This is a genomic window from Pseudarthrobacter sp. 01T43, assembly GCF_056398665.1.
In genome coordinates, this window is record NZ_JBFTPV010000004.1 from 115344 (window position 1) to 230686 (window position 115343).

104 protein-coding genes, 2 tRNA genes and 1 riboswitch (1 of these 107 only partly in view) are annotated in these 115343 nt (G+C 65.4%); of the genes, 63 read left to right on the forward strand and 43 right to left on the reverse strand.

Annotation, left to right across the window (positions count from 1 at the left end):
* The first annotated feature begins 13 nt into the window (after window positions 1-13).
* Entirely contained in the window at window positions 14-1255 is a 1242-nt protein-coding gene (locus tag AC1DIM_RS06255) for an MFS transporter (RefSeq protein ID WP_477709627.1), read from the forward strand.
* 12 nt (window positions 1256-1267) lie between these two features.
* Here AC1DIM_RS06255 and AC1DIM_RS06260 read toward each other — a convergent pair whose 3' ends face one another.
* Window positions 1268-1771 carry an Lrp/AsnC family transcriptional regulator gene (locus AC1DIM_RS06260; RefSeq protein ID WP_190989275.1) on the reverse strand — a complete coding sequence of 168 codons (504 nt, stop codon included), beginning with the start codon at window positions 1769-1771 and terminating at the stop codon, window positions 1268-1270.
* Window positions 1772-1918: 147 nt separating this feature from the next.
* Window positions 1919-3175 (reverse strand): MFS transporter, encoded by a 1257-nt coding sequence (locus AC1DIM_RS06265; protein WP_477709628.1) that lies wholly within the window; start codon window positions 3173-3175, stop codon window positions 1919-1921.
* Between the two features lie 104 nt (window positions 3176-3279).
* Here AC1DIM_RS06265 and AC1DIM_RS06270 point away from each other — a divergent pair, with 104 nt between their 5' ends.
* Both AC1DIM_RS06270 and AC1DIM_RS06275 read left to right on the forward strand, forming a co-directional pair.
* The gene (locus AC1DIM_RS06270) at window positions 3280-4266 is read left to right on the forward strand and encodes a LysR substrate-binding domain-containing protein (RefSeq protein WP_477709629.1); all 987 of its coding nucleotides are present in this window, start codon (window positions 3280-3282) and stop codon (window positions 4264-4266) included.
* Between the two features lie 143 nt (window positions 4267-4409).
* Window positions 4410-5276: an N-acetylglucosamine kinase gene (locus AC1DIM_RS06275; RefSeq protein ID WP_477709790.1), complete on the forward strand. Its 867-nt coding sequence runs from the start codon at window positions 4410-4412 to the stop codon at window positions 5274-5276.
* Here AC1DIM_RS06275 and AC1DIM_RS06280 read toward each other — a convergent pair whose 3' ends face one another.
* Window positions 5277-6305, reverse strand: coding sequence for a pirin family protein (locus AC1DIM_RS06280; RefSeq protein ID WP_477709630.1), 1029 nt, complete (start codon window positions 6303-6305; stop codon window positions 5277-5279). It abuts the gene before it with no gap.
* Between the two features lie 220 nt (window positions 6306-6525).
* On the opposite strand from AC1DIM_RS06280, the gene AC1DIM_RS06285 reads away from it, so the two are divergent.
* The 6 genes from AC1DIM_RS06285 to AC1DIM_RS06310 all read left to right on the forward strand — a co-directional run bounded on the left by AC1DIM_RS06285 (window position 6526) and on the right by AC1DIM_RS06310 (window position 12294).
* On the forward strand, window positions 6526-7626 hold the full coding sequence (locus AC1DIM_RS06285; protein WP_477709631.1) for an ABC transporter ATP-binding protein: 1101 nt from the start codon (window positions 6526-6528) through the stop codon (window positions 7624-7626).
* The gene (locus AC1DIM_RS06290) at window positions 7626-8336 is read left to right on the forward strand and encodes an ABC transporter permease (RefSeq protein ID WP_477709632.1); all 711 of its coding nucleotides are present in this window, start codon (window positions 7626-7628) and stop codon (window positions 8334-8336) included. The genes AC1DIM_RS06285 and AC1DIM_RS06290 overlap by 1 nt, the downstream gene beginning before the upstream one ends.
* Window positions 8333-9085 carry an ABC transporter permease gene (locus AC1DIM_RS06295; RefSeq protein WP_477709633.1) on the forward strand — a complete coding sequence of 251 codons (753 nt, stop codon included), beginning with the start codon at window positions 8333-8335 and terminating at the stop codon, window positions 9083-9085. The genes AC1DIM_RS06290 and AC1DIM_RS06295 overlap by 4 nt, the downstream gene beginning before the upstream one ends.
* Window positions 9075-10034, forward strand: coding sequence for an ABC transporter substrate-binding protein (locus AC1DIM_RS06300; protein WP_477709634.1), 960 nt, complete (start codon window positions 9075-9077; stop codon window positions 10032-10034). Before AC1DIM_RS06295 ends, AC1DIM_RS06300 begins: the two co-directional genes overlap by 11 nt.
* 134 nt (window positions 10035-10168) lie before the next feature.
* Entirely contained in the window at window positions 10169-11389 is a 1221-nt protein-coding gene (locus tag AC1DIM_RS06305; RefSeq protein ID WP_477709635.1) for a pyridoxal phosphate-dependent aminotransferase, read from the forward strand.
* Between the two features lie 50 nt (window positions 11390-11439).
* A complete protein-coding gene (locus tag AC1DIM_RS06310) occupies window positions 11440-12294 on the forward strand; it encodes a polyphosphate kinase 2 family protein (protein WP_477709636.1) in 855 nt (284 codons plus the stop codon).
* On the opposite strand, the gene AC1DIM_RS06315 is transcribed toward AC1DIM_RS06310, so the two are convergent.
* Complete coding sequence (locus AC1DIM_RS06315) at window positions 12291-12509, reverse strand: exodeoxyribonuclease VII small subunit (RefSeq protein WP_477709637.1); 219 nt, start codon at window positions 12507-12509, stop codon at window positions 12291-12293. The two genes, AC1DIM_RS06310 and AC1DIM_RS06315, sit on opposite strands and share 4 nt — an antisense overlap.
* A 13-nt stretch (window positions 12510-12522) precedes the next feature.
* Window positions 12523-13815, reverse strand: coding sequence for an exodeoxyribonuclease VII large subunit (gene xseA, locus AC1DIM_RS06320; protein WP_477709638.1), 1293 nt, complete (start codon window positions 13813-13815; stop codon window positions 12523-12525).
* 198 nt (window positions 13816-14013) lie between these two features.
* On the opposite strand from xseA, the gene AC1DIM_RS06325 reads away from it, so the two are divergent.
* Both AC1DIM_RS06325 and AC1DIM_RS06330 read left to right on the forward strand, forming a co-directional pair.
* Window positions 14014-14865, forward strand: coding sequence for a hypothetical protein (locus tag AC1DIM_RS06325; protein WP_477709639.1), 852 nt, complete (start codon window positions 14014-14016; stop codon window positions 14863-14865).
* A gap of 9 nt (window positions 14866-14874) precedes the next feature.
* Window positions 14875-15951, forward strand: coding sequence for a 4-hydroxy-3-methylbut-2-enyl diphosphate reductase (locus AC1DIM_RS06330; RefSeq protein WP_477709640.1), 1077 nt, complete (start codon window positions 14875-14877; stop codon window positions 15949-15951).
* A 48-nt stretch (window positions 15952-15999) separates the two neighbouring features.
* On the opposite strand, the gene AC1DIM_RS06335 is transcribed toward AC1DIM_RS06330, so the two are convergent.
* Entirely contained in the window at window positions 16000-17229 is a 1230-nt protein-coding gene (locus AC1DIM_RS06335) for a DNA recombination protein RmuC (RefSeq protein WP_477709641.1), read from the reverse strand.
* Between the two features lie 141 nt (window positions 17230-17370).
* On the opposite strand from AC1DIM_RS06335, the gene ychF reads away from it, so the two are divergent.
* Entirely contained in the window at window positions 17371-18456 is a 1086-nt protein-coding gene (gene ychF / locus AC1DIM_RS06340; protein ID WP_477709642.1) for a redox-regulated ATPase YchF, read from the forward strand.
* A gap of 56 nt (window positions 18457-18512) precedes the next feature.
* Here ychF and AC1DIM_RS06345 read toward each other — a convergent pair whose 3' ends face one another.
* Window positions 18513-19559, reverse strand: a complete 1047-nt coding sequence (locus tag AC1DIM_RS06345) for an LLM class flavin-dependent oxidoreductase (RefSeq protein ID WP_477709643.1) — start codon at window positions 19557-19559, stop codon at window positions 18513-18515.
* A gap of 179 nt (window positions 19560-19738) precedes the next feature.
* On the opposite strand from AC1DIM_RS06345, the gene AC1DIM_RS06350 reads away from it, so the two are divergent.
* From AC1DIM_RS06350 to AC1DIM_RS06370, 5 genes are all read left to right on the forward strand, one after another.
* A complete protein-coding gene (locus AC1DIM_RS06350; RefSeq protein WP_477709644.1) occupies window positions 19739-21502 on the forward strand; it encodes an ABC transporter family substrate-binding protein in 1764 nt (587 codons plus the stop codon).
* 278 nt (window positions 21503-21780) lie between these two features.
* Window positions 21781-23466, forward strand: a complete 1686-nt coding sequence (locus tag AC1DIM_RS06355) for a peptide ABC transporter substrate-binding protein (RefSeq protein ID WP_477709645.1) — start codon at window positions 21781-21783, stop codon at window positions 23464-23466.
* 125 nt (window positions 23467-23591) lie between these two features.
* The gene (locus AC1DIM_RS06360) at window positions 23592-24521 is read left to right on the forward strand and encodes an ABC transporter permease (RefSeq protein ID WP_477709646.1); all 930 of its coding nucleotides are present in this window, start codon (window positions 23592-23594) and stop codon (window positions 24519-24521) included.
* Window positions 24511-25455 carry an ABC transporter permease gene (locus AC1DIM_RS06365; protein WP_477709647.1) on the forward strand — a complete coding sequence of 315 codons (945 nt, stop codon included), beginning with the start codon at window positions 24511-24513 and terminating at the stop codon, window positions 25453-25455. The genes AC1DIM_RS06360 and AC1DIM_RS06365 overlap by 11 nt, the downstream gene beginning before the upstream one ends.
* Before the next feature lie 11 nt (window positions 25456-25466).
* Entirely contained in the window at window positions 25467-27173 is a 1707-nt protein-coding gene (locus AC1DIM_RS06370) for an ABC transporter ATP-binding protein (RefSeq protein WP_477709648.1), read from the forward strand.
* A 67-nt stretch (window positions 27174-27240) separates the two neighbouring features.
* On the opposite strand, the gene AC1DIM_RS06375 is transcribed toward AC1DIM_RS06370, so the two are convergent.
* Entirely contained in the window at window positions 27241-28080 is an 840-nt protein-coding gene (locus AC1DIM_RS06375; protein ID WP_477709649.1) for an SGNH/GDSL hydrolase family protein, read from the reverse strand.
* Between the two features lie 265 nt (window positions 28081-28345).
* On the opposite strand from AC1DIM_RS06375, the gene typA reads away from it, so the two are divergent.
* Window positions 28346-30274 carry a translational GTPase TypA gene (typA, locus tag AC1DIM_RS06380; protein WP_477709650.1) on the forward strand — a complete coding sequence of 643 codons (1929 nt, stop codon included), beginning with the start codon at window positions 28346-28348 and terminating at the stop codon, window positions 30272-30274.
* Window positions 30275-30375: 101 nt separating this feature from the next.
* Here typA and AC1DIM_RS06385 read toward each other — a convergent pair whose 3' ends face one another.
* Window positions 30376-30621, reverse strand: a complete 246-nt coding sequence (locus tag AC1DIM_RS06385; protein WP_477709651.1) for a putative acetyltransferase — start codon at window positions 30619-30621, stop codon at window positions 30376-30378.
* Window positions 30622-30756: 135 nt separating this feature from the next.
* Here AC1DIM_RS06385 and fdxA point away from each other — a divergent pair, with 135 nt between their 5' ends.
* The 3 genes from fdxA to AC1DIM_RS06400 all read left to right on the forward strand — a co-directional run bounded on the left by fdxA (window position 30757) and on the right by AC1DIM_RS06400 (window position 33758).
* A complete protein-coding gene (gene fdxA / locus AC1DIM_RS06390; RefSeq protein ID WP_441868881.1) occupies window positions 30757-31083 on the forward strand; it encodes a ferredoxin in 327 nt (108 codons plus the stop codon).
* A gap of 14 nt (window positions 31084-31097) precedes the next feature.
* Window positions 31098-32246: a succinyldiaminopimelate transaminase gene (dapC, locus tag AC1DIM_RS06395; RefSeq protein WP_477709652.1), complete on the forward strand. Its 1149-nt coding sequence runs from the start codon at window positions 31098-31100 to the stop codon at window positions 32244-32246.
* Between the two features lie 228 nt (window positions 32247-32474).
* Window positions 32475-33758: a citrate synthase gene (locus AC1DIM_RS06400; protein ID WP_477709653.1), complete on the forward strand. Its 1284-nt coding sequence runs from the start codon at window positions 32475-32477 to the stop codon at window positions 33756-33758.
* Window positions 33759-33903: 145 nt separating this feature from the next.
* On the opposite strand, the gene galE is transcribed toward AC1DIM_RS06400, so the two are convergent.
* On the reverse strand, window positions 33904-34917 hold the full coding sequence (gene galE, locus AC1DIM_RS06405) for a UDP-glucose 4-epimerase GalE (protein ID WP_477709654.1): 1014 nt from the start codon (window positions 34915-34917) through the stop codon (window positions 33904-33906).
* Window positions 34918-34981: 64 nt separating this feature from the next.
* Here galE and AC1DIM_RS06410 point away from each other — a divergent pair, with 64 nt between their 5' ends.
* Window positions 34982-35593 (forward strand): TetR/AcrR family transcriptional regulator, encoded by a 612-nt coding sequence (locus AC1DIM_RS06410; RefSeq protein WP_477709655.1) that lies wholly within the window; start codon window positions 34982-34984, stop codon window positions 35591-35593.
* An 88-nt stretch (window positions 35594-35681) separates the two neighbouring features.
* Entirely contained in the window at window positions 35682-36293 is a 612-nt protein-coding gene (locus AC1DIM_RS06415; protein WP_477709656.1) for a hypothetical protein, read from the forward strand.
* A gap of 42 nt (window positions 36294-36335) precedes the next feature.
* On the opposite strand, the gene AC1DIM_RS06420 is transcribed toward AC1DIM_RS06415, so the two are convergent.
* Both AC1DIM_RS06420 and AC1DIM_RS06425 read right to left on the reverse strand, forming a co-directional pair.
* Entirely contained in the window at window positions 36336-36686 is a 351-nt protein-coding gene (locus AC1DIM_RS06420) for an ArsR/SmtB family transcription factor (protein WP_477709657.1), read from the reverse strand.
* Between the two features lie 108 nt (window positions 36687-36794).
* The gene (locus AC1DIM_RS06425) at window positions 36795-37535 is read right to left on the reverse strand and encodes an aquaporin (protein WP_477709658.1); all 741 of its coding nucleotides are present in this window, start codon (window positions 37533-37535) and stop codon (window positions 36795-36797) included.
* A gap of 45 nt (window positions 37536-37580) precedes the next feature.
* Here AC1DIM_RS06425 and AC1DIM_RS06430 point away from each other — a divergent pair, with 45 nt between their 5' ends.
* From AC1DIM_RS06430 to AC1DIM_RS06445, 4 genes are all read left to right on the forward strand, one after another.
* Window positions 37581-38255 carry an arsenate reductase/protein-tyrosine-phosphatase family protein gene (locus AC1DIM_RS06430; RefSeq protein WP_477709659.1) on the forward strand — a complete coding sequence of 225 codons (675 nt, stop codon included), beginning with the start codon at window positions 37581-37583 and terminating at the stop codon, window positions 38253-38255.
* A 93-nt stretch (window positions 38256-38348) separates the two neighbouring features.
* Window positions 38349-38771, forward strand: a complete 423-nt coding sequence (locus AC1DIM_RS06435; RefSeq protein WP_477709660.1) for an arsenate reductase ArsC — start codon at window positions 38349-38351, stop codon at window positions 38769-38771.
* A gap of 23 nt (window positions 38772-38794) precedes the next feature.
* Window positions 38795-40084, forward strand: a complete 1290-nt coding sequence (locus tag AC1DIM_RS06440) for an NAD(P)-binding protein (RefSeq protein WP_477709661.1) — start codon at window positions 38795-38797, stop codon at window positions 40082-40084.
* A complete protein-coding gene (locus AC1DIM_RS06445; protein ID WP_477709662.1) occupies window positions 40081-40740 on the forward strand; it encodes an arsenate reductase ArsC in 660 nt (219 codons plus the stop codon). Before AC1DIM_RS06440 ends, AC1DIM_RS06445 begins: the two co-directional genes overlap by 4 nt.
* 50 nt (window positions 40741-40790) lie before the next feature.
* On the opposite strand, the gene AC1DIM_RS06450 is transcribed toward AC1DIM_RS06445, so the two are convergent.
* Together AC1DIM_RS06450 and dapD are read right to left on the reverse strand one after the other, a co-directional pair.
* Window positions 40791-41639 (reverse strand): transglycosylase SLT domain-containing protein, encoded by an 849-nt coding sequence (locus tag AC1DIM_RS06450; protein ID WP_477709663.1) that lies wholly within the window; start codon window positions 41637-41639, stop codon window positions 40791-40793.
* Between the two features lie 7 nt (window positions 41640-41646).
* Window positions 41647-42681 (reverse strand): 2,3,4,5-tetrahydropyridine-2,6-dicarboxylate N-succinyltransferase, encoded by a 1035-nt coding sequence (dapD, locus tag AC1DIM_RS06455; protein ID WP_477709664.1) that lies wholly within the window; start codon window positions 42679-42681, stop codon window positions 41647-41649.
* Between the two features lie 50 nt (window positions 42682-42731).
* Here dapD and dapE point away from each other — a divergent pair, with 50 nt between their 5' ends.
* The gene (gene dapE / locus AC1DIM_RS06460) at window positions 42732-43868 is read left to right on the forward strand and encodes a succinyl-diaminopimelate desuccinylase (RefSeq protein ID WP_477709665.1); all 1137 of its coding nucleotides are present in this window, start codon (window positions 42732-42734) and stop codon (window positions 43866-43868) included.
* Window positions 43869-43935: 67 nt separating this feature from the next.
* Here dapE and AC1DIM_RS06465 read toward each other — a convergent pair whose 3' ends face one another.
* The 4 genes from AC1DIM_RS06465 to AC1DIM_RS06480 are packed head-to-tail and all read right to left on the reverse strand — an operon-like array spanning window position 43936 to window position 47201.
* Window positions 43936-44787 carry an amino acid ABC transporter permease gene (locus AC1DIM_RS06465; RefSeq protein WP_477709666.1) on the reverse strand — a complete coding sequence of 284 codons (852 nt, stop codon included), beginning with the start codon at window positions 44785-44787 and terminating at the stop codon, window positions 43936-43938.
* On the reverse strand, window positions 44784-45431 hold the full coding sequence (locus AC1DIM_RS06470; protein ID WP_477709667.1) for an amino acid ABC transporter permease: 648 nt from the start codon (window positions 45429-45431) through the stop codon (window positions 44784-44786). The genes AC1DIM_RS06465 and AC1DIM_RS06470 overlap by 4 nt, the downstream gene beginning before the upstream one ends.
* 59 nt (window positions 45432-45490) lie before the next feature.
* A complete protein-coding gene (locus AC1DIM_RS06475; RefSeq protein WP_477709668.1) occupies window positions 45491-46390 on the reverse strand; it encodes a glutamate ABC transporter substrate-binding protein in 900 nt (299 codons plus the stop codon).
* Window positions 46391-46445: 55 nt separating this feature from the next.
* On the reverse strand, window positions 46446-47201 hold the full coding sequence (locus AC1DIM_RS06480) for an amino acid ABC transporter ATP-binding protein (RefSeq protein ID WP_477709669.1): 756 nt from the start codon (window positions 47199-47201) through the stop codon (window positions 46446-46448).
* A 116-nt stretch (window positions 47202-47317) separates the two neighbouring features.
* On the opposite strand from AC1DIM_RS06480, the gene AC1DIM_RS06485 reads away from it, so the two are divergent.
* From AC1DIM_RS06485 to AC1DIM_RS06500, 4 genes are all read left to right on the forward strand, one after another.
* On the forward strand, window positions 47318-48103 hold the full coding sequence (locus AC1DIM_RS06485; RefSeq protein WP_477709670.1) for an LOG family protein: 786 nt from the start codon (window positions 47318-47320) through the stop codon (window positions 48101-48103).
* Window positions 48104-48126: 23 nt separating this feature from the next.
* Window positions 48127-48546 (forward strand): DivIVA domain-containing protein, encoded by a 420-nt coding sequence (locus AC1DIM_RS06490; RefSeq protein WP_477709671.1) that lies wholly within the window; start codon window positions 48127-48129, stop codon window positions 48544-48546.
* Between the two features lie 8 nt (window positions 48547-48554).
* A complete protein-coding gene (locus tag AC1DIM_RS06495; protein ID WP_477709672.1) occupies window positions 48555-49790 on the forward strand; it encodes a hypothetical protein in 1236 nt (411 codons plus the stop codon).
* 233 nt (window positions 49791-50023) lie between these two features.
* The gene (locus tag AC1DIM_RS06500; protein ID WP_009357720.1) at window positions 50024-50191 is read left to right on the forward strand and encodes a DUF3117 domain-containing protein; all 168 of its coding nucleotides are present in this window, start codon (window positions 50024-50026) and stop codon (window positions 50189-50191) included.
* Window positions 50192-50250: 59 nt separating this feature from the next.
* Here the strand turns inward: AC1DIM_RS06500 and AC1DIM_RS06505 are convergent, their stop codons facing one another.
* Window positions 50251-50883, reverse strand: coding sequence for an O-methyltransferase (locus AC1DIM_RS06505; RefSeq protein ID WP_477709673.1), 633 nt, complete (start codon window positions 50881-50883; stop codon window positions 50251-50253).
* A gap of 229 nt (window positions 50884-51112) precedes the next feature.
* Here AC1DIM_RS06505 and sigE point away from each other — a divergent pair, with 229 nt between their 5' ends.
* The 3 genes from sigE (at window position 51113) to AC1DIM_RS06520 (ending at window position 53064) form a co-directional block, all read left to right on the forward strand.
* The gene (gene sigE, locus AC1DIM_RS06510) at window positions 51113-51730 is read left to right on the forward strand and encodes an RNA polymerase sigma factor SigE (RefSeq protein ID WP_477709674.1); all 618 of its coding nucleotides are present in this window, start codon (window positions 51113-51115) and stop codon (window positions 51728-51730) included.
* 8 nt (window positions 51731-51738) lie between these two features.
* Window positions 51739-52584 (forward strand): anti-sigma factor, encoded by an 846-nt coding sequence (locus AC1DIM_RS06515; RefSeq protein ID WP_477709675.1) that lies wholly within the window; start codon window positions 51739-51741, stop codon window positions 52582-52584.
* 69 nt (window positions 52585-52653) lie between these two features.
* On the forward strand, window positions 52654-53064 hold the full coding sequence (locus tag AC1DIM_RS06520; RefSeq protein ID WP_477709676.1) for a twin-arginine translocase TatA/TatE family subunit: 411 nt from the start codon (window positions 52654-52656) through the stop codon (window positions 53062-53064).
* A 24-nt stretch (window positions 53065-53088) separates the two neighbouring features.
* Here the strand turns inward: AC1DIM_RS06520 and AC1DIM_RS06525 are convergent, their stop codons facing one another.
* From AC1DIM_RS06525 to AC1DIM_RS06535, 3 genes are read right to left on the reverse strand one after another with little or no spacing between them, the layout of a single operon-like run.
* Window positions 53089-54216 (reverse strand): Mrp/NBP35 family ATP-binding protein, encoded by a 1128-nt coding sequence (locus AC1DIM_RS06525; protein ID WP_477709677.1) that lies wholly within the window; start codon window positions 54214-54216, stop codon window positions 53089-53091.
* Between the two features lie 11 nt (window positions 54217-54227).
* Window positions 54228-54938: a DUF1003 domain-containing protein gene (locus AC1DIM_RS06530; protein WP_477709791.1), complete on the reverse strand. Its 711-nt coding sequence runs from the start codon at window positions 54936-54938 to the stop codon at window positions 54228-54230.
* 34 nt (window positions 54939-54972) lie between these two features.
* Entirely contained in the window at window positions 54973-56256 is a 1284-nt protein-coding gene (locus tag AC1DIM_RS06535; RefSeq protein ID WP_477709678.1) for a magnesium transporter MgtE N-terminal domain-containing protein, read from the reverse strand.
* A gap of 77 nt (window positions 56257-56333) precedes the next feature.
* Between AC1DIM_RS06535 and AC1DIM_RS06540 the strand changes: the two genes are divergently transcribed.
* Window positions 56334-57239, forward strand: a complete 906-nt coding sequence (locus tag AC1DIM_RS06540) for a YflT domain-containing protein (RefSeq protein WP_477709679.1) — start codon at window positions 56334-56336, stop codon at window positions 57237-57239.
* Between the two features lie 135 nt (window positions 57240-57374).
* Here the strand turns inward: AC1DIM_RS06540 and AC1DIM_RS06545 are convergent, their stop codons facing one another.
* From AC1DIM_RS06545 to AC1DIM_RS06560, 4 genes are all read right to left on the reverse strand, one after another.
* Window positions 57375-58208 (reverse strand): carbohydrate ABC transporter permease, encoded by an 834-nt coding sequence (locus AC1DIM_RS06545; RefSeq protein WP_477709792.1) that lies wholly within the window; start codon window positions 58206-58208, stop codon window positions 57375-57377.
* An 80-nt stretch (window positions 58209-58288) separates the two neighbouring features.
* A complete protein-coding gene (locus AC1DIM_RS06550) occupies window positions 58289-59275 on the reverse strand; it encodes a carbohydrate ABC transporter permease (protein ID WP_477709680.1) in 987 nt (328 codons plus the stop codon).
* A gap of 33 nt (window positions 59276-59308) precedes the next feature.
* Complete coding sequence (locus tag AC1DIM_RS06555) at window positions 59309-60679, reverse strand: sugar ABC transporter substrate-binding protein (RefSeq protein ID WP_477709681.1); 1371 nt, start codon at window positions 60677-60679, stop codon at window positions 59309-59311.
* Window positions 60680-60871: 192 nt separating this feature from the next.
* On the reverse strand, window positions 60872-62470 hold the full coding sequence (locus tag AC1DIM_RS06560; protein ID WP_477709682.1) for an aminopeptidase P family protein: 1599 nt from the start codon (window positions 62468-62470) through the stop codon (window positions 60872-60874).
* Between the two features lie 81 nt (window positions 62471-62551).
* Here AC1DIM_RS06560 and AC1DIM_RS06565 point away from each other — a divergent pair, with 81 nt between their 5' ends.
* Window positions 62552-63400 (forward strand): PHP domain-containing protein, encoded by an 849-nt coding sequence (locus tag AC1DIM_RS06565; protein WP_477709683.1) that lies wholly within the window; start codon window positions 62552-62554, stop codon window positions 63398-63400.
* Window positions 63401-63471: 71 nt separating this feature from the next.
* Here the strand turns inward: AC1DIM_RS06565 and AC1DIM_RS06570 are convergent, their stop codons facing one another.
* The 4 genes from AC1DIM_RS06570 to thiE form a co-directional block, all read right to left on the reverse strand.
* Window positions 63472-64344 (reverse strand): DNA-methyltransferase, encoded by an 873-nt coding sequence (locus AC1DIM_RS06570; protein WP_477709684.1) that lies wholly within the window; start codon window positions 64342-64344, stop codon window positions 63472-63474.
* A gap of 8 nt (window positions 64345-64352) precedes the next feature.
* A complete protein-coding gene (locus tag AC1DIM_RS06575) occupies window positions 64353-66059 on the reverse strand; it encodes a DEAD/DEAH box helicase (RefSeq protein WP_477709685.1) in 1707 nt (568 codons plus the stop codon).
* A 290-nt stretch (window positions 66060-66349) separates the two neighbouring features.
* Window positions 66350-67849, reverse strand: coding sequence for an RNB domain-containing ribonuclease (locus AC1DIM_RS06580; protein WP_477709686.1), 1500 nt, complete (start codon window positions 67847-67849; stop codon window positions 66350-66352).
* A 63-nt stretch (window positions 67850-67912) separates the two neighbouring features.
* The gene (gene thiE / locus AC1DIM_RS06585) at window positions 67913-68647 is read right to left on the reverse strand and encodes a thiamine phosphate synthase (RefSeq protein ID WP_477709687.1); all 735 of its coding nucleotides are present in this window, start codon (window positions 68645-68647) and stop codon (window positions 67913-67915) included.
* Between the two features lie 27 nt (window positions 68648-68674).
* A riboswitch (TPP riboswitch) is annotated at window positions 68675-68794 on the forward strand.
* Here thiE and thiO point away from each other — a divergent pair.
* The 4 genes from thiO to AC1DIM_RS06605 all read left to right on the forward strand — a co-directional run bounded on the left by thiO (window position 68787) and on the right by AC1DIM_RS06605 (window position 71901).
* Complete coding sequence (gene thiO, locus AC1DIM_RS06590; protein WP_477709688.1) at window positions 68787-70112, forward strand: glycine oxidase ThiO; 1326 nt, start codon at window positions 68787-68789, stop codon at window positions 70110-70112. Its footprint overlaps the riboswitch before it by 8 nt.
* On the forward strand, window positions 70109-70345 hold the full coding sequence (gene thiS, locus AC1DIM_RS06595; RefSeq protein WP_477709689.1) for a sulfur carrier protein ThiS: 237 nt from the start codon (window positions 70109-70111) through the stop codon (window positions 70343-70345). Before thiO ends, thiS begins: the two co-directional genes overlap by 4 nt.
* A gap of 4 nt (window positions 70346-70349) precedes the next feature.
* Entirely contained in the window at window positions 70350-71165 is an 816-nt protein-coding gene (locus tag AC1DIM_RS06600; RefSeq protein ID WP_477709690.1) for a thiazole synthase, read from the forward strand.
* Window positions 71166-71223: 58 nt separating this feature from the next.
* A complete protein-coding gene (locus AC1DIM_RS06605) occupies window positions 71224-71901 on the forward strand; it encodes a 4a-hydroxytetrahydrobiopterin dehydratase (RefSeq protein ID WP_477709691.1) in 678 nt (225 codons plus the stop codon).
* Between the two features lie 22 nt (window positions 71902-71923).
* On the opposite strand, the gene AC1DIM_RS06610 is transcribed toward AC1DIM_RS06605, so the two are convergent.
* The 3 genes from AC1DIM_RS06610 to AC1DIM_RS06620 form a co-directional block, all read right to left on the reverse strand.
* Complete coding sequence (locus AC1DIM_RS06610) at window positions 71924-72226, reverse strand: hypothetical protein (RefSeq protein ID WP_477709692.1); 303 nt, start codon at window positions 72224-72226, stop codon at window positions 71924-71926.
* 74 nt (window positions 72227-72300) lie between these two features.
* A complete protein-coding gene (locus tag AC1DIM_RS06615) occupies window positions 72301-72525 on the reverse strand; it encodes a DUF3107 domain-containing protein (protein WP_190989339.1) in 225 nt (74 codons plus the stop codon).
* Between the two features lie 50 nt (window positions 72526-72575).
* Entirely contained in the window at window positions 72576-73241 is a 666-nt protein-coding gene (locus tag AC1DIM_RS06620) for a TetR/AcrR family transcriptional regulator (RefSeq protein ID WP_477709693.1), read from the reverse strand.
* An 84-nt stretch (window positions 73242-73325) separates the two neighbouring features.
* Between AC1DIM_RS06620 and moeB the strand changes: the two genes are divergently transcribed.
* Window positions 73326-74525, forward strand: a complete 1200-nt coding sequence (gene moeB / locus AC1DIM_RS06625) for a molybdopterin-synthase adenylyltransferase MoeB (protein ID WP_477709694.1) — start codon at window positions 73326-73328, stop codon at window positions 74523-74525.
* Window positions 74526-74613: 88 nt separating this feature from the next.
* On the opposite strand, the gene AC1DIM_RS06630 is transcribed toward moeB, so the two are convergent.
* Window positions 74614-75933, reverse strand: a complete 1320-nt coding sequence (locus tag AC1DIM_RS06630) for a glutamyl-tRNA reductase (RefSeq protein WP_477709695.1) — start codon at window positions 75931-75933, stop codon at window positions 74614-74616.
* 159 nt (window positions 75934-76092) lie between these two features.
* On the opposite strand from AC1DIM_RS06630, the gene hemE reads away from it, so the two are divergent.
* From hemE to hemL, 10 genes are all read left to right on the forward strand, one after another.
* Window positions 76093-77211, forward strand: coding sequence for a uroporphyrinogen decarboxylase (gene hemE, locus AC1DIM_RS06635; RefSeq protein WP_477709696.1), 1119 nt, complete (start codon window positions 76093-76095; stop codon window positions 77209-77211).
* Window positions 77212-77215: 4 nt separating this feature from the next.
* Window positions 77216-78673: a protoporphyrinogen oxidase gene (gene hemG, locus AC1DIM_RS06640; protein WP_477709697.1), complete on the forward strand. Its 1458-nt coding sequence runs from the start codon at window positions 77216-77218 to the stop codon at window positions 78671-78673.
* Between the two features lie 120 nt (window positions 78674-78793).
* Window positions 78794-79753, forward strand: a complete 960-nt coding sequence (locus tag AC1DIM_RS06645; RefSeq protein ID WP_477709698.1) for a hypothetical protein — start codon at window positions 78794-78796, stop codon at window positions 79751-79753.
* Between the two features lie 149 nt (window positions 79754-79902).
* Complete coding sequence (hemQ, locus tag AC1DIM_RS06650; protein WP_477709699.1) at window positions 79903-80604, forward strand: hydrogen peroxide-dependent heme synthase; 702 nt, start codon at window positions 79903-79905, stop codon at window positions 80602-80604.
* Window positions 80601-81866, forward strand: coding sequence for a ferrochelatase (locus tag AC1DIM_RS06655; RefSeq protein ID WP_477709700.1), 1266 nt, complete (start codon window positions 80601-80603; stop codon window positions 81864-81866). The genes hemQ and AC1DIM_RS06655 overlap by 4 nt, the downstream gene beginning before the upstream one ends.
* Entirely contained in the window at window positions 81863-82846 is a 984-nt protein-coding gene (gene hemC / locus AC1DIM_RS06660) for a hydroxymethylbilane synthase (protein ID WP_477709701.1), read from the forward strand. Before AC1DIM_RS06655 ends, hemC begins: the two co-directional genes overlap by 4 nt.
* Entirely contained in the window at window positions 82833-83732 is a 900-nt protein-coding gene (locus AC1DIM_RS06665) for a uroporphyrinogen-III synthase (RefSeq protein ID WP_477709702.1), read from the forward strand. Before hemC ends, AC1DIM_RS06665 begins: the two co-directional genes overlap by 14 nt.
* Window positions 83729-84709 (forward strand): porphobilinogen synthase, encoded by a 981-nt coding sequence (gene hemB / locus AC1DIM_RS06670; RefSeq protein WP_477709703.1) that lies wholly within the window; start codon window positions 83729-83731, stop codon window positions 84707-84709. Before AC1DIM_RS06665 ends, hemB begins: the two co-directional genes overlap by 4 nt.
* Window positions 84710-84767: 58 nt before the next feature.
* Window positions 84768-85874 carry an LLM class flavin-dependent oxidoreductase gene (locus tag AC1DIM_RS06675; RefSeq protein ID WP_477709704.1) on the forward strand — a complete coding sequence of 369 codons (1107 nt, stop codon included), beginning with the start codon at window positions 84768-84770 and terminating at the stop codon, window positions 85872-85874.
* Window positions 85875-85975: 101 nt separating this feature from the next.
* Entirely contained in the window at window positions 85976-87295 is a 1320-nt protein-coding gene (gene hemL, locus AC1DIM_RS06680) for a glutamate-1-semialdehyde 2,1-aminomutase (RefSeq protein WP_477709705.1), read from the forward strand.
* 115 nt (window positions 87296-87410) lie between these two features.
* On the opposite strand, the gene AC1DIM_RS06685 is transcribed toward hemL, so the two are convergent.
* The 4 genes from AC1DIM_RS06685 to AC1DIM_RS06700 all read right to left on the reverse strand — a co-directional run bounded on the left by AC1DIM_RS06685 (window position 87411) and on the right by AC1DIM_RS06700 (window position 90893).
* On the reverse strand, window positions 87411-88148 hold the full coding sequence (locus AC1DIM_RS06685) for an amino acid ABC transporter ATP-binding protein (RefSeq protein ID WP_477709706.1): 738 nt from the start codon (window positions 88146-88148) through the stop codon (window positions 87411-87413).
* Entirely contained in the window at window positions 88145-88909 is a 765-nt protein-coding gene (locus tag AC1DIM_RS06690) for an amino acid ABC transporter permease (protein ID WP_477709707.1), read from the reverse strand. Before AC1DIM_RS06690 ends, AC1DIM_RS06685 begins: the two co-directional genes overlap by 4 nt.
* A gap of 13 nt (window positions 88910-88922) precedes the next feature.
* On the reverse strand, window positions 88923-89873 hold the full coding sequence (locus AC1DIM_RS06695) for an ABC transporter substrate-binding protein (RefSeq protein WP_477709708.1): 951 nt from the start codon (window positions 89871-89873) through the stop codon (window positions 88923-88925).
* A gap of 309 nt (window positions 89874-90182) precedes the next feature.
* Window positions 90183-90893 (reverse strand): exonuclease domain-containing protein, encoded by a 711-nt coding sequence (locus AC1DIM_RS06700; protein ID WP_477709709.1) that lies wholly within the window; start codon window positions 90891-90893, stop codon window positions 90183-90185.
* 63 nt (window positions 90894-90956) lie between these two features.
* Between AC1DIM_RS06700 and AC1DIM_RS06705 the strand changes: the two genes are divergently transcribed.
* The 3 genes from AC1DIM_RS06705 (at window position 90957) to AC1DIM_RS06715 (ending at window position 98403) form a co-directional block, all read left to right on the forward strand.
* Window positions 90957-91373 carry an MGMT family protein gene (locus AC1DIM_RS06705; protein ID WP_477709710.1) on the forward strand — a complete coding sequence of 139 codons (417 nt, stop codon included), beginning with the start codon at window positions 90957-90959 and terminating at the stop codon, window positions 91371-91373.
* 95 nt (window positions 91374-91468) lie between these two features.
* Complete coding sequence (locus AC1DIM_RS06710; protein WP_477709793.1) at window positions 91469-94825, forward strand: ATP-dependent helicase; 3357 nt, start codon at window positions 91469-91471, stop codon at window positions 94823-94825.
* The gene (locus tag AC1DIM_RS06715) at window positions 94822-98403 is read left to right on the forward strand and encodes an ATP-dependent helicase (RefSeq protein WP_477709711.1); all 3582 of its coding nucleotides are present in this window, start codon (window positions 94822-94824) and stop codon (window positions 98401-98403) included. Before AC1DIM_RS06710 ends, AC1DIM_RS06715 begins: the two co-directional genes overlap by 4 nt.
* On the opposite strand, the gene AC1DIM_RS06720 is transcribed toward AC1DIM_RS06715, so the two are convergent.
* Window positions 98390-99688, reverse strand: a complete 1299-nt coding sequence (locus tag AC1DIM_RS06720) for a macrolide 2'-phosphotransferase (RefSeq protein WP_477709712.1) — start codon at window positions 99686-99688, stop codon at window positions 98390-98392. The genes AC1DIM_RS06715 and AC1DIM_RS06720 overlap by 14 nt on opposite strands.
* Before the next feature lie 167 nt (window positions 99689-99855).
* Here AC1DIM_RS06720 and nudC point away from each other — a divergent pair, with 167 nt between their 5' ends.
* The 3 genes from nudC to AC1DIM_RS06735 all read left to right on the forward strand — a co-directional run bounded on the left by nudC (window position 99856) and on the right by AC1DIM_RS06735 (window position 103777).
* Window positions 99856-100878, forward strand: a complete 1023-nt coding sequence (gene nudC / locus AC1DIM_RS06725; protein WP_477709713.1) for an NAD(+) diphosphatase — start codon at window positions 99856-99858, stop codon at window positions 100876-100878.
* A gap of 104 nt (window positions 100879-100982) precedes the next feature.
* Entirely contained in the window at window positions 100983-103118 is a 2136-nt protein-coding gene (locus tag AC1DIM_RS06730) for an ATP-dependent DNA helicase UvrD2 (RefSeq protein WP_477709714.1), read from the forward strand.
* Window positions 103115-103777: a SprT-like domain-containing protein gene (locus AC1DIM_RS06735; RefSeq protein ID WP_477709715.1), complete on the forward strand. Its 663-nt coding sequence runs from the start codon at window positions 103115-103117 to the stop codon at window positions 103775-103777. The genes AC1DIM_RS06730 and AC1DIM_RS06735 overlap by 4 nt, the downstream gene beginning before the upstream one ends.
* Before the next feature lie 9 nt (window positions 103778-103786).
* Here AC1DIM_RS06735 and AC1DIM_RS06740 read toward each other — a convergent pair whose 3' ends face one another.
* Window positions 103787-105217 (reverse strand): zinc-dependent metalloprotease, encoded by a 1431-nt coding sequence (locus AC1DIM_RS06740; protein WP_477709716.1) that lies wholly within the window; start codon window positions 105215-105217, stop codon window positions 103787-103789.
* 296 nt (window positions 105218-105513) lie between these two features.
* Here AC1DIM_RS06740 and AC1DIM_RS06745 point away from each other — a divergent pair, with 296 nt between their 5' ends.
* From AC1DIM_RS06745 to AC1DIM_RS06765, 5 genes are all read left to right on the forward strand, one after another.
* Window positions 105514-106542: a YlbL family protein gene (locus tag AC1DIM_RS06745; protein WP_477709794.1), complete on the forward strand. Its 1029-nt coding sequence runs from the start codon at window positions 105514-105516 to the stop codon at window positions 106540-106542.
* A gap of 88 nt (window positions 106543-106630) precedes the next feature.
* Entirely contained in the window at window positions 106631-109669 is a 3039-nt protein-coding gene (locus AC1DIM_RS06750) for a UPF0182 family membrane protein (RefSeq protein WP_477709795.1), read from the forward strand.
* Between the two features lie 77 nt (window positions 109670-109746).
* Window positions 109747-109820, forward strand: a tRNA-Met gene (locus AC1DIM_RS06755).
* Window positions 109821-109987: 167 nt separating this feature from the next.
* Window positions 109988-110064: transfer RNA gene (locus tag AC1DIM_RS06760), tRNA-Met, on the forward strand.
* Between the two features lie 130 nt (window positions 110065-110194).
* Window positions 110195-111127 (forward strand): cytochrome b/b6 domain-containing protein, encoded by a 933-nt coding sequence (locus AC1DIM_RS06765; RefSeq protein ID WP_477709717.1) that lies wholly within the window; start codon window positions 110195-110197, stop codon window positions 111125-111127.
* Window positions 111128-111166: 39 nt separating this feature from the next.
* Here the strand turns inward: AC1DIM_RS06765 and AC1DIM_RS06770 are convergent, their stop codons facing one another.
* From AC1DIM_RS06770 to AC1DIM_RS06780, 3 genes are all read right to left on the reverse strand, one after another.
* Window positions 111167-112612 carry a cryptochrome/photolyase family protein gene (locus tag AC1DIM_RS06770; RefSeq protein ID WP_477709718.1) on the reverse strand — a complete coding sequence of 482 codons (1446 nt, stop codon included), beginning with the start codon at window positions 112610-112612 and terminating at the stop codon, window positions 111167-111169.
* Between the two features lie 128 nt (window positions 112613-112740).
* Complete coding sequence (locus AC1DIM_RS06775) at window positions 112741-113532, reverse strand: PspA/IM30 family protein (RefSeq protein WP_477709719.1); 792 nt, start codon at window positions 113530-113532, stop codon at window positions 112741-112743.
* Between the two features lie 111 nt (window positions 113533-113643).
* On the reverse strand, window positions 113644-115343 hold the 3' portion of the coding sequence (locus tag AC1DIM_RS06780) for a TPM domain-containing protein (protein ID WP_477709720.1). The gene runs 367 nt beyond the window's last position; 1700 of the gene's 2067 nt are visible here — the last part of the coding sequence; its start codon lies beyond the right edge, outside the window; its stop codon occupies window positions 113644-113646.

Genomic DNA, 115343 nt, shown 5'->3' on the forward strand with positions numbered 1-115343 from the left:
GCAACACCAATCAATGACTGTCTTTAGTGAACTCCGCATGCGCCCCGCCACAGCCGCGAGCCGGGGCTGGAATGCCTCCACCACAGCCCGGCTGGTGCTGGCCGGTGCGGTCATCTCCCTGCTGCTGGTCGGCGCTAACCTGGCCACCCCTCTCTACCCGCTGCTCCAGGCAAACCTGGGCCTCTCGCCGATCGGCACCACCGCGGCTTTCGCCAGTTACGTCCTGGCGCTTGTGGCCACACTGATGCTGGCCGGCCACTGGTCCGACCACATTGGCCGGCGGGCTGCGCTCATTCTTGCCGTCCTGGCAGGGCTGGCTGGCGGGTGGGTGTTCTCGCAGGCCGGGAACCTGCTGGCGCTTTCGGCCGGCCGGGCACTGCAGGGTGTGGCTGTTGCCCTGGCCACCGGTGCCAGCGCCGCCGCACTGCGGGAACTGCTCCCGTCACGCCCCGAGTGGGCCTCCCGCTTTACCCTGCTGGCCACCGCCGGCGGCGTGGCCGCGGGCCCCGTCATCGGCGGGCTGCTGTCCATGCTGCCCGGACCCACCACGGCGCCGTACTACGTCCATTCCGTGGTGCTGGCCGGAATGCTTGTGCCCTTGTTCTTGCTGAACGCCCGGCCGGCCATCAAGCCTCCGGCCGGACCGCGGCCCATCCTGGTCCTGGCACCGCGCCGTCCCTCGGTGTCCACCGAGGCGAGGGGCGCTTTCTGGCTTGCGTCCGCCGTCGGATTCCTCAGCTTTTCCGTGTTTGGCTTTTGCCTCTCATTGGCCCCCGGCTACTTCGCCCAGATCGTAGGCACCGACTCCCGCCCGCTGATCGGGGCGTTGGCAGGGATTACGCTGGGCGCGTCAGCGCTGAGCCAGCTGCTGGCCGTGCGGGGCCGCTTTGTGGTTCCGGCCGGGCTGGCAGTCCTGGGGTTCTCGGTGCTGCTGCTGGCGTCAGCCGCGGCCTGGCACAGCGTGCTGCTGCTGGTGGCGGCCAGCGCATGCGCCGGACTCGGTCAGGGCGTTGCCTTCCGGACCGTTTTCAACGATGTTGCCGCCAAAGTGGAGGTTTCGCACCATGCCCAGGTGGTCAGTACGGTCTACGTCATCACGTACCTGGGCAGCGCCGTGCCGGTCATCGGGCTGGGATGGGCCACTGCTGCGTTCGGGCTGCAGACCGCAGTGGCGGCCTTTGTGTCCGTGTGCAGCGCTGCCGCGCTGGCACTCGCCGCCGTGACTTTCCGGACGGCAGTTCAGCGGCGACCGTAGCCGCTAGTGCGGCTATGCCGGCAGCGGACCGTGGTTGCCCTGGATGTGCTCGAAGACCAGGGTGGTTTCGGTGTGGCCCACTACGGGGTCGGTGGCCAGGTTATCGAGGACCCAGTCCCTCAGGTCCTCGGTGCTTCCGACGGCGATGTGCAGCAGATAGTCAACGGAACCTGAAGTGTGGAACGTTGAAAGTACTGCGGGCAGGTGCGGCACCCGGGCCGTAAAGCGGTCGATCTGGTCCCGGTCGTGGGCCCTGAGCCGGACTGCCACCAGCGCCTGGACGGACCGGCCGATCGCAGAAAGGCTGAGCTTGGCCTCGAAGCCTTGGACGATGCCCCGCTCGGACAGCGCGCGGGTCCGCATGAGCGCCGTGGACGGGGCGATGCCCACCAGCTCTGCCAGTTGTTTGTTGGAGATCCTCGCATCGTCCACCAGGGCGGCGAGGAGACGCTCGTCAATGGCGTCCAGCGGTTCGAAGTGACTGCCCGGCCTGATGTTCTTTGGATTGCTGCTCATGGGATCTCCTCAACTGTCCTTGAGTTCATCCTAGACGCCTGATTCCGCCCGATCACCCCCGGTCAGCGCGTATTTCCGAATAATCGCCAGAGATACGTGCCGTTTGATGGCAGATAGTTCAGCAGTGGGCTGCCCAGCGCGGCTCCGTCACGTCAGGCCACATGCCGCGGCCCTCCGCGGGGGATGCACGACGACGACAGTCACCGCCGTGATGAACGTCATCACTACGATGGCGAGGGCAAGCGCCGTCCAGCCGAGGGTCTGGAAGAGCAGGCCGCCCGACCAGCCGATGAGGCTCGAGCCCAGATAGTAGGCCAGGTTGTAGAGCGACGCTGCCTGGGCGCGGCCGGTGGTGGCAATGCTTCCGGTCCAGCCGGAGCCAATGCTGTGGGCCGCGAAGAAGCCGCCGGTAAAGATCACCAATCCGGCCAGGATGAGGGCGAGCACTTGCGTGAGCGTCAGCGCCAGGCCCGCGGCCATGAGGACAAGGCCTGCCAGCAGGACGGTCCTGCGGCCGAAGTGGGCAGTCAGCCCGCCGGCCCACCGGGAGGTCACGGTCCCTGACAGGTAGGCGAGGAAGATGAAGCTGATCAGGGTGGCCGGCAACGCAAAAGGCTCTGCGGACAGGCGGAAGCCCAGATAGTTGTAGACCGCCACAAAGCCTCCCATCATCAGGAACGCCTGGACGTAGAGCGCCACCAACCGGGGGTTCCGCAGGTGGCCGCCGAGGATTGCAAAGGCGCCGCGGAGCCCGGCAGCCTTGGTGGCGGCGAACCCCTTCGCCCGCGGTATGAGGATCAGGAAGAGCACGGCAGCCACGGTTGCCAGCAGGGACACCGCCAAGGCTGCTGTCCGCCAGCCCCACAACTCACCCACCGGTCCGGCCACGAGCCGGCCGGCGAGGCCGCCCAAGGTGGTTCCGGCAACATAGCTTCCGGCCGCCATCGCGGCATGGGCCCGGTTCACTTCCTCGTTCAGGTAGGCGATGGCGATGGCGGGAATTCCCCCCAAGGCCATGCCCTCGAGCAGCCGGAGGGCAAGGAGCATGCCGAAGCTGGGGGCGAGCGGCACGAGGAGTCCAAAGACGGTGGCTGCCGAAATGCCCCAGGTCATGGCCTTGACCCGGCCTATCCTGTCCGCCAGGAAGGACCAGGGAATGACGGTGACGGCCAGGCCCACCGTGGCCAGCGAGATGGTCAGTGCTGCCTCGGCTGCGGTGACCTGCAGATCCGTGGCCATGATGGGCAGCACCGCCTGGGTGGAGTAAAGCTGGGCAAACGTCGCCACACCGGCGAAGGCCAGCCCCAGCAGGATCTTGCCGTACGTCGCTGAGCCCTTGGGGTGGCCCGCCCAGCCGCTCCCCTGGGGAGCGGAGGTTCCTGATGCGGTGGCGGTCTCTGGCATAGGTGAAGGGTAGGCTTTTGCAATTCATGCTTCCAATGCATGCTTCAGCTAAAATCAATAGCGGATGTGGAACATTAGGAAGCCGGTAGGGAAGGGAAAACCGAATGCTCACTAATCATCAGCAATTGGCAAAGCTCCTGCCATTGCTCCCCATCCTTTCGGAGCTCGGCCGCACGCAGCACGTCACGGAGACGGCCGAGCTGCTCGGAGTACCCCAGTCAACGGTGAGCAGGGCCCTGTCCCGGGCCAGCGCCGTCGTCGGAACTGAACTGCTCATCCGGGACGGACGGGGCGTGCGCCTCACAGCCGCCGCCAGGACCCTGCTTCCCTATATCGACTCAGCACTGACAGAATTCCAGGCCGGGCTCGACCTGGTCCGGCACGAATCGGACGTGGTCCGGGGAAAGGTCTCCGTGTCCTTTCAGCACACCTTTGGTGAGGCCACGCTGCCCCTGCTGATCAGCGCCTTCCGCAGCCGCCACCCGGAAGCCGGATTCATCCTGCGGCAGGGCGCACGGGACGCCTGCCTCACGGAACTCGCGTCAGGACAGGCGGATCTTGCCTTGACTGCCCCCGTGCCTTCGGCAAGTCGCACCATCGCGTCATCGGCACTGTACCGCGAGCCCCTGCGCCTGGTGGTGCATCACGGCCATCCCCTGGCAGCCCGCGGGAGCGCCAGGCTGCAGGACATCCGCCGGGACCCGTTCGTGGCCCTGGAACCGGGGTATGGCATGCGGTCGCTGACCGATGCACTGTTCCGCGAAGCAGGCTACCGCCCACGGATCGCCTTCGAAAGCCAGGACACGCACACCGCCCGCGGCCTTGTCTCCGCGGGCCTTGGCGTCAGCATCCTGCCACCCGGCGGCAACGGGCCGGGGCGTCACGTCAGCCCGGAGACGGGCAACCTGGGCTGGGTTGAGCTCGCGCTGGAGTCCGGGCTCGCCTACCGCGAGATCGGGCTCGGCTGGCGCCGCCGGAAGCCCGGACCGGACGCGGAACCGGATTCCGTCAGGTATTTCCGCGAGCTGGTCCTGCAGGAGGGACCGGAGTTGCTGGCGGGCCTGGTGGCCGCGCGCTCGCAGGGCAGCTGAGGACCGCCGCTTGAGACACGACGGCGGCCTTTCAGTAGGCTGATGAGGTGACTGATACCGAGCACCCCCAGGCCGCACCGTCCGGAAACCAACCCAAAACCGGCGGTGGGTCGAAAGATGCTCCCCGCACCTTGGCAGGTGTCATGATCGGCCTGGACATCGGCGGCACAAAGACCCGCGGGGTCCGCTTCGAGGACGGCGTGGCCGTGGCGGACCAGTCGGCCGGCAGCGCCAACGTCCAGAACGTCAGCCGTGAACAGGCCGCGCTGAACCTCGCGGACCTTTTTGCCCGGATCGGTGGCGGGCCGGTGGCCCAGGTGTATGCGGGGGCCGGCGGAATCGATACCGACGACGACGCTGCCGCCCTTGCCGCGCTCATCGCACCGCATGCCCCGGGAGCCAAGGTCACGGTGGTCCATGATTCGAGGCTGCTGCTCGCAGCCGGCGGCGCAAGCACCGGCGTGGCCGTGATCGCCGGGACAGGTTCCGCGGCGTGGGGCCGGAATGCGGCAGGGGAGGAGGCCCGGGCCGGCGGCTGGGGCTATCTGCTGGGGGACGAAGGCAGCGGCTACTGGCTGGGCCGTGAGGCCGTCCGGCACAGCCTGCGCCGCATGAACCAGGGGCTCCCCACCGACCAACTCACTGCGGCACTGCTTACTGCCTGCCGAGTGGACCACCCCAACCGGCTGATTGCACTCTTCCACTCCCCGGACACCGGCCGCCGGTTCTGGGCCCAACAGGCACGCCTGGTGGTGGACGCGGCCGCTGCAGGCCATGAGGCCAGCCGGGAGTTGCTGGACCAGGCGGGGAAGGATCTTGCGGCGCTGGCTGCGCAGGCGCTCCGGAAGCTGGAAATCGAGGGACCTGTGATTTTGGGGAGCGGGCTGGGCATGAACGTGGTCCCGCTCCAGGAAGCCTTCCGGAAGTATCTCGCAGCCGCAGGCATCACCGAGGTCCGCGTTCTGGACCAGGATCCTGTGTTCGGGGTCCTCCAGTTGGTGAAGGAGTAGTCAGGAACCGGTTGACCGCCGGCGCGGGGAGAGCCTGACGGCCGGCATCGGCGGAGCCGGGATGCGGCCGGCTTCCGGGCCTGCATCGGGGCCGTGCCCCTCGACCAGCCCGTAGCGTGCCACGCGTGCGGCATCGTCGGGCAGCGTCGCCTGCGCCTCCCACTCTTGGCGCGCCTGCTCCACTTCGTCGTGGGTGCGGCCTACGAAGTTCCACCACATCAGCAGTTCCTCCTGGAAGGGCTCGCCGCCGATGAGCAGGAACCGTGTGCCAGGCAGGGCCTCGACCTCCAACGCCGAGCGGCCCGTGCCCAGGTAGCCCAGCGGACCCGGCAGGACTTCCTGCCCATCGAGCGTCAGCCCGCCGTCGAGCACCAGGACAGCATGCTCGAAGCCGGCGTTCAGCGGCAGGACTGCCCTGCCTTCGCAGGAGATATCGGCCCCGATAATGGGGGAGTACATGGTGGCCGGTGATACCGCCCCCGCGAATTCGCCGGCCATGACCGTGGCGGTGAAACCCGGGCCGGTCGCCGAGGGCAGATCGCGGTGCTGCTCGAACGCCGGCTCCCGGTGGCGGTCGCCGTCAGGAAGGGCAACCCAGAGCTGAAGCCCGCGCTGCAGCGGCAGCAGCGCACCGGCGTCGGGAGCGGGCAGGACCGCAAACTCGGAGTGGGATACGCCACGCCCCGCCGTCATGATGTTCAGTTCCCCGGGCCGGACCACCACATCACTGCCCACACTGTCCCGGTGCCGGATGTTCCCGGCGAGCGGCCACGTGACCGTCTGCAGTCCGGTGTGCGGGTGCGGGAGCACAGACATGGCGGTGCGGTCCGGACCGAAACTGTCCAGGAAGCACCAGGCGCCGATGGTGGGCAGGCCGCGCTGGGGGAGGGTGCGCTGCACATTCATGGCCCGCACTCCACCCAGAGGGACCTCACGCTGGGGCCAGAGCTGGAGGCAGGGACCGGACGTCCCGGCTGCGTCGGCGGGCGGACAGAGTTCCTGCTGGGGTGCCACTTCCAAGTTCGTCACAGTCCCACTGTAGATCCGGACCGGGTCCGTGCCCATCCGCGTGGACCCATCCAACCGGGGCAGGCCTACGAACGAATGGTTACAGTAGGGATTCGCTTGCCCGGAATTGCCCGCGGATCTGGTTACGCTGGGAACTGATTGCGCTACGGTAATTATCAGTGCCTTTGCGACCACCGCTCCACCGTCCGATGCCGTCCAACAGAACGGGTAATGTCCGGGAATGGACCCAGCCATGATCGAGTTCCAGAGCGTCACCAAGCAGTATCAGGGCGGGAATCCGGCCGTGGATAGCCTCACCATGTCCATCGACAAGGGATCCATCACCGTTTTTGTGGGGCCCTCGGGCTGCGGCAAAACCACGTCCCTGCGGATGATCAACCGCATGGTGGAGCCGACGTCGGGCGTCATAACCGTGGACGGGCGTGACGTCACCACGGTGGCGGCCGCTGAATTGCGCCGGTCCATGGGCTATGTGATGCAGTCTTCCGGGCTTATGCCGCACCGTTCCGTGCTGGACAACATCGCCACCGTGCCCCGGCTTAACGGCGTCTCGAAGGCGGAGGCCCGCAAGCGTGCCACGGAACTGCTCGATGTCGTCGGGCTGGCTTCATCGCTCGGCAAGCGGTACCCGTCCCAGCTGTCCGGCGGCCAGCAGCAGCGCGTCGGTGTGGCCCGGGCGCTCGCAGCCGATCCGCCCATCCTGCTGATGGATGAGCCGTTCAGCGCCGTGGACCCGGTAGTGCGTGACGAACTGCAGCAGGAGCTCCTGAGGCTGCAGCAGGACCTCGCCAAGACCATAGTCTTTGTGACCCACGATATTGACGAGGCCACGATCCTCGGTGACAAGGTGGCCGTGTTCGCCGTCGGCGGGAAGCTTGCCCAGTACTCCACTCCCGAGGAGATCCTGCGGGCCCCGGCGAACGACTTTGTGGCCTCCTTCGTGGGCCGGGACCGCGGCTTCCGCCACCTCGGGTTCACCACGTCCGACGCCGTGGCCATCCACCGGGTGCCTACCCTGGTAGTTCACGGCGGGCAGTTCGACGGCGATCCCGCGGCCGTGACCGACTGGCAGCTTGTGGTGGATAAGGACATGCGGCCCTTGGGCTGGGCACGGCCGGGGACCGATACGGACCTGATCCCGGGAGGTTCCCTGTTCCATCCGGGTGAATCCCTGCGGCGGGCACTGGACTCGGCGCTTTCCTCCCCTTCCGGGCAAGGCGTTGCCGTGGACGGCGACGGCCGGGTCCTGGGGGCTATCAGGGCACAGGAAGTCCTGGCCGCCATCGAAGCCGCCCGGCAGGTCAGGCAGGCCGCGCTCTGATGGAGTGGTTCCTGGCGAACAGCGGAATGGTCCTGGAGCGGGCGGGGCAGCACCTTGTCCTGGCGCTGATCCCGATGGTCCTGGGGCTGGTCATTTCCATTCCCCTGGCCCAGCTGGCCCGGATCCATCCGGTGGTGCGGTCCGTGGTGGTGACGGCAAGTTCTTTGCTTTACACCATCCCGTCACTGGCACTGTTCATCATCCTGCCTTCCATCCTTGGAACGCGGATCCTCGACCCGATCAACGTTATTGTCGCGCTGACAATTTACGCCGTGGCGCTGCTGGTCCGGGCGGCCCTTGACGCGTTTGACTCCGTGGAAGAGGACCTCCGTCAGGCGGCCACGGCCATGGGCTATAAACCGTGGCTTCGCTTCGTCCAGATCGATCTGCCGCTTTCCCTCCCGGTGATGTTTGCCGGGCTGCGCGTGGTCTCTGTCAGCAATATTTCCCTGGTGAGCGTCGCGGCCCTCCTGGGCGTGGGCAACCTCGGCATGCTGTTTACCGACGGACTGCAACGGAATTTTGTGACCGAAGTGGTGGTGGGGATCCTGGCCATTCTGGTGCTCGCGCTGCTGATGGATGCGGTGCTGGTCCTGCTGGAGAGGCTGTTCACCCCGTGGACCCGCGCCGCCATGGCGTCCGGCCCGTCAGTTCCCGTCAACGCGCAGTACGTGGCAGACGCCAACGTCCATGCGGGGGCCGCACCATGAGCAACATCTTCACTGACACCTTTGCCTGGCTCGCTGCCCCGGTCCACTGGACCGGCAGTTCCGGCATCCCCGTCCGGCTGATGGAGCACCTCCAGTACAGCGCGCTGGTGCTCGTGATTGCCGCCGCCATCGCGGTTCCCGCCGGGCTATATATCGGGCACACGGGCCGCGGCCGCGTAGTGGCAGTTGCGGTGGCCGGTGCCCTGCGTGCGTTGCCCACCTTGGGTCTGCTGGTGCTCTTTGCACTCCTTGCCGGAAGCAGCCTGATGCCCCCGGTCTGGGCCCTGGTGATACTTACGGTGCCGCCGCTTCTCGCCGGGACCTACGCGGGGATTGCCAGCGTGGACAGGGCCGTGGTGGATGCGGCCCGGGCCATGGGGATGACTGAACTGCAGATCCTGTTCCAGGTGGAACTGCCCAACGGGCTTCAGGTGATGTTCGGTGGCATCCGCACTGCCGTGCTGCAGGTTGTCGCCACGGTCTCCGTGGTGGCGTACCTGCCGCTGGGCGGGCTGGGCCGCTACCTCTTTGACGGGCTGGTCCTGCAGGACTTCCCCCGGATGCTTGCCGGCTCGCTGCTCATCGCAGGGCTGGCAATTGTTATAGACCTCATCCTGGCCGCGGTGCAAAGAAACATTCTTTCGCCGGGCCTCAAAACCGATCCCCGCGGTGGCCGGACGGCCACCGCTGATCTCCCAGCTGACGCGCCTGCGCCAGCTGCTGTTCAAGGAGGCACCCATGAAAGATAACGTCCGGACAACCGTCACCCGCCGGGGACTGGCCGGCCTGGCCGCCGGCGTCGGCCTTGCCGTGGCGCTGACGGCCTGCGGCGGCAGCGACCCGCTGGCCACGCCCAGCACCAGCGCCACCAGCGGAGCCGGCGGGGGCGGGTCGCTGGTGGTCGGCTCCGCTGACTTCCCCGAGAGCCAGATCATCGCGGAGATCTATGCAGGCGCGCTCAGCGCCGCCGGCGTGACTGCCACCACCAAGCCGAACATCGGCTCCCGTGAAATCTACGTCAAGGCCGTCCAGGACGGTTCGGTGGACCTCGTGCCGGACTACAGCGGCAACTTGCTCTCCTACTTTGACGCCGCGGCCCCGGAAGTCTCAGCCGACGATGTCTCCAAAGCCCTTCCCGGCAAACTCCCTGACGGACTGGCGGTCCTGGACGCGTCAAAGGCCGAAGACAAGGACGCCATGGTTGTCACCAAAGCCACTGCCGAGAAGTACCAACTGAAGTCCATCGAGGACCTGGCCAAAGTCTGCAAGGATTTGACCATCGGGGCGCCTGCCACTTTCGAGACCCGCCCCTACGGCTTCCCCGGCCTGAAGGCCAATTACGGCTGCGAAATGAAGGCCCTGAAACCGTTCAGTGACGGCGGTGGAAACCTGACGCTCCAGGCGTTGCTGACCGATGACGTCCAGGTGGCGGACATCTACACCACCACCCCGTCCATCGCGGACAATGACCTTGTGGTGCTGGCAGATCCTAAGAACAATTTCAAGGCCCAGCAAGTGCTGCCGCTTTTCAACAAAGCGAAGATGACTGACAAGGCCAAGGAGGCGCTCAACAGCGTTTCCAAAATCCTGACCACGGATGACCTGATCAACCTCAACCGCGCCGTCAGCGGCAGCCAGAAGCAAAACCCCAAAGACGCAGCAGCCTCCTGGCTGAAGGACAAGGGCATCGTCAAGTAGCACCTCACGTTTTGCGGAAACCACGACGGCGGCTGCCGGACCCACAAGGACCGGCGGCCGCCGTCGTCCGTTTAACGCATGCGTGTGTCGGAGGTCTCAACGGAAGCACATCCTTCCTATGGCATATTTGATGAATGGCAGAATTCAAGCAGTCCACCAAGCTTCATAACGTCCTTTACGACATCCGTGGACCGATTCTTCAGGCCGCCCAGCAGATGGAGGCRGAGGGTCACCGSATCCTCAAACTGAAYATCGGAAACCCGGCCCCGTTYGGATTYGAAGCKCCGGACGCSATCCTGGTGGACATGATCCGTCACCTGCCGCATGCCCAGGGCTACAGTGACTCGCGTGGCATCTTCTCGGCCCGCACCGCCGTCTCGCAGTACTACCAGACCCGCGGAATCCAGAACATCCACGTTGACGACATCTACCTGGGCAACGGCGTCAGCGAACTGATCACCATGTCGCTGATGGCGCTGCTCAACGCCGGCGATGAGGTTCTCATCCCGACGCCCGACTACCCGCTGTGGACCGCCTCCGTTGCCCTCGCCGGCGGCAAACCCGTGCACTACCTTTGCGATGAGGAATCCGGCTGGCAGCCGGACCTCGAGGACATGGAAGCCAAGATCACGCCCCGTACCAAGGGCATTGTGGTAATCAACCCGAACAACCCCACCGGTGCCGTCTACCCGGAAGAGACGCTGAAGAAAATCGTGGCCCTCGCCGAGAAGCACGGCCTGGTGATCTTCGCCGACGAGATCTACGAAAAGATCCTGTACGAAGACGCCGTGCACATCAACCTGGCCGCGCTGACGGGCGACGACGTCCTGTGCCTGACCTTCAGCGGACTCTCCAAGGCCTACCGCGTCTGCGGCTACCGTGCTGGCTGGATGGCCATTTCGGGGCCGAAAAAGGATGCCGCTGACTACCTTGAGGGCATCAGCCTGCTGGCGAACATGCGCCTGTGCGCGAACGTCCCGGCCCAGCACGCTATCCAGACGGCGCTCGGCGGCTACCAGAGCATCAACGACCTGATCCTGCCCGGAGGCCGCCTGCTCGAGCAGCGCAACAAGGCCTACGACATGCTCAACGCCATTCCCGGGGTCAGCACCCAGCAGGCCAGGGGTGCCATGTACCTCTTCCCGAAGCTCGATCCCGAGGTTTTCCACATCCGCGACGACGAGAAGTTCGTCCTGGACCTGCTGCGCGAGCAAAAAATCCTGGTCTCACACGGCCGGGCCTTCAACTGGGTCCGCCCGGACCACTTCCGCATGGTTACCCTGCCGCTGGTAAAGGACCTCGAGGAGGCCATTAACCGCATGGGGGACTTCCTGAGCCGGTACAAAGGGAACTAGCCTGTGGTGACGCGCTGCTTGGCGCGCGGAACGATCGGGAAGGGACCGCCGTGGCCGGAGTCGTTGAATTTGAGAAGCATCCTGCCGAGACGCTGAGGGTGGGGAAAGGTTTTTCGCTTGCCAACGCTGATCCGGACGCGACGCCCGGCTATAGCGGAAACAAGGCCGATGGTGAAGCGCTGCTGGCTGATCTGGACGGGAAACTCTCAGCTTTGCAGGAAACGCTGTTTGCAGAGTCCCGGTTCGGCGGCAGGAAGCGGGTCCTCTTGGTGCTGCAAGCCATGGACACCGCTGGCAAAGGCGGGATCGTCAACCATGTCATGGCCACCATGGACCCGCAGGGTGTCCATTTCAAGGCGTTCAAGGCACCCACGGACGAGGAGAAGTCGTATGACTTTCTCTGGCGGATTGAGAAGGCCGTTCCCGCGGCGGGCATGGTGGGCATCTTCGACCGTTCGCACTACGAGGACGTTCTCATCCACAAGGTCCACAACTGGGCGACTCCTGAGGAAATCAAGCGCCGGTACCGGGCCATCAATGAGTTTGAGCGGCGGCAGACCGACGCCGGCACGAAGATCCTCAAGGTGATGCTCAACATCAGCAAGGACGAGCAGAAGGCGCGGCTCCTGGCCAGGCTGGATGACCCCGCCAAGCACTGGAAGTACAGCAGCGGAGATCTGAAGGAGCGGGCCTTCTGGCAGGATTATATGGACGCCTACCAGGCCGCTTTCGACGAGACCAGCAAGGACCATGCTCCCTGGCATGTGGTTCCGGCCAACAAGAAATGGTATGCCCGGATCGCGGTGCAGCACTTGGTGCTCGGCGCGTTGAGTGACTTCCGGCTCGAGTGGCCGAAAGCGGAGTTCGACGTCCCGGTTGAACGTGAACTGGTGGAACGCTCCTAGAGGGGCTGGTCGCGGGCGGCGGCAAGGCGCTTGCGGGCGCCGTCCAGCCACTCCTCGCAACGCTTGGCCAGCGCTTCCCCCCGTTCCCACAGAGCCAGGGATTCTTCGAGGCTGGCGCCGCCGGCCTCCAGCTTGCCAACCACCAGGACAAGCTGCTCGCGGGCTTCCTCGTAGCTCAGGGCGTCCATTTCGGGATCATGCTTCGTCTCGGGCATGTGCTTCTCCTTGTTAAAGTTCGCCGGTGGATGTCGCGCCGAATTGGCCCTCGGCGACCCGCACGGACAGCGCGGTTCCGGCCGGCGCCTCCGACGGGTTACGGACTACTGCGTGGCCGGCGGCTTCCGTTGCCCCGGCGGGCCGGCCGTCGGCGAGTTCCACGACGGCGTAGCCGCGGTCGAGGGTTTTTTGCGGTGACAGTGCACGCACCTGGGCCTGCAGATGCACCAGCTGGTCAGCTGCCCGCACCACAGTTGAGCTGACGGCCGCCGATGATCGCCGCAGGAGCCGTTCGAGTTCCTCCGCGCGCACAGTGACCATCCCCTCAGGGCTGGCAAGGACAGGCCGGGAATGTAGTGCGGCGAGCCGGTCCGTCTCGCGTTCAACCAGCCTGCCGATGCAGCGGCGCAGGTATTCCCGCGCCTGCCGCACGCTTGCCAGTTCTTCGGCAACGTCAGGCACGATCCGTTTGGCAGCATCGGTGGGCGTTGACGCGCGGAGGTCAGCGACGTCGTCGAGAAGGGGCCGGTCGGCCTCGTGACCGATGGCGCTGACAACCGGAGTGGCCGCTGCGGCCACGGCGCGGATCAGTTCCTCGCTGTTGARCGGCAGCAGGTCCTCCAAGGCGCCGCCGCCGCGCGCGATAACGATGACGTCCACGTCCTCGCGGCCGTCCAGCTCACGAAGGGCGCGGACGATCTGGGACACCGCGGTGTTGCCCTGGACGGCGACTTCACGGATTTCGAATTCAACAGCGGGCCAGCGCAGTGCCGCATTCTGCAGGACGTCCTTCTTGGCGTCCGAGTCGCGGCCGGTGATCAGTCCGATCCTGTGCGGGAGCATCGGGAGGGGCTTCTTCCGGGAATCGGCAAAGAGCCCTTCTGCGGCGAGAGCCTGGCGCAGGCGTTCGATGCGGGCCAGGAGGTCGCCCAGGCCAACCGGCCGGATGTCCCGGACCTGCATGTTGAGGCGGCCGGTCTTCAGCCAGAACTCCGGTTTGAGCAGGGCCACCACGCGGGAGCCGCGTTCCAGCGGCATGTTCTGGCGGTCAAGGACCTTTGTCCAGACGGACGCAGGCAGGGAAACCTCGGCGTCCACGTCCCGCAGGGTCAGGTAGGCGTTGCCGCCGCGGCGGTTCATTTCGATGACCTGGCCCTCCACCCAGGCCGCCGGCGCGCGGTCGATGTGGACCTTGAGTTTCTGGGACAGCAGCTGCAACGGCCAAGGATTGTCGGGCGTGGTTTCAGCGGCTGTGGCAGGAAGCGTCGTGGCCGCGGTGCCCGGGAGGGCAGCCTGTTCAGACATGCGCGCTGCCCCGGGAAGGTGTAGCTGGAGGCATGGCAGTCCTTTGTTCGGCAAGTGCGGGTGCAGCTTATGGATAAGGTTGATTGGCGGCTGTCATTCAACCTTATCCATAAGCTCTACCACTCGGGACTGACATCCGCCGTCCAGGAAGCAGTCCTAAGATGGCCTTGCCGCCGCCGACCAGTGAGGACCTGTTTTTTGAGCACCTTTGTCTCCGCAGTTGCGGCCGTTCTGGGCCTCCTGCTGTCCGCCGTGGCAATTCCGGCGATCTGGGCCGAGCGCACCATTGTCCAGGAGGATGGCTTCGTGACGCTGGCCGCGCCTCTTGGCCGGGAATCCKGGTTCCAGCAACGGCTCGCGGCCGCCACTGTGGGCACCATCGACGCCGGCGCCGTACCGGCCGCGCTGGCGGGTCTGGTCAGGCCCGTCCTGGAAGCGGCGGCAGCTTCCCTGACAGGGCTGCCCGGTTACCCCGCGGCGTGGGAGGAAACTCTGCGCAAGAGCCACAGGCTCAGCTTTGCCGACCCCGCCTCGCTGCCTCCCGAAGTGGACTCGTCCTCGTCCCTCACCCTGGACGTCGCACCCCTGGTGGCGCTGGCTACGGGGGAGATCTCGCGTGCGACCGGGCTGCCGCTGAACGCGCCGGAGCAAACGCTGATCAAGGTCGGGCAGTCGGGCCAGCGCCAGATGCTGGCGGGTTTGACCGCCTACGCGCCGCTGGGTTACCCACTGGCCATCGGTGCTGGAATCGCGTTTGCGTTGGCCTTGGTTGCCGCCCGCCGGAAGTGGTCGGTGCTCTTCTGCGTCGGCTTCGGGGCGCTGGCACTGGCTGGCCTATGGACTCTGGGCTCCACCATGGCGCGCGACGCGGTGCTGCGGACAGCCAGCGGAAACGAGGTTGCGGACATGTTCAAGAACGAGTTCGTGCAAGCGGCTTCAGCCAGCTTTGGAACGTGGGTCACGGGAGGCCTCATTGCGGGCGGTGTGCTTCTCGTTGCGGGCCTTGTGACCAGGGTCGCTTCACCGGGACGCCGGCGCCCCGACCGGTAGCATGGAGGCATGACCTCCTCCGTTTCCCTTTCGATGCCAACTGTTCCGCGAAGGCGGCGCTCGCCTGAGGAAGTATCCGCGGCAGCGCCGGTATCCGGCCCCAAGAAGGTCCTGCTCGCAGCTCCCCGCGGCTATTGCGCCGGCGTGGACCGGGCCGTCATCGCGGTGGAAAAGGCCTTGGAGCACTATGGCCCGCCCGTGTATGTCCGCAAGCAGATCGTGCACAATGTCCACGTGGTGAGCTCGCTTGAGGCGCAGGGTGCCATCTTTGTGGACGAAACGGATGAGGTGCCTGAGGGCGCCCTCGTGATCTTCTCCGCCCACGGCGTGTCGCCCGCCGTCGTCCAGTCCGCCGAGGACCGCGGCCTGCGCACCATCGACGCCACCTGCCCCCTGGTGACGAAGGTCCATAAGGAAGCCGTCAGGTTCGCCAAGGACGATTTCGATATCCTCCTGATTGGCCACGACGGTCACGAGGAGGTTGAAGGTACGGCCGGGGAAGCCCCGGAACACATCCAGATCATCAACGGCCCGCACGAAGTGGACAAGGTTACTGTCCGGGATCCCGAAAAGGTCATCTGGCTTTCCCAGACCACGCTGAGCGTCGACGAAACGATGGAGACTGTCCGGCTGCTCAAGGAGCGGTTCCCCACGCTGCAGGATCCGCCCAGCGATGACATCTGCTACGCCACCACCAACCGCCAGGTGGCCATCAAGAAGATCTCGCCGCAGGCCGACCTGGTCATTGTGGTGGGCTCAGCCAATTCCTCGAACTCGGTCCGGCTGGTTGAGGTTGCCTTGGAGTATGGTGCCAAGGCTTCCTACCGCGTGGACTTCGCCAATGAAGTGGACGAGGCCTGGTTTGAAGGGGTCGCGACCGTGGGCGTCACGTCCGGCGCCTCCGTTCCCGAGATCCTGGTTACTGATGTCCTGCGCCTGCTCGCGGACTACGGCTACGGCTCCGTGGAGGAAGTTGTCACCGCCGAAGAGGACCTGCTCTTCTCCCTGCCCAAGGAGCTCCGGGCCACCCTGAAGGAAGCCGGCGACGTCAGCCGCGCACTCGGCGGGCGCCGGTCCAGCAACTGACGGGCCTCGCTTGCCCCGGCGTCAGGCTGCGCTGTCAGGCCGCGGCCATCAGGCTGCCTCGTCGTCCTGCTGAAGCTCGGGGGCAGCCAACGAACGCGGCGTGACCTCCAGCGCTGCAGGAGTCAGCAGGCCTGACTCGTCCATCGCATTGAGTTTCCGGGCCGTGGGCAGGATCCGTGCCTCGAGGGTGCCGATCAGGGAGTTGTAACGGTCCACGGAAGACTTCAGGGAGGACCCGAGCTTCCCCACGTTCTCGCCCAAGGTTCCCATGCGTTCGTAAAGCTGGCGGGCGAGGTCGAACAGTTCGCGCGCATTGTCCGTCAGCACATCCTGGCGCCAGGTGAAGGCCACCGATTTGAGTACGGCCAGAAGAGTGCTCGGTGAGGCGAGGACCACGTTCCGGGACAAGGCATGGTCCAACAGGGTTGCGTCCGCCATCAGTGCCGCCGCCAGAATCGATTCCGCTGGCAGGAAGCAGATCACCAGCTCGGGGGAGTTGCCTGGGATGTCCCAGTATTTTTTGTTGCTCAGTGCGTCCACATGGGCACGCAGGGCTTTCGCATGCGCGGCGAGCAGCGTTTGCTGGGATGCATGGCCCTTCGCCCCAAGACCGTTGACCGCGGGTTGCTCCGAACCTGATCCGGAGCCCAGTTCCTGGGCTTCAAGATACGAGGACAGCGGCACCTTGGCATCCACCACAAGCTGCTTCTGCCCGGGAAGCTGTACCACCAGGTCTGGCCTGATTGTCGAGTCGCCGCCGGCGCTGTGGACCTGTTCCAGGAAGTCGACGTGTTTCAACATTCCCGAGGCTTCCACCACCCGGCGCAGCTGCACCTCGCCCCACTGGCCGCGGGCACTGTTGGAGCGGAGGGCGGACTCGAGTGCGTGCGTGGACCGGATCAGCTGGGCATCGGACAGCCGGGCCTCCTGGAGCTGCTGCGCCAGCTGGCCGTACTGCTCAAGGCGGTCCCGCTCAAGCAGCGCCACCTGCTGCTGCACTGCCGTCAGTTTTTCCGCCACAGGGGCTAGGGCGCGGAGGACGTTGCCGTCCTGGCTGCGGGACTCGCCGAGTTCCCTGTTCTGCAAACTGAGCAGGCGGCGTTCGGCGTCGGCTGCGGCGAACTGCGCGTTCACTTCCGAAAGGCGAGCCGATACGGCGTCGAAATCCTCCTCCAGGGCGTGCGTACGCCGGCGGAAGAGCAGGTAGGTGGCCGCGGCGCCGGCGAGGGCACCGAGCAGCAGCATCAACAGGGCAAGAATAAGGGCTAAAGCATCCATAGGCTCACTGTGGCACGGGCCTCTGACATTTTACGGAAGCGACATATTCCGTCAGGCATTCCAGCTGCAGTCGGCACCGGCACGCGCCGCCGTCGCACCCGCTGGGGCCTGCGGGTGCCGCAACCGGTAGAATCAATGCTCGTGGCTCTTACTATTGGCATCGTCGGACTGCCCAACGTCGGCAAATCAACCCTTTTCAACGCACTGACCCGCAACCAGGTGCTGGCGGCGAACTATCCGTTCGCCACCATCGAACCGAATGTGGGCGTCGTTAACCTGCCGGATCCCCGGCTCAAGCAGCTCGCGGAGATCTTCGGCTCCCAGCGTTTGCTGCCCGCGCCGGTGTCCTTCGTGGACATCGCCGGCATCGTGAAGGGCGCGTCCGAGGGCGAAGGCCTGGGCAACAAGTTCCTCGCCAACATCCGTGAGGCCGAGGCGATCGCCCAGGTGGTCCGGGTGTTCGATGACCCCGATGTCATCCACGTCGACGGCAAGGTTGATCCGCGCTCGGACATGGAAACCATCAACACTGAACTGATCCTGGCCGACCTTCAGACCATCGAAAACGCCATTCCGCGGATCGAAAAAGAAGTCAAGATCAAGAAGCGGGACGCGGCCGAGCTCGCAGCCATCAAGGCGGCCCAGGCGGTTCTGGAACGCGGGGACACCATCTTCTCCTCGATCACCCGGGACAAGCTGGAAATGGAGCACCTCAAGGAGCTCAGCCTCCTCACCGCGAAGCCGTTCATCTACGTCTTCAACGCGGACGAGGGCATCCTGGGCAGCCCGGAGAAGCAGGAGGAGCTCCGTGCCCTGGTGGCGCCCGCGGATGCCATTTTCCTGGACGCCAAGCTCGAGTCCGACCTCGTTGAATTGGATGAGGAAGAAGCCCGGGAAATGCTGGAGATGAACGGCCAGGATGAGTCCGGCCTCGACCAGCTGGCCCGCGTCGGTTTCCACACCCTCGGGCTGCAGACCTACCTGACGGCCGGTCCCAAGGAAACGCGGGCCTGGACCATCCACCAGGGCGACACCGCACCGCAGGCAGCCGGCGTGATCCACTCCGACTTCCAGCGTGGGTTCATCAAGGCTGAAGTGGTCTCCTTCGACGACCTGATCGAGGCCGGCTCCATGGCTGAAGCCAAGTCCCGCGGCAAGGTCCGGATCGAAGGCAAAGAATACGTGATGGCCGACGGCGACGTGGTGGAGTTCCGCTTCAACGTCTAGCACCATCCTCGAAAATCGCGCCCTGGCAAAGCCGGGGCGCGATTTTCGTGTTGTGACTACCCAACCGCTGCCGGCGTCCATCCCAGGGCGGGACCCAATGTGGTGGCAATGTCGGTGAGGATCTGGACGTAGTCCTCATGGTCGAAGCTGAAGGGGAGCGCGAACGCCACCTCGTCGACCTCCTGGAATCCCGCATGGGCGTACAGCTGGTCCGCAATCTGGTCGCTGGTGCCAATGAGGTCGGCGGCGAACAGCATCCCTCTTGGCCCCTGCGGCGTCCGGGTCCGCGGCGTGCGTTCATCGACGTAGCGCTGGTACTTTTCCCGCTGTCTCGCTGACGCCGAATCAGTCGGGATCACCACCAGGCCCTGCGAGACCCGGGCTGGTCCGTTCGATTGGGCGGATGCCGCGGCAGCTTCACGATAGGCACGGATCTGTGATTGCTGGATTTCGGCAAACGCCGGCTCCTGATTCGCTTCGGGAAAAATCACACTGCTGGAGAGCAGGTGGAATCCGTTTGCCCCGGCCMACACGGCCGATTTCCTGCTTGCTGCCCCATACCAAAGCCGTTCACGTAGCCCGGAAGAGTGCGGCTCGACGCGGTTGGAGAATTCCTCGACTACGCCCTCCTTGCCGGAAAACTCCCGGACCGGTTCCCCTGCAATCAAACGCGCAAGCCGATCCACGCGTGCGTAGCTGAAGTCCTCCAGCTCGGCGGAATCCGGGTACAACTCGTGCTTCACCGTGTCGTAGTGCATCGGTTCACCCACGCTCAGGCCCGGGTTGATTCGTCCGCCGGCGAGCAGATCCACGGTGGCCAGGTCCTCGGCGAGGCGCAACGGGTTTTCCCAGCCCATCGGGGTCACGGCGGTTCCGAGCTCGATCCGGGAGGTGCGTTGGCTGGCCGCGGCCATGATTGCAACGGGGGAGGAGATTCCGAATTGCAAATGGCGGTGGCGCAGCCAGGCGCTGTCGAATCCAAGCCGCTCGCCGAGTTCGATGACCTGCAACGTCGATTCGTGCCCCACGGCTGGATCCGCAGGATCGAACAGTCCAATAGTGAGGAATCCAAGCTTGCGCAATGGTTGTGAAGACTGGGGCATGGGCTTCCTTCGGGATCGGTGGACGGCTGATCCTCATGATATGCGGGAGACGGACGTTGCTCCTGGGCCCGCCCCTGGAACCGTTAGAATTCAATAAAAACCAAGAGACTCAACGGCGTGTGGGTAGAAAAGTACGTTCCGCTTCATCGTCTGATTCCGGAACTGGCAAAGGAGAAGGCATGCCGCTGAGGCGTCTGATTCAGGTCATTACCGGGGCCATCGCTGCGGCACTGGTCATTTCGGGATGCTCCGGCGCGGGGGGAACCGCGCCCGTGGTGGTGGGCGAGACAAAGCGCGGCGGAAGCGTCACGGTGGCCGAGGTGAACGCCTTCACTTCCTTTAACCCGTTCAGCGCCACAGGCAACACGGATATCAACACCAAGATCGGCCAAATCACCCATTCCGGGTTCTACTACGTGGACAACACCGAAAAGGTGGTCCGCAACGAGAAGTTCGGCCACTACGAAAAAGTGTCCGACCGGCCGCTGAAAGTGAAATACACCGTCAACGAGGGTGTGAAATGGTCCGACGGCGACGCCATAGACGCCGGGGACCTCCTCCTGGCGTGGGCGGCCGGTTCAGGCTATTTCGACGACGCCGACGCCAAGTCCGGGACCGGCACCACCTACTTTTCTTCCGCCTCCGACAGGACCGGCCTGGCGGCCACTGCCGTCCCCGAAATTGGAAGTGACGGCCGTTCGATAACCCTTGAGTACCTGTCACCGTACGCGGACTGGGAGGTGGCGTTCGACGTCGGCCTTCCCGCCCACGTTGTCGCCGCAAAAAGCGGCCTGAACGACGAACGCGGCCTCATCGAGTTGCTCAGGGACTCGCCCCGCGGTAACGCAGAACGCCCAGCGTTGAATGCCCCGCTGAAGCGTGTCAGCGATTTTTGGAACTCTGGCTTCGACACCAAGACGCTGCCGCAGGACCCGGCGATGTATCTCTCCAGCGGTCCCTACATCACCCGGGACATCGTTCCGAACGTCTCCATGACGCTCGTTCGAAACAAGGATTATGTGTGGGGTGCTGAGCCCTATCTGGATGAGATCACCGTGCGCTTCACCGGCGCAGCCGGTGCCGCCGTCGAGGCGCTTCGCGCCGGCCAGGCAGACATCATTGCCCCGCAGCCCTCTGCCGGTACCGAAGGCCTTTTCGATGGGCTTGCTGCACAGGGAAACACTGTGCAGCGGTACAACCAGTCAGGCTATGACCATCTTGACCTGAAGTTCTCCGGCGCATTCGCGCAGAAGGATGTCCGCGAGGCGTTCCTCAAGACCGTTCCGCGGGAGGAGATCGTCAAGGACGTGGTGGGCGGCCTGGTGGACGATGCGAAGCCGCTGGACTCGTACGTTTTCCTGCCGTCCCATCCCAAGTACGCGGAGGCCGTCAAGAACAACGGATCCGCTGCGTATTCAAAGGTGGATATCCAGGGCGCAACTTCCCAACTCCGCGGTGCTGCCCCGACCATCCGGATCCTGTACAACAAAGACAATCCCAACCGCGCACGCGCCTTTACCCTCATTCGGGATTCGGCCCGGGCCGCCGGCTTCACCGTTGAAGACGCAGGCCTCGGCAGTTCTGATTGGGTAGCAGCGCTCAGTAAGGGCACCTACGACGCTGCCATCCTGGGCTGGGTCGGTCCCAGTGTTGGTGTCAGCCGCGTTCCTCAGATCTTCAAGACCGGGGGAGGCAGCAACTTCAACGCGTTCTCCGACAACGATGCGGATAGAGCCATGGAGGAATTAGCAAGCACCACGGACCTGGGAAAACAGGACGAACTGTTGGCCAGCGTGGACAAGCGGGTGTGGCAAGCCGCCTACGGTTTGCCGCTCTACCAGACCACCGGAACCGTGGCGTACAGCAACCGGGTGACCGGTATTCAACCCAGCTCCGGCCCGCTGGGCATGTGGTGGAACGTGTGGGAATGGCGCCTGAAATAGGGCCGGGAGGCGGGCTTGCCGAGGGCCACAGGACCCGGGGCAAGGCCGATTTCGTCCTCGGTCCTACCAACGAGTAGCATGTGACTTGCGCAACTTTCCGGGGCAGGCTAGTTATCGGCGGTTAACTGATTACGGTTTGGCAACGGTGTACCAGTATTTGGACTTTGTGCAGTTAGGCTACTCATACATGGGCTGCGTCACAGTGTAGATTCTGCGACGAGCCCGCCGGGGAGCAAAAGATTTCCCCTAAACATCTCCCACAACTCATAGGAGGCGGAATGCGTTTCACGCGCACTTCCAAAGCACTCGGCATGGTGGCGATCGCCGCCCTGGCCCTAACCGGCTGCGGCGCTGGAGGCGGCAGCAATGGCGGTGCCAGCCAATCTGCCGGTGACCCCAACAAGGTCATCACCGCTTACAGCAACGAACCCCAGAACCCCCTGCTGCCGGCCAACACGAACGAAGTTTACGGCGGCCGCGTTGTCGAACTGCTCTTCGAAGGCCTCCGCAGCTACGACGCCGACGGCAAGCCGGTCAACGCCCTGGCAGATTCCATTGAGTCGAGTGACGCGCAGAACTGGACCATCAAGGTCAAGCAGGGTCACAAGTTCACCAACGGTGAGGCCATCACGGCCAAGACCTTTGTGGATTCCTGGAACTTCGCCGCGAACTCCAAGAACCTGCAGAACAACGGCTTCTTCTTCGAGTCCATTGCAGGCTATGAGGATGTCTCGGCTGTAACCACCGCGAAAGCGGCGGACGGCAAGACCACCACCACTCCGGCTCCGACCGCTGAGACCATGTCCGGGTTGAAGGCCACCGATGACTCCACCATCACGGTCAAGCTGGCCCAGCCTGAAGCTGACTGGTCGCTGCGTTTGGGCTACTCGGCCTTCTACCCGCTGCCCTCGGCAGCTCTGGCCGACCCGAAGACGTACGGTGAGAACCCGGTCGGCAACGGCCCGTACAAGCTCGAAAAAGCTGGTGCGTGGGTTCACGACCAGTCCATCTCGCTCGTGAAGAACGCTGACTACGAAGGCCCCCGCGGGTCCAAGAACGGCGGCGTAACCTTCAAGTTCTACACCGATCCGGGCCCCGCATACACGGATCTGCAGTCCGATAACCTCGACGTCACTGATGTCCTGCCGTCCAACGCGCTGAAGACTTACACCACGGACTTCCCGGACCGTAACTCCACCAAGGCCGTCGCCACCGACTCCACGCTGAATATCCCGGGCTACAACCCGAACTTCCAGGGTGAAGCCGGCAAGCTGCGCCGCCAGGCGCTGTCCTACGCCATCAACCGCGAGGAAATTGCCAAGGTGGTCTTCAACGGAACCCGCACCCCGGCCAAGGCCTTCGCGCCGCCGGTCATCGACGGTTTCAAAGCCGACCTCAAGGGCAGCGAAGTACTCAAGTTCGACGCCGCCAAGGCCAAGGACCTGTGGGCCCAGGCCGACAAGATCAAGCCGTACGACGGCTCGAAGCCGCTCCAGATTGCCTCCAACACAGACGGCGGCAACAAGGAATGGATCGACGCTGTAGCCAACGGATTCAAGAACAACCTCGGCATCCAGGCTGAAATCCAGCCGTTCGCCAAGTTTGCCGAAGTCCTGAACCTGCGCAAGTCCCAGCAGCTCCCCGGCCTGAGCCGCGCTGGCTGGCAGGGCGACTACCCGTCGCTGTACAACTTCCTCGGACCTGTCTGGGCCACGGGCGCATCCTCCAACTACGAGAAGTACTCGAACCCTGAGTTCGACAAGCTGCTCAAGGACGGCCTCGCCGCAAAGACCACCGAAGAGGCGAACGCAAAGTTCAACCAGGCACAGGAAGTCCTCTTCCAGGACCTGCCGGGTCTGCCGCTCTGGGACCAGGCACGGCCGATCGTGTGGAGCAACAACGTCATGAACGCCGAGACCGGCTGGAATGGCGGCATTCTCTACTACAACATCACGGCCAAGTAGTCTCCAGGATCTAAACTTGCAGTCAGGCAATTGGGGGTCCGGCATTTGCCGGGCCCCCATTGTCCTGTACGGCAGGAAGGCACACATGCAACCCCCCTCTTCGTTCCCCGAAGGCTGGTGATCCGGTGGTCCGCTTTATTCTGCGCCGACTCCTCCAAGTGATTCCCGTCTTTATCGGCACCACGCTTTTGGTTTATTACATGGTGTTCGCCCTACCTGGCGACCCCATTGCTGCGCTCTTCGGTGACCGCCAGCCCCCGCAGGCCGTCATCGATACCCTCCGCAGCCAGTACCACCTCGACCAGCCGTTCTGGGTCCAGTACGGACTGTTCCTGCAGAACCTCTTCACCTTCAACCTGGGCAATGACTTCACCGGCCAGCCCATCGCAGCGAGCCTCGCGCGGGTCTTTCCGGTCACGGCCATGCTCGCGGTTGAAGCGTTGGCCATCCAAGCCATCTTCGGCGTCGCCTTCGGCGTTTTCGCCGGTCTCCGCCGCGGCGGTTGGTTTGACTCCACTGTCCTGGTGGCCTCGCTGGTGGTCATCGCCGTCCCCACTTTCGTCCTTGGCTTCGTCTTCCAACTGGTTTTCGGCGTCCAACTCGGTTGGGCCAAACCAACGGTCGGCGCCAATGCTGACTGGGGCAGCCTGCTGCTTCCCGCCGTGGTCCTAGGCCTGGTGTCATTTGCCTATGTGCTTCGCCTGACCCGTGCCTCGGTGAGCGAAAACATGAACGCCGACTATGTACGGACCGCCACCGCAAAGGGCTTGTCCCGGCCGCGGGTGGTGATGGCACATATCCTGCGCAACTCCTTGATACCGGTGGTGACTTACCTCGGCGCCAACCTCGGCGGGCTGATGGGCGGTGCCATCGTGACGGAGGGCATCTTCAACGTTCCCGGCGTAGGCAACAAGCTCTATCAAGCGGTCCTGCGCAGCGAAGGGCCGACCATTGTCTCCATCGTCAGCGTCCTGGTGCTGGTCTTCGTGGTGGCCAACCTGCTCGTTGATCTCCTGTATGCCTGGCTAGACCCGAGGATCCGTTATGACCAGTAATAACCGCCACTTCGTGGCGCCCATCGACGAGACACCGCTGCTTGCAACGGACGCCGTCAGGACCGACCAGGCACCCCTGAGCCTGTGGTCGGACGCATGGCGTAAGCTCCGCCGTCGGCCGCTGTTTATCATTTCCTCGCTCCTGATCCTGGCGCTGGTGGTCGTGGCGCTCTTCCCCGGCCTCTTTTCGTCAGTCGCACCTAACGACGGCTGCGAACTGGGCAACTCGGAAGGCGGTCCCACCGCCGGCCACCCGTTCGGCTTCACGTTCCAGGGCTGTGACATCTATTCCCGCGTGATCCACGGCACACAGGCCTCCCTTTCGGTGGGTGTGCTTTCCGTGCTGTGCGTGCTGGTTATCGGCGTCACCATTGGCGCCATCGCCGGCTACTACGGCGGCTGGGTTGACGCAGTGCTCGCCCGCCTGGGTGACATCTTCTTCGCGTTGCCCCTGGTCCTCGGCGCCCTGGTCATTACCCAGCTTCCGATGTTCAGGGAAAACAGGAGCGTCTGGACAGTGGTGTTTGTCATCGCCCTGCTGGCCTGGCCGCAGATGGCCCGCATCACCCGCGGCGCCGTGATCGAGGTGCGCAATGCAGACTTCGTGACCGCGGCCCGGTCCTTGGGCGTTTCGAAGTTCGGCGCTCTGGTCCGTCACGTCCTGCCGAACGCACTGGCGCCGATCATTGTCCTGGCCACCCTTGAACTGGGTGTCTTCATCGTGGCGGAAGCCACTTTGTCCTTCCTGGGCATTGGCCTGCCGCAGGGCATCATGTCCTGGGGCAATGACATAGCGGGTGCCCAGGCATCCATCCGCACACATCCACAGATCATGCTCTACCCGGCAGCGGCGCTGTCCATCACCGTGCTGAGCTTTATCATGCTCGGTGATGCTGTCCGGGACGCGCTGGATCCGAAGAGCCGTCAGCGATGAGAGACAAAGAGATGATTACTCCAGAAATCAACATCGACGAGGCGGGCCCCGCAGGCGTAAAACCGCTGCTGGAAATCCGCGATCTGGCCATTACCTTCAAAACCGGCAGCGGTGATGTCCAGGCAGTCCGCAATGCGCACCTGACCATCATGCCCGGTGAGACCGTGGCCATTGTGGGCGAATCAGGCTCCGGCAAATCCACCACCGCGCTGGCCGCCATCGGGCTCCTGCCCGGCAACGGTGCGGTGTCCGGCGGGCAGATCCTCCTTGATGGGGAGGACATAGCCCACGCCTCCGAAAAGCGGATGATCGAACTGCGCGGAAATACCATTGGCATGGTTCCGCAGGACCCCATGTCCAACCTGAACCCGGTCTGGAAGATCGGCTACCAGGTCAAGGAGACCTTGCGGGCAAATGGGCGGCCCAGTGGCCCGGAGGACATCGCCAAGGTGCTTTCCGAGGCGGGCCTCCCGGACGCCCACCGTCGTGCCAACCAGTATCCGCACGAGTTTTCCGGCGGTATGCGGCAGCGTGCGCTGATCGCCATCGGGCTGTCCTGCCAGCCGCGGCTGCTCATAGCAGATGAGCCGACGTCGGCCCTGGACGTCACGGTCCAGCGGCAAATCCTGGATCACCTGGAAACCATGACCACTGAGCTCGGTACGGCCGTCCTGCTCATCACCCACGATCTGGGTTTGGCCGCCGAGCGGGCAGACAAGGTGGTGGTGATGTACCGGGGGCAGGTGGTGGAGTCTGGTCCCTCCCTGGAGTTGCTCAGGAACCCGCAGCACCCGTACACCAAGCGACTGGTTGAGTCCGCCCCGTCGTTGGCAAGCCGACGTATTCAGGTCGCGAAGGAACAGGGCGTGGAAGCGTCGGACCTGCTGGCGCCCGCTGCCGAGGCAGCCGTTGCGGAAAACGTCCTGCAGATCCAGGATCTCCGCAGGGTCTACAAGCTGCGCAGCGGCTTGGGGAAATCGACGGACTTCGCGGCCGTCGACGGCGTGAGCTTTGACGTCAAGCGTGGGACCACCACCGCGATTGTGGGGGAGTCCGGCTCGGGCAAGTCCACCGTTGCCAGAATGGTTCTGCAACTCGAAAAGCCCACTGACGGCAGGATTCTTTTCGACGGCGTCGACACCTCGCTGCTCAAGCCCAAGGAACTCTTCAAGTTCCGCCGCCGGGTGCAGCCGATCTTCCAGGACCCGTACGGTTCGCTGGACCCGATGTACAACATCTTCCGGACCATCGAGGAACCGTTGCGGGTCCACAAGATTGGTGACGCTGCCAGCCGCGAAAAGAAGGTCCGCGAACTCCTGGACCAGGTGGCGCTGCCCCAGTCGACCATGCAGCGGTACCCGAATGAACTTTCGGGCGGGCAGCGTCAGCGTATTGCCATTGCCCGGGCCCTTGCCCTGGATCCGGAAGTGATCATTTGCGATGAAGCCGTATCCGCCTTGGACGTGCTGGTCCAGGCCCAGGTCCTGAATCTCCTGGCCGACCTGCAAGCCAACCTGGGACTGACCTACCTCTTTATCACCCACGACCTTGCAGTGGTCCGGCAGATAGCTGACCACGTGTGTGTGATGGAAAAGGGGAAGCTGGTGGAAACGGGGTCCACGGACGACGTTTTCGAGTCGCCGCAGCAGGATTACACCAAGGCACTGCTCAACGCCATTCCCGGGGCGAAGCTTATGCTTCCGCCGGAAGTGGCCTAAACGGTAGGTCTCGGCACAGAGAGCAGGAGCCGGCGCCCGGAAGGGCGCCGGCTCCTGCTCTTACCGTCTACAACTGAAGATTAAGTTTCCGAAGGTTATCGCCGAGCAGGCCGCCCAGCGTCTTGCGCCCGGCGGCGTTCATATGGACTGCGTCTGCCAGGTTCTTGGCGAGGTTGTACTTGGTCAACCAGTCACCCACGCCAACAAACGGTATGCCGTGCCTGGCCGCCAAGGTCCCCAGCAGTGCATCCACCTGCGCCCTGCGACCGCCGCCGTAGTTTGTTCCGCGGGCCAGCGTGCCGATCATCGCGAGCCGGGTGCCCGGGTAGCGGTCCTTGAGGGCACCGATCAGGCGGTCCGCGTTGGCCACTATCTGCGCGTCCGTAGCGCCCTGGGCCGCGTCGTTGCCACCGCCCTGGATGACAATTAGGGCCGGCGTTCCATACGGAAGCTTCCAGTCGCCACGTTGCAGCGCGTCGATGTAGTTGCCTGTTTTTCCGTTGGCCGCCACAAAGCCGGTTCCACCGAGGCCGCAGAAGTGGACCTTGTAGCCCACCGCGGCCAGGCCAAGGCGCGGCCAGCCGTCGGCGGGCTCGGATTGTGAGTCGCCGATCAGGAGGGCGGTGTGCCTCATGTCCGGGACCACCACTTCGTCGCGGCCGCTGGCAAAATTACGGACAACCGAACCGGACGGGAGGCCTTCCGGATCAGCCCCGCGCTCAATGTAGCCCCCGGCAGCACCGCCCGCGGCTCCTGGTCCTGCGGCAGCGGGCGCACCGGCTGCTGGAGAGGGCGCCTGCGCGGCGGACGAAACAGGGGGTGCAGTGGGCTGCCCGCAGCCGCACAGGAGGACGCCGGCAGCGATTCCCGATGCGACTAAGCGGGACAGGGCCGAGGCATTTCGCATCAGTGGTTCTCCGGGCTTGAAGTATCACAGTAATAATGGAGCATCAAGTCACGAAAATCCAGTGACTTTGCCCACGGTGCGGCAGCGCCGGGCAGGTATTTGTTGAGCCCGCCGTTCGACCGACCTTGGTCGATTTTTAGGCGCCTTAGGCCGCAGCGTTTAGAATAATGGAAGGCGCCCTGTGTTAATGGGCCAATCCGTCGTGGACTCCGGTTGGAAATGCGGCGAAACAACAGCTGACTCACACTGAATCGAGCAATAACGCATGTCTGAAACCACCACCAACACTGCGGTAGCCACTGCATCACGCAGTGACCTGCGTAACGTCGCGATCGTGGCCCACGTTGACCACGGCAAGACCACCCTGGTCGATGCCATGCTCAAGCAGACCAACTCCTTTGCCGAACACAACCACCTCGAAGACCGTGTGATGGACTCCGGTGACCTGGAGCGCGAAAAGGGCATCACCATCCTCGCCAAGAACACCACGGTGGCCTACAACGGACCGTCCTCCAATGGTGAAACCATCACCATCAACGTCATTGACACCCCCGGCCACGCCGACTTCGGCGGCGAGGTGGAGCGCGGCCTGTCCATGGTGGACGGCGTTGTCCTCCTGGTTGACGCGTCCGAGGGTCCGCTGCCCCAGACCCGTTTCGTGCTCCGCAAGGCCCTGGCCGCGCACCTTCCGGTCATCCTGCTCGTCAACAAAACGGACCGTCCCGACTCCCGCATCGAGGAAGTCGTCCACGAGTCCATGGACCTCCTCCTGGGCCTCGCCTCTGACCTTGCGGATGAAGTTCCGGACCTGGACCTCGACAAGATCCTTAACGTCCCCGTTGTCTACGCAGCCGCCAAGGTAGGCCGCGCCTCCCTCGTGCAGCCTGCAGATGGCTCCGCCCCGGACAGCGAGAACCTCGAGCCGCTGTTCAAGGCCATCATCGAGCACATCCCGGCGCCGACGTACAACCCTAATGGCGTGCTCCAGGCACACGTGACCAACCTTGACGCCTCCCCGTTCCTGGGCCGCCTCGCCCTGCTCCGCATCTACAACGGAACACTGCGCAAGGGCCAGACCGTTGCCTGGGCCCGCGCCAACGGTGAGCTCAAGAACGTCAAAATCACCGAACTGTTGGCTACCAAGGCACTGGACCGCGTTCCGGCTGAGTCCGCGGGCCCGGGCGAAATCGTCGCCGTCGCCGGTATCGAGGAAATCACCATCGGTGAGACCCTGACCGACGTCGACAACCCGCAGCCGCTGCCGCTGATCACCGTTGACGACCCGGCCATCTCGATGACCATCGGTATCAACACCTCGCCGCTGGCTGGCCGGGTCAAGGGCGCCAAGGTCACCGCCCGCCAGGTCAAGGACCGCCTCGACAAGGAACTGATCGGTAACGTCTCCCTCAAGGTTCTCCCCACCGAGCGCCCGGACGCCTGGGAAGTCCAGGGCCGTGGCGAGCTCGCGCTTGCCATCCTGGTTGAGCAGATGCGCCGTGAAGGCTTCGAACTGACCGTCGGCAAGCCGCAGGTTGTCACGAAGACCGTCGACGGCAAGATCCACGAGCCGATGGAACACATGACCATTGACGTACCGGAAGAGTACCTCGGTGCCGTCACCCAGCTGATGGCAGCCCGCAAGGGCCGCATGACCAACATGGCCAACCACGGCACCGGCTGGTGCCGCATGGAGTTCATCGTTCCGGCCCGTGGCCTGATCGGCTTCCGCACCAAATTCCTCACCGACACCCGCGGTGCCGGCATTGCTTCCTCCATCGCCGAGGGCTACGAGCCGTGGGCCGGCCCCATCGAGTACCGCACCAACGGTTCGATCGTGGCTGACCGCACTGGCGTGGTCACCCCGTTCGCGATGATCAAGCTCCAGGAACGCATGTCATTCTTCGTGCAGCCCACCTCCGAGGTCTACGAAGGCATGATCGTTGGCGAGAACTCACGCGCCGATGACATGGACGTGAACATCACCAGGGAAAAGCAGCTCACCAACATGCGTGCAGCGTCCTCGGACACCTTCGAGAACATGACCCCGCCGCGCAACCTGACTCTGGAGGAATCCTTGGAATTCGCCCGCGAAGACGAGTGCGTTGAGGTGACCCCGGACTCCATCCGTATCCGGAAGCTCATCCTGGACGCCAACGAACGCGCCAAGGCCAGCCGCGCACGCGCCAAGTCCTAACCGAGTTTGTTGAAGCTGCCGGTACGGCAGGCGGGAAACCGCCGTCGTACCGGCAGCTTTCTTTTTGCCCGGATGCCGTTCCGGAGAGTGAATGCCGGAAGTCAGCGGCGGGCGCGGGACGCGCGCCGCTCAGGGGCGGGCGGGACCGCTTTCGCGGCGACCACGAGGTCCAAAGGAATCACGACGTCGGCCTGCCGCGTCCGGACGGTGCAGTCGCCGTCGTCCGTGGCCACCAGGTGGCCCAGGGCGTCCGTCAGGCCGCCGTCGATCCGGTAGCGGACCACAACCCTGGTTCCGGGCGTAGCAGCGGCCAGAAATTCCTGGGGCGTAGGCTGGGTGGGACTCACCAGTTCATACTATGTGGCCCGCTAGGTTCGCGGGAAAGGACTGGGAGATAATAGGCTCGGAAGTCAACAGTCCGGATCATTTCGCCGGATTCAAGTACCGGCGGTCGCCGGAAACAACGTGGAGAGGCAAGGGACGTGACGTACGTAATCGCGCAGCCGTGTGTAGATGTCAAGGACAAGGCATGTATTGAGGAGTGCCCGGTCGACTGCATCTATGAGGGTGAGCGTTCGCTGTACATCCATCCCGATGAGTGCGTCGACTGTGGTGCCTGCGAGCCTGTATGCCCGGTCGAGGCCATCTACTACGAGGATGACACTCCGGAGGAATGGGCCGACTACTACAAGGCCAATGTCGAATTCTTCGATGACCTGGGCTCACCCGGGGGTGCCGCGAAGATCGGCAACACGGGTAAGGACCACCCGATGATTGCTGCCCTGCCGCCGCAGAACCAAGACAACTGAACCGGGCCGCCCCGGTGACCTCAGCAGTGAACACTTTTGGCCTGAGCCTGCCCGATTACCCGTGGGAGGCGATGGCGCCGTATCTCGCGAAGGCCTCGGAGCATCCCGGCGGGGCCGTCAACCTCTCCATCGGCACACCGGTGGACCCCACGCCGGTCCTCATCCAGGAGGCCCTCAAGGCAGCCGCTGACGCCCCCGGGTACCCCACCGTGCACGGCACCGCAGGCCTGCGGGAAGCCATCGCCGCGTGGTTCGACCGCCGCCGCGGTGTTGCGGGGCTGGACCCGAAAAACGTCATGCCGACCGTCGGATCCAAGGAACTGGTGGCCTGGCTGCCCCTTTTGCTCGGGCTGAAGCCGGGCGACGTCGTCGTCCGCCCCAAAGTGGCTTACCCCACCTACGACATCGGTGCCACGCTGGCCGGGGTCACTTCGGTGGCGACAGACCGGCTGGACGAGCTCGACGACGCCACGCGCGCCAGGGTGCGCCTGATCTGGGTCAACTCCCCGGGGAACCCCACCGGAAGCGTGCGGGACGTCGAATCGCTGAAGGCACTGGTGGCCCAGGCGCGGGAACTGGGTGCCGTGGTGGCCTCGGATGAATGCTACGCGGAGCTCGGGTGGGGCCCCTGGGACGCCCAGCGCGGCGGCGAGCAGGTTCCCAGCGTCTTGGATCCCCGTGTTGCCGGCGGGTCCCATGAGGGTCTTTTGGCGGTGTATTCGCTGAGTAAGCAGTCCAACGTGGCCGGCTACCGTGCGGCGTTCGTGGCGGGAGACCCGGCCATCATGGCGAACCTCGTCAACAGCCGCAAGCATGCCGGCATGATCGTGCCGTACCCGGTGCAGGAGGCCATGCGGGTGGCGCTGGGCGACGACTCCCACGTCCTGGCCCAGAAGGATCTCTACCGCGGCCGGCGTGAGCGCCTGGTGCCCGCCCTGCAGCACTTTGGACTGGAGATCAAGGATTCCGACGCCGGACTCTACCTGTGGTCCACCGCGGGGGAGAGTACCTGGGAAACCGTGGCACGCCTTGCGGACCTGGGCATTGTGGTGGGGCCAGGCGTGTTTTACGGCGACGCCGGCAACGGATATGTACGGGTGGCGCTCACCGGCACTGACGAGCGCATCGACGCCGCAGTGGCCCGGCTGACCTCGACTCCGTAACAATCATGTTACTCGCGCCACAAACGCGGCGTTTTGTGGGCAAATAGACGGCCGCCGATTAGTGCCACCAGTCCATCGGGCGGTACTTTTTAAGTGACTATCAATGGTGGCTTTCTACAAGAAGGCAGCCCGGGTGTTGGATTTCCTGGATGAACAGGGACAGTGCCACGGCTCACCGGTTGGATCAAGCTTTCGACAGAGGCCCAAGCGCCTCATGAAGGGGACTCCATGACTGAGACCAACAGCGCAACCCTGCACCATGCAGGAGGCGAGCTCAAGCTCCCGCGCATCAAGGTTGTTGAAGGAAACGAAGGCTACGACGTTTCCAAGCTGCTCAAGCAGACGGGCGCAGTCACCTTTGACCCCGGCTTCATGAACACCGCAGCAACCACCTCCGCCATTACCTATATCGATGGCGATGCGGGCATCCTGCGTTACCGCGGATACCCCATCGAGCAGCTGGCGCAGCACTCCAGCTTCCTCGAGGTTTCCTACCTGCTGATCTATGGCAACCTGCCCAGCCCCACGGAGCTGGAAACATTCGACCAGAAGATCCGCCGCCACACCCTGCTGCACGAAGAGCTCAAGGGCTTCTTCAGTGGCTTCCCGCGGGACGCCCACCCGATGCCAGTGCTGTCTTCTGCCGTATCGGCGCTGTCCACTTTCTACCAGGACTCCCTGGATCCGTTCAACGCCGAGCAGGTGGAGCTCTCCACTATCCGCCTGATGGCCAAGATGCCGGTTATCGCCGCGTACGCGCACAAGAAGTCCATCGGCCAGCCGATGCTGTACCCGGACAACTCCCAGAACCTCGTGGAAAACTTCATGCGCCTGAGCTTCGGCCTGCCTGCCGAGCAGTATGAGGTGGACCCGGTTATCGCCAAGGCGCTGGACTTGCTCCTGATCCTGCACGCCGACCACGAACAGAACTGCTCCACCTCCACCGTGCGCCTGGTTGGCTCTTCCAACGCCAACCTCTTCGCCTCGGTGTCGGCCGGCATCAACGCACTCTTCGGCCCCGCCCACGGCGGCGCCAACGAAGCAGTGCTCAAGATGCTCCGCCAGATCCAGGCCGACGGCACCAAGCCCGAGGACTACATGGAGAAGGTCAAGAACAAGGAAGACGGCGTCCGCCTCATGGGCTTCGGACACCGCGTCTACAAGAACTACGATCCGCGGGCCAGGATCGTCAAGGACACGGCACACGAGATCCTGACCAAGCTCGGCGGGAACGACGAACTGCTGGAGATCGCCCTCCGCCTGGAAGAGAAGGCGCTGAGCGATGACTACTTCATCCAGCGCAAGCTCTACCCCAACGTGGACTTCTACACCGGCCTGATCTACAAGGCCATGGGCTTCCCGGAGAAGATGTTCACGGTGCTGTTCGCCATCGGCCGCCTGCCGGGCTGGATCGCGCAGTGGCGTGAAATGATCACCGACCCCAACACCAAGATCGGCCGCCCGCGCCAGCTCTACATCGGCGAGCCCGAGCGCGACTACCCGGTCCGCTAGTCCCCACCGGCTCCCAAACCCCACAAGCTCGGTCCGGGCCCCTCGCCGGTGTGGGCCCAGCACCGGTTCGAGTACGACGGCGGCCGGTCACCTTCTCCACGAAGGTGACCTCAAAACGGCAGTTACGGAGCAACGGATGGGGAGGCTACGAGGAGTAGCCCTGCGGGTTGTTCTTCTGCCAGCGCCAGTGGTCCTCGCACATCTCGTCCACGGTTTTGGTGGTGGACCAGCTCAGGTCGGCCAGGGCAGAGGTGGCGTCGGCCCAGAACGCGGGCAGGTCACCAGCGCGGCGTTCGGTGATCTCGTACGGAATGGGCTGGCCCACGGCCTTCTCGAAGGACCGGAGGACCTCCAGCACGGAGGAGCCCTTGCCTGAGCCAAGGTTCCAGCGGAACACACCTTCGCGGTCAGCGACGTGGTTGAGGGCTGCCACGTGGCCTTCGGCAAGGTCCACCACATGGATGTAGTCCCGAAGGCACGTGCCGTCAGGGGTATCGTAGTCGCCGCCGAAGACCATCAGCTTCTCGCGGCGTCCCACCGCCACCTGGGCGATGAACGGCACCAGGTTGTTGGGGATGCCCTGGGGATCTTCGCCGATGCGGCCGGACGGGTGGGCGCCCACCGGGTTGAAGTAGCGCAGCAGGGCGACGTGCCAGCGGCTGTCCGCGGCGCCCAGGTCTGCCAGGATGTCCTCGATCTGCTCCTTGGTACGGCCGTACGGGTTGTTGGCGCCGATCTCCATCTTCTCCACGTAGGGAATGGGGTTGTGCTCGCCATAGACGGTGGCGGAGGAGCTGAAGACGATGGAGCGGACGTCATGGCGGTCCATTACCCGGATCAGGTTCAGCGTGCCAACAAGGTTGTTGTAGTAGTACTTGAGTGGTTCGCGGACGGACTCGCCCACGGCCTTCAGGCCGGCGAAGTGGATGACGGCCTCGATCCCGTTGCCGGCGAAGACACTGTCCACTGCAGCCTCGTCCACGAGGTCGACGTTATGGAAGTCCGCGGTCTTGCCGCTGAGTTCGGCAACACGCCGCAGCGATTCCTCGCTGGAGTTCACCAGGTTATCGATCACCACTACCTCGTGACCGGCTTCCTGCAATGACAAAACAGTGTGCGAGCCGATGTACCCGGTGCCACCTGTGACCAGAATTTTCATGCCTCAACGCTATCCCAATTCCGCCGATGGACGGATTCCGGCACGGGTGTGCTAAATAATAAGGGTGCCCAAGATTGTTGATGCCGAAGCCCGGCGCGCGGAAATTGTCGAAGCGGTCTTCAGGATCATCGCGGTGGACGGACTCGAAAGGGCGTCCCTGCGCGAGGTGGCTGACGAAGCGGGCCTGGCCGTGGGTTCCGTCCGGCATTACTTTGCCGGAAGTGACGAACTGCTCCGGTTTTCGTTTGCCACCGTCGTGGACCGGATCCTGGCAAGGCTCACGGCGGCTTTGCCGGCGATCGCGGCCAGCGAGCCGGGATCGGCCGCGCACCACGAGGCGGTTTTAACCCTGTTGGGTGAATTCCTGCCGCTTGACGAGGAGCGGGCAGTGGATGCCTGCGTCTGGATGGCCTTCAAGAACGCCGCCAGGATCCGGCCCCACCTCTCCGCAGAAGGCGACCGCAGCCACCGGGAGGTGGCCGCCGTCGTTGGTCAGGTAATCACCACCCTGGTGAAGGACGACGGCGACGGGCACCACTCGCTGACGGTCGAGGCGGAGAGGCTGCTGGCGACGCTGGACGGGCTGTGCATGCACGCCCTCCTCCAGCCTGAATGGATGACTGCGCAGATGTGCCTTGACGTCCTGGACCGGCACGTGAGGAGCCTGGTCAGCTGACATTACCGTCCGCTGACATCGGGAATAGACTGGGATCCTGGGAGCGAAGCGGCCGGAAGCCGGTAGGCAGGCCAGAGGAGGAAATGGAATGCATCAAACAGGTGGTTCCGACTGGCAGATCACCACGGACACGTCCGGACCCCTGATGATCGCGCTGTTTATCCGAGACGCGGCAGGCCTCGACGGCGCAGGCCATCCTGCGCTCTCACACGCCGCACCGAAGGTCCGCCATGCAGACCATCATCATCTCACTGCCGACGTAGGCGGTGTAAGCGCGCTCAAAACCGAGTGGGAAGCCTGGTGGGAGCAGCTGCTCAAGGCCCATCCGCAGACTGCGCCGGAACTATCCCCACCGGACTTTGAGGCCTTCGGCAACTCCCCGGCCCTCCAGCGTGTCCTGCAGGCGCATTTCGGGGCAGCCCTGACCTGGGCCCGGGAACGCCGCAGTGAATACGCCCGGTTGGAGGCGGAGCGGGTAGCCAGCGGTTCGGACCAGATCCTGGAAGACATGGTGGATGACCGGCTCATGGAGGTTGGCCGGCAGGCGCGGGACTTCACGCTGACCATCATTGAATTGCCGCTGACCGAACAGCGTGCCTGGTACCTGGAGCCGGACAAGATCATCATGAGCCACAACCTTATGTCGCAGCCGGAACTCTTCCGCAGCTACGTCCAGCCGGTTGTGGAAATCCTCGCCTGAGGACGTCGGAACAACGAGTGTCGCCGGAACCGGGCTTTCGGCTTACAGGGTAGCCAGGAGCCCGGCAGTCTCTTCCAAAGCGCCGGGAACCAGCGAGTAGTAAGCCCATGTGCCGCGCTTTTCGCGGTGCAGCAGCCCGGCCTCGACCAGAATCTTCAGGTGATGGGAGACGGTTGGCTGACCCAGATCCAGGGGCCCGGTCAGGTCGCACACACAGGACTCCCCGGAAGCCTCGGCCTTGACAATGGAGAGCAGGCGGAGCCGGTTAGGGTCTGCAAGCGCTTTGAAGACCAGGGCTTTCTGTTTCGCCTCCTCGGCGCCCAGGGCAGGCGCTCCTGCCGGGGCGCAGCAGGAGTCATCCGTGCCGGGCTCGAGTACGGGAAGCAGGTTCATGTTCCCATTATGCCTAAATATTGATCATCATCAATATATGAGCTGGTGGCGACCGTGAAAACCGTGGCGAACGGGAACAGGATAGTTGGGGCTGGCGAGCCGCGAGAGCTAGGAGCTCCTCGAGGCGGAACTGTGCGGCACCACCACGTCATCCGCGGCCCGGGCAGCGGACGGGAACAGCGTCAGCAGCAGGCCGAGCCCAACGGCTGCGCCGATCAGTTGTGCAATTACAAAGCCGGGAACGGACGCCGGTGCGATGCCGGCGAAGGTGTCACTGAAGATGCGGCCGACTGTCACCGCGGGGTTAGCGAACGACGTCGAGGATGTGAACCAGTATGCGGCGCCGATGTAGGCGCCCACGGCGGGAGCTGCGAGGGCGCCCCGCTTTGTGGCGGCCAGGGCGAAGATCAGCAGGACGAGCCCTGCGGTGGCGACGACCTCGCCGAGGAGATGCCCGGTGGTGGCCCGCTCCTTGACCGAGATGGAGGTGCCCACCTCGAACATGGCGTTCGCGACCACACTGCCACTGATCCCACCGATGGTCTGGACAACGACATAGGTGCCGAGCTCCGGCAGGGTCAGCCCTGTTCCGCTGCGCCGGCCCAGGATCCAGTCCACCAGAGACACCGCAGGATTCAAGTGCGCGCCACTGACAGGCCCCAGCACGAGAATCAGGACCGTCAAACCGAGAACCGTGGCGGTGCTGTTCTGGAGCAGCTGCAGGCCCACATCATTGGGGGAGAGCTGCTGGGCGGCGATCCCGGAGCCGACGACGATCATCACGAGCAAACTGGTGCCGAGCAGTTCGGCGGCGGCGCGGCGCCACAGCGGTGGTTGTTGAGAAGTCATGCCAACAGCTTGACGGAAGGAATTAGCTCAGTCAAAATTGAATCAATGAATACTGATCCAGTTGAAGCGTTCCGGGCGCGCGTCGCCAAGCACTCGGCGCTCGCGGATCCTGCGCGGCTGCGCATCGTGGACCTGCTGACGCTGGGAGACCTTTCCCCCACGGAGCTTCAGGCCGAACTGGGGATGGCCTCGAACCTGCTGTCGCATCATCTGCGCACCCTGGAGGGCGCGGGCCTCGCAATCCGTCACCGCTCGGAGGCGGATAAGCGTCGTAGTTATATCCGGCTCGCCGCGGGTGCATTGGACGGGCTGGCGCCAGGCCGCGAACATGCGGCACGCCGCGTCCTCTTCGTCTGCACCCGCAACAGCGCCAGGTCGCAACTGGCAACTGCGCTTTGGCAGCAGGTGAGCGAAATTCCTGCAGCGTCTGCGGGAACGCATCCCGCGGACCGCATCGCCCCGGGCGCCATCAGTGTTGCAAGCCGCCACGGCGTCGCTCTCGCGGATCTTTCCCCGCGCCGGCTCGATGACGTGGTTCACGCTGAAGACTTCGTTGTGACGGTGTGCGATAGCGCCCACGAGGAAATCCCGAACCTGGGCGGGATCCACTGGTCCGTCCCGGATCCGCTCCGGCTGAATACCGCCGTTGCCTTCGAAAGCACCTACGCCGACATCGCCCGTCGCATCGACGGCCTTGCGCCCCGTCTGCACGCCGTCTAAGAGGCCTCATCCACCAATATTGACAAGCATCGATCTACCGTTCAATACTTCGTGCATCGACAAGCATCAATGTAAATAACAGGAGAAAACCACGTGAGCACTGAGACTGCCAAGAAGCCCTCCGTTCTGTTCGTCTGCGTCCACAATGCCGGCCGATCCCAGATGGCAGCGGCTTTCCTCACCACTCTGGCGAAGGGCAGCATCGAGGTGCGCTCCGCAGGGTCCCAGCCCGCCGATAAGGTCAACCCGGCCGCCGTCGAAGCCATGGCAGAGCTCGGCATCGACATGTCTGCCGAGATCCCCAAGGTCCTGACCACCGAGGCCGTGAAGGAATCGGACGTTGTGATCACCATGGGATGCGGCGACACGTGCCCGATCTTCCCGGGCAAGCGCTACGAGGACTGGGTTCTGGAGGATCCTGCCGGCCAGGGCGTGGACTCCGTCCGGCCGATCCGCGACGAGATCAAGGCCCGCATCGAAGGACTCATCGGGTCCCTCATCCCGGCCGCCAAGTAGGACTGCTGCTAAGAGAGGACAGCATGGATGCACTGAAGAACCTTCCCGTGGCCGTCATCGGCGCCGGACCGATCGGTCTCGCCGCCACGGCCCACCTGCTGGAGCATGGCCTCGAGCCCGTGATCTTCGAAGCCGGGCCGACGGCGGGCGCTGCCATCGAACAATGGCGCCACATCCGGCTGTTCTCACCCTGGCGGTTCAACCTCGACGCCGCCGCCGTCCGCCTGCTCGAAGCCACGGGCTGGGAACCACGCAAGCCCACGGCCCTTCCCTACGGCGGGGAATTCATCGATAACTACCTCGCCCCGCTGGCGGCACTCCCGGCCATCAGCCCGCGGCTGCAAACCGGCGCCCGGGTCATCGCGGTTACCCGGGCCGGTATGGACAAGACCCATACCCGCCACCGCGAGACCACCCCGTTCATCGTCCGGGTTCAGCATCAGGACGGTGAGGTCCGCGACCACACCGTATCCGCGGTCATCGACGCCTCCGGAACCTGGTCCACCCGCAACCCGCTCGGAACCTCCGGCCTGCCCGCCATCGGCGAGAACACCGCCGCGGACCGGATCTCCTCGCCACTGCCCGACGTCACTGGCCGGGACCGGGCCTCATTCGCCGGCCGCCGGGTGCTGGTGGTCGGCGCCGGGCACTCCGCCGCCAACACCCTGATCAACCTCGCCGACCTGGCCAAGGATGAACCGGACACCCGGATACTGTGGGCCGTGCGAGGGGCATCCGCCGAGAAGGTTTACGGCGGCGGTGACGCTGACGGCCTGCCCGCCCGCGGGCAGCTCGGCTCCCGGCTCCGCCGGCTGGTCGAGACGGGAAGGATTGAGTTGCTCACCGGCTTTGGCATTTCCGTACTGAAAACCTTGGACTCCCATGTGAGTGTCGAAGCCGTCGACGGACGCACCCTGGACGCCGACGTCATCATCCCCTGCACAGGCTTCCGCCCGGACTTGGACATGCTGCGCGAGCTGCGCCTGGACCTGGACCCTGCCGTGGAAGCACCCACCGGGCTGGGCCCGCTGATCGACCCCGAATTTCACTCCTGCGGCACAGTCCAGCCGCACAGCGCGATGCTGCTGGCACACCCGGAGAAAGACTTTTACATCGTCGGCATGAAGTCTTACGGGCGTGCCCCGACCTTCCTGCTGGCCACCGGCTACGAGCAGGTCCGCTCGGTCGCGGCAGCCCTCGCCGGAGACCAGGCAGCAGCGGACACCGTCCATCTGGTACTTCCCCAAACAGGAGTCTGCTCCTCCGACGGCGGCACAAGTTGTGACGTCCCGGCGGCTGGAGTGTCGTCATGACTGAACACCGTGAAGCCAGACTCGGACTGCAGGACAACACCGAGCTCCTGCACCGCATCAGCGCGCGTCTCGCGGACAGGTTTGCCGGGGTTTTTGCCGCCGAAACCGTCGAACGCTACGTCTTTGAGTCCTATGCGGCGCTGGCCCGGACCGCGAAGGTCACCGCCTACTTACCCGCCACCACGGAACACTTCGCCAACGACCGGCTGAGCGCCCTGGCCAAGTCCAAGGGAGCGGTGGCCGGCGGGGTGCCTGAGGTCCTGTTCGTGTGCGTGCAGAACGCCGGGCGGTCCCAGATGGCCGCCGCGCTGCTCACCGTCGAAGCCAAAGGCAGGATTCACGTCCGGTCCGCCGGCTCCCTTCCGTCGGCAGAGCTCGACCCCACTGTCGTGGAAGTGATGTCCGAGCTGGGGCTGGACCTTTCCCGGAAGTATCCCAAGCCGCTCACCGATGACGTGGTGCGCGCCTCGGACGTTGTGATCACCATGGGTTGCGGCGACTCCTGCCCTGTCTACCCCGGCAAACGCTACGAGGACTGGGACCTGCCGGACCCGGCGGACCATCCCCTCGAAACGGTCCGCGGGATCCGCGACCAGATCCACGACCGGGTCAAAACCTTGGTCGACTCACTCACAAAGGAAACAAAGCACCCCTGACCAGGCTCCCCGCCGGCTGATGAACCAACTCTCCGGCGGGGCCTGGCTGTCTACTGCGCGGGCGCGACGGTGATTGTCACTTGGCCCGCCGGGGCGTCGGATACCTGCCAGCCGGCCTGGTCCTTGCGGAGCCAGCTGCGGCCGGCAACATCCACCTGCGTCACGGCCAGGTCCTTGGCGTTGGCCACAGCCCACTGGGCCACGGACCATGCCTGGCTGCTGCTGGCGTCAACAACCAGCGACTCGCCCTCAACCGCGGTCGCCAGCGCCCCATAGGCCAGGGTCAGCTCCGTGTCCACCATGTCCGGCTGGCCCGCCTCCTGCGGTGCGCGCAGCGTGCACTGAAGCCCTTCCGGAGTCTGGCCGGACAAAGCAGACGCGAAGGTCCGGCCCATCACTTCATGATCGGCGTAGGCGGTGGGAAAGGCCGAGCGCTGGACGCGTTGGGCGGCGTCCGTGATCGCCAGAGACTCATAGCCGGGTATTTTGACCAGGGCGTCGTAGAACGCGTTGGCGGCATAGTACGGATCCATGATCTGTTCCTGGGTACCCCACCCCTGCGACGGGCGCTGCTGGAACAGTCCGCGGGAGTCAGGGCCGGCCAGGTCGCCGTGGTCAATGTTGCGCAATTTCGATTCCTGCATCGCGGTTGCCAGGGCGATGCTGGCTGCCCGTGCCGGAAGCCCGCGCCGGACGGCCACTGCGGTAATCAGCGAGGCATTAGCCGTCTGGTCGAGTGCGAGTTCCGCTGACTGTGTGCCGGTGTCGGCCGTGCAGCGTTCCGTAACCAGTGTTTCGGAACGCTGCACGAAGGCCACCACCGTATAAATACCGCCGGCTAAGAGTGCCAGGGCGAGCAGGAGCACTGTGGCGCGCCGAAAGCCACGTCCCCTAGCCACCACCGCGTCAGTTGGCGTGGAGGGCGTCGTTCAGTTCTACCGTCTGCCCCTTGCGCGGCAAGGCTTCGACGGCGCCCGTGGTGGAGTTGCGGCGGAAAAGCAGGTTGGGGACGCCGGAGAGCTCCGCTGCCTTGACGATCCTGGTGGTGTCCTCGCCCACTTCGTCCTTGGGTCCGGGAACACGCACGCGCGTGCCGGCGGTTACGTAAAGGCCGGCTTCCACCACTGAGTCATCGCCAATGCTGATGCCGACGCCGGAGTTGGCGCCCAGCAGAACGCGCTCGCCCACGGCGATCCGCTCCTTGCCACCCCCGGAGAGGGTGCCCATGATGGAGGCGCCGCCGCCGACGTCGCTGCCGTCGCCGGTGACCACACCGGCGGAGATGCGGCCTTCGACCATGGAGGTGCCCAGGGTGCCGGCGTTGAAGTTCACGAAGCCTTCGTGCATGACCGTGGTGCCTTCGGCGAGGTGGGCACCGAGGCGAACGCGGTCTGCGTCGGCAATCCGGACACCGGAGGGGACAACGTAGTCCACCATGCGCGGGAACTTATCAATCCCGTAGACGGTGACGGCGCCGCGGCGGCGAAGCTTGGCGCGGGTCAGTTCGAAGCCCTCAACTGCGGCAGGGCCGAAGTTGGTCCAGACAACGTTCGGGAGCTTGCCGAAGATGCCGTCCAGGTTGATGGTGTTGGGCTGCACCAGCCGGTGGGAGAGCAGGTGCAGGCGAAGATAGGCGTCGGCAGTGTCTGCCGGTGCTTCATCGAGGTTGATCTGGACGAAGACCACCTTCTGTTCGGTGCCACGGTCCGCGTCGGTGCCGTCCTCGGCGAGCTGGACCAAGGTGGCGTCCGCGTTCTCCACGGCACGCAGGCTGTCGGCCGCGATACCCAGGGCCGGTGCCGGGAACCACACGTCCAGCACGGTGCCCTCGCCGGCGGCGGTGGCGGTGGTGATGGTGGCCAAGCCGAAGCCGTACGCGGAGCGGTCTTCGGAGGTTGCGTTCTGGTCTTTGGGCGCGGCGGAGGTAGCGGTCTCAGTCATGCCCCCAGTCTAGCGAGAGGCGGGCATACGGTTCGAACTAGACTGGCAACGTGACTACCGAGACCGCTCCTGACCCGACCACCGTTCCTTTGGACCTCCGCCAGGACGTTGCCGTGCTGACCGCCGCCCTGATGGATATCAACAGTGTGTCCGGGAATGAGAAGGAACTGGCCGACGCCGTCGAGGTGGCCCTGCGCGCCGTTCCGCAGCTCCGTGTGGTCCGGGACGGTGACTCGATTATTGCCCGCACCGAACTGGGACGGCCGGAACGCGTCATCCTTGCCGGGCACCTGGACACCGTGCCGTTGCCTACAACCGACGGCGCCCGCGGCACCGTTCCTTCGACCTGGGAATCCGGCATTCCGGGGGAGGGCGTCCTCTACGGGCGCGGAGCCACCGACATGAAGGGCGGAGTCGCGGTGCAGCTCGCGCTGGCGGCCACCATGTTCGACGGCGGGGCGTCACCGAAGCGGGATGTCACCTTTGTTTTCTACGACCATGAGGAAGTGGAAGCCGTGAAGAGCGGCCTGGGCCGCCTGGTCCGCAACCACGGTGACCTCTTGGACGGCGACTTCGCCATTCTCCTGGAACCGACGCACGGCACGGTGGAAGGTGGCTGCAACGGCACCAGCCGCTTTGAAGCCACCACCGTGGGGGAGGCGGCCCATTCCGCCCGGGCCTGGATGGGCAGCAACGCCATCCACGCCGCCGCGCCGATCCTCGCCAGGCTGGCAGCATACGAACCGCAGACCATCAATGTGGACGGCCTCGACTACCGCGAAAGCCTCAACGCCGTGAAGATCAACGGCGGCACCGCGGGAAACGTCATTCCGGACCGGTGTGTGGTGGAAATCAACTACCGCTTCGCGCCGGACAAGTCCCCTGACCAGGCAGAGGCGCATGTCCGCGAACTGCTGAAAGGCTTCGACGTGGTGCGCACTGACGCTGCTGCCGGCGCCCGTCCCGGGCTGAACCACCCGGCTGCCGCGTCCTTCGTTGCCGCGGTCGGAGCCGAGCCCAAACCGAAGTACGGCTGGACCGACGTCGCACGTTTCAGCGAACTGGGCATCCCCGCGGTGAATTTCGGCCCCGGCGATCCGCTGCTGGCCCACAAGGACGAGGAACACGTCGAGGCCGATGCCATCCGCGAATGCCTCCGGGCGCTGCGGAGCTGGCTCTCAAACTAAGAATCGGGGCAAGCCAAAGGGCGCGGATCCCGAGGATCCGCGCCCTTTGCTGCCAGTGCTCCGGCCCCTAGACTTCCGCCGGGACCGCCGCCGCCGGAATGACAGCAGCGCCGGGTTTGCGCGAGAGGCGCTTCTCCAGCCATTTGGCCAGCGCCGCCAGTATCAGGCACATGCCGACGTAAAGTACGGCGGCGACAATTGCGGCCGGGATGATCGGCGAACCGTACTGGCTCTGGCTGCCAAAGAACTTGGCCTGGAACAGGATCTCGTTGTAGGTGACGATGAAGCCCAACGCGGTGTCCTTAAGGATGACCACTAGCTGGGAGATGATGACCGGGAGCATGGCCCGGACGGCCTGGGGGAGCAGGATGCTGGTCATGACAGCGCTCTTCGGAAGACCGATTGCGTAGCCTGCCTCGCTTTGGCCCCGCGGCAGCGATTCGATGCCGGCGCGGAACACCTCCGCCAGGACCGACCCGTTGTAGAGCACCAGACCGGCCACTACTGCAATGAACGGCGTGATCCCCTGGACGCCGACCGTAGGCAGCCCATAGTAGAAGATCATCATCAGGATCAGCAGCGGCACCGCACGAAAAAGCTCCGTAAATCCGTAGCACGGCAGGCTGATCCACTTGCGGTCCGACAATCGACCGAAAGCCAGCAGAATGCCCAGCACAAGGCTTAGGACAGCCGCGGTGGCAAACGCCGAGAGCGTTGCCCCCACGGACTGGGCAATTGTCTGCTGTACGAGCGGGAACGTGAACAGTTGCCATTTCTTGGCGTCAAACTGGCCGCTTTCGGCGAAGCGCAGGATCACGAAGCCGATTATCAGGAGGATCACCAGCGCCGTCAGGACACCGAGCAGCCGGTAGCGTGTTCGGGCTTTCGGGCCGGGGGCGTCGAAGAGAACGGAGCTCATCGGGTGACCTTCCACTTCTGTTCAAGTTTTCGCTGAAGCGCGGAAAGCATGAATACGAGGATGATAAAGACCAAGGCAACCCACAGGAGCCCGGTGAGCGCGGRCTCTCCGCGTTCGGAAAGATTCGCCCGGATCGCGCCGGCCTCAAAAACGGAAAAACCTGCGGCGACTGTCGTGTTCTTGAGCAGCGCGATGAAAACACTGAACATCGGCGGAATGACTGCCCGGAAAGCCTGCGGCAGGATCACCAGGGTCAGGGTTTGGGTGAAAGGAAGTCCTATGGCGCGGGCGGCTTCAGCCTGCCCTACCGGAACAGTATTGATCCCGGAGCGGACTGCTTCCGCCACGTAGGTGGCTGTGTAGAGGCTCAAGCCGATGATGGCCGCCGTCGTGAAGTCGATCGGGACAAGTCCCAGCTTCGGGTAGCCCAGGGCAAAGAAGAAGAGCACCAGGGTCAGTGGGGTGTTACGCACAATGTTGACGTAAGCCGTCGCCGCTGCCCGCATGGCCGGAACGGGCGACACGCGAAGGCTGGCCACGATGGTGCCGAGGATCAAGGCAAAGATTGCCGAGAAGAAAAACAGTATGAGCGTATTCCGAAACCCTGTGACGAAGAGGTCGGAATTATTCAGCAGCGTATTCACAGAATCGTCGCTTTCAGCAGGTGCTGTGGGGCGGCAGTACGGCCGCCCCACAACGTTGGTTAGTAGTTATCTACTGCGGGCTGCTGGACTTTGGTGCCCGACTGTCCGAGGGTCTTGTCATAGATCTTCTGCCATACCGAACCGCCGTCGGTGAGCGTCTTATTGATGAACTGGCGGAGGGCGGTGTCGCCCTTTTTCAGTCCCACACCGTACTTTTCAGTGGTGAACGGTTCGCCCACTACCTTCAGGCTGTCAGGCTCCTGGGCAGCGTAGCCGAGCAGGATGGCCTGGTCAGTGGTGACGGCGTCAACCTGGCCGCTCTTCAGGGCTTCGACGCACTGTGAGTAAGTGTCGAACTCAGTGGTCTTGGTGTCCGGGAAGTTCGCTTTGATGTTCTGGATCGGTGTGGACCCCGTGGCAGAGCAGACATTCTTGCCCGAGAGATCCTTCTCGGTGTTGATCGTGGAGTTGTCCTTCTTGACCAGGAGACCCTGTCCCGTCACGAAGTACGGCCCGGCGAAGTCGATCAGCTGCTTGCGCTTGTCCGTGATGGAGTACGTGCCGACGTAGTARTCRATGTCRCCGTTGGTRATGGCGGACTCGCGGTTGGCCGAMGGAATSGGCTTGWACTCGATCTTGTCCTTGCTGAGGCCGAGCGAGGCGGCGATCCACTGGGCGATTTCAATGTCGAACCCGGAGTATTCGCCCGTCGCCGCGTCCTTGAAGCCCAGGCCGGGCTGGTCCTGCTTGACGCCGATACGTACCTTGCCGGCGGACTTGATCGCGTCAAACGTTGGGCTGCCCGACACTGAGACGTTTTCGGCGACCTTGTAAGGGGCTTCGTCCGCGCTGGAGGTTGAAGTGCCGCCGCCGGTTCCGCCGCAGGCGCTGAGACTCAGCGCCAAAGCCGCGGTTGCTGCCAGCAGCATCGGCTTCTTCCGTAGTGAGAATGTCTTCATCAGGTACCTTTCATTGGTGGCTGCGGGTGAGCGGCCGGGTGCGAGTGCGAAGTGGTCAGTGGGTGAGGAGCTTGGACAGGAAGTCCTTTGCCCGGTTGCTCTGGGGATTGGTAAAGAACTCTTCGGGCGTTGCGTCCTCCACGATTTGACCGTCGGCCATGAAGACCACGCGGTCAGCTGCCTTACGGGCGAAGCCCATTTCGTGCGTGACCACAACCATGGTCATGCCTTCCTTGGCCARTTGGACCATGACGTCCAGGACYTCGTTGATCATCTCGGGGTCAAGGGCGGACGTGGGCTCATCGAAGAGCATGACCTTAGGCTTCATGGCCAGCGCGCGGGCAATGGCCACTCGCTGCTGTTGGCCGCCGGAGAGCTGTGCGGGCAGCTTCGGGGCCTGCGCACCCACTCCGACACGTTCCAGCAGAGCCATCGCTTCCTTATCCGCCTGCGCCTTGGGCGTGCCCCTGACTTTGGTCAGTCCAAGGGTGACGTTCTCAAGGATGGTCTTGTGAGCAAACAGGTTAAAGGACTGGAACACCATGCCGACGTCGGCCCGCAACCGGGCGAGCTCCTTGCCTTCCTCCGGCAGCACCTTGCCATCAATGCTGATGGTGCCGCCCTCAATGGTTTCCAGGCGGTTGATGGCGCGGCACAGCGTGGACTTGCCCGAACCTGAGGGTCCGATGACAACAACCACTTCGCCCTTCTTGACCTGGAGATTGATGTCCTTCAGGACGTGCAGCTGACCATAATGCTTATTCACACCATTCAGGGAGACGAGCGCGTCGCCGGGCACATGAGTAGTCATAAGAAGAATCTAGCGAACAAAGACCGCTTATGACGGGAATCACGCCATGTTCACGCGGAATCGTGATTCAAGAGATACCTGTCACTGGCACGTCACCGGGGCACTAGCCTAGGGGGATGAGCATCAACGCAGATCCGGCAAAATCCACTCAGCCGCGCCGTAAGGGTCCCCTCGAACTACGCCGCAAACAGGCAGCTGTGGAGATGTCCGATCAGCATCTGCTCGATACCAAGGGCGCAGGGCAGTTCGTCCATTCCGATCCGTGGCGGGTCCTTCGGATCCAAAGCGAATTCGTGGAGGGGTTCGGGGCCCTCGCGGACCTGGGGCCGGCCGTCAGCGTGTTCGGTTCGGCGCGAACCAAACCGGGGAGCCCGTTCTATGAAATGGGCATGGCGGTGGGCAGGCACCTGGCAGCCGCCGGCGTGGCGGTCATTACCGGCGGGGGACCGGGGTCAATGGAGGCTGCCAACCGCGGCACGGTGGAAGGCAACGGCGTCTCCGTTGGCCTGGGCATCGAGCTGCCCTTCGAACAGGGACTGAACCAGTGGGTGGACCTGGGCATCAACTTCCGCTATTTCTTTGCGCGGAAGACCATGTTCGTCAAATACGCCCAAGGCTTCATTGTTCTTCCCGGCGGACTGGGGACCCTGGATGAACTTTTTGAGGCGATGGTCCTGGTCCAGACCCGGAAAGTGACCTCCTTCCCGATCGTGCTCCTGGGCGTCGACTTCTGGGGTCCGATGGTCGAATGGATCCGCGGCACACTGGTTGCCGAGGGCATGGTTTCCGAAAAGGACCTGGACCTGATCCAGGTCGTGGACGATCCCGCCGAAGCGGTGGACCTGGTGCTGCACGGCACGGTCCGGGCCCCCTCAACTAATGGGGAGCAGCGGCCCGAATAGGCTGCCCGTCCGGATCTGGCACGATGGGTGCTGTGAGTTTTTTCCTGGTTTTCCTCGCTGTTGTGCTGATCGGTGCCACCCTTTGGGCCGGCGCCGGTGGCTCCCGCGGCATCCTGGGCGGCGTCCGCCGCAACCTGGGACGGGGCGCCAAGCCCACCGCCGCCCCTGCGGACGATGTTCCTCAGGGCGGAGGGCTGCTTTACGCGGGGTTCGCCCAGCCCCCGGCCAACCTGCCGCCGGTGCTGCTGCCGGCGGATGCGGGGCCAGCCGACGTCGACCTTGTCCGGTTCTCGCTGGGCCTCCGTGGCTACCGGATGGACCAGGTGGACCAGGTCCTTGACGATCTGCGCGACCAGCTGGCTGCCAAGGACGCCGAACTGGCGCAGCTCCGGACCCGGCTGCTCGACATCGAACGGGCGGCTGCGCCGGAGCCCGGCGCTTGAGCACTGATATGGGTGACAGGACGGGCCCGACGGCGTCCATCACCGCCTTTGGCGCCCGCGCCAAGGGCCTCATCCGGGGTTGGCCGTGGTGGCTGCAGGTAGCCGCCCTTTATGTCACGGCCCGCCTGGTCAGCGCCTGCATCTTTATCGCCGCTGCCCGGCACCAGGGGCCCAATCCCTGGTTTCCTCCCGCGCCCGACTACTGGAATTTCATCAACATCTGGGATGCGCGGTGGTATGACCGGATCGTCACTGACGGGTATCCCTCAACGCTGCCTACGGACGCCGCGGGCAACGTGCAGGAAAACGCATGGGCCTTCTACCCGCTCTTCCCTGCACTTGGCCGGGCGCTGGCAGGCCTGACGGGAGCCAGCCCGGCCGCGGCGCTTACGGTGGTGGCAATGCTTTCCGGACTGGGCGCCGCCCTCGCCGTGTACTGCCTGTTCAGGCACAGGGCATCGCACGGTACGGCGCTGTGGGGAACGGCGTTCTTCGCAACCTTTCCCGCCTCGGCCGTCCTCCAGGTTCCCTATGCGGAACCCCTTACCATTTTCCTCCTGGCCACCACGCTGCTGTTGGTGGTCCGGCAGCACTATCTATGGGCCATGCCGGCAGTGGTGCTCCTGTGCCTGTCCCGCCCGGTGGGTGTTCCGTTTGCGGCCATGCTTGGACTTCTCCTGATCGCCAGGGTGGTGGAACGGATCCGCACCGGCCCGGCAGGGGCCCACGGCGTGCGCGAGCTCGTGGCCCTCGCCGGCCTCACCGCCCTGTGCAGCGCCGCTGCACTCTTCTGGCCGGCCGCGGCCTKGGCCGCCACGGGCGACATTGCCGCCTATACCAAGACCGAAACGGTGTGGCGGGGCGACGACCTGGTGCCCTTCAAACCTTGGTTTGATACTGGCGTGGACCTTTTCGGTCCTGTCCTGGGGATCCCGGCGCCGTTCGTCTTCACGGCACTTTTTGCGCTCCTGCTCTTCTGCAAACCGGTGGTCAGGCTTGGTGCAGAGCTCCGCCTGTGGTGCGCCTGCTACATGGGGTACCTCCTGCTGTTCCTGCACCCCCAAACCAGCACCTTCCGCATGCTGCTTCCGCTGTTTCCGCTGGCACTCGGGGCGGCGCTGCTGTCCCGCTCGAGGGCCTACCGCGGCACCGTCCTGACCATGTTCGTCCTGCTCCAGATCGTGTGGATCGTCTGGTTGTGGGCGTGGGCCCAGCTTCCGGGCGGCGGCGATTATCCGCCGTGATGGTCCACGGCACCGCTCCGGCGGATCAGGGAATCCGACGCGGCCGTAAATGTCCATCGATTAGCTACGCGCGGGTAATTACAGGATAATAGGGAGTAAGCAGGGACAGCAGGATTCAGAATGTTCAGCAATGGCGGCATCAGTACGGGCCGCCATGGCGGCTTGATTTGACCACGCGGACACAGCCCGCCCGGGCTGTTATGTCCTGGGACTAAATGGAGGGGAAATTCCTCATGGCGGCTATGAAACCACGCACGGGCGACGGCCCTATGGAAGTCACCAAGGAGGGCCGCAGCCTGATCATGCGCGTACCGCTCGAAGGCGGCGGCCGTCTTGTGGTGGAACTTAACGCTGCGGAGGCGGCCAACCTTAAGGAATGCCTCGTGGGCGTTACCGAATAATTTCGGGACCGGGTCACCCGTGGGGCGAGGGTCCGCAGCTACAGGCTGCGGGCCCTGTTCTATTTCTTGACGGCTACCAGCAGGCCGTCGCCGGTGGGCAGCATCGCTGAGGCCAGCCGGTCGTCGTCGCGGATTGACTTGCCTACCTGGCGCAAAACCACGGTGTTAGTTTCACGGGCGGCCGGGTTGGCGACGCGGTCCTTGTCCAGGGCGTCGTTGATGATGAGCAGTCCACCGGTCTTCAGCAACCGGACGGCCTGTTCCACGTAGCCAGGCAGGCCGGGCTTGTCGGCGTCGATGAACACCAGGTCATAGGCGGCATCGGTCAGGCGCGGCAGGACATCGCCTGCACGGCCGGAGATGGTCCGGGTGCGGTTCGCTGGGCTGCCGGCCTCCGAAAACGCTTCGCGGGCAGCCTTCAGGTGCTCCACGTCAACGTCGATGGTGGTGAGCACGGCATGGGGACCGAGGCCGCGAAGAATGCAGACACCCGAGACGCCAGCGCCCGTTCCGATTTCGACGGCGGTCTGGGCTTTGGACCCTGCGGCCAACACCGTCAGGACCGCGCCGACACCCGTCCCGATGGGGGTTACGCCTAACTCGAAGGAGCGCTCCCTGGCACGTACCATGACCTCGTCCTCGGCGGGCAGATCTTCAGCATAGGACCAGCTCGTGGACTTGTCGGCGCTCATGGGGGATTCGCTTTCTGGGCGGCAGGGGAGTGTCTAGTACAGCCTACTGTGTCCCATCGTGTCAGCCGCGGAAGGAATCCGTTGCGCCGTCGGCTGAAGGGCGCCGCCGGTCAGGAAATTCCCAGCCAAATTTGAAATGATTGAGATCCGCTCATCCGCGAGGTGATCGGCGCCGAACCAGAGATGTCAACAGTATCCGGGCGATAGCAATCCACGATGGGAGTGGACGATGTCAGCATCAGATGTGACACCTGTCCCTGCAACAGAACTTTCCGCCGGCGCATGGGTTCGTCCCACCTGGGAAGAAGTGGTGGCCAACCACTCCGCTAAGGTGTACCGGCTCGCTTACCGCCTGACGGGAAACAAGTTCGACGCCGAGGACCTCACCCAGGAAGTGTTCGTGCGCGTCTTCCGTTCCCTGGAAAACTTCAAGCCGGGAACCCTCGATGGCTGGCTGCACCGGATCACCACCAACCTGTTCCTGGACCAGGCACGCCGGAAGAGCCGGATTCGCTTCGACGCGCTGGGCGAAGACGCGGAGTCCCGGATCCCCGGGCGTGAGCCCGGTCCCGAGCAGAGTTTCGAGCTGAACAATCTCGACCTCGACGTCCAGGCCGCACTGGAGGAATTACCGCCGGACTTCCGCGCCGCCGTCGTATTGTGCGATCTGGAAGGCCTCTCCTACGATGAAGTGGCCGCCGCGCTGGGAGTAAAACTTGGCACAGTGCGTTCGCGGATCCACCGGGGACGGACCATGCTGCGTGAAAAGCTGGCCCACCGGGACCCCCGCCCACAACAAGGCCGGAAGCCAAAGCTGTCGCTGCCGCGCATCGCCAGCATCCTCTGATCGGCACCATGACGCTCCAGAACCCCTTCGTCCGCCGGCACCACCGCGGAGCCGAGCATCTTCAGCGTTGCGCCGAGTGCGCAGCGGCAGTCAAGCGCGAACGCCAATACATAGAGCGGCTCCGCGAGGCCGCCGTGCCGCCAGCCAGCGACGACCTGACAGCCCGACTGCTGGCCCGGACCCAACTCCTGGCCGCCGCTCCGGAGCGGGTCCCGAGCCAGCACCCCGGTGCGCGGGCACTTGCACTCACAGCCGGCGGCACGGCGGCAGCGGCCGGCATCCTTGCCGTCAGTGCCTTCGCGTTGGCAGGGGACACTCTTCCCGCGGCGGGCACGGCCATCCACGCGAGCCTGACGCAGCACGCCGCCCAACTGCCGGCGGACGGCGGGGCGCTTACCGCCCCGCAACTGTCAGCGCTTCGAGCGGAGGGTTGGGTGTGCCCGGGGTTCGAGTCCCTGGGCTTTCAGATCCGGAGTGCCAATGCCGTCACGCTGAACGGCCTGCCGGCTGTGGAGCTGCACCTCTCCGACGGGCAGCACTACGCAACCGTGGTGGAGCAGCATCCCGGCTGGGCGGCAGCAGTCACCGGGGCGTTGGTGGTCAGCAGCCTGGCTCCCTGGACGGCCACCTATGCGACGGCCGAGGGGACGTTCCGCGTGGAGTCCGACCTCCCTGCTGGCAAGGCCGATGACACCCTTCCGGTGCTCGAGCAGCTCAGTTCCGTCGCCGCGGAAGGCATCGATGCAGGCGCCAGCACGGGGCCGGGCGCCGACCCGGCAACGGCCGGTGACGAATCGCCGGCAGCCCGCCTGGAACGCGGAATCCTCAAAATCGGGGAGATTCTGGCGGGGTAATGATGGCACTGTCTCGGCCCGGTGGGCACGAATCGTCAGAGCGGCTTCGGAGAGGGTAATCTTCCTAAAGTGTTTGGAATCAACGGCCCCGAGTTCTTTGTGCTGCTGATCATCGGCATCCTGGTGATCGGTCCCAAAAGGCTGCCGGAATATACCCAGAAACTGGCAAACCTGGTCAAAGAAGTCCGCCGCATGGCCTCCGGTGCGCGCGAGCAGATCAAGGAAGAAGTCGGGATCGACATCGAGGATGTCGACTGGAAGAAGTACGATCCCCGGCAGTACGATCCGCGCCGCATCATCAGGGAGGCCCTCTTGGATGATGACACCAAGCCCGTTAGCCAAGGGGCGCCCGCCGTTGTGGCCGCCGTCTCGGGCGCTGCAGCCGTCGGAAGCGGATCGGGGGTACCGGTGCGGCCGGAACGCGTGGTCCAGACCCTGCCGCCGGGCGCGCCCGCCCCGTTCGACTCCGAGGCTACCTAGCCCCGCTCCTTTTCAGCTGTTGCGTCAGCGCGGCTGCAACCCCAGCTTCAGCCCCGTCAGTCCCCGCGGTTTGGCAGCGAGTTTTCCGGCAATCCTATTCAAGGCAATGGCGGCCGGCGTCTCCGGCCGGCTCAGCACGATGGGCGCGCCGGTGTCGCCGCCCTCGCGCAGCAGGATGTCCAGCGGGATCTGTCCCAGCAGCGGAACCTCGGCGCCCACCGTCGCAGTGAGCCTTTCAGCGAGGATCGCCCCGCCACCGCTTCCGAACAGTTCCATCCGCCCGCCGTCGGGCATTTCCAGGTAGGACATGTTCTCGATGACGCCGGCCACTGACTGTCCTGTTTGGGTGGCGATGGCGCCCGCGCGCTCGGCGACGTCGGCTGCCGCGGCCTGTGGAGTGGTGACCACCAGGATCTCTGCCTTGGGCAGCAGTTGGGCCACGGAAATCGCGATGTCGCCAGTGCCGGGCGGCAGGTCGAGGAACAGGGCGTCGAGGTCACCGAAGTAGACGTCGGTCAGGAACTGCTCCAAGGCGCGGTGGAGCATCGGGCCGCGCCAGGCGACGGGCTGGTTCCCGGTAACAAACATGCCGATGGAGATCACCTTGACGCCGTACGCCACCGGCGGCAGGATCATGTCGTCCACCCGGGTGGGCGCCTGCGTAATGCCCATCATGGCCGGAACTGAGAAGCCGTAGACGTCGGCATCCACGATGCCAACGCGGAGCTCCTGCGCGGCGAGGGCACAGGCCAGGTTGACGGTTAGGGAGGACTTGCCCACGCCGCCTTTCCCGCTGGCAACAGCGAAGACCTTGGTCAGCGACCCGGGCTCGTTGAAGGGAATGCCGCGCTGGTTCCCGGCCCCGCGCAGCTGCTCCTTCAACGCATCACGCTGGGCCTGGTTCATCACCTTCAATTCAACCTCGACGGCGGTCACACCGGGAACGGCCGACAGTGCCCGTTCGGTGTCGGCCGTGATGGTGCCCCGCAGCGGACACCCGGCGATCGTGAGCAGGACTGCCAGCCTGACCGATCCATCGGGGGAGATATCAACCGAATCCACCATGCCCAGTTCCGTAATGGGACGGCGGAGCTCAGGATCTATCACAGTTGCCAGGGCAGCGTGGACTGCCTGCTCCAGGGTGGCGCTCATTCGGGCAGGGCTCAGCTTTCGGGGGTAGGGATGTGCGTCGGGATTACGGGGTCCGGATCTGTAGCCCCGCCCGCGGCGGGGCCTGTGGCGGCATGGCTGGGTTTGACCTTCTGGACCTGTTGCGTCCGGGGCGCGCGCTGTTTGTCACGCTTTTCCTTCAGCTTTTCCTTTATTTTCTCCCGCGGTGACTCGTGGCTGCCGGCCCCGGCAGGATCGTGGGTGYGGAGTTCTTCCTGGGCTTCCAGCATGTCCTCAAGAAGGGTCCGTAGCTCCGCCCGGACGTAGTCGCGGGTGGCGACCTCGCGCAGGGCGATCCGCAGGGAGGCAAGTTCCCGGGTCAGGTACTCAGTGTCGGAGAGGTTGCGTTCAGCACGCTGCCTGTCCTGCTGCAGTGACACGCGGTCACGGTCATCCTGCCTGTTCTGGGCGAGCAGCAGCAACGGGGCCGCATACGAGGCCTGGAGGGACAGCATGAGGGTCAGCAGCGTGTAGCCCAGCGCCTGCGAGTCGAACTGCCACTGCTCCGGCGCAAAGGTGTTCCAGACCAGCCAGAAAACGCAGAACACGGTCATGTAAACCAGGAACTGTGGCGTGCCCATAAACCGGGCAAAGCCTTCCGTGGCATGGCCAAACGCGTCGGGGTTGGGGGAAAACTTCGGGAGCATGCGCTGGCGGCCGCTCAGGGGTGTGTCCAACCCGCCCGTGGACGGAGTCTTGGCCATAGCGCGCTGGCCGGGATTCTTGGGGGCGCCGGTGTCAGCCAATGCGGCCTCCCAGTCTTCTTATCGGGACTTCGCCATCGTTGGCTCGCCAGTCGTCGGGCAACATATGATCCAAAACGTCATCAACAGTCACCGCCCCCACAAGCCGGCCGTCGTCGTTGACCACGGGGAGCGAGTTCAGGTTGTAGGTTGCCAGGGTCCTGGCAACTTCACTGATGTGGGCTTGGTCTGACAGCGGCTCCAGGTTCTTATCCACAAGGTTTCCCAGTGGCTCGAACGGCGGGAACCTCAGCAGTTGCTGGATGTGGACCACGCCCAGGAAACGGCCGGTGGGGGTTTCCAGGGGAGGCCGCGCGACGAAGATTGATGAGGCCAGTGCAGGGGACAGCTCCTCACGGCGGACGTGGGCCAGGGCTTCCGCGACTGTAGCCTCCGGCGGCAGGATCACCGGAACCGGGGTCATCAGGCCGCCGGCCGTGTCCTCGTCATATTCCAGCAGCCGGCGGACGTCCTCGGCCCCTTCAGGTTCCATCAGCTGCAGCAGCTCTTCGGCCTGCGCATGAGGCAACTCGCCCAGGAGGTCGGCGGCGTCGTCCGGATCCATTTCCTCCAGGACATCGGCTGCACGCTGGAGATCAAGGGCGGAAAGGATCTCCACCTGATCGTCCTCTGGGAGTTCCTGCAGGACGTCGGCGAGCCGTTCATCCTGGAGTTCGCTGGCAACCTCGAAACGGCGTTTGTCGCTCATCTCCTGCAAGGCGTCGGCAAAGTCTGCGGGCTTGAGGTCCTCGTGGTTGGCGACGAACTGGGTGGCCGCCTGCGGCTCGGTTCGGGCACCCTGCAGGGCGTCGGCCCAATCGATGATCATGGTCTCGTTGCGCCGCAAGCGGCTGAGCGGGGAAAGCGAGTGGCCACGGCGGACGAAAAGTTTGCTGACAAACCAGTCGCGGGAGCGGTGCTGGTCAATGGCGATGTCTTCGATGGTGGCGTCGCCGCTACCGTCCCGCAGAGTGACGCGGCGATCGAACATTTCCGCGACTACCAGGGTCTCGGCGCCGCGCTGCTCAAACCGGCGCAGGTTGACCAGTCCCGTGGAGATGATCTGCGTCTGGTCGATCGAGGTAATGCGGGTCATCGGCACAAAGACGCGTTTCTTGCCGGGAACTTCGACGACGATGCCCACCACGTGCGGGGCGCCCCGGCTGCCGCGGGAGAGCACCACAACATCGCGCAGGCGCCCCAGGCGGTCGCCCAAGGGGTCGAAGACGTCAAGACCCAGTAGGCGGGCCACAAAGACGCGCGAAAGATTTGTGCTCACGTTTACAGGCTACCGAGTCTGCTCTCTTTTAGCTGAATCTACAGGCGGCGCACATGCAGATAGGCAACAATGGGTGTATGTCAAACATTTTTGGTGCTCCCAAGGCCGGCGGTCCCACCGGGCCGGACGACGCCCGCATGGTTCCGACTGGTGACACGGTCGGCTCGTACACCTCCTACCTGGACGCCCAGAAGGCGGTGGACTACCTCGCCGACCAGCAATTCCCGGTCCAGATGGTTTCCATCGTGGGCAACGAACTCAAGATGGTGGAGCGCGTGACCGGCCGCCTCAGCTATCCGCGGGTGGCGCTCTCCGGAGCCCTCAGCGGCATGTGGTTCGGCTTGTTCGTCGGCGTGATGCTGTCCTTTTTCGCACCGTCGCCGGGGTACTTCTCCATTCTCGCGTCCGTCCTGATGGGTGCTGCCTTTTTTATGCTGTTCGGCATCGTCACGTACGCCATGCAGCGCGGTAAGCGGGACTTCACTTCCACCAGCCAGGTGGTGGCCACCAACTACGACGTTATTGTTGCTGTGGAAGCCGCCCATGAGGCGCGCCGGCTGCTCCAGCAGCTGCCCATGACCCGATCGGACGCGGCCGCCGCTCCCTACAGCCCGCAGGGCTACCAGACGCCGCAGTACGGCCAGCCGGGCCAGCAGCACGGGCAGGCACCCGCCCGGCCTGCCGGCTGGAACGACCCCTATGGTCAGCAGGGCGCAGGCGCTCCGGCTCCCGGCACCCAGGGCCAGGCCGCCGGCCAGCCCGCAGAATCAGGCCAGGGCATGCAGCCGGAGGGTGCACCGCAGCCGGCGAAAGCGCCCGCTGCGGCCGTCCGCTACCCCGACCTTCCGGACGGCCGGCCCCAGTATGGGGTCCGCGTCAGCGATCAGCCTGCTGCAGGCAGCCCAGGCTCAGGGCAGCCTGCTTCAGGTGAGCCCCAGGCCCGGAACGACTCACCGAAGGACTCAGGGGAACCAACACCCTAGGCCGGGGCCGCCCGGACGCGGGTCAGCAGCTCCGGTCTGTGCTGCCTGGGCCCTCACGCCAAAGAACTCCGTCCGCACCTGGCGATCGCTCGGGTGCGGACGGAGTTCTTTTTGGCTGCTATGCGCAGCTGCCGGCTATTTGACGCTGCCGGCTGTCAGGCCGCCCACGAGGTACTTCTGGAACATGAAGTACAGCACCACCACAGGGACCGCACACACCAGCGACGCCGCCATCATCTGCGAATACACCGGGATCGCTCCGCCCTCGACTGCTGACGCGAAGACCTGTAGTGCGACGGCCGCAGTGTGGGTGTCCGGGCGGGTGAAGACCGATGCGAACAGGACATCGTTCCAGCCGAGCAGGAAGGCAAAGATCGCGGAAACGATGATTCCGGGCCAGCTGAGCGGAATGATGATCTTGAACAGGATTCCGAGGTTCGAGGCACCATCGATGCGTGCCGCCTCCTCCAGCTCGCGCGGAAGTCCCCGGAGGTACGTGACCATCACCCACGTGGAGAATGGCAGGGCGAACGTCAGATAGGCGATGAACAGGCCCCAGAGGGTTCCAATGACCGTCACCCCCAGGTAGGTTCCCGCGGAAGAGAACAGCACAAAAACGGGCAGGAGCATGAGGGTTCCAGGGATGGACTGGAGTCCGAGCAAGCCACGCAGCACCGTCAGCCGCCCGCGGAATTCGAACCGGACCAGCACATAGGCCGTCCCGATAGCCATCAAGGCCGAGACCACGGCAGTGGCACCGGAAACGATCAGGCTGTTCCCGATGGCCTTCGCCAGGCCAACTGAGTCCCAGATTTTGGTGTAGCTGTCCAAGGAGAAACTGCTCGGCCAGAATTCGCCGCTGGCCACGCCCACGTCCGTGTTCAACGAAGCCAGGAAGATGTAGAGGATGGGGATCAGCACCAGGGCGCACAGCAGGACCGTGATGACGGCCAGCAGTGGCCTTGGCATCAGGCGCGTGACTTCCAAAGCGGCATCACGACGGATGGGCTGCTTCGCCTTCCGCTCGATCGGGTTCGCGGCGTCGATGGTCATTTCTTTCCTCCCTCGTGCACGTCAAGCCTGACGGCGCGCAGGTAGATGAAGAGCGGAATGGCGATCAGCACCAGTGACACGACTGCCATCGCCGCGCTCAGGCCAAACCGGAAGCTCTGGAAGCTGGTGACGTAGACCAGGATCGGCAGCACGTTCACGTCCGATGGGGCCGGTGCGCCAAACAGCACGTAGGGGAGGGTGAAGTTATTGATGTGGTTCAACGTGGCGAGCAGGAAAGCGAGCGAGACCGGGCCCTTCAAGTAGGGAAAGATCACGTAGCGCAGCTTGTTCCACCAGAGCGCCCCGTCCAGGGCGGACGCCTCGTGAACTTCGTGGTCAACCGCCTGCAGTCCGGAGAGGGCGAGCAGGTAGATGAACGGCCACGCCGCCCAGATTTCAACCCACACCAGTGTCCAGTACGAGTTGGGCCCGTTGAGCCATAGTCCGCCGTTCATCCCCATGTTGGTCAGCGTCACGTTGACGATGCCGTCCGGCTGAAGCATGGTCCGCCATACGCTCGCCACCACGAATGACGGCAGGACGTACGGGATCAGGAAGACCGAACGCACCAGGGCGCGGCCCCGGTAGGCGTTCTGCGTGACGACGGCGGCCGCCACCCCCAGGGGGATGGTCACCAGGGTGGAGATCACCGCGAAGGAAACTGATAGCCAGATCGAGCGGAGCAAATCACTGCTGGTCGCCGCTTCGATATAGTTCGGGATGCCGATAAATTCGGCACTGACCCACCGGCGCAGGCTGTACTGGTCCAGGTCGATCACGGACATCCAGATGCCAATGGCCAACGGGATGAGGATGACAAGCGTCATCAGGAACCCGCCGGGTATCAGCAGCCACAGCGGCCGGTTCTTTTCGCTCAGCCCCTTCCGGCGCTTATCACGGGGCGTGGGCCCGCCTGGTCCGGCGGCTGCCCCGGCCGCCGGACTGCTGTCCGACGGCCGGGGCTCGGTAACGCTGCTTGCCATGTTTCGTAACCTTCCGCAGTTGTCCGGTCGGTCTTACTTCTTCGCCCGGTCCAAGGCCGTCTGCGACTTGGCCTGTTCGTCCTTGAGCCGCTGGGCGAGGTTCGCATCGCTGACGGCGCCGGCGGAAAGGTCCGGAATGGACTGCACCACCACGTTGGTCAGGGACAACTGGACATCGCCCCAGGCGCCGCTGAACGGCGTCGCGACGGATTTGGCACCCGAGTCAAGGGCCGGCGCAATGACCTCGTTGCTGGAGAGTTCCTTCGCGGCGTCAGCGTTGGCTGGGAGCTGGCCGAAGACCTTGAAGTAGTTGAGCTGGACATCCTTTTCCGTGATCATCTTGATGAACGCAAAGGCGAGGTCCTTCTGCTTCGAGTAGTCGGCCACCACGAGGTTGTCACCGGAGAGAATGCTCGAAGCGGGCTTGCCGCCGGAAGGATTGGACGTCTGGCCCGGCGGAACGGTGGGCATCAGGGCGTACTTGTACTTGCCCTTGACTGCAGAGGCGTCCAGCGCGGGGATGGACAGCGGGGAGGTCATGGGGAAGTAGGCTGCCTTGCCGGCAGCGAAGGCGGCCAGGGCCTGCGGGTTAGCCCAGCCAACAGAAGCGGGGTCGACTACCTTGTCCTTGGTCACCCAACCGAAGTAGGTCTCATAGGCCTTCTTGGTGATGGGGTCGTCAAGGCGGACCTTGTTTCCATCAATGAGGGGGTTGCCGGCCTGGATGGACATTCCCCAGATGTACTTCCACGGATCGAAGTTGTCCTTGTAAGCCACCGCGACGCCGTACTGGTCGCCCTTAGTGAGCTTCTTGGCCTGTTCGGTGAATTCGTCCCACGTGGTGGCAGGCTTCGCAATGCCCGCAGCCGCCAGCAGTTCGGTGTTGTAAGCCATAACGAACGGCCGGCTCACGAAGGGGATACCGATCTGGTTGTCCTTGTCCGGGCCGGAAATGCCCAGGGCGGCGGGAACGAACTTGTCCTTGCCGCCGAGCTGGTTCCATTCGTTGTCACCGAGCTTCACGAACGCCCCGGTGGAGTACGCCGTGGGAGTGAAAGTGGTGCCCAGCCCGTAGACGTCAGGGCCTTGGCCGGACACCACGGAGGTCTGGATCCGGGTCATCTCGTCATTGGCGGTGGCGAACGTCTCCCATTGGATGTCGGCCCCGGTTTCCGCTTTGAACTTGGTGCCCATTTCCTTGAACCAGGCCTGCTGCTCCTGGGGATACTGCGCTGTCACGTTCATCAGGACGTTGAGCGTTTTCCCGGCGCCATCCACCTTGCCGCCGGTGGCACCGGCGGTGGTGCCGCCTGACCCGCCTGAGCCGCCGCAAGCGGCGAGCATCAGGACGGAAATTGTCGCGGCGGCAACAGCACCCAGGCGACGTGGTTTGGACATACCCATGAGACTTCTCCTTTGAAGACATACGTTGCGGCAGAGACCCGAGACTTAGATCACAGTCTATGGTTTTCGTTCTCCGCGGCCAGCGTATTCACCGGAGTCAATCCTTGGCAAGCGATTGCCAAAAACTGTTACCAGAGCTTCACCATGGATCGGGGTGCCTTGCCGGGCCGGTGGCAAGGCCGCCGCCTCCCGTCAGATTGCGCCTCCGTGCCCGACGCTGTGCTCCATGTCGGCGTAGATGCCTGCCATCCAGGATTCGACGTCGGCAGCCTTTCGGGGGAGTTCGGCGCTGAGGTTGACCGGACCGTCGGCCGTCATCAGGATGTCGTCCTCGATCCGCACCCCGATGCCGCGGTACTCGGCAGGGATGGCCAGGTCTTCGTTCTTGAAGTACAGGCCGGGCTCGATGGTGAAGACCATGCCTGCGGTGAGGACGCCGTCGAGGTAAAGCTCGCGTTTGGCCTGCGCGCAGTCGTGGACGTCGAGGCCCAAATGGTGGCTGGTGCCGTGGGGCATCCAGCGGCGGTGTTGCTGGCCTTCAGGACGGATGGCTTCCTCAACGCTGACCGGCAGCAGCCCCCACTCGGCGAGCCGTTCAGCCAGTACCGTGGTGGCGGCAGTGTGGATGTCCCGGAACTTGGTGCCTGGCTGGGCGGCGGCGAACCCAGCATCGGCGGCGTCAAGGACAGCTTCATAGACTCTGCGCTGGATATCGGTAAACGTGCCATTGGCAGGCAGGGTCCGGGTGACATCGGCGGTGTACAGGGAATCGGCTTCGACGCCGGCATCCAGGAGCAGCAGCTCGCCCGCGTTGATCCGGCCCGTGTTGCGGTTCCAGTGCAGCACCGTGGCGTTGTTCCCGGCGGCGGCGATGGTGTCGTAGCCCAGTTCGTTGCCCACTTCGCGGGCCCGGGCAAAGAACGCACCCTCCACCACACGTTCGCCGCGGGCGTGCGTCAGTGCCCGCGGAAGGGACTTGACCACTTCAACAAAGCCCTCAGCGGTGGCTGCCACGGCCGTCTTCATCTGTTCGATTTCCCAGTCGTCCTTGAGGAGCCGGAGCTCGGACAAGGCCTCGGAAAGCTTCTCGTCCAAAGTATCCAGGACTGCGAGGTCCAGATTGTGCGGATCCTTCGCGGTGTTGTAGCGGGCCGTATCCACGAGTGCGTCGATGTTCTCATCGACCTTGCGGACCAGCCGGATGGAGATGCCGCCGATCTCGGGAGCGCCCACGTTCTTGGTGATCGCTGTTTCGAGTGCATCAATGTGCGCAGTGGCCAGGCCCAGGCGGGCCTCGAACTCGGCGAGCGTGGGGCGGGCGCCGATCCAGAATTCACCGGACCGTGAGTCGGCGTAGAACTGTTCTGTATCCCGTCCCGCGAGCGGACGGAAGTAGAGGGTGGCGCGGTGGTGCCCGCCGTCGTCGCCCTTTCCTTCCCCTGCCGGCTCCAGGATGAGCACGGCATCCGGCTCGTGGTCCAGGCCGAGGCCGGTCAGGTGGGCGAAGCCCGAGTGGGGGCGGAAACGGTAATCGCAGTCGTTGGACCGGACTTTGAGCGGGCCTGCGGGGATGACCAGGCGTTCGCCTTTGAACTGGTCGGAAATGGCTTTGCGCCTGGCCGCGGCGTAGTCCGCCACGGCGTCGCGGGCCGGCAACTGCTGGCCGGTGGGCGCCCAGTTGCTGGCCATAAACGCCTTGAAGGCATCGGAACTGGGCCGCTGCGAGCGGTTGTTGACGCGCTCATCGAGGGGCTGGGAGGCAGAGTTTAGGGTGTTTTCGGCATCGTTCACGGCACCATCGTCTCACCAGCGGCCGGACATGTGCGACAACGGAACCAATACCCGGGCGGACGGGTCAACTAGGCTGGGCAGGTGAGGATTGACCTGCATGCCCACTCCAACGTTTCCGATGGCACGGAAACCCCCGCTGACGTGATGGCCTCGGCAGCCCGGGCCGGCCTGGACGTCGTGGCCCTGACCGACCATGACTCCACGGACGGCTGGGCTGAAGCGTCACGAGCGGCATTGGCTCACGGTGTTGCACTGGTCCCGGGAATGGAGGTTTCCTGCCGGACAGCGCAGGGCATCAGCGTGCATCTGCTGAGCTACCTGCACGATCCTGCCCATCCGGGACTGCTTGAGGAAATCACCAAGTCCAAGGACGCGCGCCTCACCCGGGCCGAACGCATGGTGACCCTCCTCGCCGAGGACTACCCGCTGACCTGGGACGACGTCATTCACCACGTCGCTCCCGGGGCCACGCTGGGGCGCCCGCACATCGCCGACGCCCTCGTGGCGGCCGGGGTGGTTTCGGACCGTTCGGAAGCCTTCGCGTCCATCCTCACCTCGCGGTCGCGCTACTTTGTCCAGCACTACGCACCCGACCCGGCAACCGCCGTCGAACTCGTCCGGGCGGCAGGCGGCGTCCCAGTCTTCGCCCATCCCGTGGCGTCCTCGCGCGGACGGATCGTGGGGGAGCCCACCTACCGGGACATGATCGACGCCGGCCTGGTGGGCCTGGAGATCGACCACCGTGACAACCCGGCGGAGGGCCGCGACTTCCTGCGGAAACTCGCCGCGAAGCACCACCTGCTGATCACGGGGTCCTCCGACTACCACGGCACGGGCAAACCGAATCTGCTGGGCGAGAACCTCACAGCACCCGAGGTGCTGGCCCGCATCGAGGAGCTCGGCACGGGCACCGCCGTCGTCCGCCCCTGACCAGCGCCCGCATCCCCAGGTAGGTCGCAGCAGATGTCCTTATCAGCCGCCGTAGCGACATCTGCTGCTACCTAGTTGGGTGGGAAGGACGTAAAGGTGGCTTTGGCACCCAACCGCTTGGCCATGACCTCGATGGCAGGCTGGTTCTGGTCCACGCACACGAATTTCCGGTCCAACTTGGCCGCGACGGCGCCGAGGGTTCCGGAACCGGCGAAGAAGTCCAGGCACCAGTCACCGGGCCGGCTTGAGGCGGCCACCACACGCCGGATGAGGCCCTCGGGCTTCTGTGTGGGGTAGCCTGTCTTTTCCTTGCCGGTGGGGGAGACGATGGTGTGCCACCAGACGTCGGTGGGCAGCTTCCCGAGTTCCCGTTTGGCAGGCGTCACCAGGCCTGGAGCCATGTAGGGCTCCCGGTCCACCTCCGCGCTGTCGAAGTGGTACTTGGCCGGGTTCTTGACGTACACCAGGATGTTGTCGTGCTTGGTGGGCCAGCGGTATTTGGCGCGCGCACCATAGTCGTAGGCCCAGATGATCTCGTTCAGGAAGCATTCGCGGCCGAAGATGGCATCCAGCATCACCTTGGCGTAATGGACTTCCCGGTAATCCAGGTGGAGGTAGAGCGTCCCGTCGTCAGCCAACAGCCGCCAGGCCTCCACGAGCCGGGGCTCCAAAAAGGCCCAGTAATCGCTGAACGCGTCATCGTACCGGTGCAGGGCCCCCTTGATGGTGTCGTAGGAGCGGCCCTTGAAGCCCACGCGGTCGCCGTCGCCGTCAGTGTTAAGCACCATCCGGGTTTCCTGGCGCTGCTGGGCCCTGCCGGTGTTGAACGGGGGGTCCACGTAAATGAGTGTGAAGGCGCCGTCCGGCAGCGACGGGAGGAACTCCGCGTTATCCGCGTGAACCACCAGGTTGCTGCCGTCCGGCGCCCAGACGGTATCAGTCATCGAGGCTGTTAAGCCCCTGCGCTGCGCTGCTGCGGGCCGTTGTCGGCGCCGGCCACCACTTCGCCGTTGCGGCGGCGGGTGCGGGTCCGGCTGCGCCGGGCACGGGGGTCCACTTCGCCTTCGGTTGTAGCCACTGCTGCAGGTTCGGCGGCGGGCCCGGTGCTGGCGGTCGCCGCATCGGACGTACGACGGCGGCGCTCGCCGGAGCGGCTGCCCTCGCCTGAGCGGCCACCTTCGGAGCCGCCGCGGCGGCTGCCCTCACGCCCGCCTGAACGGCCGGCGTCGCGGTTGCCGTCACGGCCGCTGTCCCTTGCGCTGCCGCGCGTGTTCTTCTTGCCGGTCTCGCCCAGGTCCTCCAGGACTTCGGCGTCAACACCCGCGAGGGTGCGCTTGTTGCGGGGCAACCGGCCCTTGGTGCCTTCCGGAATGTCCAGCTCTTCATACAGGTGCGGGGAGGACGAGTACGTCTCCACCGGTTCCGGGTAGCTCAGGCCCAGGGCCTTGTTGATCAGGCCCCAGCGTGGCATGTCATCCCAGTCAACGAAGGTCACGGCTGTGCCCTTGTTGCCGGCCCGGCCGGTGCGGCCGACACGGTGCAGATAGATCTTTTCGTCCTCAACGCACTGGTAGTTGATCACGTGCGTGACGTCGTCAACGTCGATGCCGCGGGCGGCGACGTCGGTGGCCACCAGAACGTCCACCTTGTTGTTGCGGAAGGCCCGGAGGGCCTGCTCGCGGGCGCCCTGGCCGAGGTCGCCGTGGATGGCGGCGGCTGCGAAGCCGCGGTCCACCAGTTCCTCTGCCACCTTCGCGGCCGTGCGCTTGGTCTTGGTGAAGATGATGGTGCGGCCGCGGCCCCGTGCCTGCAGGATGCGGGCAACAACTTCAACCTTGTCCATGCTGTGGGCGCGGTAGATGAGCTGGCGGATGTCGCGCTTGGTGAGGCCCTCGTCGTCGGGATCGGCCGCGCGGATGTGGGTGGGCTGCGTCATGTAGCGGCGGGCCATGGCAATGACCGGGCCGGGCATGGTGGCGGAGAACAGGAGCGTCTGGCGGACGGCGGGGGTGCCGGCGATCAGCGTCTCCACGTCGGGCAGGAAGCCCAGGTCAAGCATTTCGTCGGCTTCATCGAGGATGACGATCTTGACGTTCTTGAGGCTCAGGTGCTTCTGCTTGTACAGGTCGATCAGGCGGCCGGGGGTTCCGACCACGATCTCGACGCCCTTCTGCAGGGCCTCCACCTGGGGCTCGTAGGCGCGGCCGCCGTAGATGGTGGTGATACGCGCGTTGCGCTTCAGGGAGGCGGTCTGGAGGTCGTTGGCTACCTGGACGGCCAGCTCGCGGGTGGGCACAATGACCAAGGCCTGCGGTGCACCGGGAACGGCGAGCTTGTCGAAACCGGCATCGTCCGGCCCCACGACGCGCTGCAGCGCAGGGATGCCGAAGCCGAGGGTCTTGCCCGTGCCGGTCTTGGCCTGGCCAATGATGTCGTGGCCCGAAAGCGCCACCGGCAGGGTCATGGCCTGGATGGGGAACGGGTGGGTGATCCCGGCGTCGGCCAGGGACTCGACGATGTCGGCGCGGACGTTGTAATCGGCGAAGGACTTCTCCGCGATTTCGTGTGGCTTCTCGTCGGAGATGATGGTCTCTTCAGGATCGATCGTTTCGATGCCGGAATCGTCCGTCAGGAGCTGGTGGGTATGCAATTCACTCACAGGTGAGTTTCCTTATTCATTTGGGCATTGGCGCTGCCTGCTCAACGGACCGGCCAACGTGGCCGCTCCGGAGCACGCTCGGGCGCGCAAGCAATCCAGTGGAAGCCGATCGCGGGCTATCTAAATGCTGGCACTGGTGACCAGCGGGTCTGTCTCAAGATCGCGTAGGGGCGGGCTTGTTGAATTCAAAATCAAGGAAATCAACGACCGGGCATCCATATCTACTTTCCCAGTCTAGCTGCACGGACCCCGAAACCCGGCTTTTGGCCCTTGAAGCAGGGGCAGGCAATTCAGACCAGGAGCTCGAAGTGGACCTCACGGGCGGCAATATCGGAGGAGATCAGGCGCACCCGGACCTTGGTACCGGATTCCAGGTCGCCGGCGCACCGGGCTGTCACGGCCGGCTCGGCGATCTGGACGATCCCTGAGGGGCCGTTGCCGTTCTTGGCGGCCCCGTTCTTCCCGTTCCCGTTCTTGGCGGCGTTGCCGTTCTCCTTCTGCGGCTTGGACCCGGAAATGACAATCGCATCAAACTCCTGGCCGATGTGGTTGACCAGGAGGGCAGCTTCCACGGTGTCCAGCGCCATGCGTTCCATCCGGCTTGCCAGCTGGTCAGAGGCGGCCATGATTTCCGGCAGGGTGGGCAACGCTTCCCGCGCCCAGTCGGGGACCGGCTTGCCATTGCTCAGGGCTTCGCAGATCACCAGGACGAACCTGTCAATAAGCCGCCGGAGGGGAGCCGTGGTGTGGGCGTAGGCAGCGCCGATGGCCGACTGGATGGCAGCTTCGGGGACGGTGCCGTCAAAGGCGGTGTAGCTGGCTCCGCGGAAGAGCATACCCGCGGAATGCATGATGGCCAGTTGCCGGGGCTCGGTGGGGTCGAGGCTGCGGAGGTACTCGCCGTAGCTGATCTTCCCGTCCCACGCCTTGCCGAGGGCCACCGTCTGGAGCCGGAAATGCCTGAGGGAACGCTCGTCCGGGGCGGGCATGGTTCGAAGGATGCCAACCTTCCCCGCCAGCATCATGTCCGCCGCCGCCATTCCGGTCATCAGCGAAATCTGGGCATTCCAGTCCTCCACCGGAAGCTGGGGCGCCGCGGCAATCCGGTAGCCGCCGTCGGGCAGTTGGACGATTTCTTGCTCCGGCATGTTCAGGCTGGCGCCGCCGCGCTGGCGTTCCAGTTCAACACGCTTGAGCCCCACTTCCTTCAGGAGGTGCAGCACGGGGTTGGCTGTTCCGGCGTCGATCTCGGCCTGGACACCCTTATAGTCCAATTTGGACCGGCTGCGGATGGTTGCCCGCTGGACGGACACGCTGCCAACGTGGGCGGCGTCGTCGAGCCCGAATTCCCAGACAAACGCGGCACACAGCTGATCGGCAAGCAGGCTGCCCGCCTCCTCGCTGATGACCTCGGGGTGCAGCGGTATTCGGCCGTCCGGGGCGTAGAACGTCTGGCCGCGGCGGCGGGTTTCGGCGTCCAGGTTCCCGCCGGGGCGGACAAAGGAGGGCACGTCCGCGATGGCGTACAGGACCCGGTAGCCGGCGTCGGAACGCTCGATGAACAGCGCCTGGTCAAGGTCCGTGGACGACGCCGGATCGATGGTCAGGAACTCAACCTCCGTCAGGTCGGAGGGCGGCAGCTGATGGGCTGCCACGGCCTCCTCGGCGTCGCGGACCGCCTCGGCCGGGTAAGGCCCCGGCAATTCCAGCTCGGTCCGCAGGGCACTCAGGGCTGCCGCGAGGGCGTTGGTCTTCTCGTGGACGTTGGGGGCCAACCGATGATGGGACACAAAAGTCAGATTAGCCCGATTTCCCGGGAACGTGCACGGCCCGCCCAGCTGAGGGCTGGATTCCTAGGCAGCGCCGGCATCCAAGGCGGCGAGGAGTGCCCTGGCCGCCGCGGCGGGATCCGAGGCTTCCGTAATAGCGCGGACCACAACGATCCTGCTGGCACCTGCCGCCACCACCTGCTCGACGTTGTCCAGGTCAATCCCGCCGATCGCGAACCAGGGCAACGCGGCCTGGGTGCCGGTGGCACCAACGGCGTCCGCTGCGTACCGCACGAGGTCAAGGCCGACGGCGGCCCGGCCAGGTTTGGTGGGGGTGGCCCAGACCGGTCCCACGCAGAAGTAGTCGAGGCCGCCGTCGGCAGTCACCGAGGACGACAACCGGATGGCGCCTTCCACCTGTTCAGTGGTGTGGGTGGAAAGCCCCACCACAGCACCGGCCCCGAGTAGTGTGCGTGCGGAGGCCACGGGCAGGTCCTTCTGACCGATGTGGAAGACCGGCGCGCCGGACAGCATGGCGATGTCGGCGCGGTCATTGACCGCCCAGAGCCGTCCGTGGCGGGCGGCGGCCGCCTGAAGGACCGTCAGCAGTTCCAGCTCCTCGGCGGCCTCGATGCCCTTGTCCCTGAGCTGGATGATGTCCACGCCGCCGGCAAACGCCGCGTCCACAAACTCTGCAAAGTCCCCGCGGTCGCGGCGGGCGTCGGTGCACAGGTACAGCCTGGCGCCGGGGGGCAGGCCGGCGCCGGGTTCCTGGATGGTGGGGCTGGGGAGGATGCTGGGGATGGAAGACACGTTCATAAAAACCACCATAGTTCCCCTAAACTGGGCGAGTACTGCGGGAGCCCGTTGCAGCCGTCACAAAGCGGCCGGGCTGAGAGGGCATCAAAGCCGACCGCTTGACCTGATCCGGCTAGTACCGGCGTAGGGAAGGAATCACATGGTCCCCCCATCCGGCGGCGCGCCCGCCAGCACACCTGACACTGCCACGAGCTGTGGACTGGACAGCCCCACCGTCCTGCACGCCGACGTGGCGGTGATCGGGGGCGGAGTCATTGGCCACTGCATCGCCTGGGAGGCGCGACTCTCCGGCCGGTCCGTGGTGGTGATCGATGACGAACCGGGTTCAGGGGCCAGCTGGGCGGCCGCCGGCATGCTCGCCCCTGTCAGCGAGCTGCACTACCAGGAGGAAGGCCTGCTGGAGCTGATGCTTGAGTCCTCGCACCTGTGGCCTGCCTTCGCGGCCGGCCTCGCCGAGGCCGGGGCAGGGGATTTTGGCTACCTTACGACGCCGACCCTCGCCGTCGGTGCCGACGCAGCGGACCGTCGGGCACTGATGGACCTCAGGGCCGTCCAACAGGCCAACGGACTGCTGGTGGAGCCGCTGACGGTCCGGGAAGCGAGGGGCAGGGAACCGCTGCTCAGTCCGGCCATTTCCTGTGCCCTGGACATTCCGGCGGACCACCAGGTGGACCCGCGCAGGCTGATCGCATCTTTGCGGGAAGTCCTGGCCAGCCACCGACCGGGCGCAGGGACCGCCGTGGACGGCGCCAGCCGAGGGTTCGCCGTTGATCACCGCGCCACCGCGCTCCTGTGGGAGGACGGCCGCGTCAGCGGGGTGAAACTGGCCAGTGGCGGAACAGTCCTGGCGGGGGAGACCATCGTGGCCAACGGCCTTCAGGCGGCTGCCCTGGGAGGCCTGCCGGACTGGATGCGGCTCCCCCTGAGGCCCGTCTACGGCGACATCCTGCGGCTCGGCGTTCCCCGGCACCTGCGCCCGTTGGTGACGTCCACCGTCCGGGGCATGGTCCACGGCGTGCCGGTCTACATCGTGCCCCGGCAGGACGGCACGGTGGTGATCGGCGCAACCCAGCGCGAGGACGCACTGCCCGAAGCAGGGGATACCACGGCAGGCGGCCGTGCCGTCTCGGCAGGCGGCGTGTACCAATTACTGCGTGACGCTCAGGTCCTGCTGCCCGCCGTCGCCGAGCTGGAGCTCCTCGAATGCACCACGAGGGCGCGTCCCGCGACTCCGGACAACGCGCCGCTGCTGGGCCGCGTGCCTGCTCCTGGCTCAGGACATATTCCGGGGCTGATTATCGCGACCGGTTTCTACCGCCACGGCGTGTTGCTGTCTCCGGCAGCCGCAGTTATCTGCCGCGACCTGCTGGACGGCCGCGAAGATCCGCGATGGCAGGCCCTCAACCCGGACAGGTTTTCCACCCAGCCCCAAGCCACGTTTCAATTCACGAAGGAAACAGCATGAACATCACCCTCAACGGCTCGCCCCATGCCGTGCCCTGCGATGCCTCCATCACCACCCTGGTCAGCCAGATCACCGGCCGTACCCTCGCCGCCAACGGCCAGGCCGCGGACGGGCAGAAACTCGGCGTCGCCGTTGCCCACAACTCAGAAGTGGTACCGCGCAGCCAGTGGTTCGTCACGACGCTCGCCGACGGGGACAGCGTCGAACTGGTCACGGCAGTACAGGGAGGCTGACACCATGACGGTCATGAACAACATCAGCACCGGGACCACCTCGGTGGATACCGACCGGTTTGTCATCGACGGCGTGGAACTTGGTTCCCGCCTCATCATGGGCACCGGTGGAGCTCCCAGCCTGGACGGCCTGGGCGCCGCCCTGCTGGCGTCCGGGACGGAGCTCACCACCGTGGCGATGAGGCGATACTCGCCCGCCGAGTCCGGCTCGCTCTTCCAACTCCTGGTGGACCATGGAATCCGGGTCCTGCCCAACACCGCTGGCTGTTTTACCGCCCGCGACGCTGTCATGACGGCCGAGCTGGCCCGCGAAGCCCTGGAAACGGACTGGGTCAAGCTGGAAGTCATCGCCGACGAACAGACGCTGCTGCCGGACGCCGTCGAGCTCGTGGACGCTACCGAACAGCTCGTGAACCGGGGCTTCAAAGTGTTCGCCTACACCAACGACGACCCCGTGCTGGCGCTGCGACTGGAGAACCTGGGTGCCACCGCGGTGATGCCGCTCGGGGCCCCGATCGGCACCGGCCTGGGGATACTCAACCCGCACAACATCGAACTGATCGTCTCGCGCGCTTCAGTGCCGGTGGTGCTGGACGCCGGCATCGGCACGGCGTCGGATGCGGCGCTGGCCATGGAGTTGGGCTGCGATGCTGTGCTGCTGGCCACAGCAGTGACACGTGCACAGAACCCCGCGCTCATGGGGGCAGCCTTCAAGCACGCGGTGATCGCCGGTAGGCTGGCGAAAGCGGCCGGCAGGATACCGCGCCGCGAGCACGCCTTGGCGTCATCGGCGATGGAAAACCGGGCTGAGTTCCTCTAGACCGGCGGCCGCCGCCGCCCGCCGGGACGGCTCACGAAACGAACCGAGGGAGTCCGCTGTGGCCGGCAACCAAGACGTCCTTACCCGCGAACGGCTCGACGCCGCCCTGGCCGTGCTGCCCGACTGGCGGTACCGGCTGGGCGGGTTTGTCACGGTCTATAAAGCGCCGACGGCGGCCGCAGCGCTCGAGCTGATTGCCGCCGTCGGGCGCCTCGCGGAAGAACAGAACCACCATCCTGACCTTGACTGGCGCTACAACAGGGTGTTCATTCGCTACACCTCCCACGACGCCGGCGGCGAGGTCACGGAGCGGGACGTCGCGGCGGCGTCGGCAGCCACCGAAGCGGCTTCGGGGGCAGGGGCGACTGCCCAGCCCGGGCTGTTCCGGACGGTGGAGTTGGGTATCGACACTGCGGACCCGGCGGAAATAGGGGAAGTATGGCGGGCGGCGCTGGGCTACAAAAAAGGCGCGGGCGGAGACCTGGTGGATCCTTATGGCCGCGGACCGAGCGTCTGGTTTCAGGAAACACCGACGCCCAACAGCAGCAGGCTCCACGTGGACGTCCACTGGAGTCTCGCCGAAATGGGGCCCGTCCTGGAGAAGACCGCAGCCACCGGGGCCTTAATGAACCATGACCACGCACCCGACTGGGTGGTGGTCACGGACGCGCAAGGAAACCGGCTGTGCCTTTGCACGGAGGTAGGCCACCAGCCGGAGCCGCCGTCAGGCCGCTAACCGCGGTGGCTGCCTCCGTTGGCTACAACTTCAGGGCCCTGGTGAGCCGCTGAATGTCGTGGCGTTCGCGGGTCCTGCCGAGGTAGATGACAGCACCAATGGCTGCCGCGGAGCCCAGGGCCATTGGCAGGATCCAGGGGATCCAGGTCAGGCCGGGCGTGTAGCCGAAGCCTGCCGTCATGAAGATGATCCAGCTGAGCGCGCCCACGGCGACGGCTACACCGGCGGGCAACCCAGTACCGTACCTGGCATGGCGCTTGTCATTCGCCCAGATAATGAATCCGGCGGCGGCAGTGACCAGGACAACGATGGTCAGCGAAAGCATGGAATCTCCCTCGGAATGCAGGGGCCCACCGTCAACAGGCGGTGGGCCCCTGCTTGTGTGCTAAAACCTGTGTCCTAGAACTGTCCGAAACCGACCTTGCGGGCTTCTTCGGCGCCGATCTCCACGTAGCCCAGCGCGTTGCCGGGAACGATGATGATGCGTCCCTTGTCATCCTTGAGGCGGAGCTCGGTGCCCTTGGTGATGGCTTCTTCAACGACCGTAGCTACGGCGTCAGCATCCTCTGCTGATTCCAGCACGATTTCGCGGCCAATGTTCTGAATGCCGATCTTAATTTCCAACAGGGGGCCTCCCAGCCAATCAAAGTTTCTTCGGTTCTCTTATTTGTAGTCTAGGACTCTTTGGGGAAGCGCGAGATTCCGCGCCAAGCTAAACGGTAGATGAGGTCGCTGGCCACATCGAGGTCCAGGTTCCCGTCCGTTTCGAGCCAGTAGCGCGCGCTGACCTGCGCCATTCCCGCCAGTCCGCGTCCCAGCAGCTGCGCCTCCAAATGGGGAAGTTTGGTGTCCTCGGCAATAACGCGGGCGACGGCGTCCGCGAATGTCTTGTTGAACGTTTCGAGCCGGGCGCTGACATCGGGATCGTTAACGAGGTCCGATTCAAAGACCAGGCGGTGCGCCTGGTCGTCACTGGCTATGAAGCGGTAATACGCGCGCATCACGGCCTGGACACGTTCGTCATTGTCCGAAGTGGAGTTCAGTGCACCGAGCATCAGGTCAGTCAGGGAGGTCAGATGGGTGTCCAGCAGCGCAAGGTAGAGCTCACGCTTGGACGGGAAGTGCTGATACAGCACGGGCTTGCTCACATGGGCTGTTTCGGCGATCTCATCCATGGCGGCGCCGTGGTAACCGTTGGCGACAAAGACCTCCTGGGCCGCCGCGAGGAGCTGCGCCCGGCGCTCATCCCGGGGAAGCCGGGCGGACCGCTGGCCCGCAGTGCGTTGAGGTACGGGCGGTTCCCCGCCCGACGCCCGGTCAGCCTGTGCTTCATGCGCCACAGTTCCCCTACTTTCCCTTGCCGTTACTTACACAATACTGCTCGGTAATATGACCGGGCGGTATCTTGGGGCATACATTGAAGTATGGCTTCGACTTTGACCGCAAATGATTCCTCTGTCTCGCTTATGCCGCTGGTGGAGCCCGCCGGCGACCTGACCCCGGCCGAAGTGGAACGGTACTCGCGGCACCTCATCATTCCGGAAATCGGTGCGGTGGGGCAACGGCGGCTGAAGAACGCCAAAGTGCTGGTGATTGGTGCCGGGGGATTGGGCTCACCCGCGCTGCTGTACCTGGCGGCCGCCGGGGTGGGGACCCTGGGAATCATCGACGACGACGCCGTTGACCTGAGCAACCTGCAGCGGCAGGTGATCCACGGCGTGGCCGACGTAGGACGGCCGAAGATCGAATCCGCCCGGGATGCCGTCGCGGCGCTGAACCCGCTGGTGGACGTCCGGTTGCACAACGTGAGGCTCGACGCCTCCAACGCGCTGGAACTGTTCGCGGACTACGACCTGATCCTTGACGGCGCGGACAACTTCGCCACCCGCTACCTGGTCAATGATGCAGCCGCCATCCTGGGCAAACCGTACGTTTGGGGGTCAATCTTCCGCTTCGACGGCCAGGTAAGTGTCTTCTGGGAAAAGCACGGTCCCACTTACCGCGACCTTTACCCTGAGGCCCCGCCGGCCGGATCCGTTCCCTCCTGCGGTGAAGGTGGAGTCTTTGGCATGCTGTGCGCGGCCGTAGGGTCACTCATGGTGACGGAGGCAGTCAAGCTGATTACCGGCGTCGGGCGTTCACTCCTGGGCCGTGTGGCACTCTTCGACGCCCTCGGCGGCAGTTGGCGCGAGATCCGCGTTTCCAAGGATCCGGCCGCCGAGCCCGTCACGGAACTGACCGACTACGAGGCCTTCTGCGGTATTACCCCCGCCGTCTCCGCAGACACGGAGCACACGGTCACGGCAACCCAGTTGGCCACCATGCTGGCATCGCGCAAGGCCGGCCTGAAGGACTTTGAACTGGTGGACGTCAGGGAGACCGGCGAACATGACATCGTCAGCATCGACGGCTCCGTGCTGATTCCGCAGGGCAGGATCCTGGCCGGGGAGGCCTGGGCGGAACTGCCGCAGGACAAGGACATTGTGTTCCACTGCAAGGCCGGTACGCGGTCAGCCAACGTTCTGGATGCTGCGCGGAAGGCCGGGTACCAGCGGGTCAGCCATCTCGACGGCGGGATCCTGGCCTGGGTGCGGGACGTGGAGCCGCAGAAGCCCGTCTACTGACGACTTGCTCTATCACTTTTGGTCGTCAAAAGGCTCGGTTAGGAGCCAAAAGTGATAGAGCAACCGGAGTGGGAGGAGCCGCTGAGGGTCAGGCGCTTGCTGTTCCCCGGCGGTCCACGGGGACGGGGCACTCGGTCTGCGCCGCGGCGGCGGGCTGCTCGACCGTGATGCCGTAGAGGGTTTCGAGTGCCGACACGTAGGCGTCCTGCTGGCCGTTCGCTGCCAGCTCGCGGGCGCGGACCGTGGGCACGTGCAGGAGCTGCTTGACCATGCGGCGTAGCGCGAACTCCACTTCCTCGGCGGCCGCGGTACAGCCGTGGCGGGCACGGACCCGCTCCATCTCGGCGTCAAGGACGGTCATGGTGTGCCGGCGCAGCGCAACAATGGCGGAGTCCACGGAACGGACTTCGCGCTCCTGTTCGAAAGCCTTGGCGGCCCCGGACACGATGCCGCTGGCCTGGGTCAGGGACTCGGCCTGTTCCTGCGGAGCCGCCAGACGAACGGATTCCAGCGTGAGCAGCTCAACGCCGTCGAGTTGGCCCACTTCAGGGTCAAAGTCGTGGGTCAGGGCCAGGTCGATGGCGATCAGCGGTTGGCGGGACCCGGCGCGGACCTGGGCAAGTTCATCCGCTTCAACACGGGTGTCCGAACCGCTGCAGCCAATCATCACATCAGCCGCGGCCACCGCGGGCGAGAGGGTCTCAGCGTCCAGCGCAGCTCCGCCGCGGCTGGCGACGAAGGCTTCAGCCCGGCCCGATGAGGAGAAGACCGAAATGTCTGTGCAGCCGCGTTCGCGCAGCAGCGCCATGGTGGCGCCGGCGTAGGCGCCGGTGCCGAAGAGGACGACTTTCTTGCCGGACCAGTCGGGGTTCTCGGACAAATCGGTGGCCAGGTCCAAGGCCACCGAGACGATGGACAGGCCACGCGATCCGAGTGCGGTCTGGGCGCCCACATCCTTGGCCGTCTTGGACGCGGCCTGGAACAGCCGGACCAGGCCGGCGCTGGCAGTGCCCTCGTGCTGGGCGTTGATCAGGGCCCGGCGGACCTGCCCGGCAATTTCACGCTCGCCCACCACGGCGGAATCGAGTCCGGCGCTGACGGCGAAGAGGTGCTGGCTGACTTCCGGGCCGGTGCGCGTGCTGAAGGAGCGGGAGACGAGCTGTTCGTTGAGTCCGCTCAAGCCGCTGATCTCTGACACCAGGGCTGCCCTGGCGGCCTCCACGTCATCGGCGTTGGGTGCTTCACCGTAGATTTCATACCGGTTGCAGGTGGCAAGCACCACCGCACCCGTCACTGCCGGCGATCCGGAGAGTGCGGATGTTGCTATCTCTGAAGCACCGCTGCTCAGTTGAGCAACGGTCTCAAGATCGATGTCGGCGTGTGTAGCCACCAATGAGAAAAGAACCACAGCAGGTACATCATAGCTTTTTCGTGGCGCGGTAGAACAACCCCGGGGCGCAGTTCCCGGGCGGCAAGCCCGTGATTCGCGCCACGCTGGGTCGAAGCATGCTGCACATGACAGGCTGTGCGTTATCTTTTAGGTCCGTTTTTGGGCACAATCAAAGGCATGACTTCCAGCTCCGCCGCGTCCAACGCCGTGTCTAATGCCCTGTCTGACGGCCGTGCCCTTCCCGCCAGCCACCCGCTGATGGACGGCCGCACCGCCGATTCCCCGCTAATCACCGCCTACCGTGGCGGCAAGCCGTCACGGCGGCCCGTGTGGTTCATGCGCCAGGCCGGCAGGTCCCTTCCGGAGTACCTGAAGGTTCGCGAAGGCGTGGCCATGCTCGATTCGTGCCTGCGGCCGGAACTCGCCTCCGAGATCACCCTGCAGCCCGTGCGCCGCCACGATGTGGACGCGGCCATCTTCTTCTCCGACATTGTGATCCCGTTGAAGCTCGCAGGCGTTGGAGTGGACATTGTTCCCGGCGTGGGCCCGGTGCTGGACAAGCCGGTCCGAACGGCGGCCGATGTAGCGGCCCTGCCACAGCTGACCTGGGAGGCGCTGGAGCCCATCCGCGAAGCAGTCCGCCTGACCGTGGCGGAACTGGGCAAGACTCCGCTGATCGGATTCGCCGGCGCGCCGTTCACGCTCGCCGCCTACATGGTTGAGGGCAAGCCCTCCCGTGACCACCTGGGCCCGCGCACCATGATGCACGCTGACCCGGAGACCTGGGCTGCGCTGGCCAACTGGGCAGCGGACGCGTCGGGACTGTTCCTCCGTGCCCAGCTCGAAGCCGGCGCCTCCGCCGGGCAGCTCTTTGATTCATGGGCAGGGTCGCTGGGCCTGGCCGACTACACCAAACACGTGGCACCGGCCTCCACCCGGGCACTGGACCACGTCCGCCACCTCGGCGCGCCGCTGATCCACTTCGGCACCGGCACCTCCGAACTCCTTGTTGCCATGCGGGACGTCGGCGTGGACGTGGTGGGCGTTGACTACCGCCTGCCGCTGGACGAAGCCAACCGCCGCCTGGGCGGAACCGTGCCGCTGCAGGGAAACATCGACCCGGCATTGCTGTCCGCCCCGTGGGACGTACTCGAGGCCCACGTGCGCGAGGTCATTGCTGCGGGCTCTTCGGCCCCGGGACACGTACTCAACCTTGGCCACGGAGTGCCGCCCGAAACCGACGCCACGGTGCTCACCCGGGTCGTCGAGCTCATCCACTCCATCTCCCCGGAGTAGGCGCGTGGGCAGCTCCTTGACGTCGGCCCGGACCGCCATCGTTCTGGGGGGCGGCGTCTCCGGCCTGTTGGCAGCCCGGGAGTTGGCTGCCGCGGGCCACGCCGTGACGGTACTGGAAGCGACAGCCACCTGGGGCGGCTGCGTGGGAAGCCACGTGGTGGCCGGCCTCACCCTCGACAGCGGCGCGGAGTCCTTCGCCACGCGCTCCGCAGCGGTGGCCGACCTCGCCGCTGAGCTTGGGCTTGCCGGCAAGATTGTTGCCCCTCGCCCCGGCGGTGCTTGGGTGCAGCTTCCGGACGGCCCCCGCGAACTGCCCAAGACCGGCGTGCTGGGCATTCCTGCCAACCCCTGGGATCCGGAGGTCCGGCGTTCCCTTGGACTCGCGGGCTCCCTGCGGGCGTCGTTGGACAAGTACCTGCCGGCGCGATTCGGTGCGTCCGCGGAGGTCACCAGCGTCTCGGCCCTGGTGCGGACGCGGATGGGCCGCCGTGTGCTGGAGCGGCTGGTTGCGCCCGTGGTGGGCGGAGTGCACTCCGCGGACCCGGGCCTCCTCGACGTGGACATGGTGGCTCCAGGACTGCGCGCCGGGATCAGGGAGCATGGTTCGCTGGCGGCCGCAGTGGCTGCCCAGCGCCGCAGTGCCGGCGGACCTTCCGTTGCGAAGGCTGGTTCCGCCGTCGCCGGTCTCGAAAACGGCATGCATACCCTGGTCACGGCGCTGCTCAGCGATCTGCGGGGGCGCGGCGTTGTCCTGCTCAGCGATTCCACTGCGAGTGCCGTGGCGCGCACCGCAGCCGGCTGGCGCGTCACCGCCGGTGAGGCAGCGTACGACGGCGGCCTGCTGGTAGTGGCGCTTCCGGGACCGGCCGCCGTCGGGCTGCTTCAGGAAGCGGTCCCCGCCCTCGCGGGCAGGAGCCCGGAGCACGGGCCCGACGTCCGCCTCGTCACGCTGGTGGTGGACCTGCCTGAACTCGACCGCAGGCCGCGCGGCACCGGCGTCCTGGTGGCGCCGCAGACACCGGGCGTGGAGGCAAAAGCGCTCACCCACGCGACCGCGAAGTGGGACTGGCTGGCTGCCGCCGCCGGTCCCGGCACCCATGTGCTTCGACTCTCGTATGGACGCCTCGAGGGCACTGCAGGGGACGGCCCACCGGCCGCGGATTCCACGCCTGTCGATTCCGCCCCTGTTACAGACCCCGGCCTGCTGGCCGCGGCCCTGCGGGACGCTTCCACTCTGTTGGGGGTGCCGGTGCAGGGTAAGGATGTGGTGGGTTGGGACGTGGTCAGATGGCAGGGAGCCCTGCCGTTCGCAGCAGTTGGCCACAAGGCGCGGGTAGCCGAGATACGTAACATCTGCTCCGCGGAAGACGGCCTCAGCATTGTGGGGGGCTGGGTCGCCGGCAACGGACTCGCTGCTGTTGTGTTCGACACACGGAAAGAAATCCGCGCACTTGCCGGCTGATCATCGCTCCTGTTCAGCGGAACATCAGCCCGTAGGCGGCCTCCCCACGGCCTGAATTTCCGGTTTCCAATCGGTCCGATCCTGTGGCTAGGGTCGATATCTATGGTTATTTACAGGTCCGTGCCTTCCCGTTCCAAAATCAATGCCTCCGGGGGAGTTCGGCGTGGTGCGGCAGCAGCGGCCCTCGGAGCGGTACTGGTGTTTTCTGCAGGAGTCCCTGCTTCCCAGGCCGCCGACGGAAAGCACGAGACCGGTCAGCCTGCCCAGGCCCAAGGCCCTGGAAACGAATCCGTCATCGGTGGCATCCTGAAGGAGCTGCAGGGCGGTTCGGCTGGCCGTTCCAACGCCCGGCCAACATCACCCGAACCAACCCCGGCTTCCTCCAGCCCGGCGCCCGCTGGCAACGCGCCGACTGGCACGGCGCCCGCTGGCACTGCGCCCGCTGGCACTGCGCCCGCTGGCAACGCGCCGACTGGCACGGCGCCCGCTGGCACTGCGCCCGCTGGCACGGCGCCGGCCGGCCCGGCCAGGCCATCGGACCGGGCCACCCAGTCTCCGACACCGACTCCCGTGGCTCCGACTCCTACTGCCGCGGCGCCCACCCCGGGCTCTCCCACGTCGCCGGCAGCGGTTCCCCGGGACGTCCCCACGCAGGGAGCGCCTTCCCCGGGCACGCCTTCCCCGGGCCCCGCTGCCCAGGGCGCCACGGCAGCGCCGTCGCCGTCCTCCTCGTCCGAGAATTCGCGAAGCGGTTCCGCGGCCGACGGAACCGGCCAACGCACCGCGGGCCGGTCTGCTGCAACGGGAACGGCGCAGCCAGGGTCCGAAGGACAAGGCTCCAGTCAATCCGAAGCCAGCCAAGGCGTGGACCCCACAGGGAACCAAACCACAGCCGGTGCCGACGGCTCCGGCTCCACGGCAACCGCCGGACGACCCGCTGTGGCAGGGGCGCCCTCCGCCCGCCACGAGATGACCGCCGCCGGACCCGCAGCGGAAACCGCCAAAGTCTGGCTCGGCGTCGGTCTGGTGGGTTCGGCTGGAGCCGCCGGGCTCCTGTTCGCCAGGATCCGCAAGTTCTGACCGTTGGCCGATCGGAAGCGTCAGTCGGAGGGGTCCCGGTAGAGCTCCCGGTTCCTGCCGCCCGGACGGAGTGTGAAGTTGCGCACTTCTACGTCTTGTAGAAGTCGCCGGTTTCGACTTGGGCGGATGGAACGGGCAAACTGGTAAGCATGAGCCACACTTCTGCCGAATCTGTCACTAAAACCGAAGAATCAGCCGAGCAGTTCTTCACTCTCTGGACGGTTTTCAAACGCTCCGAGGAGCTCGTGCGCAGCGCTGACGCTGCGCACGACTTCGACGCCCTGCTTTCCCGGCTTGCCGACGCCGGGGTGACCCACCGCGGCAGCTATGACGTCTCTGCCATGCGCGCCGATGCCGACGTGATGGTGTGGCTCCACGGCCCCAAGCCCGAGGACCTCCAGAAAGCCATCCGCGACATCCGCCGCAGCAAGCTCTTCGCCGGCACCGAGATCGTCTGGTCGGCCATGGGCGTGCACCGCGAAGCCGAATTCGCAAAGAACCACACCCCGGCCTACTCCCGTGGCGTGGCCCCGGCCGAGTGGCTGTGCGTCTACCCCTTCGTGCGGTCCTACGAGTGGTACATCCTCCCCGAGGCGGAGCGCGGCAAGATGCTTCGCGACCACGGCCTGCTGGGCCGGGACTTCCCGCAGGTCATCTCCAACACTGTTTCCTCCTTCGCCCTGGGCGACTGGGAATGGATCCTGGGCCTGGAAGCACCCGAGCTCGTTGACCTGGTTGACCTGATGCGGCACCTGCGTTCCACCGAGGCACGCAACCACGTCCGGGAGGAAATCCCGTTCTACACCGGCCGCCGCATCACTGCTTCCGAGGTCGCAGAGGTTCTGGCATGACCGGTCCTGATCCTCAGGACGGCTCCTCGGTGACCACGATCAATCCGGTCACCGAGGCGGGCCGCATGGCTCCCAAAGAATACGACGCTGTCCTCCTCGCCTCCTTTGGCGGGCCCGAGGGCCAGGACGACGTCCTTCCCTTCCTGCGCAACGTCACCCGCGGCCGCGGCATCCCGGACGAGCGGCTTGAAGCGGTCTCCCACCACTACCGGGCCAACGGCGGCATCAGCCCCATCAACCAGCAGAACCGCGAGCTCAAGGCCTCCCTCGAAGCGGAGCTCGCGTCGCGCGGCATCAGCCTTCCGGTGCTGTGGGGCAACCGCAACTGGGACCCTTACCTTCCGCAGACCCTGCAGGGCGCGTACGACGCCGGCCACCGCAGATTGCTCATGGTCACCACGAGTGCCTACTCCTGTTACTCCAGCTGCCGCCAGTACCGCGAGGACATCGGCGTTGCCCTGACCGAGACCGGGCTGGACGGCCGGCTGGAGGTGGACAAGGTACGCCAGTACTTCGACCACCCGGGCTTTGTGGAACCGTTCATTGAAGGAACTGCTGCCGGGCTTGCGGATGTCCGCGCCCAGCTTGCCTCCGCTGGCACGCCGGACGCCCCCGTGCACATCCTCTTCGCGACGCACTCCATCCCCACCCGCGATGCTGAAGCTGCCGGAAGGTCCGAGGCTGAATCGCGCGAGTTTGAGGAAGGCTCGGCCTACGTGGCCCAGCACCTGGCTACGGCCGCGGCGGTCATCGACAGGGTCAAGGCCGAGTCCGGCCTGACCGCGGCGTGGTCCCTGGTCTACCAGTCCCGCTCCGGCGCGCCGCACGTGCCGTGGCTGGAGCCCGACATCAACGATGCCATCGAGGAGTTGGCGGGCCAGGGTATCAAGGGCATCGTCATCGTCCCGCTGGGCTTCGTCAGCGACCACATGGAAGTTGTGTGGGACCTCGACACCGAAGCCATGGAGACCTGCCGCAACCTGGGACTCGCCGCGACACGCGTTCCGACGCCCGGTACCCACCGGAAATTCGTCAACGGCCTGGTGGACCTCATCTCGGAACGGACGCGTGCCAACAACATCAGCGACCGGCCTGCCATGACGGCGCTGGGCCCGTGGTACGACGTCTGCCGGCCCGGCTGCTGTGCTAATTTCCGCGGCGAAAAGCCGACCATCGCCGGAGCCGACACCACCGTGGGCACCGGGCACGACGACTACCCGGCAGGCGGCGCAGGCACTGCCGGGGGAGAAGGCACACTGTGACCGTACGGATCGGAACACGGGCCAGCAAACTCGCCCTGACCCAGACCCAGCAGACGGCTGACCAGTTGGCTGCCGTTGGCGGATTCCCGGTGGAACTTGTCCACATCACCACCGAGGGCGACGTCAAAACCGGATCGCTGTCCCAGATGGGCGGCACCGGGGTCTTCGTTGCGGCCCTGCGCGATGCGCTGCTGCAGGAGGCCTGCGATGTTGCCGTGCACTCACTCAAGGACCTTCCCACTGGAGCTGCACTGGGCCTGACCATCGCGGCGACGCCCAAGCGGGTGGATGTGCGGGACGTGCTGTGTGCGCGCGACGGTCTCAAACTGGCCGACCTGCCGAAGGGGGCCAGGGTGGGCACCGGCTCACCGCGGCGCGCCGCCCAGCTTCGCGCCGCCCGCCCGGACCTCGACGTGCAGGACATCCGCGGCAACGTGGATACGCGCCTGGGCCGCGTGCCCGGCTTGCCCGGCAACGCTGAAACCGCACCCGGAGACTTGGACGCCGTTGTGCTGGCAGCGGCCGGCCTCGAACGCATCGGCCGCCTGGACACCGTCAGCGAATTCTTCGAGATGGACATTATGCTGCCGGCACCCGGGCAGGGTTCGCTGGCCATTGAATGCAGGACAGCTGACGCCCCGCGCAAGGCCGGTTCCGCCGAAGGGTCACAGGGTGTCCTGGCCCAGGCCCTGGCCGCGCTCAACGACGAGGACACCCGTCTCGCCGTGACAGCCGAACGTGCCGTATTGGCCCGCCTCGAAGCTGGCTGCGCCGCCCCGGTGGGTGCCTTCGCCTCCCGTAAGGGCAGCATGCTGTACCTTGAGGCCGCGGTGTGCGCCGTGGACGGGACGAAGATCGTGCGCGAAAAGAAGGCGACTGATGGACTGACCGAAGTTGGCGCCACGCTGCTTGGCATCGAGGTGGCCGAGCTCCTCCTCGCCGCCGGCGCCGCGGAGATCGCGGACCTTGCCGCGTCCTGACGCCCTGGCCTGCGGCCCTGCTGATGACCCGGCCGGCGCCGTGCGTGGCAGGCGCGTCCTGATCACCCGGAGCGCCGACCGTGCCCGGCCGTTGGCGTCGCTGCTCAGCAGCCTGGGCGCCGAGCCACTGATCCTGCCGCTCATCGACTTCGAACGGGCCACGGACCAGCCGGCACTCGACGCCGCCCTGGATGACTTGGCGGCCGGAGCCTTCGACTGGCTTGTCATCAGCAGCATCACCACGGTGCGCATGCTCATGGAAAAGGCGGACCAGCGCGGCACCACGCCGGCCGCACTGGTCCCGGCCGGAACGCGGGTGGCCACGATCGGGCCGTCCTCCCGGCAGGTCCTGAATGCCGTGGGCATTCCTGTGGCGCTTGCCCCGGAGGACAACCAGTCTGCCGAGGGGCTGGTAGGCCTCTGGACCGCAGCCCGCGAACGCGTGCTGCTGCCGCAGGCAGATATCGCTGCGCCCGGGTTACGCGAGGGACTGGCATCCGCGGAGGCTGACGTGACCACCGTGATTGCTTACCACACCGTGGATTTCCCGGCCCGGCCGGAACTCCGCCTGGCGGCGGAACTTCCCGCCGCCGTCGGCCTTTCCACCGGTGCGGCGCCGCCGGAGCTGAGCCCCACGCAGGCCAGGAGAGAGCTCGACGACGGGACCATCGACGCAGTCGTGGCCGCCTCGCCGAGTGCCGCACGCCGCATTGCCGCGGCCCTGCTCCCGCTGGGCGGGTGCCGTTTCGTCGCCATTGGGCGTCCGACGGCGGCAGAAGCTGCCGCGCTGGGCATCCCGGTGGCCGCCACCGCCAAAGTACCCACCCCGGACGGCATAGTGGCCGCCCTGGGCACCGTATTCGCCAACGAAGGGAACACCCGATGAGCTTTCCGAACCACCGCCCGCGCCGCCTCCGGACCACTCCGGCCATGCGCCGGCTCACGGCCGAGTACCGTCTGGCGCCGGCGGACCTGATCCTGCCGGCGTTCATCCGCGAGGGCATCAGCGAACCGGCACGGATCACGTCAATGCCCGGCGTAGTGCAGCACACCACAGAGTCCCTCCGGCGCGCCGCGGCCGAGGCCGTGGAACTGGGTGTCGGCGGCATCATGCTCTTCGGCGTGCCCGCCGTGCGTGACGCCCGCGGCACCGCCTCCCTGGACCCCGACGGCGTCCTCAACAAGGCCATCCGCGACGTCCGCGCCGAGGTGGGCGATGACCTGGTGGTCATGGGCGACGTCTGCCTGGACGAATTCACCGACCACGGCCACTGCGGTGTCCTTGACGCCGAAGGCTACGTGGACAACGATGCCACGCTGGAAATCTACGGCCAGATGGCTGTGGCCCAGGCCGACGCAGGGGCTCACGTCCTGGGCCCGTCCGGCATGATGGACGGCCAGATCGCCGTGATCCGCCAGGCCCTCGAGGAGTCCGGCCACAAAAACACGGTCATCATGGCCTACGCGGCCAAGTACGCGTCCGCGTTTTACGGCCCGTTCCGTGAAGCTGTGGACTCCCAGCTCAAGGGCGACCGCCGCACCTACCAGATGGATGCCGCGAATCGCCGCGAAGCCATCCTTGAGGTGGAACTGGACCTCGAAGAAGGTGCCGACATGGTCATGGTGAAGCCGGCCATGAGCTACCTGGACATCCTGGCGGATGTCGCCGCGATGAGCCCGGTCCCTGTCTCGGCCTACCAGATCTCGGGTGAGTACTCGATGATCGAGGCTGCCGCCGCGAACGGCTGGATCGACCGGCGTGCTGCCATCACCGAATCCGTCCTCGGCATCAAACGCGCTGGCGCCAACACCGTGCTGACCTACTGGGCCTCAGAGCTTGCGGGCTGGCTCAAGGAATCCTGACGGAGGGGAATCCTGACGGAGCGGGAATGATTCCGGACGCCCGGTCGTTTGTATGCGTATGCATGAAAACAGCGAGCTTCCCGGAACCACTCCTTCAACCACGGTCAACCCCACCGCCCCCGTCCCGTCGGACACCATCCTGCTTGGTGTCAGTACATTCGGTGACGTCGACCTGGCGGCCGATGGGGCACCCAAGCACCACGCCCAGGTGCTGCGCCAGGTGGTGGAGCAGGCCAAGGTGGCGGACGCCGTTGGCCTCCACTCCTTCGGCGTGGGGGAGCATCACCGCAAGGACTTCGCCGTCAGCGCCCCTGAGGTGGTCCTGGCGGCCATCGCCACGGCCACGGAAAACATCCGGCTCGGCAGTGCCGTAACGGTGCTGAGCTCCGACGACCCCATCCGCGTCTTCCAACGCTTCGCCACCCTCGACGCCGTCTCCAACGGCCGTGCCGAAGTCATCCTGGGCAGGGGCTCGTTCACGGAGTCCTTCCCGCTGTTCGGCCACGACCTTGCCGACTACGAGATCCTGTTCGAGGAAAAGCTGGACCTCTACGACCGCGTGCGCTCCCAGAACCCGGTGAACTGGGACGGCCGCACCCGGGCCAGCCTCCGTGGCCAGATGGTCTATCCCCACGTGGAAGGCCGGTTGCTCCCCACCTGGATCGGTGTGGGCGGCTCTCCCCAGTCCGTGGTTCGTACGGCCACCTACGGCTATCCGATGGTGCTGGCCATCATCGGCGGTGAGCCGGAGCGCTTCCGCCCGTACGTTGATCTGTACAAGCGGACGCTTGCCGAGAAGGGCCATGATCCGCAGGCCTTGTCAGTGCACTCTCCCGGCTATGTGGCCGACACCGATGACCAGGCCCTAGAGGAGTACTACGAGCACTGGCTGGTGGGCAGGAACAAGATCGGCGCCGAACGCGGTTGGGGTCCGGCCGGCCGCGGTGAATTTGAGGCCGCTGCGGACGACGACGGCGCGCTGTTCATCGGGTCCCCGGAAACCGTGGCAGAGAAGATCGTCCGGCTCAAGAAGACCTTGGGCGCGGACCGCTTCGAAATGAAGTTCAGCGGCTCCACGCTGCCGCACGGGAACATGCTGAGGTCCATCGAGTTGTTTGGCACCAAGGTGGCGCCCCTGGTCGCGGACATGCTGGCGGGCCGCTGATCCGGCCCGCTGGTTCGGACTGCTGATTGGGGCCGGAATCCGGCGCCGCGCCAGACGGCGTGGGCGCCGGATGCCACCTCCCGGGATGGGAGAATAGGGTCATGACCCGTTCTGAAGACCTGTTCGCCCGTGCCCAGACCCTGATGCCCGGTGGCGTCAACTCGCCCGTCCGCGCCTTTGGCTCGGTAGGCGGGACGCCGAGATTTATGGTTTCCGCCAAGGGGCCGTACCTGACGGACGCGGACGGCACCGAGTACGTGGACCTGGTTTGCTCCTGGGGCCCGGCCCTCCTGGGCCACGCCCACCCGGCTGTCCTGGAAGCTGTCCACGCAGCTGTGGACCGTGGCCTGTCCTTCGGCGCGTCCACCCCGGACGAGGCTAACCTGGCCGCCATAGTGCAGGAGCGCGTGCCCGCTGCCGAGCGGGTCCGGATGGTGTCAACCGGGACTGAGGCCACCATGACGGCCGTTCGCCTGGCCCGCGGTTTCACCGGTCGCAACCTCATCATCAAGTTCGCCGGCTGCTACCACGGCCACCTCGACGGGCTGCTTGCCGCTGCCGGATCCGGCGTGGCCACCCTGGCGCTGCCCGGCTCGGCCGGCGTCACCGAAGCCACCGCCGCCGAAACGCTGGTGTTGCCCTACAACGACCTCGCCGCCGTCGAAGCGGCCTTTGCCGCGCACGGCCCCCACATCGCGGCGGTCATCACGGAAGCCGCCCCCGCCAACATGGGCGTGGTCACCCCGGGGGAGGGCTTCAACCTGGGGCTGTCCCGCATCACCCGCGAGCATGGTGCCCTGCTGATCGTCGACGAGGTCCTCACCGGCTTCCGCACCGGCTACTCCGGATACTGGGGCCTGACCGGCGGCGCTCCGGACGCGGCCGAGCCGTGGACCCCGGACCTGCTCACCTTCGGCAAGGTCATCGGCGGTGGCATGCCGACGGCGGCCCTCGCCGGGCGTGCCGACGTCATGGACTACCTCGCGCCCCTCGGCCCGGTCTACCAGGCCGGGACACTCTCCGGTAACCCCGTCGCCATGGCAGCCGGGGTGGCCACCCTGACGCACGCCACGCGCGATGTGTACTCCTTTGTGGACGTCCGCTCGCTGGAGCTGTCCTCTGCTTTGTCCTCGGCCCTCGACAAGGCAGGGGTTGACCACTCCATCCAGTTCGCCGGGAACCTTTTCTCCGTGGCGTTCGGGACCTCGGCCAACGGTGTGCACAACTACGCCGATGCCCAGGCCCAGGRAACGTTCCGGTACGCGCCGTTCTTCCACTCCATGCTGGACTCCGGCGTGTACCTGCCGCCGTCGGTCTTCGAAGCGTGGTTCCTCTCGGCAGCCCACGACGACGCCGCCATGAACCGGATCTTCGATGCCCTGCCGGCCGCCGCGAAAGCTGCCGCAGCCGCAAAGCCTTAGCGCCGCCGTCGGACGCTATTTCCGCGGTTAAGCCGGAAATCCCCGTCACCCGGTCAATTTCCCGCTGCAAGCGGTGGKGGAAAGGGCCGGGGGCGGGGATTTCTTGTCGGTGCGACTAGAGCACGTCCGAAAGGAAGCCCTTCAGGCGGTCTGTCTGCGGATCCGTGAACAGCTGTTCGGGCGGACCCGATTCGACCACAACGCCTGCATCCATGAACGTCACGGTGTCTGAGACGTTGCGGGAGAAGCCCATCTCGTGGGTSACCACCACCATGGTCATGCCGCCCTTGGCGAGATCTGTCATGAGCGCCAGGACACCCTTGACCAGCTCAGGATCCAGGGCGGAAGTGGCCTCGTCAAAAAACATCACTTCAGGCTTCATGGCCAGCGCGCGGGCGATGGCGACACGCTGCATCTGGCCACCGGAAAGGTTGGCCGGGCGCACGTCCGCCTTGTGCTTGAGGCCCACCAGGTCCAGTTGGCCGAGCGCTTCTTCCCGGGCCTGGTCCTTGGACATCCCGCGCAGCTTCCGCAGCGCCAGGGAGACGTTCTCCACCACGGTTTTGTGGGGGAAGAGGTTGAACTGCTGGAACACCATGCCGATCCGGCGCCGCAGTTCATCCGGGTTGTCCTTAAGCACCGAGCGGCCGTCCAGCAAGATGTCGCCCTGCTCGGGTTCGATCAGCCGGTTCATGACGCGCAGGAGCGTGGACTTGCCGGAGCCGGACGGGCCGATCACGGAGGCAGTGGTGCCCTTCTCGACGTGCAGGTCGATGCCGCGCAGGACCCGGTTTGCCCCGAATGCCAGGTGGATGTTCTGGGCTGTCAGCGTTCCGGAAACGAACTCACTCATGCCTGGGCTCCCTTTCCGACGACGGCGGCTGCCTCGTCCGGTTCCTTCTTCTCCGGCCGGCCCGAGCGCAGCCGGCGGTCGATCCAGTTCACGAGATGTGTCAACGGGACGGTGAGCGCCAGATAGAACACCGCGGCCGCCACGTAGGGGGAAAGATTTCCGCTGTTGGCCGCCGCATCCTTGCCGATCTGGAAGATTTCACGTTCCGAAGCCAGGAGTCCGAGCATAAACACCAGGGACGATTCCTTGATCAGGGCAATGAACTGGTTGACCAGCGCCGGCAGGACCCGCCGGACACCCTGGGGCACAACGACCAGGCGCATGGCGGGCCCGTATCCGAAGCCCAGTGCGCGGGTGGCCTCGAGCTGCCCCTTGTCGACACTCTGGATCCCGGAGCGGAAGATCTCGCCGATGTAAGCCGCCGACATCAGGGACAATGCAGCGATGGCCATCGGATAAGGGCTGCTGGATCCGGTGACCTGCTTGAAAATCGGTCCGAAACCCAGCCCGATCACCAGGATGGTCAGGATGGGCGGCAGCCCGCGCAGGACATCGGTGTAGATGCGCGCAATCCAGCGGGCGGCGGCGTTCCGGGAGATCCCCATGAGGGCCAGCACCATGCCAAGTACCGTCCCGATGACGCCCGAGGTGACGGCCAAAACGAGCGTGTTTGGCAGCCCGACGGCAAACATCTTGGGCAGAACTTCGCCTATCGCCTTCCAGTCCAGGAAGGTATCAGAGAGCAGTGTGAGGAAATCCACGAAACGCGCCGGATTACTTCGCGGTAACCTGGACGGCCTTGCTGCCCGGCTTCCAGCCCTGCGGGGTCTGCTCTGCAGCGGTCGGGCGGTCGGTGTACCACTGGGCCGTGAGCTTGGTCCACGTGCCATCAGCGATCACGGCGTCGAGGCCGGAATTGAGGGCATCGATCAACGGCTGGTTGTCCTTGTTTACTGCCCAGGCTGTGAAGTTCTGCGTGTTGACGACCTTCTCGGCGATCTTGGTGTTGTCGCCCTCCTTGACCTGGCCGGTGGCCTGCTGGGACGGTGCCACCCAGGCGTCCACCTGGCCGCTCTTCACGTTGGTGTACACGGTGTTGTAGTCCGGGAAACGGACGGGCTCGAGCTTGAGGGTGTTGGTCACGTAGTCGTCCTGGACGGTGCCCTGGACGACGCCGATGCGGACCCCGTCCTTGAGGTCGGCGAAGCCCTTGACCTTGGMGTCGCTCTTGGTCACGACGGCCATGTAGCCGAAGTCGTARCCRTTGGTGAAGCCSACGGTCTCGCGKCGCTTGTCCGTGGTGGAGATCGAGGAGGATCCGACGTCGAACTGCTTGTTCTTGACCTGGGARAGCARCGCSGAGAAGTCAGTGGAGGCGAACTCGACCTTGAGGCCCAGYTTGKCGCCSACGGCSCGCAGGAGTTCRTTGTCRTAGCCGGTGAACTTGCCKGACGGATCAATGAAAATGTTCGGGGGAGCGTCTGAGAGGGTACCAACACGGAGGGTGCCGTCGGTGATGAGTCCGAGCTTGGTTTTGTCGATCTTGTCGACCGGAGTGACCTCGGCGGTGGTGTACTTGTCCAGCGTCTGCTGGTCGCTGCCGGCCAGGGCGTCCGTGGGGGTTCCGCTGGGCTGGGCCGTACCGGAACCGCACGCGGCCAGCGAGACAGCCAAGGCCACTGCTACCGGAGCCGTGGTCAGCCACTTCATGGCTTTAGTCTTCATGAGGTAGTCACTTTCATCTGAGTCATTCGTTCAACCGGGCCGAAAAGGCTGCGCGTATGGCGTCTGGAGCCTTGCTCCCAGATTGCCGGCCGGCCGGGACGGGATTACCGCGGAACTTAATCATCTCATTCCCCGGTTTCCAACGATTCAGACGAATTAATGCGGGGACACGGCGGTGATGACCGAATTTATGGCGGCTCGTGTTTGTTCATTAACTCTAGGTGAACGGAGGTTGTCCATCACGCCGAATCCCAGAGTTCTGCCAGCGGCGGGTGGGCCGGTCTCGCGCTTTAGTGAGTTAGCTCTCAGCTAGAACTCGCCGCGGCCGGCGTCCTCCGGCGGCAGGACAGGCCATTCGCCTTCGATGACGGCGGTGGGTTTGGTCTTGCGCAGGTAATTCTGGAAGTCGGCCGCCTGGCTCACGGCCCAGTCCTTCTGGAGTTCGTGAAGCTGGCTGGCCGGCATCTTCAGCTTGGGGAATTTGATGGTCATGGCGTCCAGCATCCGGAGCGTGGCCAGGGCGTCAGCTGCCGAGGTGTGGGCGTTGTCCAGGTTGATGCCATACTCCTCGCACAGCGCCGTTAGCGTGCGTTTGCCCTTGCGGTAGCGGTCAACCTGCTTGTTCATGATGTACGGGTCAAGGACCGGGAACCGGGTGAGTTGCCGGACACCGTAGCGGGCCGACTCCGCGGCCAGGACGGTGAAGTCGTAACTGGCATTGAAGGCGATGACCGGGATGCCGGCGTCGAACAGTTCCTGCAAAACGGTTGCGAGCTCACCGGTGACTTCGTGGGCTGGACGGCCCTCACTGCGTGCCTGCTCGGTGGTAATGCCGTGGACGTCGCTGGCCTCGGCGGGGATCTCAATACCAGGATCTGCAAGCCATTCGTGTTCCTTGACCACGTCCCCCTGATGGTCCACCACAGTCACGGAGGCAGTGACGATGCGCGCGGCACGCGAATTCCGTCCAGTGGTTTCGAGGTCGAAGGCTGCGCGGGGGAGGGTGTTCCAGGTGGTCATTCTTTAACGCTACCGGCCGGCACCGACAGGATCCGGCAGCGCCACTGCGGCTAGTCTGGATCCATGCGGATTGAGTACGTCGAGGCGGTGCTGGCTCTGGTCGAGCTCGTTCCGTCCGGGACCGCACTGGCTTACGGCGATGTGGCCGAGCTGCTGGGATCCGGCGGTCCCCGCCAGATAGGACAAGTGATGAGCCACTACGGCAGCTCCGTCCCGTGGTGGCGGATCCTCAAGTCCAGCGGGCATGGTCCCGACGGGCATGAAGCCGAAGCCCTCCGCCATTACCTGCTGGAGGGGACGCCGCTCCTGGGCCGCCCCGAAGACTATCTCCGCACCGGTGAAGGCCGCTGGCGGGTTGACCTGATGGCAGCACGCTGGGCGCCGGGCGAGGGCGATTTCGACCGGATCGATGCAATTGCGGAGCGCTTGGAGCTCCTGCTGCACAGATTGTCAGTGGCTGATGATGGAATGTCTGTGTGACCCTAACAATTCCCGATCTTGATCCCGCCGAGTACACCGGTGCCGCGAACAGCCCGGCTTTCGCGACAGGACAATCCGGCGGAACGGGCCTCAGGCTGCTCCCGCCGCGGCAGATCCACGCGGAGGTTCCGGTGCTGTCATCGGACCAGCAGGAAGCTGTTGAGGTGCCGCATGGATCGGGACCTGTGCTGGTGCCCGGCGCACCCGGAACGGGCAAGTCCACCGTCCTGATCGAAGCTGCCGTCCGCCGTGCGCTGCAGGACGGCGTGGATCCGGAACGGATCCTGATCCTGGCACCGGGACGCCTGGCGGCCGATTCGCTCCGGGACCGGTTTACTGCGCGGCTGAACAGGAGCCTGAGCACCACGCCCGCCCGGACCTGGGCCTCCTACGCCTTTGACCTGATCCGCCGGGCGAAAGCGGAGGGAATCCTTCCGCTGCCACGGGCACCGCGCCTGCTGTCCGGCCCGGAACAGGACCTGATCATCCGGGAACTGCTGGAGGGCCACCGCCTGCCCGGCCTAGACCTGCCCTGGCCGCCGGATCTGGAAGCGGCCTTGGAGACCCGCGGCTTCCGGCACGAAGTGCGCCTCCTTTTTGACCGCATCATCGAGTCCGGCCGGACAGCAGCAGACCTTGAAGAGCTGGGGCGCCAATGCGGCAGGCCCGATTGGATTGCCGCAGCAGCCCTGTACTCGGAGTACCGGGACGTCCTGGACCTGCGGATGCCCGAGGCCTTCGATCCCGCGGGCATCATCACCACTGCCCGGCAGATCTTCCAGGACGAGCCCGGCTTCCTGGCCGCAGAACGGGAACGGCTGCAGCTGGTGCTGGTGGATGACGTACAGGAAGCAAACCCTGCCGTTTACGAACTGCTTGCGGACATCGCCGCGGGCAAGGACTGCTACGTCGCGTTCTCCCCGGACACCGTAGTGCAGGGTTTCCGCGGGGCCAGGCCTGATCTCGTCGCTGACCTTCCGCAGCTGCTGTCAGCCGGGTCCGGCGTCCTCGAACGGCCGCTTTGGCACACCCACCGGCATGCCCCCGCAATTGCGCAGGCCTGGCTCGGCGTAGCCGCCCGGATCTCACAACGCGCCGGAGGACAGTTGGCGCGGCGGCTCGAGCAGCCCGCACACGTGGCACGGTCCGCGCACCCCGGGGCCACCGCCATCGATGTCCACGCAACGCTCACGGGAACGGTCGAAGCGCACCTGGTCCCATCGCCGGTGCACGAGCTGCGATACGTCGCCCAGCGGATTCTGGACCAGCACGTCAACCACGGCCGGGATCTGGCCGAGATGGCAGTGATTGTCCGCAACGGCGGCCAGCTCAGTGAGCTGCAGCGCTACCTGTCGGGCCAGGGCATCCCGGTCCGCGTGCCGGTGGCCGAGTCTGCGGTCCGCGACGAAGTGGCTGTACGCCCGTTGCTGGACGCTTATGCCATTGCACTGGATCCCTCGCTTCTGACTCCGGAAGCCGCCGTCGCGCTGCTGACGTCCCGGATCGGGGGCGCCACGTCGATTGAACTGCGGCGGCTCCGGCAATCCCTCCGGCGCGAGGAGCTGCAGGGCGGCGGAGGGCGGACCAGTGACGCCCTGCTGGTAGAGGCACTCCTGGCACCGGGCGCGCTGCTGACCCTGGGTGTGGAGGGCAGGTCCGCGCGCCGGACGGCCCGCATGATCCAGGCCGGGCAGAACGCTGCAGCCCAGCCCGGAGCCAACGCCGAGACAGTTCTCTGGGCACTCTGGCACTCCACCGGTCTGGCCAACGCCTGGACGGAGTCCGCCCTGTCCGGCGGCTCCCACGGCGCCCGGGCCGACCGCGACCTCGACGCCATGATGGCCCTCTTCCACACGGCGGAGCGCTACGTGGACCAGATGCCCGGCGCAGGTCCCGAGCAGTTCCTCGAATACCTCCTGAACCAGGAACTGCCCATGGACACGCTCGCCGCGCGGGCGCAGGTGGACGACGCCGTCGAGCTGATGACCCCGGCCAGCGCCGCGGGACGCCAGTGGCCTGTGGTTATCGTGGCGGGGCTGCAGGAGGGCGTATGGCCCAACACCCGGCTTCGCGGCGAACTGCTGGGCAGCAGCCTGTTCGCTGACGCGGTGGAGCACGGGGTCAGCTACGCCCTGCAGCTCGACCCCCTGAGCCGGCTGCGGGAAATCCGCTACGACGAACTCCGGAGCTTCTCCACCGCGGTTTCCCGGGCCGAACAGCTCCTGATCTGTACGGCGGTCTCCTCGGAGGACGATCAGCCCTCATCCTTCCTCGACTATGTGGCGCCCCTCGAACCGGGCCGGGAGGGCAGAGGATTCACGCAGGTGGAACGGCCCATGACGCTCCGTGCACTGGTGGCCGAGTTGCGCCAGTATGCCCAGCTGGAAGGCAGGTTTGAGCCCGAGGCCGAAGAGGCCGCCAGGGTTCTTGCCGCACTGGCCCTCGCGGAACCGCCCGTGCCAGGGGCCCACCCGGACAGCTGGTGGGGATTGTTGTCCCTGAGCACGTCGGAGCCGGTGGTACCGCCCGGCGGGACCGTCTATGTCTCGCCCTCGAAGGTGGAGTCCGTGCAGAAGTCCCCACTCGACTGGTTTGTCCAAGCCGCCGGCGGTGAAGCCGCCACCGATTTCGCGCGCAGCCTGGGAACCCTGGTCCACGCCATCGCGCAGGACATGCCGGAGGCATCCGGAGGTCAGTACGTTGAAGAACTGGTGCGCCGGTGGCCCACGCTGGGCATGAAGGACAACTGGGAGGGAAAGCTCGACTTCCAGCGGGCCGAAACCATGGTGCGCAAGCTCGCCCAGTACATCCTGGTAATGCGGAGCGAGGGCCGTAGCCTCTTGGGCGTCGAGCAGGACTTCGAGGTGCGCCTGCCCGACCTGCCGCCGATGCAGCCGGACAGCCTGGACGGCCTGGATGGCCTGGACGCCGCAGGCCTGAACCCCGGCGGTTTGGAATCAGATGGCTCGGACCCCGGGTCCAGTATCAGCGAGCCGCGGGCCGCCGTGCTCCGCGGCCAGGTGGACCGGCTGGAGATCGACAACGAGGGAAGGCTGGTGGTGGTGGACCTCAAAACCGGAAAACGGCAACCCGGCAAGACAGAGTTGTCCCGCCATCCGCAGTTGGGGGCCTACCAGGCAGCCGTTCTTGCTGGCGGCTTCCGGGATTTGCCCGGGATGACCGGGCCCGCTGTGCCCGTCGGTGCAGTGCCGGGCGGCGCCGTGCTGGCCCAGCTGGGAACCACCACCAAGAGCCCCGGCGTCCAACAACAGGAACCGCTGGATCCGCAGGAAAACTGGGCACTGGAGATGGTCACTGACGCGGCAGTGCTGATGTCAGGCAGCAGCTTCGAAGCGAGGCACGATCCGGCCAAGGGCAGCCACGGCGGCCACGGCTGCCGGCTCCCGGAGGTCTGTCCCCTTTGTGTCCGCGGAAAGCAGGTCACAGAATGAACCGGCACCGGTCTCCCGAGCCGCTCTTCAGCCCTGAACAGCTGTCCGCGCTCCTGGGTGAAAAAAACACCCCCACGCCTGAACAGTCCGCCATCATCTCATCCCCCTTGGCCCCCCGGCTGGTGATCGCCGGTGCAGGTTCCGGCAAGACCGCCACCATGGCCGACCGCGTGGTCTGGCTTGTGGCCAACGGCTGGGTCAGGCCCGAGGAAGTCCTGGGCGTCACGTTCACCAGGAAGGCTGCCGGTGAGCTGGCCACCAGGATCCGGGCCAAGCTGGCAGCCCTGCAGCGGATTGCGGCTCAGGACACCGGGCATGCCGTGTTCCCGGAGGGCCTGCTCAGCAGTGACGCACTTGAGCCGAAGGTCTCCACGTACCATTCGTTCGCGAGCGGAATCGTGTCCGACTACGGGCTGCGGCTCGGGGTGGAACGGGACGTTGTGCTGCTTGGCGGCGCCCAGGCCTGGCAGCTGGCCAGTGAAGTGGTGGAAGCGTTCGACGGCGACTACAGCCACTTCAAGGCGGCCAAGTCAACCCTGGTCAAGGCAGTCATCCAGCTGGCAGGGGAGTGCGCCGAGCACCTGCAGGAACCGGCCGACGTCGAAGCCTGGCTGATGGCCCGCCTTGGCGAATTCGAAGTCCTCCCGTACGTCGCCGGCGCCGCGAAGAACGCACCGCAGGCCGCGGCTGACCTCGCCGCCATGTTGCGCACACGGGCTAGCGTCGCCGACATGGTGGGCCGTTATACCGTGGCCAAGCGGGCGCGGGGAGCACTTGACTTCGGTGACCTCGTGGCGCTCGCTGCCCGGGTATCCAGGGAGGTTCCGCTGGCTGCGGAACTGGAAGGCCAGCGCTACAAAGTGGTGCTCCTGGATGAGTTCCAGGACACCTCGTACGCCCAGCTCGTGCTGTTTTCCCGGCTCTTCGGGGAGGGGCACGCCGTCACCGCGGTCGGAGATCCCAACCAGTCCATTTATGGCTTCCGCGGGGCCTCCGCCGGCCAGCTTTTCCATTTTGTCCGCGAATTCCCCGTCCGTTTGGACCGCGAGTTGGACAGCGACTTGGACCGCAACGGGGACATCGGGGACAGCGACGACGGTGGCCCGGCCGCGTATGCGCCGGCGCCAACGTCCTATCTCACCACCGCGTGGCGCAACGGCCGGGCCATACTCTCCGCGGCCAACATCATGTCCGAGGCCCTGGGCCGGGCCGAGGCACAGAGGGCACCGGCCGGCACCACCCCGGAGGCCGCGGCAGTGCCTCCCCTGCAGCCGAGCCCCTTCGCCGTGGAAGGGCAGGTGGTGCTGGGCCGCTTCGGTACTGACGTCGATGAGGCGTCGGCCTTGGCCGGCGACGTCCAGAAGTACCGGGTCACGGACTTCGAACGTGAAGCCGACGGCACTCCGGTGCCACCGGCGCTGGCTGTGCTGTGCCGGCGCCGGGCCCAGATGGAGACCATCCGCCGGGAGTTCGAGTCGCGCGGGATTCCCTACGAAATCGTGGGGCTTGGGGGACTCCTTGACACCCCCGAGATTGTCGACCTCGTGGCCACCCTGCGGGTGTTGGCCGATCCGGGACGCTCGGATTCCCTGATGCGCCTCCTCGCGGGGGCGCGGTGGCGGATCGGCCCGGCGGACCTGATGGCATTCCGCGACTGGTCCAGCCAGCTCGCACGCCGCCGCGGACACCGGGCCGGGACACCATCTGTGGACGCTGACGGAGGAGCCACCGCGGAGGATGCCATCATTGAAAGCGACCTGACTGACGGCGCCAGCCTCGTCGAGGCGCTGGACTGGCTGCCGCGCGAAGACTGGGTCTCCGCCCATGGCCGGGTGCTGACCGCCGAGGCACGCGAACGGCTCGGCAGGCTCTCGGCTGAGCTCAGGCTGCTGCGCGGATACCTCGGCGACGACCTCACAACCCTGCTCGGGGAGGTGGAACGCGCCATGCTGCTCGATATCGAAGTTGCGGCGCGCCCGGGAATCAGCATCCACCAGGCCCGACGAAACCTTGACGCGTTCCAGGACGCGGCAGCGGGATTCCTGCGGACTTCCCATCGGGTGGACATCCTTGCCTTCCTCGCCTGGCTGGAGGCGGCCTCGGCCGAAGAGAACGGCCTGGAAGCCCCGCCGCCGGATATCAACCGCGAGGCCGTCCAGCTGCTGACCGTCCACGCATCAAAGGGCCTGGAATGGGACGTTGTTTTTGTCCCGGGCCTGAATGCGGGCGCCTTCCCGAGCAACAAGGACTCCCGGTGGAGCAGCGGCGCGGCCGCATTGCCTTGGCCGCTGCGGGGTGACCGGTCGGACCTGCCGCAATGGGACACCGACCAGCCCGACCAAAAAGGCTGGCTGGACGCCGAGAAGGACTTCAAGTCGGCAGTCCAGGTCCACGGCGAGGGTGAAGAACGCCGGCTGGCGTACGTGGCCTACACCAGGGCCAAGCACGTTCTCTGGGTTTCCAGCGCAGCCTGGGTCGGCTCCCGGGCGGGCCGGGCTGAGATGTCGCCTTTCCTGGCTGAGCTGGAGCAACTCACCACCGGGGCGGGAGAGAAGCCACCAACTGCTGGCGCGGCAGTGCATCCGTCATCAGCGGCCGAAGCGTCCCTGCCGGAAAAGAGCCCGTTAACCACCGAAACCGAGCTGGCCACATGGCCGTATGACCCTCTCGAAGGTCCAGTCGATCCCCGTACAGGCGAACGACGGCGCGTGGTTGCCGGCAGGCGGTTGGCCATGGACAGTGCCGCGGCGCGTGTCCTGGCCGCACTTGCTGCGTCAAGCGCCGGGGACGCGTTCGGCGCGCTGAGTGCAGCCGGCACCCAGGGCGCCCTTTCCGGTGACGGCGTGGCTGTTGACGGTTCCGGGGCTGCCGGGGAGCAGGGCCGGAGGCTCCGGGGCAGTGCTGCAGAGTGGGCCCGGGAAGCTGCGTTGCTGCTGGAACGCCGCTCCAGACGGGCGGGCGGACAGGACGTGCATCTGCCTGGCCATATCTCCGCGTCCACGTTGGTGGACCTCGGCGAGGACCCGGAGGGGGTAGTCGGCCGGCTCCGGCGCCCGGTTCCTCGCGAGCCAGGCATGTCGGCGCGGAAAGGCACCGCATTCCACGCCTGGGTGGAGGAATACTTCGGCACTGCCGGCATGTTGGATCTTGGCGAGGCACCAGGTTCGGATGATCATATCGATGCCGCCTATGACCTCGACGCCATGGTGGCCACGTTCAAGACCTCCGAGTGGAGCGACCGTTCGCCCGCGTTTGTTGAAGTCCCGGTCGAAACCCGGGTAGGGGAAGTGGTGGTCCGCGGGCGCATCGACGCCGTCTTCCTGGATGCCGACGGCCGCTGGGACCTGGTGGACTGGAAGACCGGTCGCCGGCCTTCCGCGTCCCAGCTCCGGGCCAAGTCCGTCCAGCTCGCTGCCTACCGGCTCGCCTGGGCACGGCTCAAAGGGGTCCCTGTGGACGAAGTCCGGGCTGCGTTCTTCTATGTGGCGGACAACCAGGTGGTGCGTCCGCACGATCTGGGTTCCGCTGAGGAACTCGAGCAGATTGTGGCAGCCGCGCTGGGAGCTAGTTCTTCCTGACGTCCACGATGCTGATTGCCGCAGTTGAGGTGTCTTCGGCAGACCGGGCTGCCGGTGTCGAGGTTTCAGGTGCCTCTGCTTCAGGTGCCTCGAGTTCTGTTGCCTCGTCGTTCGGCGAGTCATCGGCAGCTACTGGTCCGGGTGCTGCGACGGCGGTAGCTTCGCCAACGGGCACTCCGGGTACGGGCACATCAGGAACCGGGATGACCGTCACGACCGGGACGGGGATGACCGTCACCGGGGGGACCGGGGCAACGGTAACGGCGGAAGCGGCCGAACCGGTCACCGTTGGCGACGGGACGCCGTCGGCTGGTACACCGGCCCCGGCAGGGGCCTGACCCGGCAGCGGCTCGACGCTGATCGCCTGGCCGCCGTGTTCCTCGACGTCGGCCGCCAGGGTTTCCAGCATGCGCTCAGCTTCAGCAACCATGCCGGAGTCGCCGGCCGCAATGCCCTTGACGAGGTACTGCGCCAAGGCGAACTCCGCCGACAGTGCGGCCCGCCGCAGCAGGTGCTGGTCCGGGGCATCCCGGCGGCTGGCCGTGTAACTGGCCAGCACTGCGTCGACGAAGTCCTGCTCGTTCGAGGCAACCAGCCAGGCGAAGTCGTCGGCAGGATCGCCGATCCGCAGATCGGTCCAACCCGTCACCGCTGTGACGCGGCTGCCCTCCACCAGGAGGTTGTCCTCATGGAGGTCGCCGTGGACAACGCTGGGGTTGAACCGCCACAGCGAGACGTCCTCCAGGGCGTGTTCCCAGCGGCGCAGGAGCGAAGCGGGGATTTTGCCGGTGGTGGCAGCCTGGTCCAGTTCGTTGAGCCTGCGCTGGCGGAATTCGTTCGGGGTATAGCTGGGCAGGTCGGCGTTGCTGACCAGGGAGTGCGGAAGATCGTGGATTGCGGCCAATGCCGTTCCGATTTCCCGGGCAAGCGCTTCGGGGCCGGCGGTCAGTTCCTCCACGCTGCGGGTACTGCCGCCGAGGTGCGAGTACACAAACGTGCTCAGGCTGCCGAGCCGGACGCTGCCGGCGACAGTGGGCATCAGGAAGGGCAGCTCGGCCCGGATGGCTGGTGCGAATGCGCGCAGTACAAGGAATTCCGTTTCCAGCCTGGCGCTGGCCTCCGCATGCCGCGGCGACCTGACCCGCCAGCGCTTGCCTTCGGAATCAAGGAGCAGGGCGGAGTCGAAATCGGCGGGGTCATCCGCCGCGGAGCTGACGGCGGTGGGGGTCAGTCCGGGGACTGCCGCGGTTGCAACGGCTGCCAGTTCGATCGGTTTTCTTCTCACCATTCCACGGTAGATTGGCTGGCGGCCAACACGGCGATGTGCGGCGGCGAGTCTCCAGATACCATGCAAATGTCGACCCTTTGCCGGGGCTTGAGGTCCCGGCCACATGTGCTGCCGATTCTTCCTACCAAATGTAAATTGTCGGTCCGAGTCAGTACGGTGGATACATGAGTTATGCGGAGTCCGCTACACCGGCCTACCAGGCGCAGGCAGTCCAACTGTCGGCCAACCACCTGTTCGATACCGTGTTGCCGGTTCGGCCGGCAGCGGTGGACCGCGGGTCCGTGGAACGCGCCCGGCCCGGCATGGTTGAGGACCTATTGGCCAGGGAGGGAACGCTCGCCCTTGTTTTGGCTGGCCGGCAGGCCCTGATCCAAGCCAACCAACTGTTCCTGCCGCCGGCACGTGCGCTGCTGGCGCGGCTCCAGGATTTTGGTACCGTCCCAGTCCAGGCCATCTACCTCGGCGCCGCGCTCCCGGACTCGGACCTGCCTGGCGGCTCGGACATTGTCCTGATCATCCTGCCCGAAACTGTGGCGCCGGGCGCGGCAGGAATCCCGTCCGACGCCGAGTGGGCCGGATTCCGCGACATCGCCGCCGTCCTGAACCCCACGGATACGGCGTTGTTTGTTGAGGCCAGCGCCATAGCCAACTGGCACGCCACCCACACTCACTGCCCCCGCTGCGGTGTCCCCACAGTCGTGGAGTCCGGCGGTTGGGTGCGCCGCTGCCCGGCGGACAATTCTGAGCACTACCCCCGGACAGACCCTGCCATCATCGTGACGGTTGTGGGATCGGACGGCCGGCTCCTGCTGGGCGGCGGGGGACCGCTGGACGCGAAGAACTACTCCACGCTTGCTGGATTCGTCGAGCCCGGCGAATCCCTCGAGCAGGCCGTGATCAGGGAAATCCATGAGGAAGTGGGCGTCAGGATCACGCGCTCCCAGTACCTGGGCTCACAGTCGTGGCCGTTCCCGGCCTCCCTGATGCTTGGATTCTCCGCTATCACGGAGGACACCGAGGCAACGCCCGACGGCGTGGAGGTCACCCGGGCGCGCTGGTTCAGCCGGGAGGAATTGCAGGCCGCCGTACTCGCCGGCGAGATCACCATATCCAGCCGGTTGTCCATCGCACGCTCCTTGATTGAGCATTGGTATGGCGGCCGGATCATGGACCGCGCTGACACCTGACCACCCTGCCGGCGCAGCATGCCCGTCGCCGGCAAGTCGTCCCACCCGGCAGTCCCGTTTGCGACAGTTCCAACACCAGTAGTTCCAACAACAGAGCAGCAGAAGTGACCACAGAGAATTTTGACAGTGCACAGTCCCTCGAGGAACGCATCCTCGGCGGACTTGATGCCGAGCAGCGGGAGGTCGCCAGCACCCTGACAGGTCCGTTGTGCGTCCTTGCCGGCGCCGGGACCGGAAAGACCCGTGCCATTACGCACCGGATAGCTTATGGGGTTCATTCCGGGGTCTATAGTCCACAGCGGCTCCTCGCCGTCACCTTTACAGCCCGGGCTGCGGCTGAAATGCGCAGCCGGCTGCGGGACCTCGGCGTGGGCAACGTGCAGGCCCGCACCTTCCACGCCGCCGCATTACGGCAGCTGCAGTTTTTCTGGCCGCAGGCAGTGGGCGGCACGCTGCCCCACCTGCTGGACCACAAGGCTCAGATGATCGCTGAGGCGTCCCGCCGCCTCAGGCTCAGCACGGACCGCGCCTCCATCCGCGACCTCGCCTCGGAGATCGAGTGGGCCAAGGTTTCCATGCTGACGCCGGCCAACTACTTGGAGAACGCGCAGGATCGGGGCACTCCCGGTGGGTTTGACCTGACCGCCGTCGCCCGGGTTTTCCAGTCCTACGAAGACGTCAAGACGGACCGCAACGTCATCGACTTCGAGGACGTCCTGCTGATCACGGTCGGCATCCTGCAGGAGGACCAAAAGGTCGCCGCCACGGTCCGCGAGCAGTACCGGCATTTCGTAGTGGACGAATACCAGGACGTTTCCCCGCTGCAGCAACGCCTCCTGGAACTGTGGCTCGGCGGCCGCGATGAACTGTGCGTGGTGGGCGATGCCAGCCAGACCATCTACTCCTTTACCGGCGCTTCCCCCAAGCACCTGCTGGGATTCAAGGCGCAGTACCCGCAGGCCAGCGTGGTGAAGCTGATCCGCGATTACCGTTCCACGCCGCAGGTGGTGAAGCTGGCCAACGACCTCCTGGCAGCACGGCGTAGCGGAGGCCCGCTCGCCGATTCGGCTTGGGCAACCCCTCTTCAGCTGGTGGCCCAGCGCCCGGCCGGGCCGATGCCGCAGTTCACCGAATGCTCCGACGATGAAGCCGAAGCCGCCACAGCAGCCGTCAAAATCCGGGAACTGCTCGACGCCGGCACTCCCGCCAGCCAGATAGCCGTCCTTTTTCGGACCAACGGGCAGTCCGAAGCCTATGAACAGGCCCTCGCGGCAGCCGGGATCGGCTACCAACTTCGGGGCGGCGAGCGTTTCTTCGCCCGCAAGGAAGTGCGCGATGCCATCCTTCAGCTGCGGGCCGCAACCAGGGCGGTGGCCGAATCGGCCACGCCTGAACCGCTGGGCCAGCTGGTGCGCGACATCGTGGCGTCCCTTGGCTACACCGAAGCTCCGCCCCACAACGGCGGCGCCCTCCGCGAACGCTGGGAATCCCTGGCGGCACTGGTGGCCCTTGCCGACGAACTGGTCCAGGTCCGGGGCGAGCAGTTCGGCCTGGCGGACTTCGTCAATGAACTCCAGGAACGGTCCCTGGCGCAGCATGCCCCCACGGTTCAGGGTGTAACGCTTGCTTCGCTGCACGCTGCGAAGGGCCTGGAGTGGGACGCCGTCTTCCTCGTGGGCCTCAGCGAAGGACTGATGCCCATCTCCTTCGCCGACAGTCCCGAGGCCGTGGATGAGGAGCGCCGCCTCCTGTATGTGGGAATCACCCGGGCCCGCGAGCACCTTGCACTGTCCTGGTCCACGGCGCGGACGCCCGGCGGGCGGGCCAACCGGAAACCCTCACGATTCCTTGACGGGCTCCGGCCCAACTCCGTTGCCAGCTCCAGCGTCCGCGGCAAAGGGCCTGCCCCGCGCCGCAAGGCTGCGGCCCCTGCGACCTGCAGGGTCTGCGGTAGCATGCTGGCCAGCGGCGCCGAACGGAAAGTGGGGCGCTGCAACGACTGCCCGCCCAGCTACGAGGAACAGACTTTTGACGCACTCCGGCAATGGCGGAAGGAAATCGCGGAGGCCGCAGAAGTCCCGGCCTTTGTGGTCTTTACAGACGCCACGCTGACGGCCATTGCGGAGGCCAAGCCGTCCTCCTTGGAGGAGCTCGCCGCCCTCGCCGGCGTCGGCCCCGCCAAACTGGAACGCTACGGCGAAGACGTGCTGCGGGTACTCGTCGAAAGCACCATCCTGTGAGGACCGGCCAAGGCAACCGGGCGCCGGGTCTGACCACTGCCGGTGGGGCTCCGGTGGAGGTGAGGCGGTCGGCCCGGCGCACCCGGACAGTAGCTGCCTTTTGGGAAAACGGGACCGCGGTTGTGGCCATTCCGGCCCGGTTCACGGCCGCCCAGGAGTCGGAATGGGTCCACCGGATGCTGGAGAAGCTGCACCGGCAAGGGGAGCGGCGCGCAGACAAAGGCCGTAAGCAGCCTGCCACGGACGCTGCGCTGGCTGCCCACGCTGCGCACCTTTCGGCCCAGTACTTCGGCGGCAGGGCGGTGCCCACCTCGGTTCGCTGGGTGGGCAACCAAAACTCACGCTGGGGTTCGGCGACGCCTTCGGAAGGAACCATCCGGCTCTCCGACAAGCTCCGGTCGATGCCGCAGTGGGTCATCGATTACGTGCTGCTGCACGAGCTCGCGCACCTGCTCGTGGCCGGGCACAACGCTGCCTTCTGGAAACTGTTGGAATCCTATCCGGACACCATCCGCGCCAAGGCGTTCCTGGAGGGCGTCTCGTACGCCACCTCCCGTGGCCTGGGCACGGGCGGCCATGGGTCAGACGGCAACTTCAGGCCAGCCGACGGCACCGAGCCGGAAGAAGGCACCGGTCACAGCCACGGCGACGCCGACTAGGCACTTCCGTTAGCCTTTCGGCCGGTCCGTATCGTCGTCGTCGGCATCCTCACCGGCGTCTCCGCTGCTGGAGTCACCGGAGTCCTGCGGCGCGTCATCGAAGCCGCCACTGAGGAGCTTCTGCAGTGCGTCGTCCACTTCGCTGTCGCTGGCCTCCGCCAGCTTGCGGCGCCCGCCGAAGCCCTGGGGGTCATCGAGGTCCTCCGCTGTGGGTAGCAGATCAGGATGCTGCCAGATGGCGTCGCGTCCGGCAATGCCCCGCTCCTCCTTCAGGACGGCCCACAGGGTGGCGGCGTCCCGCAGGCGGCGGGGACGCAGCTCCAGCCCCACGAGGGAGGCAAAGGCGTGTTCAGCGGGGCCGCCGGTGGCGCGCCGCCGCCGGACCGTCTCACGGAGCGCAGCCGCGGAGGGCAGCATCTTCTCCGTGGCGGAAGCCGTGAGCTCGTCCACCCAGCCTTCAACGAGAGCCAGGGCTGTTTCCAGTTTTTCGAGGGCCTGCTCCTGGGCGGGTGTCCGCTGCGGCATAAAGACGCCCTTGGACAGCGCTTCCTGGATGCCTTCGGGGTTGCCGGGATCAAGGTCCCGGGCCAGTTCCTCGATCCGGGAGGTGTCGATATGGATGCCGCGGGCGTAGGCCTCAATGGCGCCCAGGAGATGGCCCCGCAGCCAAGGGACCTGGACGAAGAGGCGCGCGTGGGCCGCCTCGCGGACTGCGAGGAACAGGCGGATGTCATTCGCCGGCAGGCTCAGCCCTTCGCCGAAGGACGCGACGTTGGAAGGCAACAGGGCCATTTCGAGGTCGGCCAGGGGCACACCGATGTCTGTTGAGCTGACGACGTCGGCGGAGAGCGCACCGATGGCCTGACCCAGCTGCATGCCGAAGATCGCACCACCCATGTTCTGCAGCATGGACGATGCCCCGCCCATCATGGACTTCATCTCTTCGGGCATCTGCTCGGTCATGGCGTTGGAGAGGGCATTGGCGATGCTGTTCGCGACCGGTTCGGTGAGCCGCTTCCACGTTCCGAGGGTGGCTTCCACCCACTCGGCGCGGGACCAGGCCCGGCCGATCAGGCCGGTGGCAGGGAGATCGGTCACGGGATCAAGCCAGAGTTCGGCAAGCCGCAGGGCTTCGTCCACTTCCCGGCTCTGCTGGGCCGTGACCGACGGATCCGCGCTGCTGGCCGCGACACGCCGGGCGTTCTCGTGGGCGAGCTGCCAGTTGACGGGGCCCTCCGAGGGGGCGCTCATCATGGCCTGGACCTGGGAGAACATCTGCGCCAGCAGGTTGGGGTCATCCGGCAGGCCGGCGGCTTTCGCCAGTTCGGCGGGGTCGAAGTTTTCCATACCCTTGCCGCCCATCAGGTTCTGCAGCATCTCGGTCAACGGATCCTTTGGCGTGTCATCGCCGTCGGACGGATTGAGTGGGTTGGAGGTCATGGTCCCGCCGATCGTCAGTTTGAGCGTTCACTTCACGGTACCCCGGGCCGTGGCGGCTGTCTGCCGGACAGGGTGCCCGTTCGCTCTAGGCAAAGAGCTGGCAGACAGCGCCACCGCGTAGTGTTGGTTCAGTGACTACAACCCGTGGCGAACACCCACACGAGGACCACGCTCCCAAGCTCGACGACGGCGCAACCGTGACTGCCGGACCCCCCGCAGGCCCTGCGGCCGGGGTTGTCCCTGCCGGGCACTCCGCCCCGCGGACCCCCCGCCAGCGGGACAAGTGGGTGTCCGTCATGATGCTCTCGGGAGTACTGGCTGTGGGGCTGGGGATAGCGGCTGCCACCATTCCGGTGCCTTATGTAGTAGAGCGCGCCGGGCCCACGTTCAATACCCTCGACAGGTCCGGAGAAACCCCCGTCATCAGCGTCACGGGGCACGAGACCTACCCGGCAAAAGGCAACCTGGACCTGACCACGGTTTATGTGGAGGGTGGCCCCACCGGCCCGGTCAGCATTTTGGGGGTCTTTGGTGCGTGGCTGGACGGCTCCAAGTCCGTGTACCCGCAGGAGCTGATCTACCCCACGGGCACCACCAAGGAGCAAGCCGAAGAACAGAGCTCCGTGGCCATGACCACTTCCCAGGAGAATGCCGTCGCATCAGCACTCAAGGAGCTCAACATCCCCTTTGGCCAGCACCTGCAGGCCGCCGGGCTTTCCGACGGGTCGCCGTCGGCCGGCAAAGTCGACGACGGTGACGTCTTCGAGACCATCAACGGGAAACCCATCACGTCCCTCGCCGTGGTGCAGGAGGAACTGGCCGCGGGCAAGGGTGCGCCTGTCACCCTGGTGGTTCAGCGGGCAGGGGAGTCCGTCACCCAAACCATCACCCCGAAGGACAACGGTGCCGGCCGTTACATCCTGGGAATCATGCTGAAGTATCTGTTTACGTTTCCCTTCGATGTGAAGATTTCCCTGGACAAGGTGGGCGGCCCCAGCGCCGGTCTGATGTTCGCGCTGGGGATCGTGGACACTGTCACGCCGGGCGACCTGACCGGTGGCAAGCACATTGCCGGTACCGGAACCATCAGCCCCGACGGCACTGTGGGCCCCATCGGCGGGATCCGGCAGAAGATGCTGGGTGCCCGTGCCGGGGGAGCCACGCTGTTTCTCGCCCCGGCAGATAACTGCGATGAGGTGGTGGGCAACGTGCCGGACGGAATGCAGGTGGTGAAGGTGGAGAACCTTGACCAGGCACGATCCGCCGTCGAACTCGCCGGATCAGGTCAGGACACGGCCGGTTTGCCGTCCTGCACCAGCAACTAGACTGAGGCCAGGAACTAAGCTTTACCGCCACTCGTGGCAGATATGACGGACGTTGCCACACGCTTGACTGGTGCCGGACGTCAACCGCATGCACGCTCCTAATGTAAATCTGACGATTAGCTATGAGGTACCGAGTTTGTCCCGTCCCACCAGCCCCATCCCGCCCGGAAGACCCCCATCACGACGCGGGGCCCTGACACCCACCCTGATAGTCGTTGCCCTAGTAGTCGTGGGCTTCATCTTCTTCGCCAATGTGTGGACTGATGTCCTGTGGTACCAGCAGCTCGGTTACTTCGAAGTGTTCCTCACCGAGAACCTCTCCCGGATCCTGATCTTCCTCGTCGGCTTCGCGCTGATGTTCGTGGCCGTCTTTTTCGCCATCAGGATCGCCTACCGTGCCAGGCCCGTATATGCGCCGGACTCTGAAATGCGTGACAACCTCAACCGGTACCAGGCACAGCTTGAACCGGTCCGCCGCGTCGTTATGGTGGGGCTGCCCATCCTGTTCGGTCTGTTCGCCGGCAGCGCGGCCGCCAGCCAGTGGCAGAAGGTGCTGCTGTTCTTCAACCAGCAACCGTTCGGCCAGAGCGACCCTCTCTTCAACCTGGACATCAGTTTCTACGTGATGACCTTGCCGTTCCTGGGCTTCATCACGGGATTCCTCATCAGCGTGGTGGTGGTGGCCGGCATCGCCGGGATCCTCACCCACTACCTGTACGGCAGCATCCGCCTGATGGAACGCGGTGTGTTCACCAGCCGAGCCGCGCAGATCCACCTCGCCGTAACAGGTGCAAGTTTCCTCATCCTGCTTGGCGTCAACTTCTGGTTGGACCGCTATTCCACGCTCCAGAGCAACGGCGGGCGCTGGGCGGGCGCTCTGTACACGGACGTCAATGCCGTGATTCCCACCAAGGCGATCCTCGCCGTCGCTGCCGTCCTGGTGGCCATCCTCTTCATCATCGCGGCCATCATCGGCCGTTGGCGGTTGCCGATCATCGGTACGGCCATGCTGGTCATCACCTCGATCCTCGCCGGCGGTGTGTACCCGTGGGTCATCCAGCAGTTCCAGGTGCGGCCTTCCGAGCAGACGCTGGAGAAGGACTACATCGAACGGAACATCAAGATGACCCGGGCGGCCTACGGCCTGGACCAGATCCAGGTGGACCGCTATAACGCGACCAACACGGCCAATACCGGCGCGCTCGCCCCGGACGCGCAGACCACAGCGAACATCAGGCTCCTGGACCCCAACCTGATCTCTGACGCGTTTGCCCAGCTGGAACAGTACCGGCCGTACTACCAGTTCCCTGCGTCGCTGAATGTTGACCGCTACGAGATAGACGGCAAGATCCAGGACACCGTCATCGCCGTGCGTGAGCTGAACCCGGTCAACGTCGCCACGAACCAGCAGGGCTGGCTGAACCAGCACGTTGTCTATACCCACGGCTACGGCGTGGTCGCGGCCAAGGGAAACAAGTTCACCGTTGACGGTAAGCCGGAGTTCCTCCAGTCCGGAATTCCTTCCACCGGTGTCCTCGGCAACGACTCAACGTACCAGCCAAGGATCTACTTCGGCGAGAATTCTCCGGAGTACTCCATTGTTGGTGCACCCGCAGGCGCAACCCCCCGTGAGCAGGACAGGCCCTCCGGTAAAGAGGGCGAGGCGGACAACCAGTACACCTTCGAAGGCAACGGCGGCCCGAATGTGGGCAGCTTCTTCAACAAGATCCTCTACTCCATCAAGTTCCAGTCCTCGGACCTGCTGTTGTCCGACGGCGTCAATGCACAGTCCCAGATCCTGTACGACCGCAATCCGCGGGAGCGCGTGGAAAAGGTCGCGCCGTACCTGACCGTTGACGGCAACGCCTACCCTGCTCTTGTGGACGGCCGCGTCAAATGGATCGTGGACGGCTACACCACCAGCCAGTACTACCCGTACTCGCAGCAGGAACAGCTGTCAGCGGCCACCGCAGACTCGCAGACCTCCGCGGGGCGGTCCGTGGCACTGCCCAACAGTTCGGTGAACTACATCAGGAACTCCGTAAAGGCCACGGTCGATGCCTACGACGGCTCGGTGACTTTGTACGCGTGGGACGACCAGGACCCCATCCTGAAGGCATGGCAGAAGGTGTATCCCACGTCCCTGAAGCCGTACTCGGAGATGTCCGGGGATGTCATGAGCCACGTCCGTTACCCTGAGGACCTCTTCAAGGTCCAGCGTGAACTCCTGGGCCGCTACCACGTGACGGAACCGGGCAGCTTCTACCAGGCGAAAGACGTCTGGAGCGTTCCTAACGACCCCACCGTGTCCACCGATGTCAAGCAGCCGCCGTTCTACATGTCACTGCAGATGCCTGACCAGAAGGAGCCCGCATTCCAGCTGACGTCCTCCTACATTCCGCAGATCGTGAACGGCACTGCCCGAAACGTCCTCTACGGCTTCCTCGCGGCAGACTCTGACGCCGGCAACCAGAAGGGCGTCAAGGCTGACACTTACGGCAAACTCAGGCTGCTGCAGATTCCGCCGGAGATCCAGGTTCCCGGGCCGGGCCAGGCGCAGAACAAGTTCAACTCGGACCCCACTGTGTCCCAGGCCTTGAACCTCCTGCGCCAGGGCGCTTCGGAGGTGCTTAACGGCAACCTGTTGACACTGCCCGTTGGTGGCGGCATCCTCTACGTCCAGCCTGTTTACCTGAAGTCCACCGGCGAGACGTCGTACCCGACGCTGCAGCGCGTGTTGGTGGCCTTCGGTGACAAGGTGGGCTTCGCGCCCACGCTCGACGGCGCGCTGAAGCAGCTCTTCGGCGGTGACTCCGGTGCGGCTGCCGGTGACTCGGCCAACACCGGCCAGACGCCTCCCACACCCGGCGCGACTCCGCCTGCCAGTGCGGGCGCCCAGGCTGACCTCAAGGCAGCCCTGGATGCAGCAAACGCCGCCATCAAGGCGGGCCAGACGGCCTTGGCCGGCGGCGACTTTGCGGCCTACGGGGAAGAGCAGAAGAAGCTGGCTGCTGCCCTGCAGAAGGCTCTCGACGCCGAGGTGAAGATCCCGGTCCCGGCCCCCGCGGCTACTCCGGCGCCGGAAGCCACACCGTCAGCGACGCCCTCGCCTTCACCAACTAACTGACGGCGGCCCAGCGAGACACACATCACGTCACCAGGATTTGGCCTCCCGTTCACCGGACGGTAGAGTTGATCTTGCGACGCGGGGTGGAGCAGTTCGGTAGCTCGCTGGGCTCATAACCCAGAGGTCACAGGTTCAAATCCTGTCCCCGCAACTGGTGGAAAGTCCGGATTCTGGAAACAGGATCCGGACTTTCTGGTTTAAGCCGGCTGTCCCCGTGTAAGCGCCGATTGTCCGCGTGAAGGGGATGAGGCTCAATGATGACCACCGCAGGCGAGTGGTAATTGCCTCCGCCAAACTAGGGTAGTGTTGATCTTGCGACGCGGGGTGGAGCAGTTCGGTAGCTCGCTGGGCTCATAACCCAGAGGTCACAGGTTCAAATCCTGTCCCCGCAACCATATGAAAGACCCCGACCGGGAGTTACACCGGCCGGGGTCTTTTTTTGCCCGAATACTGGTGGTTCCTAGTATTCTCGTTCGCAGAGCCGTTTGAGCACTGGTCAGTCATTTTCGAGAGGAACGTTTTTCGATGTCCACACCCACGAAGAAGCCCGCCTCTGCGACGCGCAGGCGGTCCTGGCTCTACTGGGGTGTTCCGGCCGTTCTGGTGGCTCTCGTGCTGGTGGTGCTGCTCGCCAAGTGGATGACAGGGCTGCCGGCGGTGGCCTCATTCCGCGCTGACTATCCGGGCCACTCGGAACTTCCCGACGCTGCGCCTGTGGGGTTCCCGGCCTGGCTGGCCTGGCAGCACTTCCTCAACGGTTTCTTCCTGCTGCTGATCATCAGGACCGGCTGGCAGGTGCGGACCACCACCCGGCCCAGCGGGCACTGGACTCGTAACAACAAGGGGCTGATCAAGACCAGGAACGCGCCCACCAAGATCACCTTGGAGCTGTGGCTGCACCTGACCCTGGACGCGCTCTGGATCCTCAACGGCCTGGTGTTCGTGATCCTGCTGTTCGCCACCGGCCAGTGGATGCGCATTGTGCCCACCAGCTGGGATGTCTTCCCCAACGCGCTCTCAGCGGCCCTGCAGTACGCCTCGCTGAACTGGCCCACCGAGAACGGCTGGGTCAACTACAACGCGCTGCAGCTGCTGGCCTACTTCGCCACCGTGTTCATTGCCGCGCCGCTGGCGTTCATCTCCGGTATCCGGACATCTTCAGCGTGGCCCAAGAAGGCCGCGGGCCTGAACAAGGCGTACCCCATGGAACTGGCACGCGCCATCCACTTCCCGGTGATGATCTACTTCGTGGCCTTCATCGTGGTGCACGTCTTCCTGGTGCTGGCCACCGGAGCGCTGCGCAACCTGAACCACATGTACGGCGGCAGCGATGACGTCAGCTGGTTTGGCTTCTGGGTATTCGTGGCGTCGGTCGCCGTGATGGTGGCAGCTTGGTTCCTGGCGCGGCCCCTCTTCCTCCGCCCCATCGCTTCCCTGATGGGCAAAGTCAGCCGCTAAGGCCCGCCCGGACCGGGATCTGCCCCTGGGACCGGGGCCTTAGCCCTGGTTGTCCTTGAGCCTCTGGTAGGTTGCCAGCGCCCGCTCGCGGGACTCGGGTAGCCCCACCACCGGTGCGGGGTAGCCCTGGAGGCCGGTCTCTTTCCACGGTTCGTGAATGGCCTTGCCGTCCAACGGGGCAAGTTCGGGTAAGAACTCGCGAAGGTACCTGCCCTCGGCATCGAATTTCTTGCTCTGCGTCACCGGGTTGAAAATCCGGAAATACGGCGAAGCGTCGGCGCCTGAGCCGGCCACCCACTGCCAGTTCGCCGGATTGCTGGCGGCATCCGCGTCCACCAGGGTGTCCCAAAACCACGCCTCGCCCAGCCGCCAGTCGGCAAGGAGGTTCTTCACCAGGAACGACGCTGCGGCCATCCGCACCCGGTTGTGCATCCAGCCTGTCTGCCACAGTTGCCGCATCCCGGCGTCCACCAGTGGATAGCCGGTGTGGCCTTGCTGCCACGCGTGGAGTTCCGCTGCGGTGGGCTCCTGCCAGTCGAAGCGGTCAAACTCGGGTCGGAAGTTTCGGGTGGCCAGCTGCGGGTTGACATAGAGCAGCTGCCAGCAGAACTCCCGCCAGCCGAGCTCGGACCGGAAGATCCCGACGTCGGGCGTCACCTCACGGGGAAAGCGGAGGCGGATCTCGTGCCAGACCCGGAACGGACTGATTTCGCCGAAACGCAAGTGCGGGGACAGCCTGCTGGTGCCCTCCACTCCGGGCACGTCCCGGCCGGTGCCGTAGTCCTCCACAGGTCCGTCCAGGAAATCGTCCAGGCGGCTGTGAGCCCCGGCTTCACCAGGTTGCCAGGTCCGCACCAGGCCGCCGGTCCAGTCCGGGGAAACCGGCAGCAAGGACCAGTCCGCCAGGACGTCGCTGCCCACGCGGCCGGAGCCGGTATCGGCGAGGCTGGCGGGGGAGGGGAGGGCCGCCGGCGCGTCCAGCGGCTTGCGGGGTTCTCCTGACGCCATGCAGGCCCGCCAGAACGGCGTGAAGACCTTGTAGGGGCCTCCGCTGCCGGTGGTGATGGTCCACGGCTCGTGGAGCAGGTTGGCCTGGAAGCTTTTGGCTTCGATGCCGTTCTCCGCGGCCCAGGCCTTAATGTCTGCGTCCACGGCCCGCTCAGGGCCGCCGTAGCGTCGATTCCACAGCAGGTGCTTGGCGCCCGTTTCCTGTGCAAGCTCGCGGATCACCTGTCCCGCACGTCCCCGCCGGAGGACCAGCCTGGAGCCGGCATCCGTCAGGGCCGCACCCAATGACGACAGGGAGTGGTGCAACCACCACTTGACGGCACCGCCCAGGGGCCGGATGCCAGCGGATTCCTCGTCGAGAATGTAGACCACGGTGAGCGGCAGGCCGATGTCGACGGCGTGCGAAAGGGCGGGATTGTCGTCCAGCCGGAGGTCATCACGGAGCCAGACGATGGTGGATGCGACGGGGGAGGCCATGGCCTCCACGCTACACACCTCGACTGGCTGCCGCCGGGAACGCCGTTAGGCGAGTGAAACACCAAGGGCCGGAGTTCGTCGCGAACTCCGGCCCTGCTGGACCCGCCCAATCGGCGGTCTGCTTCTGGCTACAGCTTGTCGAAATCAGCCTCGTCCACGGTGGACCCGGACGGGACTGACGCGGCTGAGGCGCCGAGGGCCGGCTTGGCACCGCCGGACTTCAGGGCGGCGAGGCGTGCCTCGATCTCGGTCTGCTCGCCGAGGTCCTCGAGCTGGTTGAACTGGGCGTCCAGGCTCGACTCAGCAAGTTCCTGCTGGCCGCGGACCTTGGCTTCTTCGCGGCGGATCTTCTCTTCGAAACGCCCCACTTCGCTGGTGGGGTCCATGAAGTCAATGCTCTTGATGGCATCGTGCACCTGGGACTGCGCTGCCGCCGTCTTGGACCGGGCCACCAGTTCGTTGCGCTTGCTGGTCAGCTCGTTGAGCTTGCCCTTCATCTGGTCGAGGCCGGTCTTGAGCTTGTCCACCACTTCCCGCTGTGAGGAAATGCTGGGTTCTGCTCCCTTGGCCTCACTTTCCGCGGACATCTGGCGCTGCAGGGCCACCTTGGCGAGGTTGTCGAACTTCTCGGCATCGACGGTGTCGCCGCCTGCACGGTATTCGTCGGCCTTGCGCGAGGCCGCGAGAGCCTTGTTGCCCCAGTCCTGGGCGTTCTTGATGTCTTCGCGGTAATCGTCCTCGAGCATCCGGAGGTTTCCGATGGTCTGGGCAACAGCGGACTCAGCCTCAGCGATGTTGTTCGTGTAGTCCCGGACCATCTGGTCCAGCATCTTCTGCGGATCCTCAGCGTTGTCCAGCAAGGAGTTGATATTTGCCTTTGCAAGCTGCGCGATGCGGCCGAAAATGGACTGCTTAACCATGGTGTTACCTTTCGTCCTGCTCAATGGTGGCCACTGAAATCAGTGAACAGTTGTTGTACCGTTTATGTTCGTCGCCGGGGGATAACCCCGACGTCGCCCGGACTTTCCCGCCTAGAAACTTCCGGAGTCGCCTCCGCCGAAATCTCCGCCGCCAAAGTCGCCGCCGCCAAAGTCGCCGCCGCCGAAACCGCCGCCGTCACCCCAGCCGCCGCCGTCACTATGGCCTCCGCCCCAGCCCCCTCCTCCACCGCCATTGAGAATGGAGTTGATGAGGATGCCGCCCAGGATGGCGCCGCCGAGCCCGCCGCCACCTCCGCCGCGGCCGCCGAACATACCGCCGCCAAAGCCTTGGTTGGCATAGCCGCCGAAGTTATCGACGTCGGACTGCGCCAGTTGTGCTGCCTGCGCCGCGAGGGCGTGCGCCTGCTGGGCGTACGTGAGCGCAGTGACGGGGTCGTTGCGTGAGATGGAGAGCGCGTAGTCAAGGTTGCGCTGGGATTCGGCAAGCCTGGTACGGGCTTCTGTGCCTACGCCACCGCGCCGGGCAGTGATGTAATCGGACGTCGCGCTGATCTGAGCCTGCGCAGACATGATGGTCTGCTGCAGCGAGGCCTGGGCGCGACGGGCCTGGTCCTGCTGGTTCCGGATGCCGGTGAGGGACTGGTCCAGGGCCTGATGTGCCGTTTCAACGCGCTGCAGGGTGGCGATGGGATCGATCTTCCCACCTTGGATTTCGGCTTTCACCTGGCCCAGGGCGGCTTCAACGCCCGCCACGGGCCCGGCCAGTTCAGGGTGCTCTCCGGACTGGATCATGGCTTTCGCCTGCGCAAGGTCTTGGGAGGTTTCGACGACGGCCGCCTCAAGTCCGTTGCGGGCCTCGTCCAGGCTGGCTGAAACCTTGGCGATGGCGTCCAGGAGGACGTTGGTCTGGTGCAGGCTTTCTTCGGCTGCGCGTACAGCCACAGCGGCGAGGCTGCCTTCACCGGCCGTGAGCTTCTCCTGGGCAGTAGCCGTGGCATTCTGCACGAAGGCGAGGCGTTCCTTTGCCTGCGTGATGTTGTCAGCAACCTGGACCAGGGCGCTGTCGGCATACTTGGCGCGCAAGGCTGTCAGCGACTGTTCGGCAGTGGCGATCTTGGCGTCTGCTTCCCGGGCACCTGCGCTCACGGCCGCCAGTGCCTGCGGGGCGTTCTTTTCGAGCTCACGGAGCGAATCGAAGTCGGCCTTTTGCTCCTGGAGCGAGGCGAGGGCTGCTTCTGAACGGCGGATGATCTCGCCGTACCAGCTGCGCTGCTGTTCTTCGGTGTCCGGGATGTGGTCGTCCAGTTGCTGCTGGAGCTTGAAGGACTCGGACATGTGAGCCTTGGCTTCGGCCAGGGCTTTCGTGAAGTTACCTACGGCGGCGTCGCCGTACTGGGCCTGGGCGAACCCGAGCTCCTGCTCGCTGGACTTGATGGCGTCGTCGGCTTCGATGATCAGGGGGCCGCTCTTGAGCCGAAGTTCATCGATGCTCAGCGAAGCCAGGGGATCGAGTTCGGCGCCCTGTGGTCCGTAGCTGGCGCTGGATGCCTGGGCGGACTTCTTCCGCTTGTTGCGGAAGTAGAGGTACGCGCCAGCACCGCCGGCAACAACTACGCCAGTTCCTACAAGGACACTTGCGCCGGCGCCGTTGCCGGACGGGACGTTGCCGCTGCCACCGCCTGCTGCATCACCAATGGCCAGGGCGGTGTCGATGGCGGCCTGCGCGAAGTCCTTCTTGCCGCCAGCGAGGTTCGCCGTGACGGCGTTCTGGCTGATTGCTCCCTGCTTGG

Coding starts and splice junctions, on each gene's coding strand:
- AC1DIM_RS06255 (WP_477709627.1), top strand. CDS start 14: ATGACTGTCTTTAGTGAACTCCGCATGCGCCCCGCCACAGCCGCGAGC.
- AC1DIM_RS06260 (WP_190989275.1), bottom strand. CDS start 1,771: ATGAGCAGCAATCCAAAGAACATCAGGCCGGGCAGTCACTTCGAACCG.
- AC1DIM_RS06265 (WP_477709628.1), bottom strand. CDS start 3,175: ATGCCAGAGACCGCCACCGCATCAGGAACCTCCGCTCCCCAGGGGAGC.
- AC1DIM_RS06270 (WP_477709629.1), top strand. CDS start 3,280: ATGCTCACTAATCATCAGCAATTGGCAAAGCTCCTGCCATTGCTCCCC.
- AC1DIM_RS06275 (WP_477709790.1), top strand. CDS start 4,410: ATGATCGGCCTGGACATCGGCGGCACAAAGACCCGCGGGGTCCGCTTC.
- AC1DIM_RS06285 (WP_477709631.1), top strand. CDS start 6,526: ATGGACCCAGCCATGATCGAGTTCCAGAGCGTCACCAAGCAGTATCAG.
- AC1DIM_RS06290 (WP_477709632.1), top strand. CDS start 7,626: ATGGAGTGGTTCCTGGCGAACAGCGGAATGGTCCTGGAGCGGGCGGGG.
- AC1DIM_RS06295 (WP_477709633.1), top strand. CDS start 8,333: ATGAGCAACATCTTCACTGACACCTTTGCCTGGCTCGCTGCCCCGGTC.
- AC1DIM_RS06300 (WP_477709634.1), top strand. CDS start 9,075: ATGAAAGATAACGTCCGGACAACCGTCACCCGCCGGGGACTGGCCGGC.
- AC1DIM_RS06315 (WP_477709637.1), bottom strand. CDS start 12,509: ATGCCCGAGACGAAGCATGATCCCGAAATGGACGCCCTGAGCTACGAG.
- AC1DIM_RS06330 (WP_477709640.1), top strand. CDS start 14,875: ATGACCTCCTCCGTTTCCCTTTCGATGCCAACTGTTCCGCGAAGGCGG.
- AC1DIM_RS06335 (WP_477709641.1), bottom strand. CDS start 17,229: ATGGATGCTTTAGCCCTTATTCTTGCCCTGTTGATGCTGCTGCTCGGT.
- AC1DIM_RS06350 (WP_477709644.1), top strand. CDS start 19,739: ATGCCGCTGAGGCGTCTGATTCAGGTCATTACCGGGGCCATCGCTGCG.
- AC1DIM_RS06355 (WP_477709645.1), top strand. CDS start 21,781: ATGCGTTTCACGCGCACTTCCAAAGCACTCGGCATGGTGGCGATCGCC.
- AC1DIM_RS06365 (WP_477709647.1), top strand. CDS start 24,511: ATGACCAGTAATAACCGCCACTTCGTGGCGCCCATCGACGAGACACCG.
- AC1DIM_RS06370 (WP_477709648.1), top strand. CDS start 25,467: ATGATTACTCCAGAAATCAACATCGACGAGGCGGGCCCCGCAGGCGTA.
- AC1DIM_RS06375 (WP_477709649.1), bottom strand. CDS start 28,080: ATGCGAAATGCCTCGGCCCTGTCCCGCTTAGTCGCATCGGGAATCGCT.
- typA (WP_477709650.1), top strand. CDS start 28,346: ATGTCTGAAACCACCACCAACACTGCGGTAGCCACTGCATCACGCAGT.
- AC1DIM_RS06400 (WP_477709653.1), top strand. CDS start 32,475: ATGACTGAGACCAACAGCGCAACCCTGCACCATGCAGGAGGCGAGCTC.
- galE (WP_477709654.1), bottom strand. CDS start 34,917: ATGAAAATTCTGGTCACAGGTGGCACCGGGTACATCGGCTCGCACACT.
- AC1DIM_RS06415 (WP_477709656.1), top strand. CDS start 35,682: ATGCATCAAACAGGTGGTTCCGACTGGCAGATCACCACGGACACGTCC.
- AC1DIM_RS06420 (WP_477709657.1), bottom strand. CDS start 36,686: ATGAACCTGCTTCCCGTACTCGAGCCCGGCACGGATGACTCCTGCTGC.
- AC1DIM_RS06425 (WP_477709658.1), bottom strand. CDS start 37,535: ATGACTTCTCAACAACCACCGCTGTGGCGCCGCGCCGCCGCCGAACTG.
- AC1DIM_RS06430 (WP_477709659.1), top strand. CDS start 37,581: ATGAATACTGATCCAGTTGAAGCGTTCCGGGCGCGCGTCGCCAAGCAC.
- AC1DIM_RS06440 (WP_477709661.1), top strand. CDS start 38,795: ATGGATGCACTGAAGAACCTTCCCGTGGCCGTCATCGGCGCCGGACCG.
- AC1DIM_RS06445 (WP_477709662.1), top strand. CDS start 40,081: ATGACTGAACACCGTGAAGCCAGACTCGGACTGCAGGACAACACCGAG.
- dapD (WP_477709664.1), bottom strand. CDS start 42,681: ATGACTGAGACCGCTACCTCCGCCGCGCCCAAAGACCAGAACGCAACC.
- AC1DIM_RS06465 (WP_477709666.1), bottom strand. CDS start 44,787: ATGAGCTCCGTTCTCTTCGACGCCCCCGGCCCGAAAGCCCGAACACGC.
- AC1DIM_RS06485 (WP_477709670.1), top strand. CDS start 47,318: ATGAGCATCAACGCAGATCCGGCAAAATCCACTCAGCCGCGCCGTAAG.
- AC1DIM_RS06490 (WP_477709671.1), top strand. CDS start 48,127: ATGGGTGCTGTGAGTTTTTTCCTGGTTTTCCTCGCTGTTGTGCTGATC.
- AC1DIM_RS06500 (WP_009357720.1), top strand. CDS start 50,024: ATGGCGGCTATGAAACCACGCACGGGCGACGGCCCTATGGAAGTCACC.
- AC1DIM_RS06505 (WP_477709673.1), bottom strand. CDS start 50,883: ATGAGCGCCGACAAGTCCACGAGCTGGTCCTATGCTGAAGATCTGCCC.
- sigE (WP_477709674.1), top strand. CDS start 51,113: ATGTCAGCATCAGATGTGACACCTGTCCCTGCAACAGAACTTTCCGCC.
- AC1DIM_RS06515 (WP_477709675.1), top strand. CDS start 51,739: ATGACGCTCCAGAACCCCTTCGTCCGCCGGCACCACCGCGGAGCCGAG.
- AC1DIM_RS06525 (WP_477709677.1), bottom strand. CDS start 54,216: ATGAGCGCCACCCTGGAGCAGGCAGTCCACGCTGCCCTGGCAACTGTG.
- AC1DIM_RS06540 (WP_477709679.1), top strand. CDS start 56,334: ATGTCAAACATTTTTGGTGCTCCCAAGGCCGGCGGTCCCACCGGGCCG.
- AC1DIM_RS06545 (WP_477709792.1), bottom strand. CDS start 58,208: ATGCCAAGGCCACTGCTGGCCGTCATCACGGTCCTGCTGTGCGCCCTG.
- AC1DIM_RS06550 (WP_477709680.1), bottom strand. CDS start 59,275: ATGGCAAGCAGCGTTACCGAGCCCCGGCCGTCGGACAGCAGTCCGGCG.
- AC1DIM_RS06555 (WP_477709681.1), bottom strand. CDS start 60,679: ATGGGTATGTCCAAACCACGTCGCCTGGGTGCTGTTGCCGCCGCGACA.
- AC1DIM_RS06570 (WP_477709684.1), bottom strand. CDS start 64,344: ATGACTGATACCGTCTGGGCGCCGGACGGCAGCAACCTGGTGGTTCAC.
- thiE (WP_477709687.1), bottom strand. CDS start 68,647: ATGAACGTGTCTTCCATCCCCAGCATCCTCCCCAGCCCCACCATCCAG.
- thiO (WP_477709688.1), top strand. CDS start 68,787: ATGGTCCCCCCATCCGGCGGCGCGCCCGCCAGCACACCTGACACTGCC.
- thiS (WP_477709689.1), top strand. CDS start 70,109: ATGAACATCACCCTCAACGGCTCGCCCCATGCCGTGCCCTGCGATGCC.
- AC1DIM_RS06600 (WP_477709690.1), top strand. CDS start 70,350: ATGACGGTCATGAACAACATCAGCACCGGGACCACCTCGGTGGATACC.
- AC1DIM_RS06610 (WP_477709692.1), bottom strand. CDS start 72,226: ATGCTTTCGCTGACCATCGTTGTCCTGGTCACTGCCGCCGCCGGATTC.
- moeB (WP_477709694.1), top strand. CDS start 73,326: ATGGCTTCGACTTTGACCGCAAATGATTCCTCTGTCTCGCTTATGCCG.
- hemE (WP_477709696.1), top strand. CDS start 76,093: ATGACTTCCAGCTCCGCCGCGTCCAACGCCGTGTCTAATGCCCTGTCT.
- hemQ (WP_477709699.1), top strand. CDS start 79,903: ATGAGCCACACTTCTGCCGAATCTGTCACTAAAACCGAAGAATCAGCC.
- AC1DIM_RS06655 (WP_477709700.1), top strand. CDS start 80,601: ATGACCGGTCCTGATCCTCAGGACGGCTCCTCGGTGACCACGATCAAT.
- hemB (WP_477709703.1), top strand. CDS start 83,729: ATGAGCTTTCCGAACCACCGCCCGCGCCGCCTCCGGACCACTCCGGCC.
- AC1DIM_RS06675 (WP_477709704.1), top strand. CDS start 84,768: ATGCATGAAAACAGCGAGCTTCCCGGAACCACTCCTTCAACCACGGTC.
- AC1DIM_RS06700 (WP_477709709.1), bottom strand. CDS start 90,893: ATGACCACCTGGAACACCCTCCCCCGCGCAGCCTTCGACCTCGAAACC.
- AC1DIM_RS06705 (WP_477709710.1), top strand. CDS start 90,957: ATGCGGATTGAGTACGTCGAGGCGGTGCTGGCTCTGGTCGAGCTCGTT.
- AC1DIM_RS06715 (WP_477709711.1), top strand. CDS start 94,822: ATGAACCGGCACCGGTCTCCCGAGCCGCTCTTCAGCCCTGAACAGCTG.
- nudC (WP_477709713.1), top strand. CDS start 99,856: ATGAGTTATGCGGAGTCCGCTACACCGGCCTACCAGGCGCAGGCAGTC.
- AC1DIM_RS06740 (WP_477709716.1), bottom strand. CDS start 105,217: ATGACCTCCAACCCACTCAATCCGTCCGACGGCGATGACACGCCAAAG.
- AC1DIM_RS06745 (WP_477709794.1), top strand. CDS start 105,514: ATGATGCTCTCGGGAGTACTGGCTGTGGGGCTGGGGATAGCGGCTGCC.
- AC1DIM_RS06750 (WP_477709795.1), top strand. CDS start 106,631: ATGCACGCTCCTAATGTAAATCTGACGATTAGCTATGAGGTACCGAGT.
- AC1DIM_RS06765 (WP_477709717.1), top strand. CDS start 110,195: ATGTCCACACCCACGAAGAAGCCCGCCTCTGCGACGCGCAGGCGGTCC.
- AC1DIM_RS06770 (WP_477709718.1), bottom strand. CDS start 112,612: ATGGCCTCCCCCGTCGCATCCACCATCGTCTGGCTCCGTGATGACCTC.
- AC1DIM_RS06775 (WP_477709719.1), bottom strand. CDS start 113,532: ATGGTTAAGCAGTCCATTTTCGGCCGCATCGCGCAGCTTGCAAAGGCA.